Source organism: Kribbella yunnanensis (genome assembly GCF_039529655.1).
GTDB classification, from domain to species: Bacteria; Actinomycetota; Actinomycetes; order Propionibacteriales; family Kribbellaceae; genus Kribbella; species Kribbella yunnanensis.
The window spans coordinates 127,266-210,395 of sequence record NZ_BAAANF010000010.1; the positions used below are offsets into that span (position 1 = coordinate 127,266).

At 66.5% G+C, this 83,130-nt stretch carries 91 protein-coding genes; 55 read left to right on the top strand and 36 right to left on the bottom strand.

The genetic code is table 11. The features are described from left to right. Positions 1–634: NAD(P)/FAD-dependent oxidoreductase (locus ABD231_RS16160; protein ID WP_344151638.1), on the bottom strand; the 634-nt coding region annotated here is incomplete at its 3' end. A gap of 251 nt (positions 635–885) precedes the next feature. On the opposite strand from ABD231_RS16160, the gene ABD231_RS16165 reads away from it, so the two are divergent. The 8 genes from ABD231_RS16165 (at position 886) to ABD231_RS16200 (ending at position 7,456) form a co-directional block, all read left to right on the top strand. Further along, positions 886–2,076, top strand: coding sequence for an NAD(P)/FAD-dependent oxidoreductase (locus ABD231_RS16165; protein ID WP_344151641.1), 1,191 nt, complete (start codon positions 886–888; stop codon positions 2,074–2,076). Between the two features lie 108 nt (positions 2,077–2,184). After that, on the top strand, positions 2,185–3,096 hold the full coding sequence (locus ABD231_RS16170; protein ID WP_344151644.1) for an RNA polymerase sigma-70 factor: 912 nt from the start codon (positions 2,185–2,187) through the stop codon (positions 3,094–3,096). A gap of 34 nt (positions 3,097–3,130) precedes the next feature. Then, on the top strand, positions 3,131–4,150 hold the full coding sequence (locus ABD231_RS16175; RefSeq protein WP_344151647.1) for an ABC transporter permease: 1,020 nt from the start codon (positions 3,131–3,133) through the stop codon (positions 4,148–4,150). A gap of 148 nt (positions 4,151–4,298) precedes the next feature. Then, positions 4,299–4,568 (top strand): hypothetical protein, encoded by a 270-nt coding sequence (locus ABD231_RS16180; RefSeq protein WP_344151650.1) that lies wholly within the window; start codon positions 4,299–4,301, stop codon positions 4,566–4,568. Then, on the top strand, positions 4,561–5,265 hold the full coding sequence (locus ABD231_RS16185; RefSeq protein ID WP_344151653.1) for a DUF5984 family protein: 705 nt from the start codon (positions 4,561–4,563) through the stop codon (positions 5,263–5,265). The genes ABD231_RS16180 and ABD231_RS16185 overlap by 8 nt, the downstream gene beginning before the upstream one ends. A 72-nt stretch (positions 5,266–5,337) precedes the next feature. Further along, positions 5,338–5,862 carry a PASTA domain-containing protein gene (locus tag ABD231_RS16190; protein ID WP_344151656.1) on the top strand — a complete coding sequence of 175 codons (525 nt, stop codon included), beginning with the start codon at positions 5,338–5,340 and terminating at the stop codon, positions 5,860–5,862. Positions 5,863–5,930: 68 nt separating this feature from the next. Then, on the top strand, positions 5,931–6,233 hold the full coding sequence (locus tag ABD231_RS16195) for a helix-turn-helix domain-containing protein (RefSeq protein WP_344151659.1): 303 nt from the start codon (positions 5,931–5,933) through the stop codon (positions 6,231–6,233). Next, on the top strand, positions 6,230–7,456 hold the full coding sequence (locus ABD231_RS16200; protein WP_344151662.1) for a type II toxin-antitoxin system HipA family toxin: 1,227 nt from the start codon (positions 6,230–6,232) through the stop codon (positions 7,454–7,456). Before ABD231_RS16195 ends, ABD231_RS16200 begins: the two co-directional genes overlap by 4 nt. Here ABD231_RS16200 and ABD231_RS16205 read toward each other — a convergent pair. Then, positions 7,453–8,400: a helix-turn-helix transcriptional regulator gene (locus ABD231_RS16205; RefSeq protein WP_344151666.1), complete on the bottom strand. Its 948-nt coding sequence runs from the start codon at positions 8,398–8,400 to the stop codon at positions 7,453–7,455. The genes ABD231_RS16200 and ABD231_RS16205 overlap by 4 nt on opposite strands. Positions 8,401–8,462: 62 nt before the next feature. Between ABD231_RS16205 and ABD231_RS16210 the strand changes: the two genes are divergently transcribed. Continuing rightward, positions 8,463–8,675: an ATP-binding cassette domain-containing protein gene (locus ABD231_RS16210; RefSeq protein WP_344151669.1), complete on the top strand. Its 213-nt coding sequence runs from the start codon at positions 8,463–8,465 to the stop codon at positions 8,673–8,675. A gap of 104 nt (positions 8,676–8,779) precedes the next feature. Here the strand turns inward: ABD231_RS16210 and ABD231_RS16215 are convergent, their stop codons facing one another. Further along, positions 8,780–9,205 carry a hypothetical protein gene (locus tag ABD231_RS16215; protein WP_344151672.1) on the bottom strand — a complete coding sequence of 142 codons (426 nt, stop codon included), beginning with the start codon at positions 9,203–9,205 and terminating at the stop codon, positions 8,780–8,782. Positions 9,206–9,252: 47 nt separating this feature from the next. Continuing rightward, positions 9,253–10,671, bottom strand: coding sequence for an NsdA family TPR-like regulatory protein (locus ABD231_RS16220; RefSeq protein WP_344151675.1), 1,419 nt, complete (start codon positions 10,669–10,671; stop codon positions 9,253–9,255). A 234-nt stretch (positions 10,672–10,905) separates the two neighbouring features. Between ABD231_RS16220 and ABD231_RS16225 the strand changes: the two genes are divergently transcribed. Both ABD231_RS16225 and ABD231_RS16230 read left to right on the top strand, forming a co-directional pair. Next, on the top strand, positions 10,906–11,268 hold the full coding sequence (locus tag ABD231_RS16225) for a hypothetical protein (protein WP_344151678.1): 363 nt from the start codon (positions 10,906–10,908) through the stop codon (positions 11,266–11,268). A gap of 186 nt (positions 11,269–11,454) precedes the next feature. Further along, the gene (locus ABD231_RS16230; RefSeq protein ID WP_344151681.1) at positions 11,455–11,805 is read left to right on the top strand and encodes a hypothetical protein; all 351 of its coding nucleotides are present in this window, start codon (positions 11,455–11,457) and stop codon (positions 11,803–11,805) included. A 111-nt stretch (positions 11,806–11,916) separates the two neighbouring features. On the opposite strand, the gene ABD231_RS16235 is transcribed toward ABD231_RS16230, so the two are convergent. Then, positions 11,917–12,744 (bottom strand): GntR family transcriptional regulator, encoded by an 828-nt coding sequence (locus ABD231_RS16235; RefSeq protein WP_344151684.1) that lies wholly within the window; start codon positions 12,742–12,744, stop codon positions 11,917–11,919. 442 nt (positions 12,745–13,186) lie between these two features. Between ABD231_RS16235 and ABD231_RS16240 the strand changes: the two genes are divergently transcribed. The 4 genes from ABD231_RS16240 to ABD231_RS16255 all read left to right on the top strand — a co-directional run bounded on the left by ABD231_RS16240 (position 13,187) and on the right by ABD231_RS16255 (position 16,272). Beyond that, on the top strand, positions 13,187–13,363 hold the full coding sequence (locus ABD231_RS16240) for a hypothetical protein (RefSeq protein ID WP_344151687.1): 177 nt from the start codon (positions 13,187–13,189) through the stop codon (positions 13,361–13,363). A gap of 84 nt (positions 13,364–13,447) precedes the next feature. Continuing rightward, positions 13,448–13,810 carry a hypothetical protein gene (locus ABD231_RS16245; RefSeq protein ID WP_344151690.1) on the top strand — a complete coding sequence of 121 codons (363 nt, stop codon included), beginning with the start codon at positions 13,448–13,450 and terminating at the stop codon, positions 13,808–13,810. A gap of 245 nt (positions 13,811–14,055) precedes the next feature. Next, positions 14,056–15,735, top strand: a complete 1,680-nt coding sequence (locus ABD231_RS16250) for an FtsK/SpoIIIE domain-containing protein (protein WP_344151693.1) — start codon at positions 14,056–14,058, stop codon at positions 15,733–15,735. Between the two features lie 357 nt (positions 15,736–16,092). After that, positions 16,093–16,272, top strand: coding sequence for a hypothetical protein (locus ABD231_RS16255; protein WP_344151696.1), 180 nt, complete (start codon positions 16,093–16,095; stop codon positions 16,270–16,272). Positions 16,273–16,337: 65 nt separating this feature from the next. On the opposite strand, the gene ABD231_RS16260 is transcribed toward ABD231_RS16255, so the two are convergent. Continuing rightward, on the bottom strand, positions 16,338–17,909 hold the full coding sequence (locus ABD231_RS16260) for a recombinase family protein (RefSeq protein WP_344151699.1): 1,572 nt from the start codon (positions 17,907–17,909) through the stop codon (positions 16,338–16,340). Between the two features lie 62 nt (positions 17,910–17,971). Here ABD231_RS16260 and ABD231_RS16265 point away from each other — a divergent pair, with 62 nt between their 5' ends. Genes ABD231_RS16265 through ABD231_RS16280 form a run of 4 tightly spaced genes read left to right on the top strand, consistent with a single transcriptional unit; the run spans position 17,972 to position 20,981 of the window. Further along, complete coding sequence (locus ABD231_RS16265) at positions 17,972–18,694, top strand: ATP-binding cassette domain-containing protein (RefSeq protein WP_344151702.1); 723 nt, start codon at positions 17,972–17,974, stop codon at positions 18,692–18,694. Next, the gene (locus tag ABD231_RS16270; protein WP_344151705.1) at positions 18,694–19,449 is read left to right on the top strand and encodes an ABC-2 family transporter protein; all 756 of its coding nucleotides are present in this window, start codon (positions 18,694–18,696) and stop codon (positions 19,447–19,449) included. The genes ABD231_RS16265 and ABD231_RS16270 overlap by 1 nt, the downstream gene beginning before the upstream one ends. Beyond that, positions 19,446–20,231 carry an ABC transporter permease gene (locus tag ABD231_RS16275; protein WP_344151708.1) on the top strand — a complete coding sequence of 262 codons (786 nt, stop codon included), beginning with the start codon at positions 19,446–19,448 and terminating at the stop codon, positions 20,229–20,231. The genes ABD231_RS16270 and ABD231_RS16275 overlap by 4 nt, the downstream gene beginning before the upstream one ends. A gap of 24 nt (positions 20,232–20,255) precedes the next feature. After that, positions 20,256–20,981, top strand: a complete 726-nt coding sequence (locus tag ABD231_RS16280) for a class I SAM-dependent methyltransferase (protein WP_344151711.1) — start codon at positions 20,256–20,258, stop codon at positions 20,979–20,981. Here the strand turns inward: ABD231_RS16280 and ABD231_RS16285 are convergent. Together ABD231_RS16285 and ABD231_RS16290 are read right to left on the bottom strand one after the other, a co-directional pair. Then, entirely contained in the window at positions 20,968–21,855 is an 888-nt protein-coding gene (locus ABD231_RS16285; RefSeq protein ID WP_344151714.1) for an aminoglycoside phosphotransferase family protein, read from the bottom strand. The two genes, ABD231_RS16280 and ABD231_RS16285, sit on opposite strands and share 14 nt — an antisense overlap. Further along, positions 21,855–22,505 carry a LysE family translocator gene (locus tag ABD231_RS16290; protein WP_344151717.1) on the bottom strand — a complete coding sequence of 217 codons (651 nt, stop codon included), beginning with the start codon at positions 22,503–22,505 and terminating at the stop codon, positions 21,855–21,857. The genes ABD231_RS16285 and ABD231_RS16290 overlap by 1 nt, the downstream gene beginning before the upstream one ends. Positions 22,506–22,591: 86 nt before the next feature. On the opposite strand from ABD231_RS16290, the gene ABD231_RS16295 reads away from it, so the two are divergent. The 3 genes from ABD231_RS16295 (at position 22,592) to ABD231_RS16305 (ending at position 23,804) form a co-directional block, all read left to right on the top strand. Continuing rightward, positions 22,592–22,768 carry a hypothetical protein gene (locus ABD231_RS16295; protein WP_344151720.1) on the top strand — a complete coding sequence of 59 codons (177 nt, stop codon included), beginning with the start codon at positions 22,592–22,594 and terminating at the stop codon, positions 22,766–22,768. A gap of 76 nt (positions 22,769–22,844) precedes the next feature. Next, entirely contained in the window at positions 22,845–23,021 is a 177-nt protein-coding gene (locus ABD231_RS16300; protein ID WP_165952829.1) for a DUF5302 domain-containing protein, read from the top strand. An 81-nt stretch (positions 23,022–23,102) separates the two neighbouring features. Beyond that, positions 23,103–23,804 carry a GntR family transcriptional regulator gene (locus ABD231_RS16305; RefSeq protein WP_344151725.1) on the top strand — a complete coding sequence of 234 codons (702 nt, stop codon included), beginning with the start codon at positions 23,103–23,105 and terminating at the stop codon, positions 23,802–23,804. Between the two features lie 424 nt (positions 23,805–24,228). Here ABD231_RS16305 and ABD231_RS16310 read toward each other — a convergent pair whose 3' ends face one another. Together ABD231_RS16310 and ABD231_RS16315 are read right to left on the bottom strand one after the other, a co-directional pair. Further along, the gene (locus tag ABD231_RS16310) at positions 24,229–25,212 is read right to left on the bottom strand and encodes a DDE-type integrase/transposase/recombinase (RefSeq protein WP_344151728.1); all 984 of its coding nucleotides are present in this window, start codon (positions 25,210–25,212) and stop codon (positions 24,229–24,231) included. Between the two features lie 59 nt (positions 25,213–25,271). Then, entirely contained in the window at positions 25,272–25,676 is a 405-nt protein-coding gene (locus tag ABD231_RS16315) for a hypothetical protein (protein WP_344151731.1), read from the bottom strand. 181 nt (positions 25,677–25,857) lie between these two features. On the opposite strand from ABD231_RS16315, the gene ABD231_RS16320 reads away from it, so the two are divergent. The 9 genes from ABD231_RS16320 to ABD231_RS16360 all read left to right on the top strand — a co-directional run bounded on the left by ABD231_RS16320 (position 25,858) and on the right by ABD231_RS16360 (position 35,042). Next, positions 25,858–26,952, top strand: coding sequence for a TIGR03364 family FAD-dependent oxidoreductase (locus tag ABD231_RS16320; RefSeq protein ID WP_344151734.1), 1,095 nt, complete (start codon positions 25,858–25,860; stop codon positions 26,950–26,952). Then, positions 26,949–27,632 carry a phosphonatase-like hydrolase gene (locus tag ABD231_RS16325; protein ID WP_344151737.1) on the top strand — a complete coding sequence of 228 codons (684 nt, stop codon included), beginning with the start codon at positions 26,949–26,951 and terminating at the stop codon, positions 27,630–27,632. Before ABD231_RS16320 ends, ABD231_RS16325 begins: the two co-directional genes overlap by 4 nt. Beyond that, positions 27,629–28,648 (top strand): 2-aminoethylphosphonate ABC transporter substrate-binding protein, encoded by a 1,020-nt coding sequence (locus ABD231_RS16330; protein ID WP_344151740.1) that lies wholly within the window; start codon positions 27,629–27,631, stop codon positions 28,646–28,648. The genes ABD231_RS16325 and ABD231_RS16330 overlap by 4 nt, the downstream gene beginning before the upstream one ends. After that, positions 28,645–29,679 carry an ABC transporter ATP-binding protein gene (locus tag ABD231_RS16335; protein ID WP_344151743.1) on the top strand — a complete coding sequence of 345 codons (1,035 nt, stop codon included), beginning with the start codon at positions 28,645–28,647 and terminating at the stop codon, positions 29,677–29,679. Before ABD231_RS16330 ends, ABD231_RS16335 begins: the two co-directional genes overlap by 4 nt. Continuing rightward, positions 29,679–30,494, top strand: a complete 816-nt coding sequence (locus ABD231_RS16340) for a 2-aminoethylphosphonate ABC transporter permease subunit (RefSeq protein WP_344151746.1) — start codon at positions 29,679–29,681, stop codon at positions 30,492–30,494. The genes ABD231_RS16335 and ABD231_RS16340 overlap by 1 nt, the downstream gene beginning before the upstream one ends. Continuing rightward, entirely contained in the window at positions 30,478–31,269 is a 792-nt protein-coding gene (locus tag ABD231_RS16345; protein WP_344151749.1) for an ABC transporter permease, read from the top strand. Before ABD231_RS16340 ends, ABD231_RS16345 begins: the two co-directional genes overlap by 17 nt. A 681-nt stretch (positions 31,270–31,950) precedes the next feature. After that, positions 31,951–33,021 carry a cytochrome P450 family protein gene (locus ABD231_RS16350; protein ID WP_344151752.1) on the top strand — a complete coding sequence of 357 codons (1,071 nt, stop codon included), beginning with the start codon at positions 31,951–31,953 and terminating at the stop codon, positions 33,019–33,021. 98 nt (positions 33,022–33,119) lie between these two features. Further along, positions 33,120–33,749, top strand: a complete 630-nt coding sequence (locus ABD231_RS16355) for a DedA family protein (RefSeq protein WP_344151755.1) — start codon at positions 33,120–33,122, stop codon at positions 33,747–33,749. A gap of 75 nt (positions 33,750–33,824) precedes the next feature. Further along, the gene (locus ABD231_RS16360) at positions 33,825–35,042 is read left to right on the top strand and encodes a polysaccharide deacetylase family protein (protein ID WP_344151758.1); all 1,218 of its coding nucleotides are present in this window, start codon (positions 33,825–33,827) and stop codon (positions 35,040–35,042) included. Here the strand turns inward: ABD231_RS16360 and ABD231_RS16365 are convergent. Further along, positions 35,039–35,863, bottom strand: coding sequence for an acyltransferase domain-containing protein (locus ABD231_RS16365; RefSeq protein ID WP_344151761.1), 825 nt, complete (start codon positions 35,861–35,863; stop codon positions 35,039–35,041). The two genes, ABD231_RS16360 and ABD231_RS16365, sit on opposite strands and share 4 nt — an antisense overlap. A gap of 125 nt (positions 35,864–35,988) precedes the next feature. Here ABD231_RS16365 and ABD231_RS16370 point away from each other — a divergent pair, with 125 nt between their 5' ends. Further along, a complete protein-coding gene (locus ABD231_RS16370; protein WP_344151764.1) occupies positions 35,989–36,936 on the top strand; it encodes a tachylectin-related carbohydrate-binding protein in 948 nt (315 codons plus the stop codon). Positions 36,937–36,941: 5 nt separating this feature from the next. Here ABD231_RS16370 and ABD231_RS16375 read toward each other — a convergent pair whose 3' ends face one another. The 9 genes from ABD231_RS16375 to ABD231_RS16415 all read right to left on the bottom strand — a co-directional run bounded on the left by ABD231_RS16375 (position 36,942) and on the right by ABD231_RS16415 (position 47,539). Next, positions 36,942–37,229 carry a 4a-hydroxytetrahydrobiopterin dehydratase gene (locus tag ABD231_RS16375; protein ID WP_344151766.1) on the bottom strand — a complete coding sequence of 96 codons (288 nt, stop codon included), beginning with the start codon at positions 37,227–37,229 and terminating at the stop codon, positions 36,942–36,944. A gap of 176 nt (positions 37,230–37,405) precedes the next feature. Continuing rightward, a complete protein-coding gene (locus ABD231_RS16380; RefSeq protein ID WP_344151768.1) occupies positions 37,406–38,800 on the bottom strand; it encodes an MFS transporter in 1,395 nt (464 codons plus the stop codon). A 17-nt stretch (positions 38,801–38,817) separates the two neighbouring features. Continuing rightward, positions 38,818–39,672, bottom strand: coding sequence for an alpha/beta hydrolase (locus ABD231_RS16385; RefSeq protein ID WP_344151770.1), 855 nt, complete (start codon positions 39,670–39,672; stop codon positions 38,818–38,820). A 27-nt stretch (positions 39,673–39,699) separates the two neighbouring features. Next, the gene (locus ABD231_RS16390) at positions 39,700–41,676 is read right to left on the bottom strand and encodes an ABC1 kinase family protein (protein WP_344151772.1); all 1,977 of its coding nucleotides are present in this window, start codon (positions 41,674–41,676) and stop codon (positions 39,700–39,702) included. Between the two features lie 1,304 nt (positions 41,677–42,980). Then, positions 42,981–43,730: a succinate dehydrogenase/fumarate reductase iron-sulfur subunit gene (locus ABD231_RS16395; protein ID WP_344151775.1), complete on the bottom strand. Its 750-nt coding sequence runs from the start codon at positions 43,728–43,730 to the stop codon at positions 42,981–42,983. Positions 43,731–43,799: 69 nt separating this feature from the next. Then, positions 43,800–45,683: a fumarate reductase/succinate dehydrogenase flavoprotein subunit gene (locus ABD231_RS16400; RefSeq protein WP_344151778.1), complete on the bottom strand. Its 1,884-nt coding sequence runs from the start codon at positions 45,681–45,683 to the stop codon at positions 43,800–43,802. Positions 45,684–45,696: 13 nt separating this feature from the next. Next, positions 45,697–46,497: a hypothetical protein gene (locus ABD231_RS16405; protein ID WP_344151781.1), complete on the bottom strand. Its 801-nt coding sequence runs from the start codon at positions 46,495–46,497 to the stop codon at positions 45,697–45,699. Further along, positions 46,497–46,805 carry a hypothetical protein gene (locus tag ABD231_RS16410; protein ID WP_344151784.1) on the bottom strand — a complete coding sequence of 103 codons (309 nt, stop codon included), beginning with the start codon at positions 46,803–46,805 and terminating at the stop codon, positions 46,497–46,499. Before ABD231_RS16410 ends, ABD231_RS16405 begins: the two co-directional genes overlap by 1 nt. A gap of 107 nt (positions 46,806–46,912) precedes the next feature. Next, on the bottom strand, positions 46,913–47,539 hold the full coding sequence (locus ABD231_RS16415; protein ID WP_344151787.1) for a hypothetical protein: 627 nt from the start codon (positions 47,537–47,539) through the stop codon (positions 46,913–46,915). A gap of 61 nt (positions 47,540–47,600) precedes the next feature. On the opposite strand from ABD231_RS16415, the gene ABD231_RS16420 reads away from it, so the two are divergent. The 5 genes from ABD231_RS16420 to ABD231_RS16440 all read left to right on the top strand — a co-directional run bounded on the left by ABD231_RS16420 (position 47,601) and on the right by ABD231_RS16440 (position 51,889). Next, complete coding sequence (locus tag ABD231_RS16420; protein WP_344151790.1) at positions 47,601–47,969, top strand: (deoxy)nucleoside triphosphate pyrophosphohydrolase; 369 nt, start codon at positions 47,601–47,603, stop codon at positions 47,967–47,969. A 166-nt stretch (positions 47,970–48,135) separates the two neighbouring features. Next, the gene (locus ABD231_RS16425) at positions 48,136–48,432 is read left to right on the top strand and encodes a LuxR C-terminal-related transcriptional regulator (protein WP_344151793.1); all 297 of its coding nucleotides are present in this window, start codon (positions 48,136–48,138) and stop codon (positions 48,430–48,432) included. 39 nt (positions 48,433–48,471) lie between these two features. Beyond that, complete coding sequence (gene mshB, locus ABD231_RS16430; RefSeq protein ID WP_344151796.1) at positions 48,472–49,386, top strand: N-acetyl-1-D-myo-inositol-2-amino-2-deoxy-alpha-D-glucopyranoside deacetylase; 915 nt, start codon at positions 48,472–48,474, stop codon at positions 49,384–49,386. Between the two features lie 58 nt (positions 49,387–49,444). Continuing rightward, the gene (locus ABD231_RS16435) at positions 49,445–49,963 is read left to right on the top strand and encodes a flavin reductase family protein (protein ID WP_344151799.1); all 519 of its coding nucleotides are present in this window, start codon (positions 49,445–49,447) and stop codon (positions 49,961–49,963) included. A 147-nt stretch (positions 49,964–50,110) separates the two neighbouring features. Next, positions 50,111–51,889 carry a VanW family protein gene (locus ABD231_RS16440; protein WP_344151802.1) on the top strand — a complete coding sequence of 593 codons (1,779 nt, stop codon included), beginning with the start codon at positions 50,111–50,113 and terminating at the stop codon, positions 51,887–51,889. A gap of 11 nt (positions 51,890–51,900) precedes the next feature. On the opposite strand, the gene ABD231_RS16445 is transcribed toward ABD231_RS16440, so the two are convergent. Both ABD231_RS16445 and ABD231_RS16450 read right to left on the bottom strand, forming a co-directional pair. Continuing rightward, positions 51,901–52,338: a type II toxin-antitoxin system PemK/MazF family toxin gene (locus ABD231_RS16445; protein WP_344151805.1), complete on the bottom strand. Its 438-nt coding sequence runs from the start codon at positions 52,336–52,338 to the stop codon at positions 51,901–51,903. A gap of 11 nt (positions 52,339–52,349) precedes the next feature. Beyond that, complete coding sequence (locus ABD231_RS16450; protein WP_344151808.1) at positions 52,350–53,246, bottom strand: GNAT family N-acetyltransferase; 897 nt, start codon at positions 53,244–53,246, stop codon at positions 52,350–52,352. 155 nt (positions 53,247–53,401) lie between these two features. On the opposite strand from ABD231_RS16450, the gene fdxA reads away from it, so the two are divergent. Beyond that, positions 53,402–53,728 (top strand): ferredoxin, encoded by a 327-nt coding sequence (gene fdxA / locus ABD231_RS16455; RefSeq protein ID WP_171676019.1) that lies wholly within the window; start codon positions 53,402–53,404, stop codon positions 53,726–53,728. A gap of 45 nt (positions 53,729–53,773) precedes the next feature. On the opposite strand, the gene ABD231_RS16460 is transcribed toward fdxA, so the two are convergent. The 4 genes from ABD231_RS16460 to ABD231_RS16475 all read right to left on the bottom strand — a co-directional run bounded on the left by ABD231_RS16460 (position 53,774) and on the right by ABD231_RS16475 (position 56,892). Next, entirely contained in the window at positions 53,774–53,989 is a 216-nt protein-coding gene (locus ABD231_RS16460; protein ID WP_344151811.1) for a hypothetical protein, read from the bottom strand. Between the two features lie 133 nt (positions 53,990–54,122). Then, positions 54,123–55,100 carry a VldE C-terminal domain-containing protein gene (locus ABD231_RS16465; protein ID WP_344151814.1) on the bottom strand — a complete coding sequence of 326 codons (978 nt, stop codon included), beginning with the start codon at positions 55,098–55,100 and terminating at the stop codon, positions 54,123–54,125. A 91-nt stretch (positions 55,101–55,191) separates the two neighbouring features. After that, the gene (gene dapD / locus ABD231_RS16470) at positions 55,192–56,127 is read right to left on the bottom strand and encodes a 2,3,4,5-tetrahydropyridine-2,6-dicarboxylate N-succinyltransferase (RefSeq protein ID WP_344151817.1); all 936 of its coding nucleotides are present in this window, start codon (positions 56,125–56,127) and stop codon (positions 55,192–55,194) included. A 276-nt stretch (positions 56,128–56,403) separates the two neighbouring features. Continuing rightward, positions 56,404–56,892, bottom strand: a complete 489-nt coding sequence (locus ABD231_RS16475; protein ID WP_344151820.1) for a 3'-5' exoribonuclease domain-containing protein — start codon at positions 56,890–56,892, stop codon at positions 56,404–56,406. A gap of 166 nt (positions 56,893–57,058) precedes the next feature. Between ABD231_RS16475 and ABD231_RS16480 the strand changes: the two genes are divergently transcribed. From ABD231_RS16480 to ABD231_RS16510, 7 genes are all read left to right on the top strand, one after another. Beyond that, positions 57,059–57,262, top strand: coding sequence for a hypothetical protein (locus tag ABD231_RS16480; RefSeq protein ID WP_344151823.1), 204 nt, complete (start codon positions 57,059–57,061; stop codon positions 57,260–57,262). 259 nt (positions 57,263–57,521) lie between these two features. Next, positions 57,522–58,547 carry a LacI family DNA-binding transcriptional regulator gene (locus ABD231_RS16485; RefSeq protein ID WP_344151826.1) on the top strand — a complete coding sequence of 342 codons (1,026 nt, stop codon included), beginning with the start codon at positions 57,522–57,524 and terminating at the stop codon, positions 58,545–58,547. Further along, positions 58,547–59,578, top strand: a complete 1,032-nt coding sequence (locus ABD231_RS16490; protein WP_344151829.1) for a glycoside hydrolase family protein — start codon at positions 58,547–58,549, stop codon at positions 59,576–59,578. The genes ABD231_RS16485 and ABD231_RS16490 overlap by 1 nt, the downstream gene beginning before the upstream one ends. A gap of 37 nt (positions 59,579–59,615) precedes the next feature. After that, positions 59,616–60,614, top strand: coding sequence for a hypothetical protein (locus ABD231_RS16495; RefSeq protein ID WP_344151832.1), 999 nt, complete (start codon positions 59,616–59,618; stop codon positions 60,612–60,614). 33 nt (positions 60,615–60,647) lie between these two features. Then, positions 60,648–61,475 (top strand): phosphotransferase family protein, encoded by an 828-nt coding sequence (locus tag ABD231_RS16500; RefSeq protein ID WP_344151835.1) that lies wholly within the window; start codon positions 60,648–60,650, stop codon positions 61,473–61,475. After that, positions 61,472–62,341, top strand: a complete 870-nt coding sequence (locus ABD231_RS16505) for a Rossmann-fold NAD(P)-binding domain-containing protein (protein WP_344151837.1) — start codon at positions 61,472–61,474, stop codon at positions 62,339–62,341. The genes ABD231_RS16500 and ABD231_RS16505 overlap by 4 nt, the downstream gene beginning before the upstream one ends. 19 nt (positions 62,342–62,360) lie before the next feature. Continuing rightward, positions 62,361–65,426, top strand: a complete 3,066-nt coding sequence (locus ABD231_RS16510; protein WP_344151840.1) for a GH92 family glycosyl hydrolase — start codon at positions 62,361–62,363, stop codon at positions 65,424–65,426. Here the strand turns inward: ABD231_RS16510 and ABD231_RS16515 are convergent. The 4 genes from ABD231_RS16515 to ABD231_RS16530 are packed head-to-tail and all read right to left on the bottom strand — an operon-like array spanning position 65,409 to position 67,012. Next, positions 65,409–66,110: a hypothetical protein gene (locus ABD231_RS16515; protein ID WP_344151843.1), complete on the bottom strand. Its 702-nt coding sequence runs from the start codon at positions 66,108–66,110 to the stop codon at positions 65,409–65,411. The two genes, ABD231_RS16510 and ABD231_RS16515, sit on opposite strands and share 18 nt — an antisense overlap. 5 nt (positions 66,111–66,115) lie before the next feature. Then, positions 66,116–66,463: a hypothetical protein gene (locus ABD231_RS16520; RefSeq protein WP_344151846.1), complete on the bottom strand. Its 348-nt coding sequence runs from the start codon at positions 66,461–66,463 to the stop codon at positions 66,116–66,118. A gap of 11 nt (positions 66,464–66,474) precedes the next feature. Beyond that, positions 66,475–66,723: a hypothetical protein gene (locus ABD231_RS16525; RefSeq protein ID WP_344151849.1), complete on the bottom strand. Its 249-nt coding sequence runs from the start codon at positions 66,721–66,723 to the stop codon at positions 66,475–66,477. Between the two features lie 4 nt (positions 66,724–66,727). Further along, the gene (locus ABD231_RS16530; protein ID WP_344151852.1) at positions 66,728–67,012 is read right to left on the bottom strand and encodes a helix-turn-helix domain-containing protein; all 285 of its coding nucleotides are present in this window, start codon (positions 67,010–67,012) and stop codon (positions 66,728–66,730) included. 52 nt (positions 67,013–67,064) lie between these two features. Between ABD231_RS16530 and map the strand changes: the two genes are divergently transcribed. Continuing rightward, a complete protein-coding gene (map, locus tag ABD231_RS16535) occupies positions 67,065–67,838 on the top strand; it encodes a type I methionyl aminopeptidase (protein WP_344151855.1) in 774 nt (257 codons plus the stop codon). A gap of 406 nt (positions 67,839–68,244) precedes the next feature. Here map and ABD231_RS16540 read toward each other — a convergent pair whose 3' ends face one another. The 4 genes from ABD231_RS16540 to ABD231_RS16555 form a co-directional block, all read right to left on the bottom strand. Next, entirely contained in the window at positions 68,245–68,721 is a 477-nt protein-coding gene (locus ABD231_RS16540) for a helix-turn-helix domain-containing protein (RefSeq protein WP_344151858.1), read from the bottom strand. A gap of 89 nt (positions 68,722–68,810) precedes the next feature. Then, entirely contained in the window at positions 68,811–69,806 is a 996-nt protein-coding gene (locus tag ABD231_RS16545) for a LacI family DNA-binding transcriptional regulator (RefSeq protein WP_344151861.1), read from the bottom strand. Positions 69,807–69,875: 69 nt separating this feature from the next. Beyond that, positions 69,876–70,802, bottom strand: coding sequence for a ribokinase (locus tag ABD231_RS16550; RefSeq protein WP_344151864.1), 927 nt, complete (start codon positions 70,800–70,802; stop codon positions 69,876–69,878). After that, positions 70,799–71,419 (bottom strand): KpsF/GutQ family sugar-phosphate isomerase, encoded by a 621-nt coding sequence (locus tag ABD231_RS16555; protein WP_344151867.1) that lies wholly within the window; start codon positions 71,417–71,419, stop codon positions 70,799–70,801. Before ABD231_RS16555 ends, ABD231_RS16550 begins: the two co-directional genes overlap by 4 nt. Positions 71,420–71,635: 216 nt before the next feature. On the opposite strand from ABD231_RS16555, the gene ABD231_RS16560 reads away from it, so the two are divergent. From ABD231_RS16560 to ABD231_RS16570, 3 genes are all read left to right on the top strand, one after another. Continuing rightward, complete coding sequence (locus ABD231_RS16560; RefSeq protein ID WP_344151870.1) at positions 71,636–72,967, top strand: ABC transporter substrate-binding protein; 1,332 nt, start codon at positions 71,636–71,638, stop codon at positions 72,965–72,967. A gap of 65 nt (positions 72,968–73,032) precedes the next feature. Next, a complete protein-coding gene (locus ABD231_RS16565; RefSeq protein ID WP_344151873.1) occupies positions 73,033–73,920 on the top strand; it encodes a carbohydrate ABC transporter permease in 888 nt (295 codons plus the stop codon). Then, complete coding sequence (locus tag ABD231_RS16570; protein WP_344151876.1) at positions 73,910–74,707, top strand: carbohydrate ABC transporter permease; 798 nt, start codon at positions 73,910–73,912, stop codon at positions 74,705–74,707. The genes ABD231_RS16565 and ABD231_RS16570 overlap by 11 nt, the downstream gene beginning before the upstream one ends. Here ABD231_RS16570 and ABD231_RS16575 read toward each other — a convergent pair. Both ABD231_RS16575 and ABD231_RS16580 read right to left on the bottom strand, forming a co-directional pair. Then, the gene (locus ABD231_RS16575) at positions 74,700–76,415 is read right to left on the bottom strand and encodes a DUF4091 domain-containing protein (protein ID WP_344151879.1); all 1,716 of its coding nucleotides are present in this window, start codon (positions 76,413–76,415) and stop codon (positions 74,700–74,702) included. The genes ABD231_RS16570 and ABD231_RS16575 overlap by 8 nt on opposite strands. A 39-nt stretch (positions 76,416–76,454) precedes the next feature. Next, a complete protein-coding gene (locus ABD231_RS16580) occupies positions 76,455–77,141 on the bottom strand; it encodes a maleylpyruvate isomerase family mycothiol-dependent enzyme (protein WP_344151882.1) in 687 nt (228 codons plus the stop codon). 31 nt (positions 77,142–77,172) lie between these two features. Here ABD231_RS16580 and ABD231_RS16585 point away from each other — a divergent pair, with 31 nt between their 5' ends. The 6 genes from ABD231_RS16585 to ABD231_RS16610 all read left to right on the top strand — a co-directional run bounded on the left by ABD231_RS16585 (position 77,173) and on the right by ABD231_RS16610 (position 82,939). Continuing rightward, the gene (locus ABD231_RS16585) at positions 77,173–77,838 is read left to right on the top strand and encodes a VOC family protein (RefSeq protein ID WP_344151885.1); all 666 of its coding nucleotides are present in this window, start codon (positions 77,173–77,175) and stop codon (positions 77,836–77,838) included. A 4-nt stretch (positions 77,839–77,842) separates the two neighbouring features. Then, on the top strand, positions 77,843–78,910 hold the full coding sequence (gene dapE, locus ABD231_RS16590; protein WP_344151888.1) for a succinyl-diaminopimelate desuccinylase: 1,068 nt from the start codon (positions 77,843–77,845) through the stop codon (positions 78,908–78,910). 38 nt (positions 78,911–78,948) lie between these two features. Then, positions 78,949–79,821 (top strand): LOG family protein, encoded by an 873-nt coding sequence (locus ABD231_RS16595; protein WP_344151891.1) that lies wholly within the window; start codon positions 78,949–78,951, stop codon positions 79,819–79,821. A gap of 78 nt (positions 79,822–79,899) precedes the next feature. Next, on the top strand, positions 79,900–81,930 hold the full coding sequence (locus ABD231_RS16600; protein WP_344152142.1) for a DivIVA domain-containing protein: 2,031 nt from the start codon (positions 79,900–79,902) through the stop codon (positions 81,928–81,930). Further along, positions 81,930–82,382, top strand: a complete 453-nt coding sequence (locus ABD231_RS16605) for an SRPBCC family protein (protein WP_344151894.1) — start codon at positions 81,930–81,932, stop codon at positions 82,380–82,382. The genes ABD231_RS16600 and ABD231_RS16605 overlap by 1 nt, the downstream gene beginning before the upstream one ends. Then, positions 82,379–82,939 carry a DNA-3-methyladenine glycosylase I gene (locus ABD231_RS16610; RefSeq protein ID WP_344151897.1) on the top strand — a complete coding sequence of 187 codons (561 nt, stop codon included), beginning with the start codon at positions 82,379–82,381 and terminating at the stop codon, positions 82,937–82,939. Before ABD231_RS16605 ends, ABD231_RS16610 begins: the two co-directional genes overlap by 4 nt. Positions 82,940–83,130: the final 191 nt, after the last annotated feature.

Sequence of the window (83,130 nt, forward strand, 5' to 3'; positions counted from 1 at the left end):
GCACGATGGTGGCGTGCTGGTGGACGGTGATGTGGAGCCGGTCGAAGGCACGCTGCAGGTGCCGGCGGGCCTTGGGACCCAGCGAGGCGCCGAGTTCACCGCGGGTAACGAGGCTTATCCGCAGTCCCGGACGGGATTCGGCGAGCTCGGTGGCCGTCTCGATCGCGGTCAGATTGCCGCCGACCACTAGCACGTGCCCGCCCTCGTCCAGGTCGTCCAGGCGTGTGCGCAGGCGCAGCGCGGCAGGCCGCGCCGCCACGTGGAAGGCGTGCTCGTCGACGCCGGGAACGCCGTGGTCGGCGGTGGTGCTGCCGAGCGCGTAGAGGAGGGTATCGTATTCGAGCCGGTTGACCCCGTCGCCGTCGGTAACGGTGACGGTCCGGTGCTCGGCGTTGACGTCGGTGACCCGTGCCAGGCGCAGCTGGATTCCGGTGCCCGCGAATACCTTCGACAGCGGGCGGTCGCGCAGCTGCTGGCCGGCGGCGAGCTGATGCAGGCGCAGCCGTTCGACGAAATCGGGTTCGGCGTTGACCACGGTGATCTCGAAGTCGTCGGGGTGCAGTTGGCGGGCGAGGAAGGTGGCGGAGAAGGCTCCGGCGTAGCCGGCCCCGAGAACAACGATGCGGTGCTTCATGGTTGAGACTCCTGTCCGGTTCAGGTGATGGTCGAAAGACACCGGCGGCCGCGATTTCCTGACAGCTTCGACCAGTGCTGTGACACGGACCACTTCTCGCGTCGCTTCCGATCGATGATCTCCCGGCCGGAACCAGGGCGGCGCCGGGCAAGCGACGAGCCACACGGCAAGGTGATCTGCTTCACAACCTGTCAGAACCTTCGTCGCTGCGGTGTCTTGTTCCCGACCCCACTCGGATCGAAGGAGACACCATGGGCAGAAGCATCGAGGTGGTCGTGCTCGGCGGCGGCTACGCGGGAGTGATGGCGGCCAACCGTCTGAGGCAGGGCGACAAGGTCAAGGTGACCGTGGTCAATCCGCGACAGGTCTTCGTACCCCGGCTGCGGCTGCACCAGTTGGTGGGCGGAACCCATGATGCGGTCGTCGACTACCGGGAGGTGCTCGCCGAGGGCGTCGAACTGGTGGTCGACAGTGCGACGCACATCGACGCGGTCGGGCGAACCGTGAGCCTCGCCGAGGGTGGCAGCATCGGCTACGACTATCTGATCTATGCGGTCGGCAGCCTCAGCGCCGGACCGCAGGTGCCGGGCATTGCCGAATTCGCTTATCCGGTCGCGACTCTGGAGGCCGCGCAGCGGCTGCGGTCGGTGCTTTTGGACACGCCTGTCACGGCGACGGTGACGGTCGTCGGAGGCGGTCCGGTTGGTACCGAGACCGCTGCGGAACTCGCCGAACAGGGGCGCAGCGTCAGACTGGTCTGCGGCGGCGTCCTCGCCCCGAACCTGCACCCCAGCGCTCGGCGCACAGCCCGCAAATACCTCACCAAACTGGGTGTCGAGGTGATCGAAGGCCCGGATACGTCGGTCACTGCCGTGCGAGCGGGAAGCGTCGAACTCGGAGACGGCCGCGCGCTGGCGAGTCAGGTCACCATTTGGACTGCGGGTTTCGGTGTGCCCGATCTGGCCGACCGCAGCGGGCTGCGCACCGATGCCGCCGGGCGGCTGCTCACCGACGAGACACTGACCAGCATCGACAGCGATCGCATCATCGCGGCGGGCGACGCGTCGGCGCCGTCGGACCTGCCGTTCCGGATGAGTGCCTACATCGCTGGATGCCTGGGCGCCCACGCCGCCGACACAGTGCTGGCCCGGATCGCGGATGAGCCGCCGGCGCCGATCGACCTGGCCTTCCAGGCGATGTGCTTCAGCTTCGGCCGCGGTACCGGGATCTTCCAACTCCTCCACAAGGACGACACGGCAAAGCGGGTGTACTTTCCTGGGTTCATGGGCCGCAAGCTCAAGGAGTATTCCTGCGCAGCCAGCGTCAAGCACCTTGCGACCGAGGCGCACAAGCCGGGCTCGCACCACTGGCCGAAGGATGGTGGACACCGGCCGGCCCTGCTACGAGCCCGGAACGAGAACGTGACGACACCGAGCGCGTAGACACCGTTTCGTCGTTGTCACCAGTGGCACGGTGTGCGGCAGCGTCCGAAACGAGGACGGCCGCGCTGGATGCCCGTACTCACGACCCGCCCTCCAGGAGAGGAATTCATGCCCACGACAGGTGACGGTGACCACGCCACCCTCGCGGCGACGGAAACGTTTGTCGCGCACCGCAATCTGCTGTTCACCGTCGCCTACGAGATGCTCGGATCCGCGGCAGACGCCGACGACGTGCTGCAGGAAACCTGGTTGCGCTGGGTCGGCGTCGACGCGGCGCACGTCGACGACCCGCGCGCCTACCTGGTGCGCATCACCACGCGGCAGGCGCTCAACCGGCTTCGTTCGGCGAAGCGCCGGCGGGAGGCGTACGTGGGCTCCTGGCTGCCGGAGCCGCTGCTCACCACTCGGGACGTGGCCGACGATGTGGAACTCGCCGAAAGCGTGTCGATGGGGTTGATGGTCGTGCTCGAGACCTTGGCCCCGACCGAACGAGCGGTCTTCGTGCTGCGCGAAGCGTTCGGGTTGGGTTATGACGAGATCGCGGACGCGGTGGAGAAGTCCCCCGCCGCCGTGTACCAGATCGCCCACCGCGCTCGCCGCCACGTCGAAGCCCGCCGTCCGCGCCGCGCGGTCACCGCGCGCGAGGCGCAAGCCGTTGTCGAAGCGTTCCGGCGCGCACTCGAGACCCGGGACCTGCAGGGCCTGCTCGACGTACTCGCCCCGGACGTGGTGGTGATCAGCGACGGCGGCGGCATCAAGCAGGCCGGCACCCGGCCGGTCATCGGCGCGGACAAGGCGGCGCGGTTCATGGTCGGGGGCCTCACCAAGCACGACGTCGTGCTCGCCGTCGAACCGACCGCGATCAACGGCAGCCCCGCATTGGCGCTGCAAGTCGACGGGGAACTCGACGGTGTCATCGCGGTGCGGGTCGAGGACACCCGCATCACCGGTCTCTACTTCGTCCGCAACCCGCACAAACTGACCCACATCGACACCGAAACTCCACTCACCCTGCGCTGACATCAGCCACGACCCAACCATTCAAGGGAGTTCCATGACCACGCGGGCATCGCTCACCACCGACGCGCTTCCGTCGCGATGGCCAACCGTGGCCGGAGCGGTCGTCCTGCTCACGACGCTTACCAGCGTATTACTCATCGCCTTCGCCTGGCCGTCGGTGCGGTCCTCGGTGCACGATGTGCCGATCGCCGTCGCCGGGCAGACCGCCGCGGTCGCCCAGGTCCGGACCGCGCTCGAGCAGCGTGCGCCGGGCGGCTTCGACATCACCGAAGTCGCCGACACCGCGAGCGCGGAGCAACTCATCCGCGACCGGCAGGTGTACGGAGCCATAGATCTCAGCTCCGGCACCCCGCAAGTCATCATCGCCTCCGCCGCCAGCACCGCGGTCGCCCAAACCCTGCAGACCATGGCGACCGGACTCGGACAGCGCGGCAACGCCGGACCGCCGGTGGCGGTCCGCGACCTCGCGGCCCTGCCCGCCGACGACCCGCGCGGGGCCGGCCTGTCCGCCGGTGCCCTGCCGCTGGTCATGGGTGGCCTGCTCGCCACGGTGCTGCTGACCAGGCTCGTGCGTGGCACCGGTCGCCGCATCGCCGGGACACTGGCCTTCGCGGTCACCGCCGGCCTAGCCGTGGCGGGGATCCTGCAGTTCTGGTTCGGCTCGCTCAGCGGCTCCTACCCGGCCAATACCGGTGCTGTTGCCTTGAGCATCGCGGCGGTCTCTCTGACCGTTCTCGGGCTCGAATCGCTGTTCGGCTATGCCGGGATCGGGATCGGCGCCGTGATCATGATGCTCATCGGCAACCCGCTCTCGGGGACCGCTACCGCCCCCGAAATGCTGCCCGGCTGGTCCGGCGCACTCGGGCAGCTGCTGCCGCCCGGAGCCGGCGGTCGGTTACTGCGATCGACCGCCTTCTTCGACGGTCGAGGCGCTGCTGCCACCGTCACCGTCCTGGTCCTTTGGGCCACACTCGGAGTAGCGCTGTGCCTGATCGGCGGCCTGCGCGCACACCGCGCCATCTCGAACCCTGAAAGCGCAATTCGAAAGGAGTAAGAGCAAACGCAATTCCCGCGCCGTCGCCAATGTCCCGCAGCGACGACGGACGATGCGCTACGCCCAGCCGGCCGGCGTCGGCGATCCGTCCCTCGTGGTGTTCCGTAGGGCTGTTCCGGCGAATCCTGTCCTGTGGAACGATCGGGCAGTGATCGAGCCCCTTCCACGTCGGATACGGCGGATCTTCAGCCGTGTACGGCGTAAGCAGTGGGACAAGGCCGCCAGAACTCTGGGCCTGGATCCGGACCTTCTCGTCAGCCGCGCCAAAACACGTGCCGAGCAGTACCCGGATGCCTTCGAACGAGCGGTAGCCGACGCGCAGGACATTCCCGGAGCCGACGAGGTCGGTGCTCGGATCCTGCCGGCCCTGCGCGAACACTGCAAACGCCTCATGCAGCAACTTGCCTCAGATGTCTGAGCCTTCCTTGCTGCGTTTCGGGTTCGAGCTTCGGCCCGTGGCGGAGGTCGCGCCGTGGGGTGGTGACAAGCCGAACCTGCACTGGTTCGGTCTGACCGATGGTTGGTACTGGATCGAGCTCGGCGATGTCCGGCTGCTGAAGTTCGCTGCTGACTACGAGGTCCCGTACGTCGATTACTACGTGGTCCGGCTGTGGGAGGACCTGCTCCAACTGCTTCCGGTGGCGCTGGAGGAGGTGCCGGCTGATCTGCTCGGCTTCACAGCTTCCGATGGCGGTGGCTGGAATGAGGTCGAGTCCGACGCGGCCGAGGCCGCCATGGACTGCTGGGCCTCACGGTCTCTCTACTTCGGGTACCTCCGCGACTCACCATCGCTGCGATGCTGGCGAACCGGAGACCAGATCGTCGTCGACTGGAGTGCGCCGGCCAACTTCGCCGAACCGCGAGCCTTGCGAACGACGATCGCTGTCCCCGAGTTCATCGCTGCCATCGAGCAATTCGATGCTGCACTGATGACCGCGATGGAACGCCGCGTCGCCGAAGTCGAGGGCGCTCCGCCGTCAGGCATCGCACTGGACCTCGAACACCTGCGCACTGAACACCACGACCGTGTCGGCTGGCTGACCCGCGCCCGATCACGCCGTCAGGCGACGGACTGGGGCGTCGTACGCACAGGCGCCGTACAGCTGACTGGATAGCTGTTCCTGAAGGCTGGCTGAAGGTTCGTCGGGAGAGTTGTGTTGTCGGCGTTCTTGGAGCTAGGGGGAGTTATGTCTGAGTCGTACTGGCGGTTTTGTTATGTCGGGGCGGATGGTGAGGAGATCTGTCATGACCTGTACGTCCCGGTGGATCCTGAGGTTGATGAGGTTCTGAAGGGGCAGCTCAAGGAGTTGGGTGGGCTGCAGGAGGTTGTCGGGCAGGTGACGGATTCGGCGTTGCAGGTGCGGCTTGTCGAGGTGTTGGACGAGGCGGCTGCGCGGTTGAATCTGGGGCTGCCGGAGGGGTTCGTGCTGCGTCGCGCCGATGTCGGTGCGTTCGCGAAAAAGGAACAGTTCTTCGGTGTGCCGGGTGTGGTGGGCATGACGCATGTCGACGCGTTCAACACGCTCCGGGCTGAGGGGTACGGCGTGAAGACCGTTTGGGAGTGGACGAGCCCGGCCGAGGAGAACACCGTCACCGACCAGAGCCCGACCGGCGGTTCGTTCAACCTGCCGCCCACAGTCGTCAACATCTGGGTCCGCACTCTCCCGCCCGAGCCCGACATCCCGGACGAGACCGAATTCCTCCTGGAGTAGCTAAAGGCGTCTGTGTTAGCCTTTAAAGGACTTATTGGCGAGCATGGTCGGCGTTAGAGGTGGGTGGCATGGCTCGGTCCCCGGTGCCCGTGCGTACGCGGCTCGCCGCTGAGCAGCTCGGTGCGCACCTCACCGCCTGGCGGAAGCTGAACGGCCTGACGGCGGCGCAGGTCGCGGATCGGGCCGGGATCACGCGCGACACCCTGCGCAAGCTCGAGCACGGTGATCCGACCGTCGGTCTCGAGCCGTTTCTGAACGTGGCCCGGGTTCTGGGCGCGCTGGACCGGCTCGTCGACGCCCTCGATCCGTACGAGACCGATCTCGGCCGGGCCCGGGCCGACCAGGCGCTGCCGAAGCGGGTGCGGAGGTGAGCGATCAGGTCCTGGTGTCGGTCGAGCTCGAAGGACGAACCGTGCCGGTCGGTACGGCGTACTTCCGCAGACGCCGCAACGTGCTGACCACGACCTTCCGGTACGACGAGCGATACCTCGCGATGCCGACGGCGTACGCGATCGATCCCGCGATGTCGCTGATCGACGGGACGCACAACATCTCCGGACTACCGGGGGCGTTGTCCGACTGCTCCCCTGATCGATGGGGCCGGAACCTGATCGCCAAACTCCTGCGCGGCCAGGCGCGGGGAGCGGGGAGGACCATCCCCTCGATCGGTGAGGTCGACTACCTGCTGGGCGTCAGCGACTTCACCCGGCAGGGAGCGCTGCGCTTCCAGACCGATCGCGACGGTCCCTACCTGGATCCGGAGTTGAATGTTCCGAAGCTGGTGGAACTGCCTCGCCTGCTCCGAGCCGCCGATGCGATTGCCCGGGATCCCGACGATGTGTCGGCGCTCAAGGACTTGCTGGACGCGGGCTCGGGATCGCTGGGTGGTGCCCGGCCGAAGGCTTCCGTGCGCGACTCCGAGCGATTGTGCATAGCGAAGTTTCCGCATCACAGCGACGACTGGAATGTGATCGCCTGGGAGAAGACGGCACTCGACCTCGCTGAGCGCGCCGGCATCGACGTACCCGTCCGGCAACTCGTCGGAGTGGGCGGCCGGCCCGTGCTCGTGCTCGACCGCTTCGATCGGGCAGGCGGCCGGCGGGTCGGTTATGTCAGCGCCATGACGCTGATCCAGCGAGCGGACGGTGACCCGGCCGACTATCTGGAGGTGGCCGAGACGCTGACTGAGTTCGGCTCGCAGGTCGGGATCGATCTTCCGCAGTTGTGGCGCCGGATGGCCTTCTCTGTCGCGGTCCACAACACCGACGATCATCTGCGCAACCACGGTTTCGTGCACCCCGACCCGTCCGGGTGGCGGCTGGCACCCGCCTTCGACATCAATCCGAATCCGGACCCGGCCGCGTCGCGGGTGACGGGGATCGGCGGAGCGTACCGGCGTACCGAGGAGGTCGACGGATTGATGACGTACGCCGGTTCCTTCCGGCTGACTGCCGACCAAGCGAACCAGGTTCTCCGGGAGGTCGCGGAAGCGGTGTCGTCCTGGCGGGAAGTTGCCGTCCGCAACGGAGTGTCCGAAGGCGAGTTGATGCAGTTCAAGGAGACGTTCGAGGGCATGCGCACCGCGTTCGGTTAGCCCGGATTGTGCAGGGTGGTGAGGGATTGGGCGGCTTCTCGGACTGCCGTGACCAGGGCTGGTGGGGAGAGGGCTATGGCGGTGCCGGCTTGGGCTAGGACGGTGGCGGTGGCTTCGGTGGGGTTTTCCAGGTCGGCGTGGATGATCCACCAGCCGTTGCCGGCTGGGATGGGTGGGGTGGTGGGGCGGAAGCGGCGGAGGGAGTCTTCGTGGACGCGGAGGACTATGAGGTAGGAGGGGCGGGAGGCTTTGAGGGCTTGCTGGGACTGGTGCCAGTAGGTGGCTAGGTCGAAGTCGGGGGGACGGGTGAAGGTCGCGCTCAAAAGGGTGGCTGCGGTTAGGCGGCTTAGGCGGTAGGTACGGACGTGGCCGGCGGGGCGGGCGGCGACTAGGTACCAGGTGCGGGTTTTGGCTACCAGGCCGAGCGGGGCGATGGGGAACGGCGTGGTGCCTTCGGCGTAGGTGATTTCCAGGGTGCGTTCTTCCCAGACGGCTTGGCGGCAGAGGTCCAGCCAGCGGGGCCGAAAAGAGGTGACGCTGCCGCGGTCGTCCCAGCCGGCGTGGTCGATGAGGAGGCGCTGGCGGGCGTACTCGGCGTCGCGGCGGGAGGCGTCGGGGAGGGTGGCGATGAGTTTCAGGACTGCCTGGTCGGCGGAGACGTCGAGGCCTAGGTCGGCTAGGACGTGGGCGGTGGCGCCGACGAAGACGGACATGACTTCGGACGGCGTGAGGCCGGTGAGGCGGCTGCGGTAGTCGGGGAGCAGGGACCAGCCGCCGCCGCGGCCGCGGGTGGAGTAGACGGGGACGCCGGCGAGGGACAGGGCGTCGAGGTCGCGCTGCACGGTTCGGTGCGAGACATCCAGTACGGCGGCCAGGTCGGCGACCGTGGAGCGGCCGCGGGTCTGCAGGTGGAGGAGGAGTCGCAGGAGCCGCTCGGCGCGCATGCGACGAACTATGCCAGCTAAATAAGACATCAAGTGTGGTGTTTTGTTTCTACGGTCGCTGGATGACTGTTGTCGAAGTGGATGAGCTCGCCATGTCCTATCGAGCTCCCGTGCGCAAAGGCGGGTTGCGGGCTGCTCTCGGGTCGCTGGTGCGCCGCGAGTACAAGACGGTGCAGGCGCTCGATCAGGTGTCGTTCACGATCGAACCGGGTGAGGTGGTCGGCTTCATCGGGCCGAATGGAGCCGGCAAGACGACCACAGTCAAGTGGCCGTAGGGACACCCTTGACGTTTCCGCAGGTCAGGGGGCAAGTGTAAGGGGCGACAGCGCCCGCCTGTCGCCCCCTTGCACTGTCCTAAGGACCCAGCCCGGAGCAGCTCCTAGCCCGCTTCGCGCTCGGCTCCCTCGGGCCACACGATGTGTACCGGGAGGCCCAGCGTGCGGGCGTGCTCGACTACATCGGCGGTTCCGCCGTATCCCCCTGCCGGTTTGCCGTCCCAGACAGCAACCAGTAATTCGCTGCGGGATACGAGTTCCTCGCTGGCGGCCATGTACGCGGTCCGGCCCGCTTCATCGAACGGCATATACACGACGTCAGCTCGGGACAGCAGGTCATCGAATCTCGCAAGATTGGCAGGCTTCACTTTCGCTTCACGATAGTTCAGCGAAGGAAGAACGACCGTAAGTTGCCCGCCACTGTCGAGGACCGCTTGCGCGAATATCTGATCTGCGCCTTTGGCCAAGCATGTCACGCCATTGATGTCCGCGTGTCCGCCCAACACTACGCGTATCGCCTCGTAGACCAATGACTCAGAAGCTGACGTCAAGTTAGTGTGCCCTGTAATGCCAATCCTCATCGCGCCTTCTGACTCTCTTTCTGCGGTAGCTTGCGGAGGTAGTCGCCGAGTTCCTGTCGTGCCTGACGAACGTTAGGGTTCTTCGAATACCGCGCGCTCTCTTCGGAGAAACGCCTGAGCTTGCGGTCCACATGGCCGGAATTCGTTCGTCGGGCAATGCTCATCGCGTCAAGGGCTATCCGCGCCGCTTCGACGGGTTCTTGTGTGCCGAGTCTGGCTCTGGCGAGGTTGATGGTGTCGAGTGCGCGACTCCGGAGGTTACCGCCGTCGCGCAGGCGCAGAGCTTCTGAAATGTAAGTGTCAGCATCGGCAAATGCTTGAGGCTTGCCGGTGATGGTGGCTAGTTCGAGATACCGGCCGCCGGTGGTGCCCGACAGCTCCGCACGGTCGAATCCGGAAATCCAGTATGGATCTTCGGTGTTCGATGATTCTGACGACAGAAGCTCCTCAGCCTTCCCTGTCACTCTTCGGAATGCCTCAGAGCGCCCTAATCGGGCATGCGCCCAGGCTTCACGTACCCGCAGCATCGCGTAGACGCGCGGCGTTGTTCTCGCCGCACTGTCGGCCGCTGCCCTGACGATATCGAGGGCGTCCGTGCCTCTGTTTAGGTAGACCATCTGGCGTGCCATTGCCGCTAGGACGTTGATTCCGAAGAGTTGATCGTGAGCGGCATGGGACGCTCTCAGAGAAAGCAAGTAGTAATGCTGTGCCTCGGCGTTGAGCCCTGCATCCCATGACATAGAGGCAGCCACTTTGCTTAGCTCTGCCGACACCCGAAACAGGCGGCGTTCCAGCTCTGCCGGTTGTCCTAGCTCTATCAGTTCGGCTACTTCTGCCAGCTGACCTAGAACCGCCTTCCGCCTAATCCCCATCCGGAAACGACTGTTCCACCCCCGGAGCGCGCGGCCGGTCAGCTCGATATGGTGGACTTCTTCCTCGGTAACGGTGCCTGCCTTGTTAGCGGAGAAGTACATGGGAATGCCTGCTGCCCACCCGTCGATCGGCTCAGTCAATCGACTGCCGACCGCGAGTGCCGCCAGGCCACCAGAGAGCACCCTTCGCCTATCTAGCATCAGGTCTCTAATTGCAAAATCCCGAACATCGCGAGCCGTACTCGTTGGCAGCCACAGCATTGTGGGATCGGCCGCGCGGTCGAATTGATCCGGGGTGGCGATTTGCGGGGCGGTATCAACTTGTGAGCCAGCAGCCGGATTCACCAATGCTGGCGCGTTGTCGGCAACATTTCTGGCCTGCAGCGCTAGCTCAAATCTCGTTCTCGCGTCGTCGTCGGCTTGCGCCAGCGCGGTGTCAAGGATCGCCTGCATATGCCCTTGTGGCGTTCGGTTCGCCCCTTTTGCTTCCCACTTGGACACGGTCCTGTGCTGCACGCCGAGCCGGTCCGCGAAATCGCGCACGCTGAGGCGCAAGGCCCTCTCACGAAGCAACCTAGCCGTCTCGCCCGTCCACTGCTCGTGCAGCTTCCTCGCCCTCCCTCGTCCGGCCCTCATTGTCGCAGGTCAGGGCCACTTGGGCGACTGAAGGGCGGCAAAAGGGCAGCAGTTGGCCATTACGAGAGCGGACACCCCTCCACCAGGCTGGAACACAGAAAGCAAGAAAGGTCGTCGGACGCGAATCCATCAGGAGGGCGAATGACAATAACCAACGGGGTAGACATGGAAGCAGACGCTCCAACGAGAACATTCGTCGCAATCTACTTGCGCGAACACATGATGATGACCGCTGGCGAAATGGCCCGAGCCCAGAAAGGTTTGTTGGCGTTCGCCGAGCGGAAAGGCTACGACCTCGACAAGATCGAGATGTTTGTCGAGAAGCGCGAGACGGTTCCGGATGCCTTCGCGCGGATGGCAGAGAAGCTATCCGGCCCAGGCGAGCATGTCGTAATCGTGCCTGGTATTCATCATCTCGCAGGCTTGGGGGATCCCCCTCTAGCGGTCCTCGCGGCATTCAATGCCGATGGCGTACAAGTGCTCATTGCGGGACACGTCGAATAAGAGCCCGTCAGGGTGGTTGGTGAGCGGGGGCCGTCATTTCACCCGCCCGGTTGCCCTGGCGTCGGTGGGGCGCGGTGTCGCGAGTCCATTCCGCTTCCTCAGCGGGAAAGTGAACCACGCCCCGCGCCCCGCCGTTTCCAATCCAGAGAAGAAAGGTTTTGCGTGAACGTCCGATACGGGGATCAGGTGAAGGACAGTGAAGTATCGCCGACTGAGCCGAATTGGCTTCTCCGGGCAGCGCGGGAACGGGTCGAGTCGCCGGACTATCCCGGCCGGTCGTTGTCCCGCGTCGAACTTGCGGAGGCTGTTTGTGCGCTGATCTGGGAAAGGACAGGCAGCGAAAGGGCGCTAGACGCCCATTACATCGCCAAACTGGAACGTGGAGTTGTCCGCTGGCCGACGGCGGACTACCGCCGGGGATTCCGCGATGTTCTGCACGTCGCAACGGATCGCGAACTCGGTTTCAAGAACCCCTCGTCGGAGAAGCAACCTGAATTGCCGGACGTGCCCAGCGAGCCCGCGAAAGACGCCGTCTAGCTGAACTGGCTTTGACGAACACCCTGCCCGTGACCGCAACTCACGGACGAGCCCTAACCGCCTTTCTGGTGGTTAGGACTCGTCCGTAGCGGTCGCGGGCTATTACTGCTTTTAGCGAGGCCGGTAGTGCAGTTGGGTGTCTTCGGCGCTGCGGCGGGTTTCTTGCATGAGGATCGGCTCCCCGTTGCTGGTGGTGATTCGGCGGGTGATCAGCATGGGGATTCCGTCAGGGATGCGCAGGGAATGTGCGTCGCTCGGGGTGGGGTTGCGTGCGGCGACGTAGTCGTTGAAGTCGAGTTTCATCCCGGCGGCTTTGGCTGCCTTGAAGGTTTCGCGGGCGGATACATAGGGCTTGCGGGTAATGCTGCGGAGCTTCTTTGCGATCGAGGCAGGCAGATAATTCCGTACAAAGATGCGGGTTCCCGCGTCATTTTCGAGGAGGCGGTCTGATGCATAGAACGGGGTTCCTTCGACCACGCCGAATGCGAGCGCCAAGGGCCCTTCAGCATTGGTGTTGTACTTGTTTGGTGGTTCGATGTCGCGCCATTCACCACCGGTGGATTCGGAGTCCACGTAGTTGCCGTCACCATCGACTGTGATGGTTCGGTGGTGGGTGCGGCTGGGCCAGTCCCCGGCACGGCGGACGAATACGCCTTTGCCGTGGATGGATTGCACGAGTCCTTCGTTTCGCAGGATGGCTATGGCGCGCTGGACGGTCAGCCGGTTGACTCCGTACTCGGCACTCAGGGTGCGTTCGGACGGCAGAACGGTTGCCGGGGTCAACTTCCCGGACAGGATCTGTTCGCGCAGGATCCCGGCGATGAGTTCGGTCTTCCCGGCGGCCGGTACTCCGGCGATCGTCGCGGCCTCATGGAGTGCTTGGGCGGCGGTCTCGCTGAGTGCTTCGTCGGCCTTGCCTGGCGTGGGTTTGGCGTTCACAGCTACTCCCTGAGTCGGGTCCGAGAGTCCTGGATTTGCTATTCCAGGTTCTGGTTTGTGGCGCGCCGATCCATGCTCTTCACGGGCGGTTCGGCCTGCGCTCTGTCTACATCTGTAGACAGACTAGCTGGTTGCTCCACTGGTGTACACCAGCTATGGTTGTTCCACTGGACTACTCCAGTGGCCACCCGACAGATTCACGACTGGGGAGAGGTGGTGTGCTTTGAGAAACAACGGCGGTAGAGAGCGGTCGGTGTTCCGGACAAGATGCGCGTGCGGTGCGCAGAAGGAACGCGGCCTGGCGTGTTGCCGTAAGTGTGCTTTGCGTTTCCGCTGGCAGCAGCGTCAGCGGCGCTAAGTACTCAACAGGGACCGGCCCGGGAGGTGGGCGGGTTCTGCTGAACCCCTTTCGTCACTAGCGAGGGAGAGGGGGTGATGCATCTTGATTTTCGCGATTTCTGGACTGTTCATCTTTGCAGCGCTGGGGTTCTTCCTGCTGATGCGGATGAGCGCGAACGGTATCCACGCGGTGGTCTTCTTCCTGTTCGGGTATTTCGTGGCTAAGAGCCAGTACAGCCCGTTCGTTCAGGATCTGCTGTCCAAGTTCGGCGGACAGTAAACCAAGCGCAGTATCCATGGAAGCTCAGAGAAGGGAGTAACGCCTATGACCCAAGTTCTTGCCTAGATGGGTGGTGACGTTACTGTGAATGAGAACTATGGCCGTCGTTACGGCTACGGATTGACTTCTGTTGACTTGTCCGAGATGCGCGCCCGGTTCCGGGCGGTTGTGCAGGCTCCGGACGTTGATGTTTTGTATCAGGCTGCTGTTCTGAGTTCGTGCGATGTTCCCCGGCTGATTGCCGAGGTTGAGCGAGTCGCGATGCGGTATGCCGATCTGGTGGCCGCGTGCAGGGCCGGTGTCTTTTTCGCTATCGAGAACGGCGACGCCGATTGGATGGGGTCGTGGCAGTTCGTGCTAGACGAACTCCCGCCCGTGCCGGTCACGCATCCGCTGTGGTCGTGCCGCCCGCCGGAGGATTCCGGTGATTCGGGCGGTGATGATTAATGGGATCGCGGGCACGGATACGCGGCTGGGATTCTCCCCACCGCCGTCACCGGCGGGATGGGTTGGTGATTTATCACGGCCGCCCCGAAGGTGGAATTTCGGACATGTTCTGGGTCCTGGGAATGGGCCTCGGGTCGTTCTATCGATACCGCTCCGAGCTGGCACCGGCGTATTGGTGGCTCGGCGCACTCCTGACCGGTGCCTGGCTGCACGCCTCACACCCCGGCTGGTGGCCGGTGCCGGTCGTGGCTGCCGGGGTCGCGTTGGGGGTGCTGGCGTGGCGGCCTGGCTGGCTCATGCGCCGGTGGCCGTTGCTGGCCCGCTGGCGGGTCCGGCTGTGGGCGGCAGGCTTCGCCCCTGCCGTAGCCGCCACGGTCGCTCTGGCGGCCGTCTACGGCCCGTCGGCCGGTGATCTGCCGACCTACTCCGCTCTTGCTGGGTTGGTGTTTGCGGTGCCGTGGTGGTGGCGCGAGGACCGCCGCCGGTTGACCCGGGTCCGGCTGATCCGGGAGCGGTTCGCCGACACCGCCGAACAGGCCGGACTCGGTGGTGCCCGGATGGTGTCGGCACAGATCGGTAAGTGGGGCTGGTCCGGGCGGGTCAAGATGCGCCGGGGTCAGCATTACGCCGACGCTGTCTCGGCCGTTCCAGCCTTGGAATCCGCGCTGGGTTCGCGGGTTGGCTCGGTCCGCGTCGAACAGGTCGCCGACGATGCCGCAGAGTTCCTGCTGCGGCTGGTCGAAACCGACCCCCACGCAGCACCGATCCCGTGGGAACCCCGCACCGCCACGGCCAAGGCGTCGATTACCGATCCGGTCACGGTCGGAATCTTCGAGGATGGTGCGCCGGTAACCGTGTCCTTTCTCCGGCGGCATGTGCTGATCGGTGGCGCGACCGATTCCGGGAAATCCGGTCTGCTGAACGTGATCCTCGCGCGGATCGCGGAATGCGGCGACACGGCCGTTTGGGGTATCGACCTGAAAAAGGGAATGGAGCTCGCGCCCTGGTCGAACGTCCTGCAAAGATTGGCCACCGATAATGAGTCCGCGGAAGCATTGTTGCAGGCCGGTGTTGATGAACTGGAAAAGCGCGCGGAATTTCTGACAATGCGAGGCCGGCGGGAGTGGTACCCGAAATTTGATGAACCTCAACTGTTCATCATGATCGACGAATACGCGGAGCTTTCAAGGAAAGGGCAAAAGCTCGCGGATTCGATCGCCAGGCGCGGCCGGGCCGTCGCCGTCTGTTTGCTGATTGCGACGCAGCGACCGACACAGAAAGCGATGGGTGAAGGGTCGGCGTTGCGTGGGCAAATGAACGTCCGGTTCTGCCTCAGGGTCAACGAAGCACCGGACGTTGATCTCATTCTCGGTGCGGGAAAACTCCGCGCTGGATGGGACACCACCGGATTCGACGGGCCCGGCAAATTCCTCGTCTCCGCTGCCGGAATGGAGACACCGCGACGGGGACGCGCCTACCTGATCACGGACGCCGACGTCACCGAAACCGCCATCACCCACTCACGGCACGACTCGGTCACCATGCGACAGGCCGCCGAGATCATCACCGGCGGCGCTGACAGCGGCTTTGACGGCCGTTCCGGGGGCCCGGAGGCCATCGGGACACCCCCGGGTGTCTCAGGGCCGGAGATGGCGCTGTGGTCCGCGCTGCGAGACGCCCCACCCGAAGGCGTGCCGGTCGGGTCGTTGCAGGCGGCAACAGGCAGGGGCCGCCGGTGGGTCTACAAGCGGCTCGAAACCGGACGTGCCGACGGTACCGTCACCAGCCCTAGCTACGGCCGCTGGCGAGCCACCATGACCCGCCAGCAACCCGCCCCCGCCGAACTGGACACCGGGCCGGTCGACCAGGAAGGAGCACCACCCGCCGAGCCAACCCAGGACCCCGCCGGGGATCACGGTCTGTGACCGTGCAGGGGTTGTGTCACTGTGCGCAGATCTCGCGCGCGCCCGCACGTAGAGGCACCCATCCAGGCACTGTGCACACACCGGAGACAACACGGTGAGCATCACAACCAGTGACCGGCAACGGGGTGGCCGGGGCACCACGCAGGGGTAGACGCAACACCCCGGCCGTTGCCACAAGCAACGAGCCGGGGTGACCCAGCCAGCAGACCGCCTGCGACCACCGCACCCTAACCCCGAGGAACATCCGGCCGAAGAATTGCAACACTTGGGAGGCGATAACCAACGCCGAACCGAAAACGACCATACAACCCCGCCGATCCCACGGCGAGAAAGGAGAAGCCAGGCGCTAAACAGCAAATGCCCACCGACGCCGGGCAGATGCTGAAACTCCCACTCAGTGACTACTGGAAAGACAAATCCTACAAGCCGACCGATCCCGAAATCATCGCCCTGGTCGCAGACTGGCCGTTGCCCGACGACAGCCTAGCCCGCATGCTATTCAGAACACTGAAGTTCGACCGGACCGGCGACAGATAAGATCAAAGCAAAAGTGCCGGGTAGCCATCAGAAGGCTACCCGGCACTTGTAGGTTTCGTGCGGGCCTATATCTCTTCCAGGTCTGCCATGAGACCACAAAAGATCACTCGATCCACCAAGGGGGCGCGTGGATTCTTGTTCGCCGAACGTAGGCGCGGGGCGCATACCATCTTGATGATGTCGCGCTTTGTGTCTAGTTCCGCGATCGCTTCCCACTGCTCGGCAGCGTCCGGCCCGACCAGGTCCACAATCACCTGAGGAATCGCAGCGCGCCGGATAGCCTTCTGTGCCGTCTCGATCCGCTTACGCAATGCCTTTTGCATGTCCGTGAAATCGCGTGCGTCCATCTCGCCTGAGAGACGCAATGCCTTATTCTCCTCTAGCTGCAAGTCGGCCTTTGCGATGTCATCTTCCCAGCGCGAGATGCTGGTGTCCGCTGATCGCCGGAACGAAACCAGCTTTTCGAACACATCCCTGCGTGCGAGCCAAGCGACCAAGCATGATTCGATGAAGCTATCGAAGTGTTCCGCAGTTACCCCGGCTTTTCCGCAACCTAGGTTCGCGCATCTATAATTGGGCTTCTTTGTGAGATCCTTGTTTGATCGCGGAACGCTTCTCAACCAACCGCCGCAATGGTCGCAACGACTCGCGTAGGACAGTAACCATTTCCGGCCGTTCTTCCGGTAGGTGCGGCGGGCTTCCGGCTTAACAAGGGCTTGGACATCGCGGAACGTCTGCGCATCGACAATGCCCTCCCATTGCCCTTCAGAGACCGCCTTTCCGCCACTGGTGCGCTTGCCCATATAGGTCGGGTTCGTCGCAATGAACTTGACAGTTTGCCGCGACCATAACTTTCCACCCGGCGAGGGAATGCCCCGCTCGTTCAGTTCGTCAACGATCGCGGTTTGCGACGCCAACTCCGCAAACCGCTTGTAGATCCACTTCACGATCCCATACGGTGTGTAAACCTCTGTCTTGCCGTTCTTATGGAATGCGACGTGTTCGGACATGTCGAATGTCTGACTCTCGAAAGCCCCAGTCTTCTGGTTCTTGAACCGCTCATAACCATACGGGACATGTGAATGTGGGCGACCGTCCAGAACCTGACTTTCCAGACCGGATGAAGTCTTGTCGTGGATCGAGTCAGACCACGTTTCCGCGTGAACCGCCTGCTGTGAAAGACTGTTCCGGTCCGCCGTTACCCGGAGATCAAAAATGTTCCCGTCGATCATCCAGAAGAACACGCCGTTCACCATGCACAGTTTCCGCAGTTGCGCATAGAATTCAAGGTCACGCGATGAACGCGAAAGATCCTGCATCACCAAAACATCAACACCGCTGGACTCGATAACCTCCAGCATCTCGTCATAGTTGCCGCGAATCGCGGTTAGCGCGGCAAATCGAGAAGCTGAAATGTCGTTGTCGAGATAGATCCCACAGTTCAGCCAGGAGAACCGATCGGCGAACTCTTTACCCTCGCGCGCTTGAGTCTTGATCGAGTACTCAAGCTCTTTCTTATCCTTACTTGAACGGCCATAGATCAAGTAGCGGACCTTTACGCCGCCCATCATCAAAGAAACCTTGTCGTCCCATGCCGAAAAACCCAGTACAAGACGAGTGCTCTTACTCTTGCTCATCAACAACCTCCCCAGTAACTCAACGATGTCACGTAGGGAGTCTGTTCGGCTAGCGGACTACGATGAAGATCCTGTCGGGGATCCTGCACCCGACCGCCGGTCGCGTCAGCGTGCTCGGCGACACCCCGTGGCAGCGGCGGTCGACGTTCCTGAAGCGGATCGCGTTCGTGCGCGGTAGTCAGCCGGTCGGTGGTTCGCAGGAGCTGACGGTGATGGACAGCCTCGAATACCAACGGCTCCTGTACGACGTCGCCCGCCCCGACTTCCGTCGTACCCTCGACGAACTCCAGCAACTCCTCGACCTGCAACTGGATCGGCAGCTCCGCGCGCTCAGTCTTGGAGAGCGGATGCGGGTCGGGCTCGCGATGGCCTTGATCTACCGGCCCGAGGTGCTGTTCCTCGACGAGCCGTCGATCGGGCTCGATGTCACCGCGGGCGGTCAGATCCGCGAGTTCGTCGCCGAGTACGTCGCGACCACCGGCGCCACCGTGCTGCTGACCAGCCACTACATGGCCGACGTCGCATCGCTGTGCCCGCGGTTGATCCTGATCGACCAGGGCCGGATCGGGTACGACGGTCCGCTCGCCGAACTGTCCGCCCGACTCTCGCCGTACAAGCTGATCCGGATCACGACGCGGGACGGCGTACAGGACCTGCGGGTCCCGCGGGACGAGGTCGCGCAGACGACGGCCAAGCTGCTGCAGACCGGCGACGTGATCGACCTGGCTGTCGAGGAGCCGCCGCTGGAGAAGGTCATCGACCAGGCGTATCGGGAAGGCGTGTGATGAGAACGCTGACCCTGCTCACGTTCCGCATCCGGCAGCAGGTGCTCGAGTGGTCGGGAGCTTGGTGGTTCCTGCTGACGCTTGTTGTTCAAGCGGTCATCGCGCCGCTGATCGGTCTGTTCATCTGGTCAGCTGTGTACCCGGACGATCAAACGATCAAGAAGTACTACATAGCGATCATCCTGGTCACGCTGATGACCGAGTCGTTCGAGCAACACACCTTCTCCAACCGCGTGTACGACGGAACGCTCAGCCACGAACTGCTTCGTCCGCAACCGGTCGTGCTCGGTGTCCTCGGCGAGAACCTCGCGATCCGTGGCTGGCTGACGTTGCTCGGGGCACCGATCGTGCTGGTGACCGCGTTCGCGCTGCACACCACGTTCGCCTGGCGATCCGTGTTGCTGGCGATTCCGGGGATCGCGTTGGCCGCCGTACTGATCTTTCTCTTCACGTTCCTGCTTTCGCTGACCGCGTTCTGGACCGATCGCGTGCACTCGGTCGTTGGGTTCGGCAGCCAACTCGGCTTCCTGCTCGGCGGTACGGCGGCTCCGATCGCGCTCCTGCCCGACGGCTGGGCCCGGATCGCCGAGGCGCTGCCTTTCTACGGCATGCACGGGTTGCCGGCCGAGATCGCGTCCGGCGGCCGGTACGACGGTTCGCTCGCATATCAACTTGGTTGGGTGGTGGTTCTGGTGGTGGCGGTCTCGATGGTGTGGCGAGTCGGCGTGCGGCGGTACACGGCGGTGGGATCGTGAAACTGCTGCGGCTGTTCGGAGCGGGGTTCTCGATGTCGTTGCGCCGGAGCGTCGCGTTCCGGATCAACCTGCTCTTCGACGTGATCCTGGCGTTCACCGGTCTCGGTACGACGATCGCCGCCGTACTGATCGTGTTCACGCGGACCGATGCCGTGGGTGGTTGGTCGAAGGCGGAGTTCCTGGTGCTGATCGGGAGCTATGAACTGATCACCGGGCTGCGGTCGGCGTTCATCGACCCGAATCTCTCGTGGTTCCCGGACAACGGGATTCGCAACGGCAAGCTGGACAGCTATCTGCTGCAGCCGGCGCCGAGTCTGTTTCTCGCGAGCCTGTCGTTGTCTGCGCCGCTGGCGTTGATCGAGTGTGTGCTCGGCGCATCGGTGTTGGGGTGGGGGATCAGCTCTGCGTCCACGAGCCCGAGTGCGGGAGGTGTGCTGAGCTGGCTGGTGTTGATGGGGGCCGCGCTTGTGGTGACGTGGGCGCTGAGTGTGTTGCTGGCGTGTTTGGCGTTCTGGGCGCCGAAGCTGCAGCTTGACGTGTTCTACCACTCCGCTTGGCAGCTCGGGCGGTATCCGACGGATGTGTTCGCGCGGCCGATTCGGTTCGCGCTGACCTATGTCTTTCCGTTGGCGTTGATCGCGGCGGTGCCCTCGTCGGCGCTGCTCAACGGGGCGGGGTTGGCACAACTAACCGGTTGGTTGGTTATCGCGGTGGTCGCGGGCGGGTTGGCAGGGATTGCGTGGCGGGCGGGGCTGCGGCGATATACGGGTGCGACGTCGTAGCCGCCGTGGGTAGCGTGCGTGGGTATGGCTGACAACTTGTTTGCGGACCCGCGGCTGGCGCCGGTGTACGACGTCTTGGAGCCGGCGACGCGTGATGACCTGGAACCGTACGCGGCGATGGTGAGCGAGTTCGGCGCCGAGCGGGTGCTGGATGTCGGCTGTGGGACGGGAGAGCTGGCTTGTCTGCTGGCTGGGCGTGGTGTTGAGGTGATCGGGGTGGATCCGGCGGCGGCGTCACTGGAGGTTGCCAAGGGCAAGGAGTTTGCGGATCGAGTGCGGTGGTTGCACGGTGATGCGACGACGTTGCCACCGCTGGAGGTCGACCTGGCCGTGATGACGGGGAACGTGGCGCAGGTCTTCCTGACCGAGGAGGAGTGGTCGGCGACGGTGGCCGGAATCCGAGCGGCATTGAAGCCGGGTGGGCGATTCGTCTTCGAGACGCGCGATCCGGCGTACCGGGCCTGGGAGCAGTGGGCGGAGTGGACGCGGGAGACGACCTACCGGGAGGTGCTGCTGCCCAGCGGCGAGACGGTGGCGAACTGGGGTGAGCTGACTCGGGTCGAGCTGCCGTATGTCAGCTTCCGCGGTACGTATGTCTTCAGCTCGGATGGTGCCGTGCTTACGTCGGATTCGACGCTGTGGTTCCGGGAGCGGGATGAGGTGTCGCTGGACGGTTTCGCGGTGGAGGAAGTGCGCGATGCGCCGGATCGGCCGGGGCGGGAGTTCGTGTTTGTTGCTAGGCGGCAGTGAGTAGGGCGGTCAGGGTGCGGTGGGCGGTTTGGGACATGACGGGGTTGGTTTCGACGTAGTACCAGAGACAGCCGATGGCTTGGGCGAGTGACCAGCCCATGCCGCGCGCCCACTCCGCGTCGTCGCTGCCGAGCGCCGTACGGAAGGCTTCGCGTGGTGCGGGGTCGAGGAGGTTCCAGGCGGGTTGGAGGTCCATTGCTGGGTCGGACACGGTGAAGGTGCCGACGTCGATGATCCCGGCCAGCCGACCGTCGGCGGCGAGCAGGTTGCCGGGCATGAGGTCGCGGTGCGTCCACACGTCGGGCTCGGTGCGCGGGCTCTCCCGGAGCGCGGCCCACAACTTGGCCAGTGCGTCGACGTCGATCATCCCGCGACTGCGCTCCAGGCCGTCGGCGACGTACTCGTCGTGTGAAGTCAGTACGCCGCCGCGCCAGGAACCCGTGAACACGCGGCCCTCGGTCGGTTCGGCGCGGAGGGCGAGCACGAACCGCGCGAGGTCCTCGGCGAACCCGACCGAACCGGCGACATCGGCGTCGTACGCGGTCGTCCCGTCGAGCCAGGTGTAGACCGACCAGGGGAGTGGGTAACCGTCGCCCGGTTCCCCGAGGGCGATCGGCTCGGGAGTCGGGTACGGCGAGATCGCCCGCAACCGCCGAGCCGCCGCCACCTCGTCCACAAGCTCCCGGCAAACCTGCACCGGATCACCAGGCTGAAGCGGAAACCGCGCGACGAAGGAGTCTCCGATCCGGAACAGGGCGTTCACTGTGCCGTGGGATGGGACTGCGCGGACCTTGAAGTCCGACCAGGCGGGGAACTGGGTTCGGATCAGGTTTTCGACGAGGGGGACGGTGATTTCTAGTTGGCCGGCGTGCATTAGGGGGTGGCCAGGGGGCGGGTGCGTTCGGTGGCTAGGCGGATGGCGAAGACGGCCAGCGCCGTACCGGTTAGGTAGCGGTGGATTCGCATCCAGGTGGGGCGGCGGGTGAGGAAGACGGCGATTGAGCCGGCGGTGATGATGAAGACTGCGTTCATCGCGACGCCGACCACCAGTTGGGTCATGCCGAGGATCAGGCTCTGGAGGCCGAGGTGACCGCGATCCGGGTCGAGGAACTGCGGTAGCAGGGAGATGTAGAGGATGGCGATCTTCGGGTTCAGTAGGCAGGTGAGCAGGCCCATGCCGAACAGCTTGCGGGAGCTGTCCTGTTCGAGCTCCTGGGTGGCGAAGACCGAGTTGCCGCCGGGGCGGAGGGCGTTCCAGGCGAGCCAGAGCAGGTAGGCGGCGCCGGCGAACTTCAGTACCACGTAGATTTCGGGAACCAGCGCGAACAGCGTCGCGAGACCGGCGCTTGCCGCCAGCAAGTACACCAGGAATCCGACGCCGACCCCGGCAAGCGAGGTCAGTCCGGCCCGGCGGCCTTGCGCGATCGACCGCGAGATCAGGTAGATCATGTTCGGTCCGGGCATCACCACCAGCCCGAGTTCCACCAGCGCGATTCCGATCAACGCCTCACCACTCACCGGCATACCGGCTCCTCTCCAGTCATCGAGAACCTAACAGCGTCGAGGACCGCGGCACCGGGGATTTTCGCGGGCTGGGATACCTTGCGGGAATGGAGGAGCAGGAGTGTATGCGGTGCGGGAAACCGGTCGAGGGGAGCCGGGAGGACTACGAGCTGTTCGAGCGCATGCACTGGGACTGCTTCCACTTCGCGTACGAGCACGACCTGTACGGCGCGGTCGCCGAGGGGACCGATTGCGGGCAGCCGGGGTGTCCGGCGGGGGTGTGACCGTAATCCGGTCGCTCACAGTGCTCGAACTCGGATAGCGTGTGCGAGTACGCCTGACGGTTTGAAGGAGACGGTTATGAGCGAAAAGGCCAGCAAGCCGGCGGACGATCTGCAGAAGAAGTTCAGGGAAGCGCTGGAGAAGAAGAACGCCAACCACGCGGCACACCCGGGTTCGGGCAACCGCAAGGAAGGCGTCGGCGAAGCCCACAACGACAAGCAGAAGCGCCAGTTCCGGCGCAAGTCCGGCAGCTGAGATCCGCCAACTGTCCATCCATCCGAATGAGCCCTGGGTCCACGCCCAGGGCTCGACTCTTTTGGCCGGTATTCTCAGCAGGTGAGTGTGCCGCTGCATTACGTGGTCAAGACTCGGCTGATCGAGTTGGTCGAGGAGCTGGGGGAAGGTGCCGGGCTGCCGCCTGAGCGGGTGCTGGCGAAGGACTTCGGGGTGTCGCGGTGGACGATGCGGCAGGCGATCCGGGAGTTGATCGCGGACGGGCGGTTGCGGGCTCGGCAGGGCCAGGGGACGTTCGTGGCGACGCCGAAGATCGTGCAGCCGCTGGCGCTGGTGAGTTACACCGAGGCGTTGCGCGCGCAGGGGCACACGCCGGCGCGTGAGGTGGTCAAGTTCGACGAGATTGCGGCGGACGACGTACTGGCCGGGCAGTTGGGGATTGCGCCCGGTGATCCGGTGTTCGAGCTGGAGCGGGTGCTGTTCGCGGATGAGCAGCCGATCGGGCTCGAGACGACGTACCTGTCCGTCAAGCGTTTCCCGACCCTGCGCGAGGTCCTGGACCCCACGGTTTCGCTCTACCGCTGTCTGACCGATCAGCTCGGCGTGGTCTTCGGCGAGGGCGAGGAGCTGCTCGAGACCGTGATCGCGTCACCGCGCGAGGCCGAGCTGCTGAAGGCGACCCAGCAACTCCCGATGCTGCTCCTGCACCGCCAGACCCGGGACGCCGACGGCCGCCCCATCGAGGTGGTCCGCTCCCTCTACCGCGGCGACCGCGTCGGCTTCCGCGCCACCCTCCGCCCCTAATCCCGCCCGCGTTTGGTGGGTTGACCCCAAGGCCGGTTAGTTAAGGCGGCTCGGGCGACGCTAACCGAGCCAGCAGCGACCCAACTCCCCAAACCGGTTCGGGGAGCGCCAGCGCACCGCCCGTAGCCATTCGGGGAGGATCCACCCCCCAAATACGACCGATATCCACCCCACACCAGTTCAACCCCGGCCGACATCCTCCCCAAACCGGTTTGGGGAGGACCCACCACGCTTTCCACACGACCGGGGAGCCCCTACCCGCCAATTCGGTGGGGTAGCGCTCCCCAGCCTCGCCGTACAGCACCGCTCTTGACACCACCCCCGAACGCTTAACTAACCGGCTTTGGGGTGCACCCACCAAATGGGAGGTTCCCACCCCCGAATTCGGCTGGGGAAGCTCCGAGCTGATGGGTTCCGGGCGTTGTCAAGCTGCTTGGAGTCGTTGGGTGGGTTTTGCTGGGGGGTTGGTCTGGGGGAGGTTGATGCCGACGGTCCTGGCGGGTGCGGGGGTGCGGGGCCGGTGTCGGAAGCGTTCGGGGTGGGCTGCGTAGTAGGCCTGGTGGGTCTGGTCGCGTTGGTTCCAGCGGTGGAGCCAGGTGCCGTCGTGGACCTGGTCGGGTGAGAACAGCGCGATGCCGGAGTGCTTGTGCTGGCTGTTGTACCAAGGCACGTAGGTGCCCATGTGAGCACGCGCCTGCTCGAGGTCTTCGAAGGTGCCGGGGTAGTTCGGCCGGTACTTCATCGTGCGGAACTCTGATTCGGAGAACGGGTTGTCGTTGGACACCCGGGGCCGGTTGTGGGTCTGAGCAACGCCGGCCTCGGCGAGGAGCTCTTTGAGCACGTTCGAGCGCATTGAAGATCCGGAATCGGCGTGCACTGCCCGCGGCGCTCCGTGGCAGGCGAACGCGTGCTGGAACATTTCCACGGCCAGGACGTCGACCTCGCGGTCCTCGACCCTCCAGCCGACGATCTTGCGGGAGTAGATATCGATGATCGAGTAGCCCTTGAACGCCTTGCCGCGCCACGGGGAACGCAGATCGGTGATGTCCCAGGACCAGACCTGACCGGGCCCGGTCGCTTCCAGCACAGGTGTTTCACGCGGTGTCGTGGAGCCGCGGCGCGTCGGCGCGACCGGCCGCTGGGACTGGTCATGAATGTCGGCTGCGATCCGCCACCACGACCGCCGCGAGGCCAGCATCACACCGTCGTCCCACGCAACTGCGAACGCGTGATCGACGGAATTCCCGGCCGCCCAGGCCAGCGTGATCTTGTCCGCGATCAGGCCACGATCGGCCGTCGAGATCCGCGACCGATAAGCCCGGTCCTTGTGCGCAACAGGATCAGCCACCGGCTCCCGCGGGCAGGTCCGGTAATGCCACGTCGAGCGCGACACCCCAGTGATCTTCAACGCTTCACGCTGTGACCCCAGCCAACCGGTCAGGTCGACGACGAGTTCGTTCTCGGCGATCAGGAAGTCGACGGATCGCTGGTCTGCGGGTCGTCGCCGGGCTCTTGCTCGTTCATCGCATGCAAGAGCCCGATAGCTTTTCCCAGCGTGTCGTTCGTGCCCTCCAGTTCATGGATCCGCTCGGTCAGTTTCGCGACCTCGGCCGCATGCGCCGCACGCTCCGCCGCCCGCGCTTTCTCCAACGCAGTCCGCTTGGTCGGTGGCACAGTCATAGGACTACCTTCTCGCGGAACCAGAGCCCGGTCGAGATCACCCTCGAACACCGTCGATCGCCACCGCTTCAACCGGTCGTACGAGACACCCTGCGCAGCCAGCCACGACAACTTCTGCCCACGCGGCTGCACGTAATACTCGTGCACGAACTCCCGAATCTCCACCGCCGTGAACCCCACACCGACCGTCATCACCCATGCTCCTCACCAATCACCAACCGACTCACGACCAGCCTGGCGCAGAGGGTTCACCCACCAAATGGGGTGCGGTGGGAAGTGTTCGCTCGCGGTTCACCGGGTGGTTGCCGATGACGCACGGGGTCTTCATTGGTCCGGACCAATCTGGGGTCAGGTCGAGTGATGGGAGATGCCGGTGCGGGTGGTTGTGGTGGGTGGCGGAGTGCTGGGGACGATGCACGCCCGCGAGGCGGTACGACGAGGGCACGACGTACTCCAGATTGAGCGGGAAGCCGACGCGCGCGGAGCGAGTGTGCGGAACTTCGGTCTCGTCTGGGTCAGCGGCCGCGCCGATGGCGCGGAGATCGCGGTCGCCCAGCGGGCCCGCGAACTGTGGGCGGAGGTTCCCGGGATCAGCTTCCGGCCGCACGGTTCGCTGACGGTCTGCCGGACCGAGGAGGAGCTGGCCGTCGCGAAGGAGGCCGCGGCCCGCCCCGACGCGGTGCAGCGCGGCTTTCAGGTGCTGGACGCGGAGCAGACGCGCGAGCGCAACCCCGCGTTGCGCGGCGAGCTGCAGGGTGCGTTGTGGTGTGCGCGCGATGCGATCGTCGAACCCCGCGAGGTGCTGCCCGCACTCCGCCTGGAGCTCGAGAAGTCCGGGCGCTACCAGTTCCTCGGTGGGAGAGAGGTGCGGACCGTCGACAGCGGCGAGATCACCGACGATCACCACGAGACGCACTCCGCCGACCTGGTGTTCCTCTGCACCGGTGCCTGGCACAGCGGCCTGATCCGCGAGCTCACCGAGGACCTGCCGGTACGGCGGGTCCGGCTGCAGATGATGCAGACCGAACCCCTCGACGTACCGCTGACCACCGCGGTCGCGGACGCGGACAGCTTCCGCTACTACCCGGCGTACAGCGGACCGTCGGTCGACGCATTGGCGCCGCAGGCAACTATCGCGCAGCAGCACGCGATGCAGCTCCTGATGGTCCAGCGGACGCACGGCGGGCTGACCATCGGCGACACCCACGAATACGCGGAGCCCTTCAACTTCGACGTCCAGTCCGACCCGTACGACTACCTGACGCAGACCGTCGAGGACATCCTCGGCCGTCCGATGCCGAAGATCACCCGGCGCTGGGCCGGCGTCTACTCGCAGGCGACGAGTGACGAGATCGTCGTACGGCGTGAGGTGGCCAAGAGCGTCCATCTCGTCACCGGCCCGGGCGGTCGCGGCATGACGATGTCCCCGGCGATCGCCGAGATGAGTTTCGAGGAGATCGACCGATGATTCAGCTGGCAGTACTCGACATGGCCGGTACGACGGTCGCCGACGACGGGCTCGTGGAGCGCGCCTTCACGACCGCGATCGGTGCCCAGGGCATCGAATTCGGCAGCCCGGACTACGACCGGATGCTGGCCCACGTCCGCGCCACCATGGGCGAATCGAAGATCACCGTCTTCCGTGCCCTGCTGAACGATGAGGAAGCCGCCCAGCAGGCGAACAAGGCCTTCGAGACCGCGTACGGCGCTCTGGTCGACGAAGGTCATTGCGCACCGATCGATGGTGCCGAAGACGCGATCCGGCAACTGCGGAACGCGGGGATCAAGGTGTGCCTGACCACCGGGTTCGCCCAGACCACGCAGCAGCGCATCCTGTCCGCCCTCGGCTGGCGCGAGCTGGCTGACCTCATCTTGTGCCCGGCCCAGGCGGGTCGCGGCCGACCGTATCCCGACATGGTCCTGCGGGCCGTGCTGGACCTCAAGGCCGACGCGGTGGCGAACGTCGCCGTGGCCGGCGACACCGCTTATGACATGACGACGGGGATCGCGGCCGGTGCCGGGATCGTCGCCGGCGTCCTCACCGGTGCCCATGGCAAGGATCAGCTCCAGGCCGCGGGTGCGACGCACGTTCTCTCGTCGGTCCGGGACCTCCCGGATCTCCTTCTCGCTGAAAGCCAGGACCAGTGAAGCTCAAGACCCTGCTCGTTGCTGCTCTCATCACTGCCGTTGTTGCCGGGTGCGGTGGCACCGGCGCAGCTTCAACTCAAGGTGCCAAGACGGTGACCGTCTACACCGCCGACGGCCTTGCCGATTGGTACAAGACCCGCTTCGAGGCCTTCACCGCGAAGACCGGGATCAAGGTCCAGACCGTCGAGGCTGGATCTGGTGAAGTGGTGTCTCGGCTGGCCAAGGAGAAGTCGAATCCGCAGGCCGATGTCGTCGTGACCCTGCCGCCGTTCATCCAGAAGGCGTCCAAGGACGGTCTGCTGCAGAAGTACGCCGTACCGGGTAGTGAGCAGGTGAAGAGTGTGAAGGCGGATGACTATGTCGCCGTCGCGAACAACTACCTGTGCTTCATCGCGAACCAGCAGGCCGGTACGCCGAAGTCGTTCGAGGAACTGCTGGATCCGAAGTTCAAGGGCAAGCTGCAGTACTCGACTCCGGGACAGGCGGGCGACGGAACCGCCGTACTGCTGCTGCTTCAGCACCTGATGGGTAAGCAGGGCGCGCTGGACTATCTGCGCAAGCTGGAGGCGAACAACGTCGGCCCGTCGGCGTCGACCGGCAAGCTGCAGCCGAAGGTGAGCAAGGGCGAGATCTTGGTTGCCAACGGCGACGTTCAGATGAACCTGGCGTCGATCTCTGTCGACAAATCTGCTTTCGGCATCTTCTTCCCCGCCGGCTCAGACGGCAAGAAGGCCACGATCGCCCTGCCGTACGTGATGGGCCTGGCGACCGGTGCGCCGAACTCCGACGGTGGCAAGCAGCTGATGGACTTCCTGCTGACCACGGAATCCCAGCAGACACTGGCGAGTGACGCCTTCGGTCTGCCGGCGCGGGACGATGTGAAGCCGACCGATGCGAACTTCCAGGCTGTGCAGAAGTCGATGGCCGGTGTCGAGGCATGGTCGCCGGACTGGAGCGCCGTACTGGCCGACCTCGATGCGGATGTTGCCGCGTACAACAAGGCGATCCAGGGATGACTGTCCAGCTCGATGACGTCTCGGTGCATTTCGGCCGGACGTGTGCGCTGGAGGGACTGAGCCTGACGGTCGCGGCCGGTGAGACGGTTGCGCTGCTCGGACCGTCGGGCTCGGGGAAGTCGACCGCTCTGAAGGCCGTGGCTGGGTTTGTCCGGCCGAGCATTGGGCGGATTCGGCTTGCTGGTCAGGACGTCACCGATCTCCCGCCGGCCAAGCGGGGGATCGGGGTGGTCGTCCAGCAGTACGCGCTGTTTCCGCATTTGAGAGTTGCGGACAACGTCGCGTTCGGGCTGCGGGCGGCGCGGAAGCCGAAGGCCGAGGTGACCCGGCGGGTGGCCGAGATGCTCGCGATGGTCGGCATGACGTCGTACGCGAAGAGGTTCCCGCGCGAGCTGTCCGGCGGGCAGCAGCAGCGGGTCGCGATCGCGCGGGCGTTGGCGATCCAGCCGAAGGTGCTGCTGCTCGACGAACCGCTGGCCGCGCTGGATGCGCAGCTGCGCGCGGACATGCTCGGCGAACTGCAGAAGCTGAGGCGCGAGGTGCCGGACGTGGCGATCATCTACGTGACACACGATCAGTCCGAGGCGCTCGCGCTCGCGGATCGGATCGCGGTGATGCGCGATGCGCGTCTGGTCGATATCGCCCCGGCCGCGCAGCTCTATGCGACTCCGCCGTCGGCGTTCACGGCGTCGTTCCTTGGTGGCGCGAATCTGCTGCCGGTCGAGAGCGTTGGCGAGGACGTCAAGGTGGCCGGTCATGTGTTGCCGGGCGTGCGGTCGACGCCGGGTAAGGAGCTGCTTTGCATCCGCCCGCATGCGATCCGGCTCGGCTCCGACGGCGTTCCGGTGCGGGTGATCGCGACGCAGTGGCGCGGCGCGTCCAACCAGCTGACGTGCACGGTCGAGGGCCTGCCGGATGTGTCGGTGCGGATCGATCTTCCGGCGGATCGCCAGGTGCCGGCGCTCGGAGCGCAGGTGTCGATGGTGCTCCCGGCCGAGGCCTGCAGCCTGGTTCCCGCGGAGCGCCGCTGATGGCCGTCGGAGTGCTCGGTACGGCGGTTGCCGTCAGCAACCAACTTCGTGGTGAGCGTCGGTCGCTGTGGCTGATCCCGCCGCTGCTGCTGATCGCGGTGCTGGTCGTCTATCCGTTGGTACTGGTCGCGGTCGAGTCGGCGCCCGCCTGGGGTGACGTGCTCGGGTCGGTCGAGTTCCGCGATGCGTTGATCCGAACCGTGCAGGTCGCGGTCTGCTCGACGATCGGGTGCCTGCTGGTCGGGACATTCCTCGCCGTGGTGATCAGCTTCGTCCCGTTCCCCGGTGCGCGGGTGGTCGCCAGCCTCGTGGACACCATGCTCGCGCTGCCGTCGTTCCTGGTCGCGCTGTCGTTCACCTTCATCTACGGTACGGCGGGGATCCTGCGGACCGGTGGATTCCTCACCACGCCCTGGGCTGTCGTGCTGGCCGAGATCACCTTCTACACGCCGTTCGTGATGCGGCCGCTGCTGGCCGCGATGAGCCGGTTGCCGCGCGCCCAGCTGGACGTCGCCGCGAGCCTCGGTGCCGGGCCGTGGCGAGTACTGCGACAGGTCGTGCTGCCCGAGGTTCGCCCGGCAATGATCGCGGGTGGCAGTCTCACGTTGCTGCTCACGCTGAACGAGTTCGGCATCGTGCTGTTCCTCGGCGCGAAAGGCACGACCACGTTGCCGATGCTCGTCCACACCAAGGGCATCGTGATGTTCGACTACCCGGCCGCGTGCGCGATCGCCGTCGTACAGAGCGTGTTGTCGCTCGGTCTTTATGCCTTGCTGCGGAAGGCTCTTGGAGGTCGTCGTGCTCGTCTGGACTAGGCCTGGGAAGGCCGTCACCTGGATCGCGTTCGCGGTGGTGTTCGGCGTGCTCGTGCTGGCGCCGTTCGTGGTGGTGATCGCGGCCGCGTTCGCCGGCTCGTGGAACGGCGTCCTGCCGTCGAACCCGACCACCGGGCACCTGCAGGAGGCGTTGTCGGGTGACGAGCTCGCGTCGTTGTCGGTCAGTCTGCAGACCGCCTTCCTCGGCGGATTGCTCGCCGTGGTCGTCGGCACGTGGGGTGCGCTCGCGGCCCACGGCAGTCGTTGGGTGCGAGTCGCGGATGCCCTGCATCACCTGCCGATCGCCGTACCGTCGGTCGTCGTCGGCCTCGGCCTGCTCGTGGCCTTCTCCCGGCAACCGATCCTGCTCAACGGCACCAAGTGGATCGTGGTGATCGCCCACCTCGTCCTGATGGTCGCCTTCAGCTACGGCACCGTCGCCGCGGCCCTCCAACGCGTAGACCCCTCGTACGCCGACGTCGCCGCGTCCCTCGGCGCCTCCCCGTCCCGAGTCCTGTGGCAAGTACGACTCCCCATGCTCCGCCCCGCCATCGCCTCGGCCGCCGGTCTCTCGGTAGCGCTCTCGATGGGCGAGGTCGGCGCCACCATCATGGTCTACCCAGCCTCCTGGCGAACCGTCCCCGTCAGCATCTTCGCCCTCTCCGACCGCGGCCAGACCTTCACGGCCGCCGCCGAAGCCCTCGTGCTGCTGACCGCCACCGTCCTGGTCGTCTTCACCCTGGATCGATTACGAGGGCGAGCGGTCGAGCATTGAGCCCACCTTGAGCACGGATCAACCACCGGAGCGCCCCCGAAACCGTCCACCCGTGCCCAAGGTCGTCGCCCGCACCCACCTTGAGCACCCCTCAACCACTGAGACGCCGGCGGGACGGTCGACCCGTGCCCAAGGTCGCCTTGAGCACGCCTCGACCACGGAGGCGCCGATGGGATGGTCGATCCGTGCCCAAGGTCGCCTTGAGCACGGATCAACCACATCGACGGGGTGGGGATGGTTGGTGGGCGCACAAAGTCGTTGTTCGTGTGGGCTTTGAGCACGGTTCGACCATGTGGGTGGCGCGAGGGCGGTCCGCCCCCAACCCGCCCCCTCGCCGCACCCCCTTCTCCCACCCCTCGCCGAGCACCCAAAGAGCAGCCCCCCGTTCCCCAACAACCTCGCCGCTCTTTGTGCACCCGGCGCATCTTTGGGAAGCCACCGACCACGGGGAGCCCGTGAAAGTGGTTGGTGGGTACACAAAGATGGATCTCGTGCACAAAGAGAAGGCGGCGCACCTTTGGGGCGCGCGGATCGAGGCGGTGGTGTTGGGGTGGCACGTAGGCTTTTGGGGTGACGCAGCCTTTTCTTTTGCCCAAGGGAACTGCCCGCCAGCAAGGGTTCGCCGAGCTTGCCGCTCAGGGGCCGATCACTCGGTTGACACTGTTTACCGGGGTGCCTGTGGTGCTCGTGACTGGGTACGCCGAGACGCGGGCGCTGCTCGCGCATCCGGACGTGGTGCGGTCGGCGATGGAGGGCCCGCATCGGGACTTCGTGTCCGCGGAGCTGGTGCGTGCTACCGAGAGCCACATGCTGCTGGCGAATCCGCCGGATCACACGCGGCTGCGCAAGCTCGTCACCTCCGCGTTCACCCGGCGACGGGTCGAGGCGCTGGAACCGCGGATCCGGGAGATCGCGGGTGAGCTGCTCGACGAGATCGCGGTCGCCGGCGACGGTGCGGATCTCGTGCAGATGTTCAGCTACCCGTTGCCGATCACCGTGATCTGCGAGCTGGTGGGGATTCCGGTCGAGCACCGGGAAGCGTTCCGGAGCTGGTCGACGATCGCGGCGAACGCGAATCTGCGCACCCCGGACGAGTACATCGACGTCAATGTCCGGACGGTCGCTCTGATCCGGGAGCTGATCGAGGTGAAGCGCAAAGAGCCGGCCGATGACCTCCTGTCGGCGTTGATCGCGGTCCGGGAGGACGGCGACCGGCTGAGCGAGGACGAGCTGACCTCGATGATCTTCCTGCTGATGTCGGCCGGTCACGAGACGACCTCGAACCTGATCAGCAACGGCACCTACGCGCTCCTCCAGCACCCCGACCAGCTCGCGCTGCTCCGTGCCGAACCCGAGCGTCTGCCGGCTGCTGTCGAGGAGCTCCTGCGGTACGACGGTCCGCTCCAGGTCACCGTCCCTTACGTGACGCGGGCGCCGATCGACATCGCCGGTGAGCGGATCGAGGCCGGCGAGGTCCTCGTGTTCGCGTTGCTGCCGGCCAACCGCGATCCGCGCAAGGTCGAACGCCCGGCGGAGCTGGACATCACTCGCCCCGACTCCGGTCACCTGGCCTTCGCGCACGGAATTCACCACTGCCTGGGCGCTCCGCTGGCCAGACTCGAGGCCCGCGTCGCGTTCGACGTACTGTTCGAACGCTTCCCGAATCTCCGCCTGGCCGAGCCGGACGTGGAGCCGGACAGGCCGCCAGGCTTCCTGCTGAACGGGATCCAGGCACTGCCTGTTCTGCTGTGACCACCGACAGTGTCCGGGGTTGAACAACGTATGAACCACCGCTGAATCACAGCGGTGGGATTGTGAGTCCCTTGGCCGGACCTGGCATCCTGGGCCGGGTGACGGAGATCCTGGACCTTGCCCGAGAGTTGTTGGGCTTGGCCATGGCGTCCCACTGGCTGCTGCTGGTCCTCTTCCTCGCCGCCGCGGTCGACGCCGTCTTCCCGATCATCCCGAGTGAAGGCATGGTCGTCACCGCGGGGATGGCCGCGGCCGCCGGTCACCAGAATCTGCTGCTCGTCATCGTGGTCGCGATGGTCGGATCCGTCATCGGCGAGACCGCCTGCTACTTCATGGGCCGCGGTTCCGGCCCTCGGTTGCACCGCTGGATGAAGCGGCAGGAGCGACGGCAACGGCTGTACGACAAGGTCTCCCGAGCGCTGCATTCGCGCGGCGGGCTGATCCTGGTCACGGTGCGCTACATCCCCGGCGCCCGGATGGTCGCGACGCTGACCGCGGGCGCGACCCGGTACTCGTTCAAGAAGTTCGTCATCTTCACCTTCGCGGGCGTGACGATCGCCTACACGTACGTCGCTCTGATCGGCTACCTCGGCGGTGACGCGTTCGAGCACGACTCGCTCAAGGCGCTCGGCTTCAGTCTCGGGATGGCCTTCGTGATCGGCTTCGTGATCGAGACCTCGCGCCGGATCGCGAACCGGCGGCGCGCGGCGAAGATCACAGCGGTCTAACGATCCCCGGCCGGGTTTCCGTGTAGTTGCGTGTCCCGGGCCAACCTCCGCAGTACTCCGTGCGTCAGTAGAGGCGTGGTGAGGCCTGGGGTGCACCTCCTTGCCGCCGCGGTGGTAGTCGCGGCGGTGCTGGTCGGATGTGCCGACATCGAGCCAGGCGGGCAGCCGAACGGCCAACCGTCGGCCGACCCCAGTACGCCGCCCGCGACGCCTACCCAGACGCCTTCGAAGACGCCCTCCCGGACTCCTTCGCAGACTCCGTCGGTGACGCCGACCCCGAGACCCACGCCTAGCAGCACCCCGAAGCCGACCGGGCCGCAGGGAGTGGCCGCGGCTCCGGTGACGCGGAACTTCCCGGCCCGGCTCGCGAACGGCAAGCCGCCGCTGTTCGTGGTCATCTCGTTCGACGGCGCCGGTGATCTCGCCCTCTGGCACCACTGGCGGACCGTGGCCCATCAGGTCGACGCGCGGATGACGTTCTTCCTGTCCGGCCCGTACCTGTACCCGGCCGACCACCGCACCGACTACAAACCGCCGTTCAAACGCCCCGGGGCCTCCGACATCGGCTGGAGTACGCCGGCCAGCGTGCTGGCCCGGACGACGATCCTGCACGACGCGATAGCCGAGGGCCACGAAATCGGCACGCACGTCAACGGCCACTTCTGCGGCCCGAAGGGCGTCGGCGAGTGGACCACCGCGCAGTGGACCGCCGAACTGAACGCGTTCGACCAGATGGTGCGCACCGGCCCCGGACTCGCGGCCGGCAAAACAGTTGCACCGCCATTCGACCCGGCCACGGTCAAGGGCATGCGAACCCCGTGCCTGGAGGGCAACAGAGCGGCGTACCGGCGGGCGATGGGTTATCGCGGCATGGTGTACGACGCGTCTGCGACCGGATATCTGCGGTGGCCGAAGAAGGTTGACGGGCTGTGGGACTTCCCGCTGCAGGACGTCAGGCTCGCGGGGACGACGAAGAACACGCTGACGATGGATTACAACCTCTGGTACGCGCAGACCAAGGCCAAGAAGGCACCGGTCGCGCAGGTGCCGCAACTACGCGCGCAGGTGCTGGCGACGTACCGGCAGCAACTCGCGCGGTCGCGGGCGAAGGGCAACCCGCCGCTGTTCCTCGGCAACCACTTCAACCGCTGGAACAACAGCGTCTACTCCGATGCGCTGACGGCGTTCGTCAAGGAGACCTGCAAGCAGCCCGACGTACGGTGTGTCAGCAACATCGAGCTGGCCGGTTGGCTCGCCAAGTACGCCGGTGTGCCGAGTGGCCGCCGTTCCTAGAACTCGGTGTAGCCGCTCGCGTTCTGCCAGGTGCCGCCCTGTTTGATCCGGCCGACGACGAGTCGCTGCAGGCTGGTGTCCTGCGGAAACTCGTCCAGGCGGCCGAGGTCGTGGCTGCGGAACGTGAAGAAGATCGCGCTGTCCTGGCTGTCGACCGGCGTCCCGTACGGCGTGAACCGTCGGCCGAAGCGGACCATATTCGACTCAGGTGGAAGGTTGTCGAGCAGGTAAGGGTCGAGCAGCCACGAGTGCAGAGTCATGGTCTTGATCGGGTACTCCGGGAAGTACCGCGGGAAGAAGTCGCGGGCCCGCGCGAAACTCGCGTCGACGAGCTCGGGCGGGAGCGGACCGGACTCGGGGATGTGGACGCCGACGACCCAGTCGCCCGGCTCGGTCCCGGGCACAGGCTTGTCCTCGGTGACTTGGTAGAGCATGTACTGCAAGCGGCCGAGCGCGTAGATCTGCCCGGCCCAGTGGATCGTCATCCACCAGTGCGTGGCCAGGCCGTACTCACCGTGCGTTCGCCTGCTGACCTGCAGTTGCTGACCGAGATCAGCCAGTGTCGCCCAGCTGATGTCGTCCGGGATCCCGCGCTCGGCGTGGTACTTCCGTATCTCCGGGATCGTCTCCAGCAACGCCGCGACCGTGTTCCGCGTGTCCTCCGGCATCCGGAGCTGCGGTTCGGTGCCTTGCAGGCCGACTCCGGCTCGCAACTGGGTGACGAGGTCCGCGACCGCGGCCGGATCCGCGACGAACTTCTCGGCGTCCTGCCGGTCCTCGTCGGAGAAACCCAGCAGCCGGTACTCGTCAGCAGTCGTCACTCGGCAACGGTATCCGATCCACAACTGGCCACCGACTTACCGGACAGCCTTTGGACACGGTGGAAAGGGTTCCGGGCGACGTGGACTCGGCGGATGATGATCGAAATCCGAGATTTGGAGGCGAAATGTCGAAGATACCGATCTCCCGCCGGCAGTTCGGAGCACTGGCAGCCGGTACGGCGCTCACCGCTGCTGGGCTCGTCAGTGTCGAAACCGCGGCCGCGACCGCCGCCGTACCAGGGCCCGACGCGAGGGTCGCCACCGGCGCCTCCGCGCCAGGTCCTGACGCGAGGTTTGCGACCGCGTTCGAGGTAGCTGGCGACCAGGGCGCGCGGACCGGTTTCGGCGCTCTGTACGGCTTGCGGGACACCGGCGAGCTGACCTGGAACAAGTTCGACATCCTGCGCGCCGACGGCAGCACCGTGTGGTCGGCACCCAAGGTCATCGCCACCGGTTGGACCGGCCTCGTCCACCTCTTCGCCGACAACATCGCGATCTACACGATCGACGCCTCCGGCGCACTGCGCTGGCACTCCTACTCCGCCCCGAGCACCGGCGACGGCCAATGGGCCACAGGGTCAGGGGCCGTCATCGGCTCCGGCTGGCAGACCATGGCCAAGGTCGCCTACGCAGGCAGCGGGATCTTCTTCGCGGTCGACGGTGCCGGGAATCTGCGGTGGTGGCGGCACACCGACCCATCCGGCGGCGCGGCAACGTGGGCCGACGGATCCGGCCGGATCATCGACGACGGCTGGAGCGACCTGCACGCCTTGGCCGCCGCCGGCGGGATCATCTACGCGGCTGCCCCATCGGGAGTGCTGCGCTGGTACCAGTACACCGACACGTGGAGCGGCCAAGGCAGCTTCCACCCGAACTCCGGCAGCGTCATCGACGACGACGGCTGGCAACTCGCCACCTCACTCCGAGCCGGCTTCACCAGCCCGTGGGCAACCCTCCGAACACTCGACGCCGGCTCAACCCTCCGCTGGTTCCGGCACCTCGACCCGCTCGAGGGCGGTAGCAGTTGGGATCCGCGCTCGGGAGCAGTCGCGGCTCAATCCTGGCCGCGCTGACGGAGCTATTCGGCCGCGGTGTCGATGTGGTGCGCGAGGACGAGGTCGTCCTCGGTGATACCGCCGGCGTCGTGGCTGGTGACGCGGAAGGTGATCTTCTTGTAGCGAATGTCGATGTCCGGGTGGTGGCCGGTGGCCTCGGCCAGTTGCGCGACGGTGGCGACCAAGCGAATGCCGTCCAGGAAGGTGTCCCGCTCGACGGTTCGCACCAGCGTCTTGTCCACGGCCTTCCACAGCGGGATCAGGTCGCGGAGCGCGAGATCGATCTGGTCGTCCGTCAGCAGCTCAGCCATGTCCGTCACTCTAGGGCATGTCTCTCCAGCCCACGCCTACTGCGCTGCACTCGGCACGGCACCTCGCCGCACTGGAGGAAAGGCCACGATGGAAAAGCATCGAGCCCTCCCCTCCAGCGCACCGATGCACCGCACCGAGCACATGCTCGCTACGGCGCGGACTGAAGAGACACGCCCTAGACCTTCTTACGCACCCGCCCGGCACAGAGGAGCGCGAGAGCAGTCAGTACGGCGCCTGAGCTGGTGATCACGCCGAAGACCCAGGGGTGTGGGTCGGCGGCGTTGAGCGCCAGCAAGGTGCCGGTGACGGAGACTGCGGTCGCGATGCTCATCACCGACGCCATCTGGGCCGCACTCGCGTTGCGGCCGGAGTTGCCGGCGTCGGACAGGTCGAGCATCAGCACCGAGAGACTCGACGAGCTGAGGCCCATGCCGATCCCCGCGATCGCCCAGCCGGTCAGTCCGAACCAGACGGTCGCGTCGGTCCACGCCAGCAACGAAGTGATCGCGATTCCAGCGGTCATCAGGGCGAGACCAGTCCGCAATACGGTGACGCGTTGGAAGCTGTGCTCGCGTCCCTGCAACCAGGAGCCGAGCGCCCAGAACACTCCGGTGACCGACAAGCTCACGCCGGCCCGCGCCGGGCTGAAGTGGTGCTGCAGAGTGAGCAGCAGCGGCAGATAGACACCGACGCCGGTGAAGCCGGCGCCGACGAGCCCGCGCATCGCGACCACCGCCGGGAATCCACGCTCGGCAACGAACGCCCCGCGCGGCATCACTCGGATCGCCGCAACCGCCAGTACGACGAGCGCGACGGCGATCACCGTGCCGCCGATGACGCGATGGTCGCCGAGGTGATCACCGGTCAGCGTCAACGTGAACAGCGCGACCGAGATCGCGGCCGCCCACGGCAGCGCCGTACGCCAGGCTGCAAGTTCGGCGACGTGCTCGGCCGTGCGCTCGGGCTCGGGGCTGTTCTGCGATTGCCGGATCGCGGGCTGCAGTAGCAACCAGGTCGGGACCAGCAGTACGACGGCGCCCAGGAACACCCATCGCCAACCGAACTGCTCGGTGATCACTCCGGTCAGCAGCGGCCCGAAGATCGACGGCACCACCCACATCGCCGAGATCAGCGACATCATCCGCGGCCGCAATGCGGCGGGCAGCGTGCGGGCGACCAGGACGAGCAGCGAGACGTCGAGCAGACCTTCCGCGATCCCGCTCAGTACCCGGCCGGCGATCACCATCGGCATCGCCACCGCGAACCCGATCAGCAACTGAGCCAGCCCGAACACGATCGCACCGAGTCGCAATGTTCGGGTCGGTCCATGACGATCCGACCAGAGCCCGGCGACCGCGAGGGCGAACACGAAACTCGCGTTCGGAGCCGCGTTGGCCACGCCGAAACTGCCGAGTGCGTCGAATTCGCGCACCATCGTCGGCAACGCCGTACCGACTGCGCGGTTCTCCAGGGCGCTCAGGGTGACCAGGCCGATCACCCCGAGCGCGAGCGGCAGGTGCGGGCCGCTCAGCAGTTTCGGGGCGGGGGTCGTCGTCGCGGCGTCGGTCATCCCGTCATCCTGGGAGTTCAAGCGGACTTGAGGTCAACTCCGGCCAGGATGTCCGCGATCCGGTCCGGCTGGTGGATCCAGCCGACGTGGCTCGCGTCGAGCGACTGTACGGCGTACTGGTTGTCCGGGGTGAGTTCGTTGCCCTCGCGGATCAGCAGGTCCTGCAGGGCGATCGGGAGCGAGCGGTCCGCGGTGAGCCGGACGAACGTGCGCGGGACCGTGCCCCAGGTCGCAGCCTCGGCGCGGGCGTCGCCCATCATCACCTGCAGCGACTCGTCCGGCTGCAGAATGTTGAGCAGGGCAAGGAACTGCGTGTCGGTCGCGTCGGCCATCGTGGCTGCCTTCAACGCTTCGAGGAGGGCTTTGTCGGCCGTGCGGTAGTTCGCCCGGCCGGCGCCGACTATGGCGGGATCGCCGACCGACAAGCCGGCCACGGTCGGGATCAGACTCTCGGCGAACTCCGGTTCGCCCATGTACTCGATCGGGTTCGGCTTCGAGACCGGCGCCCAGGCGGAGATGTACACGAGGTGGCTGACGAGTTCCGGTGCCTGGTTGGCCAGTGCGGTGATCGTGACACCGCCGAGGCTGGCGCCGACCAGAATGACCGGTCCGTTCGCGGCCAAGCGCCGTACGGCGGGGAGCAGGCTGTCGACGTTGTCCTGCAGGGTGACCGTGGCGAGCGTGGAGGGTTCGGTCGCCCAGGCGTCCAGGTCCTGCGGGGCCTGGTAGGCGGCCGGGTACTGAGCGTCGAGGCCGTGGCCGGGGAGATCGGCCGCGTATGACGGGAGTCCGCGGAGCGCGAGTTCGCGCTGGACCGACGTCCAGAGGAACGAGTTGCTGCCCGAACCGTGGACGAGGACGTAGGTAGCCATGGCGGTTATTTTGGCACAGCTGAACTTTTACCGCACACCGGTTTTCTCGGGGATGCGGAAGATCAGGACGAGGACCCTCAGCACCAGGACCGCGCAGATCACCAGGAGGTTGTAGGCGAACAACTGGTACAGGGTGATGCTTGCGCTGACGCGCGGGCCGCCGTCGATGCCGAGGAGGAGCACGGCCATCAGGCCGGCGGTTGCGCCGAGGACGGCGAGCAGGACCTGGTGCAGGAGGCCGGTCAGGTGCTGGCGGTCGCGTTCGTCGGCGAGCAGGCGGATGTTCAGGCCGAGTCGGCCGCTCTCCGCTGCGGCGGCGATTCGGTCGATGCGTCGTGGGAGACGGCGCAGCATTGGCAGGATCGAGGCCAGCTCCTCGGTCGCCGTACGGCGAAGTGCCTCCGGGGTCAGCCGGTCGGTGACGTGTGCGGAGGCGAACTGTCGCGAGGCCCCGACCAGATCGAACCCGGGGGAGATCCGGCTGATCGTGCCCTCGATCGTGGCCAGCGCCCGGAACACCGCCGCGACCTCAGGCGGAACCCCGAGTTCGTGTGACGTGATGATCTTGAACAGGTCGTTGAACATCGCCGGACCAATCGACACCGCACCGGTCAGATGCCGCGTCATGAACTGCCCGACTGCGCGCTCCAGACCGCGTTCGTCGATGACATCGGGGCGGTCGACGATCTCGAGGAGTGCATCGGTGGCGCCGACCGGGTCCCCGTGGTCGATGGCGAGCAGGAACCGCTGCAGCGCCTCCCGAGTCGCCGGGTCGAGCCGGCCGACCGAACCGAGGTCGAGCATCCCGATGCGGCCGTCCGCGAGCAGCAGGAAGTTGCCGGGGTGCGGATCGGCGTGGAAGACGCCGTCGATCGCGACCTGGCCGAGCAGACAGTCGAACAGACTGCGGCCGAGCTGAACGGCGTCCAGACCGCGTTCGGCGATCGTCGGTGCGGCGTTGCCGAGACCGACCCCGTCCAGCCGTTGCATGGTGAGGACACGCTGGGTCGACAGGCGCTGATGGAGTGTTGGCACCACGATGTCGTTGCTGGCAGCAACTGATCGACCTGCCGCGACCGACGCCATGTTGTTCGCTTCGACGGTGAAGTCGAGCTCCTCCCGCATCGCCTCCGCGAACCCGTCCGCCAGTGCCCGGACGCCCATCGAGCGACCCCAGTCCGTGTTCCGCTCCAGCAGCCGCGCGAGCCGCCGTACGATATCGAGATCGCGGTCGACCACACTCGCGATACCTGGGCGCTGGACCTTCACGACCACCCGCTCGCTACTCAGGCTTGCTGCGTAGACCTGGGCGACGCTGGCCGCGGCGAGCGGTTCGATGACGAAGTCGTCGTACACCTGGTTCGGCGGCGCACCGAGCTCCTCGGTCAGTACCTGCTCAATCTCCGCCCACGGAGCCGGCGACACCTGATCCTGCAGGCGACTCAACTCGTTGGCGACCGAAAGCGGGATGATGTCGCTCCGCGTCGACAACACCTGCCCGAGCTTCACGAACGTAACCCCGGCATCATCCAGCGCCAGTCTTAGCGACCGCGCCAACTCCGCCTGTCCTGCTGCGTTCTCCCGGCCGGGGCGTCGGCGGCCGCGCAGATACGGCCCCAGTCCGTGCTTGATCGCGATTCGCAGAATCTGCAGGTACCGCCGCGTCCGCGCGATCCGCCCGGCGACATCCCGCCGCAGATCCCGGGCCCGCGGCAACGACCCCGTCGGTACCAACGCCTCCGCCAGCACCAGAAACACCAGCCCACACAACGTCGCACACAACGTCGTCAACCCCACGAACGCCAACGCCGCCGCATTAGACCCTTCGAACGGCGGCGGCCCCACCAACGCGTTAGCAAGAGGACTGAACGTCGACAACGTCAAAGCCGCCGCCAACCCCAACCGCACCAGCCCGAACCGCACCCCCAGCAACCGCTGCGCCACCGGAATGAAAAGCACCATGAACACAACCAGGCTGAACAACCCAGCGATCGCAACATCCATGGTGGGAACCCTAGGCCTTTCACCCCGCCCACCGATTCACCCACACGGGGGACCCCATCCCGGACCGCCCCCTCCCGCGCCACCGCGCCTTTCGCGCGCTACCGCGCGCTCTCCACTCGATCCGGTACGACGTTGCGCACGGCTCAACCAAGTGCGCGGCCGAACAGCGGGTAACGGGTACTCAAGGTGAGCCGTCGGCCCGCGATCTCGGCCCCCAGGGGCTGTCCCGTGGGTTAGCCGATGGATTTTCGTCAGCGAGTCCCCAAAATCCCTCGGACAGCGCAGATCTCTGGCACACGCACCCCAGCCACAGCCCGTCAGCCCCACGCGACGTGAAACCGCGATCGCCGGCCTCACCATCCGGCCCAGCCACTCGCTCGGCTCGCCCTCTTGCTTTGTCGGCCGCCTTTGGCGGTCGAGTCGGGGGTGCAGGCCGAAAGGCTCTCGGCCGGGGACGTGCGCGGTGGCTGCTCACCGCTCCCGGCCGACCTGAAAGACAGCACGGCGGGGCGCCGCGGTGGCTGAGCCGGATGGCGAGGCCGGCGACCACGGCTCCCCGTTGCCTGGGGTGACCGGCCTGTGGCTGCCGTGCAGGAAAGACTCGGGTTGGCAGTTGACTCGCCTCCGGTCCCGATGCATCTCGTGGGTTCCCCCATGAGGTTGTGGGTTCTGCACCCGCATGCGAGTACAGGACCCACAAGCGGATGGGTGAACCCAGCAGATGGGGAAAGGTAGGGGCGGGGGATGCTGCACGGGCAGCCTTGATCCGTTGGGGTCACTCACCAACGGCCAAGCCGCACGCCGGGTGAGGGGTCAGTCCCAAGGCCGGACCGCCCCATTCACCAACCCCTCACGGCCCCATCCGCCCAGGCTCACTCACCACCCGAAATCCGCGCTCGCACGCACTTGATGAGTGGCAGCGGTCCGCCCACCTCCCCAAACCCCAGTACGCCGACCCGCCAGCCGGTCGTGCGGCGCTTATCGCGCGGTCGACCCGTGGCGGAGCGCACATGGTGGCGGGAGAGTTGTCCTGCGGGCGGATCTGTCTGGTAGCGCGCTTCGCGGCAGGTTTGACTCCGAACTGTCGGGAGGAACGCGGACCTGCGGGCCACAACAACTTGCCTGCTCGGTCGGTCTCCACGCCTGGGCCCAGGTCTTGAGCGCAGTTGTGGAGTGCTGCAGGTTCGCATCACCAGCCGCGACCCCGTGATCCGCATTTGGCTGGCTGGGCATGCAAATTGGGGGTTCTGCACCGTTAACCACGGTGGAGAACCCCCAATTTCGGTGGCTAGGCAGTCAAATTGTCAGGCGCGGCGGCGGATTTTGTTGCCTAGCCAGACGATGGGGTCGTACTTGCGGTCGGCTACTCGTTCCTTCATGGGGATGAGGGCGTTGTCGGTGATCTTGATGTGTTCGGGGCAGACTTCGGTGCAGCACTTGGTGATGTTGCAGTAGCCGAGGCCGTGTTGTTCTTGGGCGGCGTGCTGGCGGTCGGCGGCGTCGAGGGGGTGCATGTCGAGTTCGGCGATGCGCATCAGGAAGCGGGGGCCGGAGAAGGCTTCCTTGTTTTCCTCGTGGTCACGGATGACGTGACAGGTGTCCTGACAGAGGAAGCATTCGATGCACTTGCGGAACTCTTGTGAGCGTTCGACGTCCACCTGCTGCATGCGGTATTCGCCGGGCTTGACGTCGGCCGGGGGTTTGAAGGCGGGGATCTCGCGGGCCTTCTGGTAGTTGAAGGAGACGTCGGTGACGAGGTCCTTGATCACCGGGAAGGTCCGCATCGGGGTGACCGTGACGGTCTCCCCTTCCTCGAAGGTGTTCATCCGGCACATGCACATCAGCTTCGGCATGCCGTTGATCTCGGCGCTGCAGGAGCCGCATTTGCCGGCCTTGCAGTTCCAGCGGACCGCCATGTCGGGGGTCTGCGTGGCCTGCAGGCGGTGGATGACGTCGAGGACGACCTCGCCCTCGTTCACCTCGACCTCGTAGTCCTTCAGCTCACCACCGTCGGCGTCACCACGCCAAACCCGGAACTTGGCCTGGTAACTCATCGTCGTCCTCGCTTCGCTGCGGGCGCCAATGAGTGGAACTCGCTGTGCATATTGGTGCCTTCGCTTCGCTCAGTCACGAGGGAGCTCCTCTTCAGTGAGGTACTTCTTGAGTTCGTCGCGCTCGAACAGTTCCAGCAGGTCGTCGCGCATCGGGATCTGGTCCTTCTTCACCACGGTGACCCCGTCGCCGTCGCTCTGCAGGGAGCAGACCAGGAGCAGCTTGCGCCACTCGGCGTTCATGCCGGGGAAGTCGTCGCGGGTGTGACCGCCGCGGGACTCCTCGCGCAGGAGGGCGGCCTTGGCGACGCACTCGGACACGGTCAGCATGTTGCGGAGGTCCAGGGCGAGGTGCCAGCCGGGGTTGAACTGGCGGTGGCCCTCGACCGTCATCTTCGCGATCCGGCCGCGGAACTCGGCCAGCCTGCCCAGTGCCTGCTCGATCTCGTCGGCCTTGCGGATGATGCCGACCAGGTCGTTCATCGACTGCTGGAGTTCCTGGTGGATCGTGTACGGGTTCTCCCCGCCCTCGAGCTCGAACGGCGCCAGTGCCTCGGCCGCGGCGGCGTCGATATCGGCCTCGGAGATCTGCGGCCGGTCCGTGCCGAGTGACTCGACGTACATCGCCGCACCGGCTCCGGCGCGGCGGCCGAAGACGAGCAGGTCGGAGAGCGAGTTGCCGCCGAGGCGGTTGGAACCGTGCATGCCGCCTGCTACTTCACCGGCGGCGTACAGGCCCTTGACCGAGGACTGTGCGGTGTCCGGCTCGACCTCGACGCCGCCCATCACGTAGTGACAGGTCGGGCCGACCTCCATCGGCTCGGCGGTGATGTCGACGTCGGCCAGTTCCTTGAACTGGTGGTACATCGACGGCAGCCGGCGCTGGATCTCCTCGGCGGGCAGCCGTGAGGAGACGTCCAGGAAGACGCCACCGTGCGGGGTACCGCGGCCGGCCTTGACCTCGGAGTTGATCGCGCGGGCGACCTCGTCGCGGGGGAGCAGTTCCGGTGGGCGCCGGTTGTTGTCGGCGTCCTTGTACCAGCGGTCGGCCTCTTCTTCGGTTTCTGCGTACTGCGCGCGGAACACGTCCGGCACGTAGTCGAACATGAACCGCTTGCCTTCGGAGTTCTTCAGTACGCCGCCGTCGCCGCGGACCGACTCCGTGACCAGGATCCCCTTCACCGAGGGCGGCCAGACCATGCCGGTCGGGTGGAACTGGATGAACTCCATGTTGATCAGGGTCGCGCCGGCCCGCATCGCGAGGGCGTGACCGTCACCGGTGTACTCCCACGAGTTCGAGGTGACCTTGAACGACTTGCCGACGCCGCCGGTGGCCAGGATGACCGCGGGGGCGTCGAACAGGATGAAGCGGCCGGACTCGCGCCAGTACCCGAAGGCGCCGGAGATCGCGTCGCCGTCCTTGAGCAGCTCGGTGACCGTGCACTCGGCGTACACCTTGAGGTTGGCCTCGTAGTCGCCGGTGGCTTCGAAGTCCTCCTGCTGCAGCGAGACGATCTTCTGCTGCAGGGTGCGGATCAGCTCCAGGCCGGTGCGGTCGCCGACGTGCGCGAGCCGCGGGTAGGTGTGACCGCCGAAGTTGCGCTGGCTGATCTTGCCGTCCGGGGTCCGGTCGAACAGGGCGCCGTACGTCTCCAGCTCCCAGACCCGGTCGGGGGCTTCCTGCGCGTGCAGTTCGGCCATCCGCCAGTTGTTCAGGAACTTGCCGCCACGCATGGTGTCGACGTAGTGCGTCTTCCAGTTGTCGTTGGAGTTCGCGTTGCCCATCGCGGCCGCGCAGCCGCCCTCGGCCATCACGGTGTGGGCCTTACCGAACAGCGACTTGCACACGATCGCGGTGCGCTTGCCCTGCTCGCGGGCCTCGATCGCCGCGCGCAGACCGGCGCCGCCGGCCCCGATCACGACGACGTCGTAGGTGTGTCGTTCCAGCTCAGTCATATCTCGCAGATCCTCAGTTCAAGAAGCGCAGGTCGGAGAACCAGCCGGCCGACAGCGCCATGATGTAGAAGTCGGTCAGGATCACGGTGAACAGCGACGCCATCGCGAACGTGCCGTGCTTCGGGTTCAGCTTGGACACGAAGGTCCAGTACCGGTACCGCAGCGGGTGCTTGGAGAAGTTCTTCAGCCGGCCGCCGACGATGTGCCGGCAGGCGTGGCAGGACAGCGTGTACAGCCAGAGCATCACCAGGTTGATCCAGATGATCAGCGTGCCCAGGCCGATCCCGAAGCCGCCGTCCTTGCCGTGGAAGGCGAGCACGCCGTCGTAGACGTTGAGGATGCCGAAGACCAGCGCGCCGTAGAAGAAGTAGCGGTGCAGGTTCAGCGCGATCAGCGGGAACTTGCTCTCACCGGTGTACTTCTTGTGCGGCTCGGGCACCGCGCACGCGGCCGGCGCGAAGAACAGCGACCGGTAACCCGCCTTGCGGTAGTAGTAGCAGGTGCCCCGGAAGCCGGCCAGTACGGCGAACGTGATGATGCTGAACGGGATGAACACCGGGAACTTCGGGAACCAGGTACCCAGGTGACTCGACCCCGGTACACACGACTCGGTGACACACGGCGAGTACAGCGGGGTCAGGTAGTGGTGCGCATCCACCCAGTACCACTTGTTCATGAAGATCCGGATCGTCGCGTAGACGATGAAGAAGCCCAGGATCACCCCGATCCGCAGCGGCGCCAGCCACCAGCGATCGGTCCGTGCGGTCTTCAGCCCGACCTGTGCACGCCCGGAGGCGTCAACTCCATGTGCCATCAGGGGGCACGCCGATCAGGTGCGCCGAAGCCTTCGTGCTCCGCGTCTGTCCACATGGACGCGTCATACTCCACGTCGGGAATCTCCTCGAGGTCCTCCGGAACCGGTCCGGGTCTGTGCTTCGGGTCGGGAGGGCCGAGCTCGGCCAGATCGTCGCTCAACCTGGCTACGTCGGACACGAGCCGGCGGACGCCGAGGGTGTCTCCGTATTCCTGGCTGAGCTTTCCGACGGCCGCATGCAGTGCTTCGAGCGCGCGGACTACGGGCGCGACGGCGCCGTTTGCCCCGGAAGTTGATCCAGCACCCATGCCGACTCCAGTGATGGTGTTGTAGCTGTCAGTATGGGCACACTTTGCCGCGCCCGGGCATGCAACGGAAGACCTCTCGGTACGGCGTGTTTCTACTTAGGGTTGCCTCAGTTGCCGACGGCCGACGAGTGGAGTAATGGAGTGAATCCGGCCTTCAGCACAACGAGATTCGCCGCCGGGGTCAACACCTCGACCTCGATCAGACCCGGCGGTCGGCGCGCGTTTTCGTAGCCCTGCCACGACCACGGCAGCACCTGCCCGCCCAGCACCAGCGCCGGGCGGCCGTCGTACCGGATCATGGCGCCGTCCGGGAGATCGGCCAGTGCCTGTACGGCGGTGCGTTGTCGGCGCGTGCGCGGCTCGACTCGTTGACTGTGCAGTACGGCGTCCATCGCGGGCGCGCGTGGGCGCTCGTCGAGCGCGTGTCCCTGCGCCCAAGCTCCGGCGTACCGCAGGAAGTCTCTGCGTCGGCAGTAATGACAAGGTCGATGACCGGCTGCGAGCGCGACGGCTTCGTCGAAGAAGAACAAGGCGGTCCAGCGTCCGGCCGGCATCGGATCGCGCTGAACTCCCTTCCAGTCAAGGACGCAGCAGATCCACGCCTTCGAGCGCCAGCGCGTCGTGCCGAGGCGGCGATCGGGGCTGTGCAGCGTGCCGCGGTTGCCCATGAGCAGGCCGCGGCCGTCCTCGGCCACGATCTCCTGGGTGGGAAGAACCCTGTTCTGCAACGGCATACGGCTCATCGTGCCGTACGCCACCGACGGTTTTTCGTTACATGTCTGACAGAGTTGTCCTGTGCAGATTGTTGTGGGAGTGGCCGTTGTCCGCGGCGAGCAGGTGCTGGCGGCGTACCGGCCGGGTCCCGAGGGCGGTTGGGAGTTCCCGGGCGGCAAGGTCGAGCCGGGGGAGACCGAGGCGCAGGCCGGGGTCCGGGAGCTGCGGGAGGAACTCGACCTGGAGGTTGAGATCGGCGCCTCGCTCGGACCGGGCGTGGACATCTCCGACAAGTACCGGCTGCACGTCTACCGGGCGACGATCGTCAGGGGAGAGCCGGTACGGCGGGAGCACGCCGAACTGCGGTGGTTCGCGGCCGCCGAACTGGTCGAGGCGGACTGGCTGGTACCGGATCGACCGTTCGTCAGGGCGCTGCGCGACCAGCTGTAGTGGCGGAAGTCACATCGTTCCGCAGGCGACGTTCCGGAGGCGGCGGATCACGCTGAGAAAACGGCCCCGACCGCAACTGTATGGGTCGTTTGTATGGGTTGTACCTGGTGAGTGGTCTACACCGACCGCGAGAATCCTTCTGCAAGCTACTGGGGAGGAGTGAGGAATGTCGGTGTATCAGGTCGTCCCTTCCGTCCGGAGGGAAGACGTCGTCACGGAGGATGTCTGCGAGATCTACGAACTGGGGTCCCGGCGGCAGACGCCGGCGGCGGTCAAGGAGCTGACCAGCCGTCAGATCGCGATCGGGCGGATGCTGTCCACCGGGACGAAGGACGCCGCGATCGCTCGGGAGCTCGGGCTGTCCCTGCGGACCGTCCGGGCCGAGGTCAGCGCACTGGTAGTCGGACTGGGTGCCAAGTCCCGGTTCCAGGCGGGGTGCCTGCTGGTTCGCCGCTTCGGCTGATCGGGAATAACTGTCGGGGCTGCGACGTAGTGTTTGGACATGGCTGAGCTCCCTGACCGGCGGTTGTTGCTGGTGCACGCCCACCCGGACGACGAGACCATCAACAACGGCGCAACGATGGCGCGGTACGTGGACGAAGGCGCCCACGTCACGCTGATCACCTGCACCCTCGGTGAAGAGGGGGAGGTGCTCGTTCCGGATCTGTCCCATCTGGCCGCTGACCAGACCGACCAGCTGGGACCACACCGGATCACCGAACTGGACGCCGCGATGGCCGAGCTCGGCGTCACCGACCACCGCTTCCTCGGTGGCCCCGGCAAGTACCGCGACACCGGGATGATCTACAACGAAGAGGGCAATGCCGACGTCCCGCCGGACACCCGCGAGGACAGCTTCTGGCAGGCCGATCTGCTGGCCGCGGCGAACGAACTGATCCCGGTCATCCGGGAGATCCGCCCGCAGGTCCTCGTCACCTACGACGAGTACGGGAACTACGGCCACCCGGACCACATCAAGGCACACCGCGTCGCCATGTACGCCGCCGCGCTGGCCGCCGCTCCGTCGTACCGGGAGGATCTCGGGCCGGCCTGGGACATCCCGAAGATCTATTGGACCGCGATCGTCGAATCGGCGATGCGGGAGAGCCTGCGGCAGCTCCGCGCGGCCGGAGACACCACGACCTTCGAGGGGATGGACCCGGAGGGTCCGATGCCGCCGATGATCACCCCGGACCGGTTCATCGACGCGATTATCGACGGCGGGCAGTATCTGGACCGCAAGATGAACGCGATGAAGGCGCATGCCACCCAGATCACCGTGGACGGCCCGTTCTTCGCCCTGTCGAACAACAACGGCAGCTCGATCTTCGGCGACGAAGGCTACCGGCTCGTCAAGGGCACGGCCGCCCCTGGTCCGAAGGGCGTCGAGGACGACCTGTTCGCCGGCCTGGAGTGACTGTTCACACATGCGAGTACCTCAGACCTTATTCATGAGCCGGGCATAGGCTGCTGAGGTGTCGACGCCCGAGCCCAGTGGGATCGTGCCGCCCGAGGAGTTCCGGGCGGCACTGGGCCAGTTCGCGGCCGGCATCCTGATCATGAGCACGCTGCAGGACGGCGTGGCCCATGCGATGACGGCCAACGCGTTCACCTCGGTGTCGCTGGACCCGCCGCTGGTGCTGGTCTGCGTCGACAAGGGCGTCCGGATGCACGACGCCGTCCTCGACTGCGGCTATTGGGCCATCTCGGTGCTGGCCGCGGACCAGCAGCCGCTGGCCGCGCGGTTCGCGCGGTCGGGGCGCGATCTGTACAGCCAGTTCGACGGGGTGGCGACCGAGGCCGGCCCGAAGTCCGGCTGCCCGGTGATCACGGGCTCGCTGTCGTGGCTGGAGTGCCGGACCTGGGCGACGTACGAGGGCGGTGACCACACGATCGTGGTCGGCGAGGTGCTCAGTCTGGGCCTCGGCGAGACCGACGGGCGCGGTGCGCTGATCCACCACGCCAGTCACTATCGGGAGCTGCCCGGACGCTGAGCGTGGCGATAGTGCCCCGCGGGGGACTTTTGAGGCAGGTGGGGCCTGCCCCAAAGGTCGGGAAGGCCTGCCCCGTCCCGTAAGATGTGCCCTTGTGTTCCGAGCGGGCACAGCCTGACCACGCCTTGAGCAGGAGGACTTAGTCCGGTGGGGAAGAAGCAGCTCGCGGGGATCATTGCCGCGGCAGGACTAGGTGTGTTCGTCGTGGGGTACGGCGCCGCCTTCGCGTTCGCCGGAGACAAGATTCCCGGTGACACCACCGTGCTCGGCATCCCGCTCGGCGGGTTGTCGCAGTCCGACGCCAAGACGAAGCTCGAGGCCGGGCTGAAGGATCGCCTGACCCAGCCGATCAAGTTCAAGGCCGGCGACTCCGCGACGGCGTACACGGTGAACCCGGCCGAGGCCGGGCTCGGCCTGGACTACGAGGCGACCATCGCCCAGGCCGGAGCCGGGCGCAGCCTGGCGCCTGCCCGGATCTGGCGCGCCCTGACCGGCGGTTCCGCGGTCGAGCCGGTGGTGACCAAGGACGACGCGAAGTTCCAGGCCGCGGTCGAGAAGCTCGCCAAGCAGGTCAACCGCCCGGCGACCGAGGGCTCGATCACCTTCGACGGCCTCAAGCCGGTCTCCCACAAGCCGGCCGAGGGACTCGAGCTGGACACCGCGAAGGCCGCCGACGTCGTCGTCGCGGCCTACCCGAACGGCGCCACCGCGGCGGACCTGCCGGTGCAGGTGACCAAGCCGCAGGCCGGGTCCGACGCGATCAGCAAGGCGATCACGGACTACGCCGAGCCGGCCGTGGCCGCGCCGATCAAGCTGACCGTCGGCGACAAGTCGGTCTCGCTCAACCCGTCCGAGTTCGCGCCGGCCCTGACCTTCACGGTCAAGGACGGTGTGGTCACCCCGACGCTGAGCGGCAAGCAGCTGGAGCCGCTGTTCCAGAAGCGGTTCAAGGCCCTGGAGACGCTGCCGAAGGACGCGACCTTCGAGATCGCGGGCGGCAAGCCGACCGTCGTACCGGCCGTCGACGGCATGGTCGTCGACCGCACCAAGGTGGTCCCGGCGATCATCTCGGTGCTGTCGAAGCCGGCCGGTGAGCGCAAGGCCGCGGTCGGCCTGGCGAGCACCAAGGCGAAGGTGACCACCGAGCAGGTGCAGGCGCTCGGCATCAAAGAGGTGATGGGCGAGTTCACCACGCAGTTCCCGCACGCGCCGTACCGCAACACGAACATCGGCACCGCGGCCCGCAAGATCAACGGCACGCTGCTGAAGCCGAACGAGATGTTCAGCCTGAACAAGATCGTCGGCGAGCGGACCAAGGAGAACGGCTTCACCGAGGGCAACATCATCAGCGGCGGCAAGTTCGTCCTGGACCTCGGCGGCGGGGTCTCCCAGTCGGCGACCACGACCTTCAACGCGGCCTTCTTCGCCGGGCTCAAGGATGTCGAGCACAAGGCACACAGCGTCTACATCACCCGCTACCCGATCGGCCGCGAGGCGACCGTCGCGTGGCCCTCGGTGGACCTGAAGTTCCTCAACGACTCCGGGAACGGCATCTACATCCAGACCATCTTCACCGCGTCCAAGCCCGGCAGCCAGGGCCGGATCACGGTCAAGATCTGGGGTACCAAGGTCTGGCAGATCACCGCCGGCGCCTCGGGCAAGTCGAACCACCGCGCCCCCGGCCTGGTCTACAACACCGAGCCGGGCTGCCGGCCGCAGGCGCCGACCGCCGGTTTCGACATCACGATCTTCCGGTACTTCGCGAAGAACGGCGTACGGCAGAAGACCGAGCAGTTCACCACGCACTACAACGCGGCCGACGACATCCGCTGCGAACCGAAGCCCGGGACCGAGACCCCGCCAGGGCCAGGTGGACCGGGTGGTCCGCAGAACACCCAGACCACCCCGCCGCGCAAACCGAGCTAACTGGCGGCGCTTCAGCTGCGATGGAGGGTGTGGAGTTCGGCAGCGACCTGGTTGAACAGGTCCTCGCCGATCACCGCACCCTCTCGCCGTACCTGGCCCGGTTCCACCCGTAATACGCGATCGAGGCGGACCTCGCTGGCGCGGCCCTCGCGGTCCCAGGCGCCCTTGCCGACGTCCATCCAGACCCGGCCCCAGCGGGCCTCGTCGGCGGCGTCGCGGTCGTGGTCCTTGCTGGTCAGGATCAGCGCCAGCAGGTACTGCCCGTCGGAACCGACCACGAGCACGGGCCGGTCCTTGCCGCGGTGGTGGTCCTCCTCGAACGGGACCCAGGTCCAGACGACCTCACCCGGATCCGCCACCCCGTCATCCGGGTGCGGCGTGTATTCGACCTGCACGGTGCCTTCGAAATCGCCCGGGTACTCAGGGCGCTCCACCACGTGATCCGCCATACCGGCAGAGCCTACTGGGCTGGGCTCCTGAGATAGCGGTACCGATACGCCTCGACGTACCCGAGCCGCTGGTAGGCCGTCACAGCGGGCAGATTGCTCTCCAGGACCTCCAGATAGGTCCGGCGACCGCCCTGCGGCCCTGCCCAGCGCGCGAGGCCCTGTACGACGGCTGCTGCCATCCCCTGACCCCGGTGAGCCGGTGCGACCCGGAGAGCGTCGATTCCGAGCCAGTGCCCTGTCATCGCACCTCGGCCGACCGCCACCGCCTCGCCGTCGACCTCGATCGTGGCGAAGACCGCCTTGGGGGCGCCTTCGAGCACAACTGGCGCTGGGGCGGGAACCGGTCCGTCGAAGGCGACGCCGTACCAGGCCTTGTCGGGGTGCTCGGCGAGCTGGACGTCGTACGGCGGGAGTGCGTTCACGTGGTCGAGCGTGGTGTGCATGACCAGTACGTCGGAGCGGTCGGGGTGGGCGTCGATCCAGCCCAGATCCTGGATGTCCGTGGCGGCCTGGCTGCCGAGGCGGATGTGAGCCTGGGGCGGTAGGCCGCGCTCGACGTAGAAGGCCTCAGCGCGCTTGAGCGCCTCGGTGAGCGGCATCCCGGGGTTGCCGGCCGGGAGCAGCGAGTTGCCGCGACCGGTCCAGCCGGAGGATGCCCGCAGCAACCACTCGCCCAGGTACACCGTTTCGGCCGCCGGCCGGCCCAGCGCGGTGGTCAGGAAGAGCTGCTCGACGTCGACCGGGCGCAGCGGCATCTCCGGGATCGGTTTGGCCGCGGTGATCGCCGAGAGCTCGATCTCATGCCGGCTGCTGTCGGCATGCCGGACCACCAGCTGACCCTCCCGACGGTCCTCGAGTACGCCGATGACGTCGGTTAGGCCACCCTTAATTCGATGCCGGACGACCACACGGTGTCCGATATCACGAGTACCAAGGCCTGACACGATCCGGACTCCTGGCAGAGTGGGCAGAGTATTACCGTGATACTAGAGACTCTTGCACCACCGCATCGCAGCAACCCGGAGCCCCACCGCTGCGCTTGCCTGCCATAGGAGGAGTAGCAGTGACCTACGTCATCGCGCAGCCGTGTGTTGACCTGAAGGACCTCGCGTGTGTCGAGGAGTGCCCCGTGGACTGCATCTACGAGGGCAACCGGATGCTGTACATCCACCCCGACGAGTGCGTGGACTGCGGAGCGTGCGAGCCGGTCTGTCCGGTCGAAGCCATCTACTACGAGGACGACACTCCGGAGCAGTGGAAGGACTACTACACCGCGAACGTCGACTTCTTCACCGACCTGGGCTCGCCCGGTGGCGCGTCCAAGATGGGCAAGATCGACAAGGACCACGCCTTCATCGCCGCCCTGCCCCCGCAGGAACACGACGAGTAACAAGCACTGAGGCACGGAGGTGGGGTACCAGCTACCCCACCCCCGTCAGCCCACCTTGACCTCGGCCGTGGCCAGGATCTTCTCGTTCGCGAGCTTGGTGCCGAACCAGCCGATCAAGGAGGCCGGCAGGCCCCACACCGCAACGGTCACGAGCGTGCGGATCATCGCCTCCTCGGCCGAGTCGGACGATTGCGTCCAGATCCCGGTCGCCGCATGCACGCCGCCATCCAGGCCGATGCCGAGCATTACGTAGGCGATCACGAGCAGCAGCCGCCCGAACCGATCGGCCGCGCTCCCCGCGTCCGGCCAGGTTGAACGCGATGTTCGGCCGGTGCCTTGCCCCCTGTTGTTCCATGTACACAGGGTGAGCGGGAACCTTCAGACAGTCTTCAGGTCAGTTGTCGAGGACGTCGACGTGCACGTGGTCGAGGTGCCGGAGGATCTTTTCGTCGCCGGAGCGGGATGGTGGGGTGTAGTCGCGCCAGCCGCTGTCCGAGCGGCCGCCGGCGGTCCAGATCTTGTCGCTGAAGATGACCGTGCGGATGTTGAGCATCTTGGCGCGGGCGACCAGGTACTGCGCCATGGCCCAGCCCTTGGTCGTGTTGGCGGCTGTGATCGGCCGGACGAACACGTCGACCGCGCGGCCCTCGTAGTGGGCTGAGCCCTCCATGTGCCCGGACTGGATCCCGCCCGGCGCATAACCACCGGTGGAGATCCGGCCGAACGTTGCCAGCAGATCCCGCCGTACGGCGTCCGCGCGGGGCGTCAGCCCGTTCTTGCCGACGGTCTGGACCGGTACGTCGTCCGGGTTGACCGTGCAGCTGAAGACGGCCTTCGAGTTGCCGGTCAGCGCGGAGGCGAGGACACGGGCATCGCCCTCGTGGTCGGCGTACGCGTTCGGGAAGGCGCTGCGCTGGACTCGGTCGGCGGCGACGGTGATCGGGAGCTTCTGGTAGTTCTTGATCTTCACCAGGGCGTCGTAGAACTTGCCGGATGCATAGTGCGGGTCCTGGACCTGCTTCGTCGTACCCCAACCCTGCGACGGCCGCTGCTGGAACAGGCCCAGCGAATCCCGGTCGCCGTGCTTGAGGTTGCGCAGGCCGGACTCCTGGTACGCCGTGGCGAGCGCGATCGTGACCGCGCGCCCGGGCAGCCCACGCCGTACGGCGACGCCTGCGATGATCGCGGCCGATTCCGCCTGCTCGAGGTCGAGCTGGACGGTGGCGCCGTTGACCGTGGCCTCGCACTGCTCCGGCGGAGGCAGCAGCGGGCCGAGGTCCTTCCCGCCGACCCAGGCCACAGCTCCGCCGATGACGAGGCTGAGCACCCCAATGGACCCCAAGGCGACGAGCACGCCTCGTTTCATCGGCATACCGCTCCCAACGTGCGGGAGCGGCGGCCTGGTTCCGGGGAGTAGATCACGATGTGATTGACGCTTGAACGCGCCCAGCGGTTGGCGCGATTCACGCGTTCGCGTGAAGGGCCTCGTTGAGGGTGATGCCCTCGCCCTTGCGCGGCCGCGCTTCGACCGCACCGGTGACCGAGTTGCGCAGGAAGAGCAGCCCCGGCTGACCGGACAGGTCGCGAGCCTTGACCACGGTGCCGTCCGGCAGGGTGACCTTGGTCCCGGCCGTCACGTAGAGACCCGCCTCGACCACGCAGTCGTCGCCGAGCGAGATCCCGGTACCACCGTTAGCGCCGAGCAGGCAGCGCTTGCCGATCGACACAACCTGCTTCCCGCCACCCGACAAGGTGCCCATGATCGACGCGCCGGCCCCGATGTCACTGCCGTCGTCAACCACGACACCCGCGACGATCCGGCCCTCGACCATCGACGTACCGAGGGTGCCCGCGTTGAAGTTCACGAACCCCTCGTGCATGACGGTCGTCCCCTCGGCCAGATGCGCACCCAGCCGCACCCGGTCCGCGTCCCCGATCCGCACCCCACTCGGTACGACGTAGTCCGTCATCCTCGGGAACTTGTCCACACTCGTCACGCTCAGGTGCTGCCCAGCCGCCCGCGCCCGCAGCCGCACATGCTCGATCTCCTCGACCGGCACCGGCCCGGCCGACGTCCAGGCGTTGTTCGGCAGCGCACCGAAAATCCCGTCCAGGTTCAACCCGTGCGGCCGCACCAACCGATGCGACAACAGGTGAAGCCGAAGGTAGGCATCCGCAGTCCCACTCGGCGCCTCCTCCAGCACGATCTGCGTGCTCACGACCTCCCGCCGTACCTCACGCAGCTCGTCGTTCCCCTCCGCCGCCACCAACTCCGCCGGCGCCTTCACATCCTCCGGCCGCTCACCCAGCTCCGGCGCCGGATACCAGACATCCAGCACAATCCCGCCGGCAGTAACAGTCGCAAGGCCAAAGCCCCAGGCGTGGGTCACGTTCGTCATAAGCACAGCCTGCCAGACACCCGGTGACGATCAGAAAAGGGGGACGGGAGAAAACAGAAGGGAAGGAAACAAAAGAGAAGAACAAAAAAGAACAAAACAAAGGAGAGTGGGCTCGGCGGATGGCTCGGCGGCACCCCACAGTTACTGTCCGCTGTGGCCAGGTTGTTGCAGCCCGAGATGACCCAGGAGGGGAGGCCCTGCGGCTGCGGCCAGGCTGGATTCCGTCGATGCACCAAGGGCCGCCGTGATTCGCGAGATGGCTATCCCGGCCTGACATCAGTCCTCTCCGCGTACGTCGGCTTGTTTCGTCGTGCAGAGTTTCCAGGCATCGCGGGTCCATTCGGCATCTCGAAGCGCGTTGTGAGCATCTGGCGGCGGCGGCATCTCGGCTTCGAGGTCGAGCAGGAGCTGGTCGGCCAGTTGCTGCACGTCGCGGCAATAAGCCGGCCAGCCGCCCGGAAGGCTCATCATCGGTCCGTAGAGCTGGCAGAGGGCAACCCAGTCGTACGCGGCGAAGTAGGCCCACCACTCGGGCTGGGGCCCGGCGAAGTCGACGAGCTGCTGAGCGATGTCCCTTCGAGGACGGGTTGGTCCGGTCAAGTGCGGAAGGACGTTGTCCCGGACCCATGGACCAGTCCGTTCGCGATCGGTCTCCGAAGGCTCCGCGTAGTAGGACTCGCCATCCTCTCGAATCACGCCGATCGACAGCAGTTCGATGGTCCGGCCATTGTCGATGAACTCGGTGTCGAACCACAGCTTCGCCATCGAGTCAGGATAACGAGGGCGTTTCCGGATGGCCCACAGATTGGCCCCTCCGCTCCGACGGCCGGCGCTGTGAGATGGAGGTATCGAGCCCGTCAGGGCGGTGGGTGATGCACGAGGTGCAAGCCCCTGCCCCATCGCCCTGGCTGTTCCACTGGAGGAGGCTGACATGGAGGCAGAGGCAGCTGTAGTTGCTCTGCTTGATCGCGATGCAATTGAGCGTGCGCATCACAAGTACTACGCAAGTCGTCGTGGCCAAGAGTGTGGTGAGCCGGACGAGTACGACCGCGAGTACGTCGACATCCTCTTAGAGATCCTCGCCCTGATGGTTCAGGACGGCCGGCAGGCGGACCGCCACCACTCATCAACGTGAGTTGGCTTGTCGGGTCTACGCGTGGCGGGCGGTTGCGGGTGCGTGATCGGAGAGGTTGGTGAGTGGCTGGGGTCCGGTGGGGTGGCCTGGAATCAGATTGTTTCGCCGATGTCGGGTTGGCGCTCACCGCAGGGGGCGGCTGCGCCGGAGGCGCCAATGGGGGAGTCGCCGCCGGAGGCGGTGTCCGTTGTTCGGTGGCATTTCGGGGGTGGTCGAAGGGGTTGGTGGGGGGACCGGCGGGCGGTATCTATACGTATAGATGAGGGGTGGTGGGGTGGCTAGGGTTACGCAGGCTGATGTGGCTCGGGCGGCGGGGACGTCTATGGCTGTGGTCAGTTATGTGGTGAACGGGGGGCCGCGGCCGGTGGCGGAGGGGACTCGGCAGCGGGTGCTGGCGGCTATCGAGCAGACGGGGTATCGGCCGGACGGGGTGGCTCGGGCGTTGGTCGGTGGGTCGACCATGACGTTGGGGTTGATCGTTCCGGATATCGCGAACGAGTTCTTCGCCGAGCTGGCGCGAGCGGTTGAGCATGCGGCTCGGGCGGCTGGGCGGACTGTGTTGCTGGCCAACTCGGAGGGGGATGCGCAGACCGAGTTGGCGTTGCTGGAGACGTTTTTGGAGCGGCGGATCGACGGGGTGGTGATCATCTCGCAGGCGCCGATCACGGCTGCTCGGATGTTGGAGCGGGCGGGGACTCGCCGGGTGTTCCTGGGAGCCGCCCCGCCGGATGACTCGTCGATCGGGGTGGACAACTTCGGTGGTGCGGTGGCCGCGACCATGCATCTGGTCGGGCATGGGTATGAGCGGATCGCGATGATCGGCGGTCCTGACCTCGACGAGGTGGCTGATGCTCGGCGGGACGGGTGGCAGCATGCGCTTACCTCGCTCGGCGCGGCGGAGGAGGGGGCCTTCGTGCATCAGCCGTTCACGGTCGACGGCGGGTACGTCGGCGGACTCGAACTGCTCGCTGGTGACACCCGACCGCAGGCGATTTTCGCCGCCTCGGATCGGCAGGCCATCGGGTTGTTGCGTGCGGCCGCCGACGAGGGAATCTCGGTACCCGATGAGCTCGCGATCGCCACGTTCGACGGTTCCGCCGCCTCGGCGTACGCCGTCCCTTCGCTGACCACTGTCCAGCAGCCGATCACCCAGATGGCCGACCTCGCGGTCCGCCAGTTGACCGCGCACGACGCTCCGCCGCTGCACGCCGTACTCGAGGTGGGACTGGTGATCCGCCGGTCCTGTGGTTGCTCCCGCCCTTGGCTCGAACCCCGGAGGCTCTGATGGTCCGCCGAATCGCCGCCGTACTCACCGTCCTGACCCTGCTCCCGCTCTCCGCCGCCCACGCTGCCGTCGGCGGTTGGTCCGCGCCCATCCGCCTGTACGCCGCCAGTGACGTCCAAGGCCGCGGTTACGCGTACGCGCCGAGCGTCGTGGCTGGCAGCCCGACCCGCATCTACAGCTGCCACAGCAAGGCCGCGAACACGACCCGCGACGACATCTTCCTGACCAAGATCGGCGGTACGTCGACCTCCGTGCTGACCGGGACCGGCTCCGGCTGGGACCACTTCCACAACTGCGACCCGAGCGTCGTACGGGTCAATGTGCCGTTCAACGGGCAGACCTACAGCTACGCGATGTTCTATCTCGGCAACGACGTCGACGCGTCGGCGCACAACGCGATCGGCGCCGCAGTCGCCCACAATCTCGACGGGCCGTGGGTGAAGCTGCCGAACCCCGTCATCCAGTTCCCGGGCAGCAACACCAGCGACTGGGGCGCGGGGCAGCCGACCGCGACGACGATCGACGCGGTGCAGGGGACAGTCGTCCTCGCCTGGACCCAGGGCCTGCCGAGTGGGAATGTCGGCAAGGCCGCGCAGGTGAGCTTCGGATCCGGTACGCCGGTCGTCCAGTTCGAGCGCGTACTTCCGATGGTCGGATCCGACACCGGCCTGAACAACTTCGACCTCGTCTATTCGCCACCGCGCGACCGCTTCTACATGGTTCGCGAGGGCCATCCGTACCCGAGTGGTTCGCAGCCGGACTACATCTCCGATCACGTGGAGATCGCGAGCATCTCCGGAGCCGGCTTCTGGGGCACGCCCGGTGTCGGCTGGACGGTCGAGAGCACGATCACCAGCGCCCGGACCGGCAAGCCGCGGACCCACAACCCGGGTTTCCTCCGCACGGTCTACGGCACCCTCCCGAACGAGTCCGAGCTGACTGTGGTCTATACCTCAGCCAACCTGGACCCGGACTCACTCTGGTCCTACACGCTCTGGCAGACGACCGCACAACTTTCTACCGACTCATAACGTCTAGTTCAGGAGACCACTCGAATGCGAGGCTGAGATGACCGTCCCCGTCATCAGCATCACTGACCTGTTCCATCCGCCGGAGGATCCGGGCATCGACCTGCTCATGGCCTACGGCCTGCCCGAGGTCGATCTGCGCGCGGTGATCCTGGGTGAGAAGCGGTCACCGGTCCCAGGGCTCGTCGGCCCGCGTGATCCCGGCGTTGTCGCGGTCACCCAGCTGAACGCCATCTTCGGCCGGGAGATCCCGTTCGCCTGGTGCCCGTTCGCCCGGATGCGTGACCCGAACGACAGGATGTGTGACGCTCCGCCCTCCCAGCAGCGGGGGATCGAGCTGCTCATTCACGCCTTGGCGGACAGCCCGGAACCGGTACACCTCCTGTCCTTCGGGTCGGCCCGGCCGCTGGCGGTCGCCTACAACCGGGCGCCGGAGGTCTTCCGCGAGAAGGTCGCCCGGATCCACCTGTCTGCCAGTACGACGGTTGACCCGCAGGCGATCATCCGGGTCGTCGACGCCGGTCTGCCGCTCTCGCTCTACCCGCACTCCGCCGACGACATGTACGACCGCCACAACACGTCCTGGACGCTGCCGGATCTGAAGTGGATCGAGGACATGCATCCGTGGCTGCGGCGCTATCTCGGCTACGCGCTCGGCGGCTCCTCGCGCCCCGACTTCCTGCGCGCGCTCGAGGAGGACGCGCCGGCGGACGTGATGGCCGACATCTACCACCGCACCCACTCGGTCCGCGAGACCGCCGTGTGGATGCAGGTAGCGGGTCGAGTCCTGGTACGGCGTACTGACGGGTGCCACGCGATCATTCCGGCCGCCGAGGTGTCGGCCGGGCAGACCGTGATCCGCAACGAGCAGGTCCCGTGCACGGTCCGTGCCACCCCGGACGGTCTCTATGAGTTCGACCTCGGCGGTGATGGGCAGACGACGGTCTTCATCCGCGACGATCCGGTCGAGTACGAACAGGCGATGATCGATGCGATGCCGGCCCTGTACAAGTCCTTCCGACCCAGCGGTCTGAGCTGACATCAGACCGGTCAGACGTGATCTACTCGTCGGATGCTTCCAGCTTGGCTTCCTCCTGCGGTCCTCGAGGCGACGCAAGCACCGGAGGTCGAGGCGCTGCACGGTGAACTGCTGAGGCAGTGGGCGTCGTCCGAGGTATGGCGGTTGTCGTACGGACTGCGCAGTGTGATCGTGAAGCGCGGGACGGACACGCAGTCGGGTGAGTCGGCGGCGTACGAGCGATTCGTGGTTCCACTGCAACTGCCCGCGCCGCGGATCTTGTACGGCGCGGGCGAAGTCCTGGTGCTCGAAGATGTCGGCCGGGTGACGCTGGAGCAGGAACCGACGGCTGAGGGTTTCGTCGCCGCGGCCGGGCTGCTCGCCGAGATCCGTTCGGCGCCGGTCGACGGGGCGAGCGAGTTTCCGCCGGAGCGGGTGAAGGAGTTGGCGGCCCGGATCGGGCGGATCAGCTTCGACGTGTCGCCGCTGACTGACGCCTTGGCGGCCTTGCACTCGTTGCAGCCGTCGCGGGTGGTGCACGGCGACTTCGTGCCGAAGAACCTGGTCACCGACGGGGTTCGCTGGACCGCGGTCGACTGGCCGCTCGCGCACCTCGCACCCCACCTCAGCGACCTGTACACGCTGATCCGCGAAGCAGTTGCCCTCGGCCACGATCGCGGTCCGATTGTCGCCCAGTACGTCGAAGCTGCCGGTGCGGACCCGTTTCTCGTCGACCGTCAGATCCTCGTCGGCGGAGCCTGCTTCTGCTTGCGGGCACTCGACTTCGTGGTCGCCGAAGGGTTGCAGACGATCCCCGAGTCGGCGGACTGGATCGACCCGCTGCTGGCCGAACTGGCGGATCTCGTGGAGCAGTTGTCGTGAAGCTGCTCGTTCTCGGCGGCACGAAGAACCTCGGTCGGCATGTCGTCGAGGCCGCGCTGCGTGATGGTCACGAGGTCACGCTTTTCAACCGCGGTACGACGAACCCTGGCCTGTTCCCGGAGGTTCGCCGACTGACCGGGGACCGCGCCGATCCGTCGGCACTGGCCGTGGGGGAGTGGGACTGCGTGATCGACATGTCCGGCTTCCTCGTGCGCGACGTGCGGTTGAGCGCTGAGTTGTTGCGGGACCGGGTCGGCCGCTACACGTACATGTCGTCCATCGCGGTCTACGCGGACCGGAAGACACCGGGGCAGGACGAATTCGGCGAGCTACTCCCTTGGCCGGTAGATGCCCTGGACAACGAATTCACGATGGATCTTTACGGGTCGTCGAAAGTGCGGTGCGAATCGTTGCTCACAGCCACCTTCGGCGACCGGACCGCCGCCGTACGGTCTGGTTTCGTGGTCGGTCCGTACAACCCGGACTTCGGCAACTGGGGTACGGCGCTTGCCACCGGCAACCGGATGGAGTCGGCGGCACCGCCTTCGCAACCCGTGCAGTACGTCGATGCTCGTGATCTCGCGGACTTCCTGCTGCTGGAATTGTCCGGTCCGATCAACGTCGTCGGCCCGACGCGGACGATGGGCGAACTGGCCGCCGCCTGGCAATCCGTCGTACCGGAGCCGGCGCCGATGGACTGGGCGCCCGCTGTGGATCGCTTCCACCTGGCCGACGAAGGGCTCTTCCGGCTGGACAACAGCCGCGCGCTGGCGGCCGGGTTGCGGCTGCGGGCGGACGAGGAGAGTGCCCGGGACTACGTCGCCTGGATCCAGAATGGGAACATCGCTCCTGACCCGCCGCATTAATTGTTCTAACATTGCCGCCGTGATCCTTGAGACAGGTGGAGGGCCGGGCGGCCCGACCAGCCCGCAGGCAGGCTTCAGCAGCGTGGACGCGGTGCGTTACGCCGGGACTACCGGTGGGCGCCAAGAGGCGTCGCTGAGCGTGACCGCTGGGGTGCTCCAGCGTGGGGAACGCCTGCGCTACAAGGTGTATCCGGAGCTGGACGAGCGGCTCGAGTACGACGCGACGTACGTGGCGGTGGACCTGGTTTTCACCGACGGGACGCGGCTGTCGGAGCTCGGGGCCGAGGATCAGTACGGGACCGCGTTCCACGCCTTCGGGCAGGGCGCCGCGAAGATCCTGTACGCCAACCAGTGGAACGACGTCCAGGTGGACCTCGCGGTCGCGGCCGGGAAGACGGTCGCGGACGTCGTACTGACCGTTGACGCACCGGCCTCCGGTACGACGTTCGTGGGCTGGATCGATGACGTGGAGATCGGGCCGGCGCCGCCGCGGCTCGACGGGTCGGACCTGGCCGCGTACGTCGACACCCGGCGCGGGACCAACGCGAGTTTCGCCTTCTCCCGCGGGAACACGCTGCCGATCACCGCGTGGCCGAACGGGTTCAACTTCATCACGCCGGTGACGGACGCGTCGACGTACCGATGGGCGTACGAGTACCACCGGCTGAACAATGCCGACAACCTGACCGAGCTGCAGGGGCTGACGTTCTCGCATCAGCCGAGCCCGTGGATGGGTGACCGCGACCAGCTGACGATCATGCCGGTCTCGGCGGCGACGCCGTTGGGTGATCCGGTGGCGCGGGCGGCGGCGTTCAGGCACGATGACGAGGTTGCTCGGCCCGATCTGTACTCCGTGCGTTTCACCGACGGCCTGCTGGCCTCACTGGCGCCGACGGACCATGGGGCGATCTTCCGGTTCACGTTCCCGGCCGATGCAGCTGGGCGTCATCTGGTCTTCGACACGATCGACGAGAACGGTGCGTTCGCCTACGACGACGGTGCGCTGACCGGCTGGGTCGAGAGTGGCGCGGAGACCGGGCGGACCCGGATGTTCTGCTACGGCGTCTTTTCAGAGCTTCCTTCGTTCGGTCCTGCGGATGGCGGGCGGGCGAACGCGCGGGCGGCGACCTTCTCCGCGGATGAGGTGACATTGCGGATCGCGACGTCGTTCATCAGTGTCGACCAGGCCCGGCGCAATCTGTCGCTGGAGCTCGAAGGACGTTCCTTCGAGGAGATTCAGCAGGCGGCCAACGCGATCTGGAACGAGCGGCTGGCGGTGATCCGCCCCGAGGGCGCGACCGAACCGCAGTTGCGCACGGTCTACGGCAACCTCTATCGACTCAACCTCTACCCGAACTCACAGTTCGAGAACACCGGTACGGCGGAGGCGCCGTCGTACGCGTATGCCAGTCCGGTCATCCCGACCGTGGACGGGCAGGCGGTGGTGAAGCCGGGGAAGATGTATGTGAACAGCGGGTTCTGGGACACGTACCGGACCGCGTGGCCGGCGTACGCGTTCCTCTATCCGACGCTGGCTGCGGAGCTGGTGGACGGGTTCGTGCAGCAGTACCGCGATGGTGGGTGGATCGCGCGGTGGTCCTCGCCGGGGTATGCGGATTGCATGACCGGGACCTCGTCGGATGTCTCGTTTGCCGATGCCTATTTGCGTGGGGTCGAGCTGCCGGATCCGTTGACGACGTACGACGCCGGGCTGCGGAACGCGACCGTCGTACCGTCTGAAACCGAGGTCGGGCGGAAGGGCGCGACGACCGGATTCTTCAACGGGTACGTCAGCACGGACACCGAGGAGAGTGTGTCCTGGTCGCTGGAGGCGTACCTCAACGACTTCGGGCTGGCCGCGATGGCCTCGCGGCTGGCGGACGACCCCAGCGTTGGTGAGCTTCGCCGTGAGCGGTTGCGGGAGGAAGCGGCGTACCTGTACCGGCGTTCGCAGAACTACGTGCTGCTCTTCGACCCGGCGATCAACTTCTTCCAGGGGCGGCGGCCGGACGGGTCCTTCGCGCAGACGCCGGAGGAGTTCGACCCTTGTGAGTGGGGCGGCGACTTCACCGAGACCGACGGCTGGAACTTCGCCTTCCACGTCGCCCACGACCCCTGCGGCCTGGCCGGTCTGTACGGCGGCCCGGCCGGTCTCGAGGCCAAGCTCGACGAGTTCTTCGCGACGCCGGAACTGGCCACGAAGAAGGGCTCCTACGACATTGTCATCCACGAGATGCTCGAGGCCCAGGCCGTCCGGATGGGTCAGTTCGGCTTCAGCAACCAGCCGGCCCACCACATCGCCTGGATGTACAACTACGCCGGCGCCCCGCACAAGACGCAAGCCATCGCCCGCGAGGTCCTCGACCGCCTGTACGTCGGCGAACAGATCGGCCAGGGCTATCCTGGCGACGAGGACAACGGCGAGATGTCGGCCTGGTACCTCTTCGCCGCCCTCGGTCTGTATCCCCTGCGCGTCGGTGCTCCCGAGTACACCATCGGCTCGCCCCTCTTCCCGCGCGTCACCGTCGCACCCATCGGCGGAACCCCACTGGTCATCACGGCCTCGGGCGTCGACCACCCGTACGTCCAAGAACTCCGCGTCGACGGCAAACCGTTGTCCGTGGCATCAATCACCGACACCGCCCTGCAATCGGCCTCGCTCGTCGAGTTCGTCCTAGGCCCGGAACCCTCCGACTGGGGCACCCTGCAATCCCCGCCGTCCCTCTCCTCCGACGTCCCAGCACCACTGGTCGACCTGATCCCCTTGGATCCGTCGAACCCACTCTTCGACAACACCGCCGCCACATCGGCCGCAGTCTCAGTTGTCGAGTGGTCCCTCCCAGCCCCGGCAACCGCAGCCTTCTACACCCTCACCTCAGCCACTGCCGACGCCCCAACCTCCTGGCGCCTGGAAGCCTCCCCCGACGGCACCACCTGGTCCACCCTCGACGAACGCACCAACGAAACCTTCCCCTGGCCCCACCAACTCCGCCCCTTCCAAATCCCCACCCCCGCTCCCCACCAGCACTACCGCCTAACCTTCCCAACCCCTGCCACGTTGGCCCAGCTAGAACTCCTCCACTAGCTGGCCCCTTGAGTTGGGGGGTTGCCCCATCAAATTCTCAGTGGGCAACCCCCCAACTGACTGGATATCCATCGAGCTGGGGGGTTCGCGGAACGGCGGGCTTGGGGTTCGCGGAACGGCGAGGCGGTTAGGCGGCGGCTCGATGGAGGCGGGACTCGGCTTGGTCGAGTACGGCGGTGAGGGCGACTGGGGGTGGTTCCAGAGGATCTCGGCGCGGGCGTTGTGGAGGGCCGGCCAGAGAATCGCCGTCCAGGCGACCTCTAGTTCGTCGGCGGTGAACTCCCGTTCCTCCTGGTAGGCAACGAGAAACGCCTCGGAACTGGCTAGCGGGGCGAGCGTGGGAATCTCGGTGCTGGCGAACGCGCCCGCAGCGGCACCGACCAACGCGGGCTCCGGCAACCACGCGACGCTGTCCCAATCATGAACGACGTACGGCGTGTGCCCGTGCCAGCGCAGGTTCTGGGCTTCCCAGTCCGCGTGACCGAGTACATGTCGCATCGAGCCCGCTCTGAGCAACCGCCGTCGCGCCCGACGTGCGATCGCCACCAGATCCGCCCGCACCGAATCCGCACCCGGCCTCGTGTCGTGAACCGCGTTCGGCGGCCATTCGCGCGGTCCGTCGTGATCCCACCAGACCCACTCCGGATTAGGCAGTGGCGGCGGCAACTGCAGTCGCCGCGTCACCTCCATCACCGCGGAATACAGTCGGGCCGACCGCTTCGCCGTACCGGCATCGTTGCCCGGGCAACCTCACCCTCAGGCCGCCACTCCTCCGCATGCACCACCCGATCGCCTACCACGCTCACCCCGGTCAACGGGCGAGCACAAGGCAACCCAGCCTCAACCACCGCTCGCTGCACCGCCAAACAGGTTGCCACCCGCTCACCACTCGGCCGCGCCTTCAGCACAACCTCGCGGCCGTCATCCAGCCGCAGTCCCCACACCTCACTCATCACCGAAGCAGCCAACAACACCTCAACCGGCCGAGCCCCCAGCTCCCGCCCACACCACTCCTCGACCCATGGCTCGATCTCCACAGCGCCGCCGCCTAACGGCGTTGGGGGAGTCGCACGACGAGGTACTCCTTCGCGCGCGAGTTGATCTGGCAGCCGGCTGCATACTGCTCCGCGCTACCGCGGTCGGCAAAGCGATACGCCTGCGACTCCCGGCCCCACCCGGAGTTCCGCCTCGTGGCGCCTTCGCCGCACCAGAAGAGGATTCCGCCATCGTCGAGACGCACACAGACCGCCCATTCGGCGACCCGCGGAGCCAACCGCGTCCCAGCTCGTTTCGGCACCGGGCTACGAGGCGAGGCGTTCGCGGGTACGGCGGGGGGTGGGCTCGGGTGGGTTGATCTCGGTCCAGACGTCGTCGAGGGAGAGGTCGAGGACGTCGGCGATGGCGGCGATGGTGGGGAAGGCCGGGGTGGCGACGCGGCCGGACTCGATCTTGCGGAGGGTCTCGGGGGAGACGCCGGCGTCGAGGGCGGTGTCGAGGATGGAACGATCACCACGGGCTCGGCGCAGCAGGGCGCCGAGGCGCTGTCCGCGCTCGATCTCGGTGGGGGTGAGGGGCAGCCTGACCATGATGGGATTATAGTACCGGTATAGTTATTGGTTGCGTGAGAGGGACGCCCGCATGATCGAGATCCTGAGCTCCACCGAGCTCACCCAGGCGACGAGGACCGGCGCCCTGGTCGGCACCATCCTGCAGACCTTGAAGAGCCGGACCACGGTCGGTACCAACCTGCTCGACATCGACCAGTGGACCAAGGCGATGATCGCCGACGCCGGCGCCCAGTCCTGCTACGCCGACTACGAGGCCTCGTTCGGCCGCGGCCCCTTCGGCCACTACATCTGCACGGCCGTGAATGACGCCGTACTGCACGGCAAGCCCTCGAACCACACCCTCGCCGACGGCGACCTGCTGACCCTCGACCTCGCCGTACTCCAAGGCGGCGTGGCCGCCGACGCCGCCATCAGCTTCATCGTCGGCGACACCCAGCCCGCCGAGAGCCTCGCCCTGATCGCCGCCACCGAACGCGCCCTCACCGCCGGCATCGCCGCCGCCCAGCCCGGCGCCCACATCGGCGACATCTCCCACGCCATCGGCACCGTCCTCACCGCCGCCGGCTACCCCATCAACACCGACTTCGGCGGCCACGGCATCGGCTCGACCATGCACCAGGACCCCCACGTCGCCAACACCGGCCGCCCCGGCCGAGGCTACAAACTCCGCCCCGGCCTCCTCCTCGCCCTGGAACCCTGGGTCATGCAAGACACCGCCGACCTCATCACCGACCCCGACGGCTGGACCCTCCGCAGCGCCACCGGCGCCCGCACGGCCCACACCGAACACACCATCGCCATCACCCCCGAAGGCCCCCAAATCCTCACCCTCCCGCACGCCTGACCGCCCCCACCCGGACCGCCCCCACTCACCAACCTCCGCGAGGCGGTCTCCCGCACGCTCAACCACCGACCGAGAACCGCCCACGACGGCACTTGGTGAGTGGCACAGGTCCGCAGAACCCAGGATGTGGCGGTCATCGGCGTCCGGAAGACTGATCACGTCGATCAGCGGCTCGAAGCCGGTTACCACTGCGTCGCGGACTGCCTTGTTCATGAGTTGGCGAGTGCGGTCAAGCCGCGCTGAGTCGAGGTCGGGCCGATTGCTCTTCAGGTTGCGAAACGTCTCATCCAGGATGGCGTCGGTCCACTTGGCTTGCACCAGCCCGGCCTGTGCGACGCGAATGAGGAGGTCGCGAAGGCTGCTTGGGTAGAGAACGTTGGCGTCGTAGACGGCGATGAACGGCACGTCAGTACAGGTCCAGGTCCTGATCGAGCTCGGCCAGCTCGTCGGCGGCGGCGCGACGTTCCTGGTCGTCCTTGCGTTTGTAGTTCATCAGTGAGTCCGCGCGGACCCGGCGGTGCTTGCCGACCTTGCGGTATTCGATGTCACCGGTGTCGAGGAGGCCGATGAGGTATGGCCTGGAGACGTTCAGTAGGTCTGCTGCCTGCTGGGTTGTCAGCTCGGCATGCGCAGGTACGACGGAGACTCCCTGACCCGCCGCCATATGCGCAAGCACGCGAGCGAGTAACTCGACCGCACTGCGAGGGAGCGAAAGGGATTCGTCAGGGTCGCCATCGACGACGACGCGAAGCTCGCGTTCATCGGCATGCATGGAGAGATAACGCGTGATGCGGCGCAGAGCAAGGTCTGCGGTAGCAGCCTCGGACGGGTCCGGAGGCACTTGAGCAATCTTGGCCGACCCCACGGTGTCTCCTCCTGTCATCGCCGGCGTCTATCTGAAGTATCCGCAATAAACGCAGCAAACGCAACGGAGATCCAGAGTCGACCCAGCCCGCCGCTGAGCGGTGTCGTTTATTTCGGGGCTGAGGTGGCTCGGATGTGTAGTTCGGTGCGGAGGGTGACGGTGGAGGGTGGGCGGCCGGGGGAGGCGATTCGGTCTTTGAGGAGGGTGCCGGCGGTTCGGCCCAACTCGTAGGTGGGTTGGGCGACGGTGGTGAGGCTGGGGACTACGAGGTCGGCCCAGGGGATGTCGTCGAAGCCGACGATGGCGATGTCCTGGGGGGCGCGGAGGCCTTTTTGGGCCAGGTATTCGAGGGCGCCGACGGTCATCAGGTTGTTGGTGGCGAAGAGGGCTTCGGGGGGTTCGGGGAGGGTCAGGAGGGATTCCATGGCGGCGAAGCCGCCGGCTTCGCGGAAGTCGGCGTGGCGGACCAGGTCCTTGTCGTAGCGGATGCCGGCGGCTTTGAGGGCGGAGCGGTAGCCGGCCAGGCGGTCCATGGCGGTGCTGACCTTGCGGGGGCCGGTGATGCAGGCGATCCGGCGGTAGCCGCCGTCGATGAGGTGTTTGACGCCTTCGTGGGCGCCGTGTTCGTTGTCGACGAGGACGGTGTCGGCCTCGACGCCGTCGACGCGGCGGTCGATCAGGACCATCGGGGTCTTGGCCTCGGCGAGCTGCTGGACGCCTTCGGCGGTCGAGGTCGGCGAGATCACGACGCCGGCCATCTGTTCGGTCAGGACAGCCGACGCGTACGCCGCTTCCTTCGCCGGATCCTCGTCGGAATTGCACAGGACGACGTGGTACCCCTCGGTCTGAGCCACGTCCTCCAAGCCACGCACCAGCGAGGTGAAGAACGGGTTCTCGATGTCGGAGATGACCACGGCCCACAGGTTCGTCCGGGACTTGCGCAGGTTCCGGGCGACGCCGTTCGGGCGGTAGCCGAGCTCGGCCACGGCAGCCCGGACCTTCTCGGAGAGCTCCGGGTCGACGTTGCGCCGGCCGCTCAGTACCCGGGAGACCGTCGCCGGGGACACACCGGATCTACGCGCGACGTCGTAGATCGTCGTCATACCCGCCCCCTGCTGGAGATCGATTAACCGTCTGGATCGCACTCTAACCCCGATCCAGTGCCAAGGATCTCATTGGTTCAGCAAGGCGAGTGCGGCCGCGCGGGCAGGGGCGGAGGCTGCGGCGCCGTTGACGGTGGTGGAGAGGGCGCCTGCGGCGTTGGCCAGGCGTACGGCGGCGATCAGGTCGGCGCCGGAGGCAAGGGATGCGGCCAGTGAGCCGCAGAAGGCATCGCCGGCGCCGACTGTGTCGACGGTCGCCACGCGGTGCGGTTCGACCCAGACCTCCGCGCCGGACGACCGGTCCACGACGAACGCGCCGCGCGCTCCGAGGGTCACCACGCAGCCCCGCAGATCCCACTCGTCCGCGAGTTTCCGTGCGATCACCGGCACCTGGGTCTCGTCGTCGCAGTCCAGTCCGGTCAGCGCCGCCGCCTCGACCTCATTCGGGACCAGGATGTCGACGTCCGCCGCGACGAGCGGATCGATCGGACCGACCGGTGCCGGGGTGAGGATCGTCGTGACCCCAGCGGCCGCGGCCAGCCGCAACGCGACCGCGCTGGCCGCGATCGGCAACTCCAGCTGAACGCTGAGCACCCGGCTGCCGGTGATCACGTCGGCGAACGCCTCAACGTCTGTCGGCGTGATCGCTGCATTGGCCCGCGACACGATGATGATCGAGTTTCCACCGTCCGGCAGCACGAGTGGCAGCCCAACCCCGGTCCCCAGCGACGGATGCCGGACAACCCAGGACGTGTCGACCCCGTCCGACTCGAGCAGTTCGACGAACTCCTCGCCGTACCGGTCACTGCCGATCGTCCCGACGATCGCGGTCCGCGCGCCCATCCGGGCCGCGGCGATCGCCTGGTTCACGCCCTTGCCGCCGAGGTGCTCGGCGAACCCGGTCCCGTGCAGCGTCTCGCCGGGCAGCGGCCGCCGATCAGCCGAAGCGACGAGGTCTTTCATGAACGACCCGAGCACGCACACGTCGTACCTCATGCGTCCTCCCCGAGCAGACGCTTGCCCAGGGCACCGGACGGATGGAACCGCGCGAAGTCGTGATGATCGAACTCCCGCAGTACGACGAGCGCACACGCCAGCGCATCGCCCATCGCCAGCGAGGCCGTGGTCGAGGCGGTCGGCGCCAGGTTCAGCGGATCGGCCTCGCGCAGCACCATCGTGTCCAGCGTGTACGTCGACAACCGGGCCAGCGTCGACTTCTCGGCACCGGTCATCGCGATCACTGGGATCCCGCGCTCGCGCAGCATCCGGGCGAACGCGCAGACCTCGGCCGTCTCGCCCGAGGCGGACAACGCCAGCACGAGATCCCGCGAAGTGACCGCGCCGGAGTCGCCGTGCAGCGCATCGCCGGAGTGGATGAAAGTGGCCGGCGTACCGGTGCTTGCCAGCGTGGCCGCGATCTTCCGCCCGACCAGCCCGGACTTCCCGAGCCCGGTCACCACCAGATGCCCTTCGCAGGCGGCAACAGCGATCAGTACGTCGAGGAAGACGCCGTCGAGGCGGTCGGCCAGTGCCGACACGGCCGCGGCCTCGGTCTCGATCGCTGTCCGCGCTGCCTGGAGACCGCGGGCGACCCGGTCCGGCACAACTGGCATCCCCGAAACCCTTCGATAGTGAGAAATCGATTTCCACCGAGTAGACGCAGAGTAGGGAGTGCGCCTGCGGAGTGTCAACGGCTGATTCCTGGCTGAAACCCTTGCGATAGACCAATCAGTCCGGATTCGGGCGGATCGACAGCGGCTCTGGTCTTGACCGGCTCAGCGCGCGATCGTAGATTGCGAGAAATCGATTGCCCACCCCTGGAGCAGCTGATGGTCGCCACACTTCCCCCTGCCCGCCTGAGCCGCCGTACGCTGCTCGGCGCTTTCGCCGCCGTACCGCTGTTGTCGGCCTGCGGAGGTTCGTCCGGCGGTGACGGCAAGGAGATGTCGTTCTGGAACTTCTACGGCCCGTCCGACGACCAAGGACCGCAGAGCAAGTGGTTCGTCTCGGTCGTCGACGAGTGGAACAAGAACAACGACGTCAAGGTCAAGCTGCGCTACATCCCCGGCAAGGACTACCTGAACGGGACCACGCTGCAGACCGCGTTCCAGTCCGGACAGGGCCCCGACATCTTCCTGATCAGCCCGGGCGACTTCCTGCGCTACTACAACGGCAACGTTCTGCAGGACCTCGGCTCGGCGCTCTCGCCCGAATCCAAGGCCGACTACCTCCCGGGACTGCTCGAGGCGCGCAGCGTGGACGGCAAGGTCTACGGACTGCCGATGGAGATCGAGCCATTGGCCATGTACTACAGCGAAACCGCCTTCGAGAAGGCCGGTCTGTCCGAGGCCGACCTGCCGAAGACGTGGGACGAGACACTTGCGGTCGCCGAGAAGCTCACCGGCAAGGACCGGTACGGCGTGATGTTCGAAACGCTGCCCGGTTACTACCAGAACTTCACGTGGTATCCGTTCCTCTGGCAGGGAGACGGTACGCCGATCAAGGACGGCAAGGTCGCGTTCGATTCGCCGGCCGCCGTACAGGCGTTGAAGTTCTGGCAGGACACCATTCAGAACAAGGTTGCCCCGCGCAAGGCGCTCGGTGATGGCGGTGGTGACGTGGTCTCGAACCTCGGATCCGGCGCAGCCGCGATGCAGCAGAGCGGCATCTGGGCGGTCGCGGATATGCGCGCCAAGGCGAAGAACTTCAAGTACGGCATCATTCCGCACCCGACTCCGAGTGGTGGCAAGGCGGCCACCGACCTCGGCGGCTGGGCGTTCGTGGCCAACTCGAAGGGGAAGAACCCGGAGGCGGCGGCCAAGTTCATCGCGTGGGCGCTGGGTTCGACGGATGCGGCCGGGGTTGAGCGGCAGCGGCAGTGGAACACGGTGGTCAAGACCAACGTGCCGCCGCGGAAGTCGGTCCAGGCAGCGGCTGATGCGAAGGGTGCTTTCGCGGATGGCGCGCTGAAGAAGTTCGTCAGCGAGATAGCGCCGACCGGGAAGCCGGAACCGCGGTTCCCACCGGAGGTCTATCAGCCGATCGCGGATGCCATCCAGGCCTGCCAGTTGAACGCCGCCGACCCGGCCAAGGCGGCGGCCGACGCGGCGGCCCGGATCGACACCTTCCTGAAGACCTATCAGGGCGCGCCGATCAGCTGATGGTGACCACAACAGCTCCACCGTCCAAGCCGGTTGCGCGGGCGTTGCCGGCGCAGAAGCGGGGGATGACACGGAAGCGACGCGAGGCGCTGGCGGCGTACGCGTTCCTGGCGCCGGACACTCTCGGTCTGCTGATCTTCGTCGCGCTGCCGATGGTGCTCGCGTTCGGGGTCGCGTTCTTCAAGGTCGATGGCTTCGGCAACTATCAGTACGTCGGTCTGGCGAACTACAAGCTGATGGCCGGCGACGACCAGCTGCTCGCATCGTTGAAGGTGACCGCGATCTACGTGGTCACCTTCGTCCCGATCGCGTTCGTGGTCAGCTTCGCGTTGGCCATGCTGGTGCGCAATCACTTCAAAGGCATCGGCTGGGTTCGTTCGGCGTTCTTCCTGCCGAACGTGGTCAGCCTGGTCGTGGTCGGTCTGATCTGGCAGTTCCTGCTGGTCGACAAGCGCGGCGCGTTGTCCAAGCTGCTCGCACCACTCGGTCTCGGCGACGTGTCCTTTCTCGGTACGCCGTCCCTTGCCCTCGGCACCTATGTGGTGATCAGCGTCTGGTTCCTGATGGGCTATCAGATGCTCGTCTTCCTGGCCGGGCTGAAGGATGTGCCTCGCGAGCTCGAGGACGCAGCTTCGATCGATGGTGCGGGCCCTTGGCAACGGTTCCGGTACGTGATCTGGCCGTTGCTCCGCCCGACCAGCTTCTTCGTGGTCGTGAACTCGACGATCGGCGCGGTCACCGGTCTGCAGGCGTTCGACCTGGTTTTCGTGCTCACCAAGGGCGGTCCGGCCCGCGCGACCAGCACGGTCGTCCTCTACATCTACGAGCAGGCGTTCACCTTCAACAACATGGGGTACGCCGCCGCGCTGACCACCGTGGTCGTCGCGATCCTCGTGCTCTGTACCGGCTTGATGTTCGGTGTCACCCGAGGAGGCCGATTCGATGAGGATTAGGGTCCTGCCGATCGTCGCCCATGTGCTCGCGATCATCGCGGTGTTACCACTGCTCTGGATTGTGATCAGTGCTCTCAAACCAGCCGAGGACGTCTTCAACTTCGGCTGGCCGTCGACCTGGACGCTGGACAATCTGCAGTACGTGCTGCTGAAGATCCCGATGCCGCGGTTCATGCTGAACTCGGCGATCGTCTCGGTCGCGGTGACCGTGATCGCGCTGTTCTTCCACTCGATGGCGGCGTACGCGCTGGCCCGGCTGCGGTTCCCGGGCCGCGGGATCATCTTCTCCGGCATCATGTCGACGCTGCTCGTCTCGCTGCCGGTGATCCTGGTACCGCTGTTCCTGGTCGCCAAGCAGCTCGGCCTACTCGACAGCTATGCCGGTCTGATCGTGCCGAGCATCTTCCACGCCTTCGGCATCTTCCTGCTCCGCCAGTACTACCTGAACATCCCGCGTGAGCTGGAGGAAGCCGCCGACCTCGACGGCTGCGGCTACTGGCGGCGGTACTGGAGTGTCATCCTGCCGCTGAGTCGTCCGGTACTCGCCTCACTGTCGGTGCTGTTCTTTCTGGCCAACTGGAACGCGTTCCTCTGGCCGCTGACCATCACTCGCAATCCGGACCTCCGCGTCATCCAGCTCGGCGTCTCCGGCATGCAGGGGCAGTACGCCTCCGCCTGGAACCTCATACTCGCGGCGGCCGTGATCGCCGCCGTACCGACTGTCGTGGTGTTCGTCGCCGGTCAGAAGCGACTGGTCGATGCGATGAAGACGACCGGTCTTAAGTGAGTGCGGCCACCATGCGTTGACGGGCTTGGTAGTAGTGATCCGGGTCGAGCACTGGCCGGTTGAAGTGCAGTGTTCGGTCCGGGTCGATCAGGTCGAGTGCCGCGTCGAGGCCGTGCCGGGCGCGGACAGCTTGGAGTGCGCGGTGGTCCCAGATCGCTTGGGCGAAGACGCGGTGGCGGAGCGACGGCCACGGCGTACCGTCGGTGCCGGGGTAGACGATGAACGGGTCCCCGGACGGGAACGCGCCACCGGCTGAGGTCTCGGTGAACGGATCCACCTGCCGGACGGAGTACTGGGTGTACCAGAAGTTGAAACCCCAGTGCAGGAAGCCGTCTACGCCGGATGCGAAGAGCTGGTGGCCGATGGCGCGGTTGCGTGCGGAGGGCATGCCGATGAAGCGGTTCGCGACGTCGCGGTTCTGGCTCACGCAGTAGTAGACCCACAGGCGCTCCGGGCGCTCTTTGAGGAACGGTTCGACATGATCGGTGGCGACGACGGGCAGGGGGACAGCTCCTGACGTCCAGAACGAGTGCTCGCTCAGAGCGTCGACGAGTGTCCAGCCTTTCAGCAGATCGGCGACGACAGCCTTTGCTGCGAGGTAGCTGGCGAGACCTTCTTCTCCTGAGGGCTCATCGGAGATGTGGAAGACCACGTGGTCGCGGTCCCACTCCTCGTCGAGCACTGTCTGGAGTGCCGGCAGCAGGGCCTCCATCAGCTGCCGGTACTGCGGATCTATCGCGTCGACGTCCCAGCCGAAGGCACGCTGGCCGTTCACCACGATGCCGGGCGTGGCCTTGGCGCCCCACTGCGTGAACAGGTGCGCGACCTCGACACCTGTAATCCCGTTCCGTCGGCATAGTTCGAGCCAGCGGCGCAGCTTGTCGAAGCCGAACCGGTATCCGTCGTCAGTGGTGGTGATGCCGATGAGCTGTACGACGGTGCGGTACGAATCGACCGCTGTGTCGAGAGGTGGTGTCCAGACCGGTGTGAGCAGTGAGGTCGCGCCCATCTCGGCCGCTGACGCCATGAAGCGGTCGACCAGCGCCCAGTGCTCTTCGCTGAACACCTCGACGCCATAGTGGTCAGCCAGCGAGTCGACGTGCATCCAGTGACTCGACACGATGTCGAGTGCCGGTAGCTCGATTCCGGTGAGCTCGACAGTGACCTGCTGCCGGTGCAACTCAGTCCCGTCGGGTGTACTCAGTACGACGGTCAGGTCGTGGCGGCCGGCCCGTGCGGGGTCGGTGGTGCTGACGTCGAACCAGAGCGCCGCCCACTCGCCGGGGCGCACTGATGTCTCGCCGGTCGGGATCGGGCGCAGTACGTCGGGATACAACCCGGGCTCGTCGAACTCGTAGCCGTCGTCGTGCTCAGGGAACGCGAGCAGGTCGCACTGCACGAGGTCCACGGCCGACACCGTCACCAGGTCGGCCGCCGAGCCCTCGACCCGCACCGACAACCCGCCCGGATCGCGGAGCGCCGGATCGCCGGGCGCCGGATCGCCGGGCGCGGGATCGCGAGGCGCCGAGTCGACCTGCGCTGAGTCGACCTGCGCCGACTCGGTCGGTGGCCGGTAGGCGAGCTGGAAGGACGCCGGCTCTCCGAGAAACGGCTGGAATCGGGTCGCGGCGGCCACGGGACGCGGGTCCCGGGTGGGATGCACCTTCGCCAGGGCATCGCAGAGCACGAACGTCCACTGCGCAGTCATGCCTACATCATTCAGATGTGCGCAGGAATGCACAACAGTTTACGGCCAGGGGAGTAGTTCTGGTGCGCCTTCGATCTCGGCACGGCCGGCGTACCAGGCGGTGAGGGCGGTGAGGGTGCCGGTGAGGAGGTGGTCCTCGCCGGTGCCGTTCTCCCAGACCGGGCCGTCGGTGGGCTGCAGGATCAGGTGGATGCCGTCGGGGGTGCGGGGGCGGAGGAAGTCGAGCAGGTGGGCGCAGAAAGGTGCCGGCCACTCGTCGGGGGTGGCGGCGAGGCCCAGGTCGCTGGTGTGGATGAGTAGCTCGCGCCACGTGGCGTCGATGCCGTGCGCCAGGGTGCTGTTGCGGTGCAGGATCGGCCGGGACCAGTCCTCGGGGCCGACGCGGTCCCAGGCGGCCAGGAGGTCGGTGAGTGCTTGGTTGAGGTCTGCGGTGAGCTCTTCCGCCGGGCGGTGCGCCCCGGCTTCGATATCCGCGTCACGGGCGGGCCGGCCGCCGTCGTACACCTCGACGAGCTCGCCGCGCAGGGCGTACTCGACCTGGCGGGTCATGGCGCGCGAGAAGTTGGCTATATGGGTGATCACGTGCCCGCGGGACCAGCCGGGCAGCACGGAGTCGCCACGGGCGGTGGTTTCGTCCAGGCCGTCGACCAGCGTGCTCAGCCGAGCTGCGGCGGTCTTCACGTCGATCAGGGCCACAAGCGCTCCTTCGTCCAGGTTGTCGCCCACGACCCTAAGTCAGTTTGGCTAGCCTGATCGCATGACGGTGGCCCGGTTCAAGGATTTGTGTATCGACACGAACGCGTCGAGTCCCATGGTGGCGTTCTGGGCGGACGTGCTCGGGCTGACCGTGCCGGCCGACAATCCGACCGTGCTGCTCGGCGACACGCCCGAGAAGACGATCTGGATGAACACGGTCAGCGATGTGCGGGCGGAGAAGAACCGGGTGCACCTGGATGTGGACACCGGGTCGATCGAGGAGCTGGTCGCGGCTGGGGCGACCGTGCAGTCCGAGCACTCGCACTGGACCGTGCTGACGGATCCGGAGGGCGGGGAGTTCTGCGGCTTCGTGCGGGAGCGCGTTCCGGCGTACCGGCTGATGGAGCTGGTGGTCGACTCGGTCGATGCGAAGGCACAGGCCGAGTGGTGGGCCGGAGTGGTCGGCGGTGACCTCGGGAGCTCACCGGACAACCCGTGGTACTGGCTGGAGAACGTTCCCGGTCTGCCGTTCACCTACTGGGTGTTCGTGCCGGTGCCCGAGCCGAAGACCGCGAAGAACCGCGTGCACTGGGATGTCACCGCACCAGCGCTACAGCCGGTGCTGGACGCCGGTGCGACTCTGCTGCGCCCCAGGGACAACGAGATCGGCTGGCACATCTGCGCCGACCCCGAGGGCAACGAGTTCTGCGTGTTCTTGGACCATTAGCCCCATGACTCAGCTTGACCTGACCCTGTCCGGACCTGACCTGACCGAGGCGCTGGTGAACGTGTCCTCGGTGAGTGGGACCGAGGAGCCGTTGGCTGACCAGGTCGAGGCGGCGCTGTCGGCGTACTCGCATCTGAAGGTGTTCCGGCACGGGAACACGGTGGTGGCGCGGACTGACCTCGGGCGGGCCGAGCGGATCGTGATCGCCGGGCACCTGGACACCGTCCCGCTGAACGACAACCTGCCGGCGCGGCGCGCCGACGGGCTGATCCACGGGCTCGGTGCGTGCGACATGAAGGGCGGAGTCGCCGTCGGGCTGCGGCTCGCGGCCACGCTGGCCGAGCCGAACCGGGACGTGACTTACGTCTTCTACGACTGCGAAGAGGTCGAGTCCGAGCGCAACGGGCTGTTCAAGCTGACCCAGTCGAACCCTGAGCTGCTGGAAGGCGTGTTCGCGGTCGTGATGGAGCCGTCGAACGCAGTGGTCGAGGCGGGCTGCCAGGGGACGATGCGGATCGAGGTCACCACTCGTGGCGAGCGGGCGCACTCGGCGCGGTCGTGGATGGGCCGCAACGCGATCCACGCGGCGGGGGAGATCCTCGCGCGACTGGCGGCGTACGAGCCACGGCGGGTGCCGATCGACGGTCTGGAGTACCGCGAGGGGCTGAACGCGGTCGGAATCACCGGTGGGGTCGCGGGGAACGTCGTACCGGACCTGTGCACGGTGGAGATCAACTACCGGTTCGCACCGAGCCGGTCCGAGGCGGAGGCCGAGGCGCATCTGCGCGAGGTCTTCTCCGGGTACGACGTGGTGGTGACGGACTCGGCACCCGGGGGACTGCCCGGGCTGGAGCGGCCGGCCGCGGCGGCGTTCCTACAGGTGGTTGGGGGTGAGCCGAAGCCGAAGTTCGGGTGGACCGACGTCGCGCGGTTCACGCTGCTCGGCGTACCGGCGGTGAACTACGGGCCCGGCGACCCGCTGTACGCGCACAAGCAGGATGAATTCGTGCCGGAGGCGGAGATCTCGTTGTGTGAACAACGGCTGAGGAGTTGGTTGACCGACCCGGCGTGAACCGGCCCGTGCGTGCCACTAGGTCCTAACCTGGTGGCATGGCAGATGAACCTTCGATCCACCCCGACCGTCCGGTCGGCCACCAGCAGCGCGGGCCGGTCGTGATGCGACGCAACCAGGTGCAGCACTCCACGTCCGAGCAGCGGCTGCTGGACAGCCGCGGGCCGTCCGACTGGGTGCACACCGATCCGTGGCGGGTGCTGCGGATCCAGTCGGAGTTCATCGAGGGGTTCGGCATGCTCGCCGAGCTCGGTGCGGCGATCAGCGTGTTCGGATCGGCGCGGACGAAGCCGGACGACCCGATGTACCTCGCCGCCGAGGAGCTGGCGCGGAAGCTGGTCGCGTCGGGGTATGCGGTGATCACCGGCGGCGGACCCGGCGTGATGGAGGCGGCGAACAAGGGCGCCTCCGAAGCCGGCGGGGTCTCGGTCGGGCTCGGGATCGAGCTGCCCTTCGAGAACGGCCTGAACGAGTGGGTCGATATCGGGATGAACTTCCGGTACTTCTTCACGCGCAAGACGATGTTCGTGAAGTACGCGCAGGGGTTCGTGGTGATGCCCGGTGGGTTCGGCACCCTGGACGAGCTGTTCGAGGCGCTCACGCTGGCGCAGACCCGCAAGGTGACGTCGTTCCCGGTCGTGCTGTTCGGGTCGTCGTACTGGGGCGGGCTGGCCGACTGGCTGCGCGAGACGATGCTCGCGGACGGCAAGATCTCGGCCGCTGACCTCGACATGTTCACGATCACCGACTCGGTGGACGAGGCGGTGAGCTACATCATCAAGGCCGCCGAGCTCGCCGATGCGGCCGCAGAGGAAGCCGCGTCGGCCGCTGCGCAACAGGTCGCCGAGGCGGAGAACCCGGCGGCTCGCGAACGTCGTGAAGAGCGCCGTCTCGGGTCGGACGGGAGCTAGCCGGGGTCCGCGGATCGAGACTCGGGGACCCGCCGATTGTGCGGGTGACTGGATCGGCATGGCACGATCGGACCCGTGATGTGGTTCTTCGGGTTGATCGTGGTGTTGTTGATCGGGGCTGTCGCCGTCGTGGCCTCGGGACGTTGGGGTGCCATGAGCCCGGCGTACGACGACCGCCCCGACATGACTGTGCCCGCGCGGCAGGCGCTGACCTCGACCGAGATCGAGTCGGTCCGGTTCGCCGTCGGCCTGCGCGGCTACCGGATGGACGAGGTCGACACCCTCCTCGAACGAGTAGCCCGCGAAGTCGCCGAACGCGACCGCCGCATCGCCGACCTGGAGCGGGCGGTCGCCCCCATCCTCGATTCCCCCGACGGCGACGGCTTCGCCTCCCGCACCCGCTACACCCCCGCCGACTTCGACGACACCGGCTCAACGCCGCCCATCATGGTCGGCGGCGACTTCCCGTCGGTACGCGACACCGCCGAACAACCCGCCGTACCAGCCGAGCCGGAGACGCCCGCCCCGGCCGAGCCCGCCGTACCGGCGCCTGGTCCGGCCGAGTCCGCCGTACCGGCACCTGCACCAGTCGCGGCCGCCCCCGGCGTCACGCTGCCAGTAGTCGGAATCCCGGCACCGCAGCCGACCGCCGAAGCCGCGCCCCCGCCTGCCACCGAGCCGACAGCTTCGGAGTCTGCGCCCTCCACAGCCGCCTCCGAGGCGGCCAATGAGTACGAGCGCCTCCAAGCCGAGGCCCGCGCCCTCCTGGAAGCCACCACCGGCAGCCTCCCCACCATCCGCCCAGCCACAGAGCGCCCCACCCCAACCGACCAGCCCGCGACTGAGCGACCGGCCTGGTCGGCGACCGAGCAGCCCGCCGCACCGAGATCCGAGCAAGCTGGTTCTCCGACGACCGAGTCCCGCGCCTGGTCGGCGACCGAGCCCGCTCCGGCGGACGAGCAGGCCGCACCGGCGACGGAACCGCCTGCCTCTCCCGCGACTGATCAGTCCGCCTCGGGAACCGAGCGGTCGGCCCCGCAGGCGCCCGACGCCCTCGGCGCCCCGGCCCCGGCAGCCGAAGACTCCTGGTTCCAGCAGCCCGCCCCACCGGCGCAGCAGCCCACCGCACCCACACAAGGTGCGCCCGCGACTCAGCAGTTCCAGGATCCCGCCGCGCAAGGTGCTTCGGCTCCGCTGCGATTCCAGATGCCTGGCGATACCGAGCCGGCGGCCTATCAGCAGCCCGACCAGCCCACAGCACCTGCACAAGGTGCCCCCGCTTCCCAGCAGCCCGCACAGGGTGCTCCCGCTCCCGACCAGTTCCCGGAACCCACCGCGCCCGCACAAGGTGCGCCCGCTCCGGAACAGTTCCAGCCCGGCCGGACCGAGTCGGCGTACCAGCAGCCGGCCCAGTCCACGCCGTACGAGCAGTCGGCTCAGTCCACGCCGTACGAGCAGCCGTCTCAGCCCGCGCCGTACGAGCGGTCGGCTGAGTCCGCGCCGTACGAGCAGTCCGCGCCGTACGAGCAGCCGGAGCCGGGGGCGTTGGCTCCGGGGCAGCAGTTCCCGAGCCCGGGCTCGTCCGCGCCAACGCCGTACCAGCAGCCGGCCCAGACACCGCACCAGGCCGCTGCGCCCCAGCAGGCACCTCAGGCACCGCACCAGGCTCCTGCGCGCGAGCAGGCTGCTGACCACCAGAGCCAGGGACAGGCTGCGGGCTATCAGCAGTCGCAGGGACAGCCCTCGCCGTACCAGGCGCAGCAGGGGCAGCCCGTTCCGGGACAGCAGGGGCAGTCGTCGCCGTACCAGGGTGTTGAGCAGCAGTCGCCGTATCAGCGGCAGGAGTGGCAGCCCTCGGCGTACCAGGCGTCCGGCCAGCAGCCGCAGGGGCAGACCTCGCCGTACGAGCAGTCCGGCCAACAGCCTGCGGCACCTCCGCAGGGACCGCCGGTGCCTCATTGGGTGCAGCCGGGTGGGAACGGGCAGCAGGAGGGGTCGGGAGACGAGCAGGAAGGGTGGCAGAGGTGGGAACCACCTGCGGGCGATCCGGGGGCTCAGGGGCGGCACAGCGCGCCTCCGGAGCAGTCGGCGTACCAGCGTCCTAGCTGATGACACCCGACGGCACCTGTCACGCCGAGGCGAGTATCGAACTCGACCTGGACCTGCAGGACGCCTGGGACGTCGTCGCGGACTGGCCGCGACAGTCGCGCTGGATGTTGTTCACGCGAGTGTGGGCGACCGAGCAGGACGGCAGAGGGATCGGCGGCGGAGTCTCGGCGCGCACTTCTGTCGGTGGCATCGGGTTCACTGACGACATGGTCATCACACACTGGGATCCGCCGAACGAGTGCACGGTGAAACACCTCGGCAAGATCGTCCGCGGCACCGGCACCTTCGCCGTCCAACAGACGTCAAGAGGATCCAGCGTCTTCACCTGGTCGGAGGACGTGATCCCGCCGTTCGGCAAACTCGGCCGGCTCGTCTGGCCGATCGTGCGCCCCGCGTTCGAGGTGATGATGCGGATCTCGTTGAAGCGGTTGGTCAAGGAGGTCGCGGCATGACGGTCATCGGAGACGACGGGCAACCGCGCTGCGGCTGGGCGACTTCGGCCCCCGAGTACGTCGAGTATCACGACACCGAGTGGGGTAAGGAGATCCGCGACGACCGCGGGCTCTTCGAGCGGATGACACTCGAGGGGTTCCAGTCGGGGCTGTCGTGGATCACGATCCTGCGCAAGCGGGAGAACTTCCGGACCGCGTTCGCGCACTTCGATCCCGAGGTGATCGCGAAGTTCGGCAGCGACGACTTCGACCGGCTGATGGCCGATCAGGGGATCGTGCGCAACCGGCTCAAGATCAACGCCACGATCTCGAACGCGCGCGCCCTGCTCGAGCTCGACGAGGGAGCGTTCACCGAGCTGCTGTGGAGCTTCCGGCCGGCCACGCAGAAGGTGCCGCAGAAGCTTGGCGACGTGCCCGCGACAACACCGGAATCGGTCGCGATGTCGAAGGCCCTGAAGAAGAACGGATTTGTCTTCGTCGGGCCCACAACGGCGTACGCATTGATGCAGGCGACAGGCATTGTGAACGACCATCTAGCCACCTGTATCGCCCGCTGACCAGGGCGTTTGCATACCCCAAATGCACGTGCATAACGCACGAAATCGTGCAATTCGCGTTGACTGAAAGACAAACGGCTGAACGAGTTGTGTTCCGGGCACGGAACGTGATGTGGTGTTCAGCGGACTCCCCGTCTGTCAGGTGGTTGTCCGGTCGTGACTCGCCCGACCGGAAAGCGGCCGGGGAGTCC

Bases quoted from the DNA above. Each gene is read 5' to 3' on its own strand.
- ABD231_RS16295 (WP_344151720.1), top strand. From the start codon at position 22,592: ATGGAGGAGCAGGAGTGTATGCGGTGCGGGAAACCGGTCGAGGGGAGC.
- ABD231_RS16385 (WP_344151770.1), bottom strand. From the start codon at position 39,672: ATGGCTACCTACGTCCTCGTCCACGGTTCGGGCAGCAACTCGTTCCTC.
- ABD231_RS16205 (WP_344151666.1), bottom strand. From the start codon at position 8,400: ATGCGCGCCGAGCGGCTCCTGCGACTCCTCCTCCACCTGCAGACCCGC.
- ABD231_RS16290 (WP_344151717.1), bottom strand. From the start codon at position 22,505: ATGCCGGTGAGTGGTGAGGCGTTGATCGGAATCGCGCTGGTGGAACTC.
- ABD231_RS16315 (WP_344151731.1), bottom strand. From the start codon at position 25,676: ATGACGGTCGGTGTGGGGTTCACGGCGGTGGAGATTCGGGAGTTCGTG.
- ABD231_RS16475 (WP_344151820.1), bottom strand. From the start codon at position 56,892: ATGGCGAAGCTGTGGTTCGACACCGAGTTCATCGACAATGGCCGGACC.
- ABD231_RS16610 (WP_344151897.1), top strand. From the start codon at position 82,379: ATGACGGTCATCGGAGACGACGGGCAACCGCGCTGCGGCTGGGCGACT.
- ABD231_RS16495 (WP_344151832.1), top strand. From the start codon at position 59,616: ATGACCGTCCCCGTCATCAGCATCACTGACCTGTTCCATCCGCCGGAG.
- dapE (WP_344151888.1), top strand. From the start codon at position 77,843: ATGACTCAGCTTGACCTGACCCTGTCCGGACCTGACCTGACCGAGGCG.
- ABD231_RS16325 (WP_344151737.1), top strand. From the start codon at position 26,949: ATGATTCAGCTGGCAGTACTCGACATGGCCGGTACGACGGTCGCCGAC.
- ABD231_RS16225 (WP_344151678.1), top strand. From the start codon at position 10,906: ATGACAATAACCAACGGGGTAGACATGGAAGCAGACGCTCCAACGAGA.
- ABD231_RS16405 (WP_344151781.1), bottom strand. From the start codon at position 46,497: ATGGCACATGGAGTTGACGCCTCCGGGCGTGCACAGGTCGGGCTGAAG.
- ABD231_RS16500 (WP_344151835.1), top strand. From the start codon at position 60,648: ATGCTTCCAGCTTGGCTTCCTCCTGCGGTCCTCGAGGCGACGCAAGCA.
- ABD231_RS16550 (WP_344151864.1), bottom strand. From the start codon at position 70,802: ATGAGGTACGACGTGTGCGTGCTCGGGTCGTTCATGAAAGACCTCGTC.
- ABD231_RS16185 (WP_344151653.1), top strand. From the start codon at position 4,561: ATGTCTGAGCCTTCCTTGCTGCGTTTCGGGTTCGAGCTTCGGCCCGTG.
- ABD231_RS16380 (WP_344151768.1), bottom strand. From the start codon at position 38,800: ATGACCGACGCCGCGACGACGACCCCCGCCCCGAAACTGCTGAGCGGC.
- ABD231_RS16260 (WP_344151699.1), bottom strand. From the start codon at position 17,909: ATGAGCAAGAGTAAGAGCACTCGTCTTGTACTGGGTTTTTCGGCATGG.
- ABD231_RS16565 (WP_344151873.1), top strand. From the start codon at position 73,033: ATGACACGGAAGCGACGCGAGGCGCTGGCGGCGTACGCGTTCCTGGCG.
- ABD231_RS16465 (WP_344151814.1), bottom strand. From the start codon at position 55,100: ATGCCGATGAAACGAGGCGTGCTCGTCGCCTTGGGGTCCATTGGGGTG.
- ABD231_RS16445 (WP_344151805.1), bottom strand. From the start codon at position 52,338: ATGGCGGATCACGTGGTGGAGCGCCCTGAGTACCCGGGCGATTTCGAA.
- ABD231_RS16165 (WP_344151641.1), top strand. From the start codon at position 886: ATGGGCAGAAGCATCGAGGTGGTCGTGCTCGGCGGCGGCTACGCGGGA.
- ABD231_RS16575 (WP_344151879.1), bottom strand. From the start codon at position 76,415: ATGACTGCGCAGTGGACGTTCGTGCTCTGCGATGCCCTGGCGAAGGTG.
- ABD231_RS16175 (WP_344151647.1), top strand. From the start codon at position 3,131: ATGACCACGCGGGCATCGCTCACCACCGACGCGCTTCCGTCGCGATGG.
- ABD231_RS16410 (WP_344151784.1), bottom strand. From the start codon at position 46,805: ATGGGTGCTGGATCAACTTCCGGGGCAAACGGCGCCGTCGCGCCCGTA.
- ABD231_RS16370 (WP_344151764.1), top strand. From the start codon at position 35,989: ATGTCGAAGATACCGATCTCCCGCCGGCAGTTCGGAGCACTGGCAGCC.
- ABD231_RS16425 (WP_344151793.1), top strand. From the start codon at position 48,136: ATGTCGGTGTATCAGGTCGTCCCTTCCGTCCGGAGGGAAGACGTCGTC.
- ABD231_RS16375 (WP_344151766.1), bottom strand. From the start codon at position 37,229: ATGGCTGAGCTGCTGACGGACGACCAGATCGATCTCGCGCTCCGCGAC.
- ABD231_RS16560 (WP_344151870.1), top strand. From the start codon at position 71,636: ATGGTCGCCACACTTCCCCCTGCCCGCCTGAGCCGCCGTACGCTGCTC.
- ABD231_RS16570 (WP_344151876.1), top strand. From the start codon at position 73,910: ATGAGGATTAGGGTCCTGCCGATCGTCGCCCATGTGCTCGCGATCATC.
- ABD231_RS16555 (WP_344151867.1), bottom strand. From the start codon at position 71,419: ATGCCAGTTGTGCCGGACCGGGTCGCCCGCGGTCTCCAGGCAGCGCGG.
- ABD231_RS16340 (WP_344151746.1), top strand. From the start codon at position 29,679: ATGGCCGTCGGAGTGCTCGGTACGGCGGTTGCCGTCAGCAACCAACTT.
- ABD231_RS16490 (WP_344151829.1), top strand. From the start codon at position 58,547: ATGGTCCGCCGAATCGCCGCCGTACTCACCGTCCTGACCCTGCTCCCG.
- ABD231_RS16210 (WP_344151669.1), top strand. From the start codon at position 8,463: ATGACTGTTGTCGAAGTGGATGAGCTCGCCATGTCCTATCGAGCTCCC.
- ABD231_RS16395 (WP_344151775.1), bottom strand. From the start codon at position 43,730: ATGAGTTACCAGGCCAAGTTCCGGGTTTGGCGTGGTGACGCCGACGGT.
- mshB (WP_344151796.1), top strand. From the start codon at position 48,472: ATGGCTGAGCTCCCTGACCGGCGGTTGTTGCTGGTGCACGCCCACCCG.
- ABD231_RS16335 (WP_344151743.1), top strand. From the start codon at position 28,645: ATGACTGTCCAGCTCGATGACGTCTCGGTGCATTTCGGCCGGACGTGT.
- ABD231_RS16530 (WP_344151852.1), bottom strand. From the start codon at position 67,012: ATGGTCAGGCTGCCCCTCACCCCCACCGAGATCGAGCGCGGACAGCGC.
- ABD231_RS16415 (WP_344151787.1), bottom strand. From the start codon at position 47,539: ATGCCGTTGCAGAACAGGGTTCTTCCCACCCAGGAGATCGTGGCCGAG.
- map (WP_344151855.1), top strand. From the start codon at position 67,065: ATGATCGAGATCCTGAGCTCCACCGAGCTCACCCAGGCGACGAGGACC.
- ABD231_RS16540 (WP_344151858.1), bottom strand. From the start codon at position 68,721: ATGACAGGAGGAGACACCGTGGGGTCGGCCAAGATTGCTCAAGTGCCT.
- ABD231_RS16545 (WP_344151861.1), bottom strand. From the start codon at position 69,806: ATGACGACGATCTACGACGTCGCGCGTAGATCCGGTGTGTCCCCGGCG.
- ABD231_RS16255 (WP_344151696.1), top strand. From the start codon at position 16,093: ATGCCCACCGACGCCGGGCAGATGCTGAAACTCCCACTCAGTGACTAC.
- ABD231_RS16600 (WP_344152142.1), top strand. From the start codon at position 79,900: ATGTGGTTCTTCGGGTTGATCGTGGTGTTGTTGATCGGGGCTGTCGCC.
- ABD231_RS16300 (WP_165952829.1), top strand. From the start codon at position 22,845: ATGAGCGAAAAGGCCAGCAAGCCGGCGGACGATCTGCAGAAGAAGTTC.
- dapD (WP_344151817.1), bottom strand. From the start codon at position 56,127: ATGACGAACGTGACCCACGCCTGGGGCTTTGGCCTTGCGACTGTTACT.
- ABD231_RS16280 (WP_344151711.1), top strand. From the start codon at position 20,256: ATGGCTGACAACTTGTTTGCGGACCCGCGGCTGGCGCCGGTGTACGAC.
- ABD231_RS16585 (WP_344151885.1), top strand. From the start codon at position 77,173: ATGACGGTGGCCCGGTTCAAGGATTTGTGTATCGACACGAACGCGTCG.
- ABD231_RS16400 (WP_344151778.1), bottom strand. From the start codon at position 45,683: ATGACTGAGCTGGAACGACACACCTACGACGTCGTCGTGATCGGGGCC.
- ABD231_RS16605 (WP_344151894.1), top strand. From the start codon at position 81,930: ATGACACCCGACGGCACCTGTCACGCCGAGGCGAGTATCGAACTCGAC.
- ABD231_RS16195 (WP_344151659.1), top strand. From the start codon at position 5,931: ATGGCTCGGTCCCCGGTGCCCGTGCGTACGCGGCTCGCCGCTGAGCAG.
- ABD231_RS16485 (WP_344151826.1), top strand. From the start codon at position 57,522: ATGAGGGGTGGTGGGGTGGCTAGGGTTACGCAGGCTGATGTGGCTCGG.
- ABD231_RS16270 (WP_344151705.1), top strand. From the start codon at position 18,694: ATGAGAACGCTGACCCTGCTCACGTTCCGCATCCGGCAGCAGGTGCTC.
- ABD231_RS16480 (WP_344151823.1), top strand. From the start codon at position 57,059: ATGGAGGCAGAGGCAGCTGTAGTTGCTCTGCTTGATCGCGATGCAATT.
- ABD231_RS16190 (WP_344151656.1), top strand. From the start codon at position 5,338: ATGTCTGAGTCGTACTGGCGGTTTTGTTATGTCGGGGCGGATGGTGAG.
- ABD231_RS16265 (WP_344151702.1), top strand. From the start codon at position 17,972: ATGAAGATCCTGTCGGGGATCCTGCACCCGACCGCCGGTCGCGTCAGC.
- ABD231_RS16170 (WP_344151644.1), top strand. From the start codon at position 2,185: ATGCCCACGACAGGTGACGGTGACCACGCCACCCTCGCGGCGACGGAA.
- ABD231_RS16390 (WP_344151772.1), bottom strand. From the start codon at position 41,676: ATGGATGTTGCGATCGCTGGGTTGTTCAGCCTGGTTGTGTTCATGGTG.
- ABD231_RS16285 (WP_344151714.1), bottom strand. From the start codon at position 21,855: ATGCACGCCGGCCAACTAGAAATCACCGTCCCCCTCGTCGAAAACCTG.
- ABD231_RS16595 (WP_344151891.1), top strand. From the start codon at position 78,949: ATGGCAGATGAACCTTCGATCCACCCCGACCGTCCGGTCGGCCACCAG.